General features: G+C 66.0%; 100 protein-coding genes, 3 tRNA genes and 1 pseudogene (1 of these 104 running past the window's edge). 58 read left to right on the plus strand and 46 right to left on the minus strand.

From position 1 onward, the window contains the following. Together W5W_RS16285 and W5W_RS16540 are read right to left on the minus strand one after the other, a co-directional pair. On the minus strand, positions 1 to 1,186 hold a 1,186-nt coding region (locus tag W5W_RS16285; protein WP_017194160.1), incomplete at its 3' end, for a hypothetical protein. 428 nt (positions 1,187 to 1,614) lie between these two features. Beyond that, on the minus strand, positions 1,615 to 1,836 hold the full coding sequence (locus tag W5W_RS16540; protein WP_017194161.1) for a hypothetical protein: 222 nt from the start codon (positions 1,834 to 1,836) through the stop codon (positions 1,615 to 1,617). Between W5W_RS16540 and W5W_RS16545 the strand changes: the two genes are divergently transcribed. Both W5W_RS16545 and W5W_RS0102135 read left to right on the plus strand, forming a co-directional pair. Then, a complete protein-coding gene (locus W5W_RS16545) occupies positions 1,835 to 2,056 on the plus strand; it encodes a hypothetical protein (RefSeq protein WP_029574012.1) in 222 nt (73 codons plus the stop codon). The two genes, W5W_RS16540 and W5W_RS16545, sit on opposite strands and share 2 nt — an antisense overlap. 194 nt (positions 2,057 to 2,250) lie before the next feature. Next, a complete protein-coding gene (locus tag W5W_RS0102135) occupies positions 2,251 to 3,225 on the plus strand; it encodes an alpha/beta hydrolase family protein (RefSeq protein WP_017194162.1) in 975 nt (324 codons plus the stop codon). A 207-nt stretch (positions 3,226 to 3,432) separates the two neighbouring features. Here W5W_RS0102135 and W5W_RS0102140 read toward each other — a convergent pair whose 3' ends face one another. The 3 genes from W5W_RS0102140 to W5W_RS0102150 all read right to left on the minus strand — a co-directional run bounded on the left by W5W_RS0102140 (position 3,433) and on the right by W5W_RS0102150 (position 6,275). Beyond that, positions 3,433 to 4,632 carry an AI-2E family transporter gene (locus tag W5W_RS0102140; RefSeq protein WP_029574013.1) on the minus strand — a complete coding sequence of 400 codons (1,200 nt, stop codon included), beginning with the start codon at positions 4,630 to 4,632 and terminating at the stop codon, positions 3,433 to 3,435. A 382-nt stretch (positions 4,633 to 5,014) separates the two neighbouring features. Further along, on the minus strand, positions 5,015 to 5,860 hold the full coding sequence (locus W5W_RS0102145; protein WP_017194164.1) for an alpha/beta fold hydrolase: 846 nt from the start codon (positions 5,858 to 5,860) through the stop codon (positions 5,015 to 5,017). Positions 5,861 to 5,939: 79 nt separating this feature from the next. Continuing rightward, positions 5,940 to 6,275, minus strand: a complete 336-nt coding sequence (locus W5W_RS0102150; RefSeq protein ID WP_017194165.1) for a DMT family transporter — start codon at positions 6,273 to 6,275, stop codon at positions 5,940 to 5,942. Positions 6,276 to 6,386: 111 nt separating this feature from the next. Between W5W_RS0102150 and W5W_RS0102155 the strand changes: the two genes are divergently transcribed. Continuing rightward, positions 6,387 to 6,977 carry a TetR/AcrR family transcriptional regulator gene (locus W5W_RS0102155; RefSeq protein WP_008733440.1) on the plus strand — a complete coding sequence of 197 codons (591 nt, stop codon included), beginning with the start codon at positions 6,387 to 6,389 and terminating at the stop codon, positions 6,975 to 6,977. A gap of 68 nt (positions 6,978 to 7,045) precedes the next feature. On the opposite strand, the gene W5W_RS0102160 is transcribed toward W5W_RS0102155, so the two are convergent. Continuing rightward, on the minus strand, positions 7,046 to 7,432 hold the full coding sequence (locus W5W_RS0102160; protein ID WP_017194166.1) for a YvaD family protein: 387 nt from the start codon (positions 7,430 to 7,432) through the stop codon (positions 7,046 to 7,048). Between the two features lie 405 nt (positions 7,433 to 7,837). Here W5W_RS0102160 and W5W_RS14445 point away from each other — a divergent pair, with 405 nt between their 5' ends. Both W5W_RS14445 and W5W_RS0102170 read left to right on the plus strand, forming a co-directional pair. Continuing rightward, entirely contained in the window at positions 7,838 to 8,383 is a 546-nt protein-coding gene (locus W5W_RS14445; RefSeq protein ID WP_034498261.1) for an S-ribosylhomocysteine lyase, read from the plus strand. Further along, complete coding sequence (locus tag W5W_RS0102170; protein ID WP_017194168.1) at positions 8,383 to 9,336, plus strand: AlbA family DNA-binding domain-containing protein; 954 nt, start codon at positions 8,383 to 8,385, stop codon at positions 9,334 to 9,336. Before W5W_RS14445 ends, W5W_RS0102170 begins: the two co-directional genes overlap by 1 nt. A 446-nt stretch (positions 9,337 to 9,782) precedes the next feature. On the opposite strand, the gene W5W_RS16785 is transcribed toward W5W_RS0102170, so the two are convergent. Both W5W_RS16785 and W5W_RS0102180 read right to left on the minus strand, forming a co-directional pair. Further along, positions 9,783 to 9,905, minus strand: coding sequence for a hypothetical protein (locus W5W_RS16785; protein ID WP_017194169.1), 123 nt, complete (start codon positions 9,903 to 9,905; stop codon positions 9,783 to 9,785). A 186-nt stretch (positions 9,906 to 10,091) separates the two neighbouring features. After that, a complete protein-coding gene (locus W5W_RS0102180; protein WP_238533225.1) occupies positions 10,092 to 10,466 on the minus strand; it encodes a hypothetical protein in 375 nt (124 codons plus the stop codon). Between the two features lie 225 nt (positions 10,467 to 10,691). Between W5W_RS0102180 and mtnN the strand changes: the two genes are divergently transcribed. Continuing rightward, positions 10,692 to 11,447 carry a 5'-methylthioadenosine/S-adenosylhomocysteine nucleosidase gene (gene mtnN, locus W5W_RS0102185; protein ID WP_017194171.1) on the plus strand — a complete coding sequence of 252 codons (756 nt, stop codon included), beginning with the start codon at positions 10,692 to 10,694 and terminating at the stop codon, positions 11,445 to 11,447. 223 nt (positions 11,448 to 11,670) lie between these two features. Then, a complete protein-coding gene (locus tag W5W_RS0102190) occupies positions 11,671 to 12,795 on the plus strand; it encodes an AAA family ATPase (RefSeq protein WP_017194172.1) in 1,125 nt (374 codons plus the stop codon). Between the two features lie 66 nt (positions 12,796 to 12,861). On the opposite strand, the gene W5W_RS15945 is transcribed toward W5W_RS0102190, so the two are convergent. From W5W_RS15945 to W5W_RS0102200, 3 genes are all read right to left on the minus strand, one after another. Beyond that, positions 12,862 to 13,545 (minus strand): hypothetical protein, encoded by a 684-nt coding sequence (locus tag W5W_RS15945; RefSeq protein ID WP_154650220.1) that lies wholly within the window; start codon positions 13,543 to 13,545, stop codon positions 12,862 to 12,864. 278 nt (positions 13,546 to 13,823) lie between these two features. Next, on the minus strand, positions 13,824 to 14,126 hold the full coding sequence (locus W5W_RS0102195; RefSeq protein WP_017194173.1) for an antibiotic biosynthesis monooxygenase family protein: 303 nt from the start codon (positions 14,124 to 14,126) through the stop codon (positions 13,824 to 13,826). A 500-nt stretch (positions 14,127 to 14,626) separates the two neighbouring features. Then, entirely contained in the window at positions 14,627 to 14,980 is a 354-nt protein-coding gene (locus W5W_RS0102200) for a winged helix-turn-helix transcriptional regulator (protein ID WP_029574014.1), read from the minus strand. Positions 14,981 to 15,045: 65 nt separating this feature from the next. On the opposite strand from W5W_RS0102200, the gene W5W_RS0102205 reads away from it, so the two are divergent. Then, on the plus strand, positions 15,046 to 15,936 hold the full coding sequence (locus W5W_RS0102205) for an SDR family oxidoreductase (RefSeq protein ID WP_017194174.1): 891 nt from the start codon (positions 15,046 to 15,048) through the stop codon (positions 15,934 to 15,936). A 172-nt stretch (positions 15,937 to 16,108) separates the two neighbouring features. Here W5W_RS0102205 and W5W_RS0102210 read toward each other — a convergent pair whose 3' ends face one another. Next, a complete protein-coding gene (locus W5W_RS0102210; protein ID WP_008732823.1) occupies positions 16,109 to 16,438 on the minus strand; it encodes a thiamine-binding protein in 330 nt (109 codons plus the stop codon). Positions 16,439 to 16,797: 359 nt separating this feature from the next. Here W5W_RS0102210 and W5W_RS0102215 point away from each other — a divergent pair, with 359 nt between their 5' ends. The 4 genes from W5W_RS0102215 to W5W_RS0102230 all read left to right on the plus strand — a co-directional run bounded on the left by W5W_RS0102215 (position 16,798) and on the right by W5W_RS0102230 (position 21,418). Next, on the plus strand, positions 16,798 to 17,469 hold the full coding sequence (locus W5W_RS0102215) for a MerR family transcriptional regulator (protein WP_017194175.1): 672 nt from the start codon (positions 16,798 to 16,800) through the stop codon (positions 17,467 to 17,469). A gap of 434 nt (positions 17,470 to 17,903) precedes the next feature. After that, the gene (locus W5W_RS14450) at positions 17,904 to 18,221 is read left to right on the plus strand and encodes a carboxymuconolactone decarboxylase family protein (RefSeq protein ID WP_420794956.1); all 318 of its coding nucleotides are present in this window, start codon (positions 17,904 to 17,906) and stop codon (positions 18,219 to 18,221) included. Between the two features lie 367 nt (positions 18,222 to 18,588). Continuing rightward, positions 18,589 to 19,329, plus strand: coding sequence for a class I SAM-dependent methyltransferase (locus W5W_RS0102225; protein WP_008733311.1), 741 nt, complete (start codon positions 18,589 to 18,591; stop codon positions 19,327 to 19,329). 424 nt (positions 19,330 to 19,753) lie between these two features. Next, positions 19,754 to 21,418 (plus strand): alpha/beta hydrolase, encoded by a 1,665-nt coding sequence (locus W5W_RS0102230; RefSeq protein WP_238533226.1) that lies wholly within the window; start codon positions 19,754 to 19,756, stop codon positions 21,416 to 21,418. A 119-nt stretch (positions 21,419 to 21,537) separates the two neighbouring features. Here W5W_RS0102230 and W5W_RS0102235 read toward each other — a convergent pair whose 3' ends face one another. Further along, positions 21,538 to 22,614 carry a hypothetical protein gene (locus W5W_RS0102235; protein ID WP_029574017.1) on the minus strand — a complete coding sequence of 359 codons (1,077 nt, stop codon included), beginning with the start codon at positions 22,612 to 22,614 and terminating at the stop codon, positions 21,538 to 21,540. A 571-nt stretch (positions 22,615 to 23,185) separates the two neighbouring features. Between W5W_RS0102235 and W5W_RS0102240 the strand changes: the two genes are divergently transcribed. Then, positions 23,186 to 23,884 carry an ABC transporter ATP-binding protein gene (locus tag W5W_RS0102240; protein WP_008733317.1) on the plus strand — a complete coding sequence of 233 codons (699 nt, stop codon included), beginning with the start codon at positions 23,186 to 23,188 and terminating at the stop codon, positions 23,882 to 23,884. Continuing rightward, positions 23,881 to 25,227 (plus strand): FtsX-like permease family protein, encoded by a 1,347-nt coding sequence (locus W5W_RS0102245; protein ID WP_017194179.1) that lies wholly within the window; start codon positions 23,881 to 23,883, stop codon positions 25,225 to 25,227. Before W5W_RS0102240 ends, W5W_RS0102245 begins: the two co-directional genes overlap by 4 nt. 140 nt (positions 25,228 to 25,367) lie before the next feature. On the opposite strand, the gene W5W_RS0102250 is transcribed toward W5W_RS0102245, so the two are convergent. The 3 genes and pseudogenes from W5W_RS0102250 to W5W_RS16885 form a co-directional block, all read right to left on the minus strand. Continuing rightward, positions 25,368 to 26,252, minus strand: a complete 885-nt coding sequence (locus W5W_RS0102250) for a VOC family protein (RefSeq protein WP_017194180.1) — start codon at positions 26,250 to 26,252, stop codon at positions 25,368 to 25,370. A 275-nt stretch (positions 26,253 to 26,527) separates the two neighbouring features. Then, a complete protein-coding gene (locus tag W5W_RS0102255) occupies positions 26,528 to 27,331 on the minus strand; it encodes a helix-turn-helix domain-containing protein (protein ID WP_050980323.1) in 804 nt (267 codons plus the stop codon). A 587-nt stretch (positions 27,332 to 27,918) separates the two neighbouring features. Then, positions 27,919 to 29,272, minus strand: a pseudogene (locus tag W5W_RS16885) (ISL3 family transposase). 313 nt (positions 29,273 to 29,585) lie between these two features. Between W5W_RS16885 and W5W_RS0102270 the strand changes: the two are divergent. Together W5W_RS0102270 and W5W_RS14460 are read left to right on the plus strand one after the other, a co-directional pair. Then, complete coding sequence (locus W5W_RS0102270) at positions 29,586 to 29,972, plus strand: SdpI family protein (protein WP_017194183.1); 387 nt, start codon at positions 29,586 to 29,588, stop codon at positions 29,970 to 29,972. Between the two features lie 380 nt (positions 29,973 to 30,352). After that, positions 30,353 to 30,808 (plus strand): aldo/keto reductase, encoded by a 456-nt coding sequence (locus W5W_RS14460; protein ID WP_274517139.1) that lies wholly within the window; start codon positions 30,353 to 30,355, stop codon positions 30,806 to 30,808. A gap of 224 nt (positions 30,809 to 31,032) precedes the next feature. Here the strand turns inward: W5W_RS14460 and W5W_RS0102280 are convergent, their stop codons facing one another. Continuing rightward, positions 31,033 to 32,619 carry an aspartate:alanine exchanger family transporter gene (locus W5W_RS0102280; protein WP_017194185.1) on the minus strand — a complete coding sequence of 529 codons (1,587 nt, stop codon included), beginning with the start codon at positions 32,617 to 32,619 and terminating at the stop codon, positions 31,033 to 31,035. 249 nt (positions 32,620 to 32,868) lie between these two features. Here W5W_RS0102280 and W5W_RS14465 point away from each other — a divergent pair, with 249 nt between their 5' ends. After that, a complete protein-coding gene (locus W5W_RS14465; RefSeq protein ID WP_017194186.1) occupies positions 32,869 to 35,319 on the plus strand; it encodes a carbon starvation CstA family protein in 2,451 nt (816 codons plus the stop codon). Between the two features lie 10 nt (positions 35,320 to 35,329). Then, positions 35,330 to 35,761 (plus strand): YbdD/YjiX family protein, encoded by a 432-nt coding sequence (locus W5W_RS16560; RefSeq protein ID WP_017194187.1) that lies wholly within the window; start codon positions 35,330 to 35,332, stop codon positions 35,759 to 35,761. Between the two features lie 165 nt (positions 35,762 to 35,926). Here W5W_RS16560 and W5W_RS0102295 read toward each other — a convergent pair whose 3' ends face one another. After that, positions 35,927 to 36,991 carry an alpha/beta hydrolase gene (locus tag W5W_RS0102295; RefSeq protein WP_017194188.1) on the minus strand — a complete coding sequence of 355 codons (1,065 nt, stop codon included), beginning with the start codon at positions 36,989 to 36,991 and terminating at the stop codon, positions 35,927 to 35,929. Between the two features lie 85 nt (positions 36,992 to 37,076). On the opposite strand from W5W_RS0102295, the gene W5W_RS0102300 reads away from it, so the two are divergent. Further along, positions 37,077 to 37,481, plus strand: a complete 405-nt coding sequence (locus tag W5W_RS0102300) for a hypothetical protein (RefSeq protein WP_017194189.1) — start codon at positions 37,077 to 37,079, stop codon at positions 37,479 to 37,481. 145 nt (positions 37,482 to 37,626) lie between these two features. On the opposite strand, the gene W5W_RS0102305 is transcribed toward W5W_RS0102300, so the two are convergent. After that, a tRNA-Leu gene (locus W5W_RS0102305) sits at positions 37,627 to 37,710 on the minus strand. A 331-nt stretch (positions 37,711 to 38,041) separates the two neighbouring features. Between W5W_RS0102305 and W5W_RS0102310 the strand changes: the two genes are divergently transcribed. The 7 genes from W5W_RS0102310 to pknB are packed head-to-tail and all read left to right on the plus strand — an operon-like array spanning position 38,042 to position 47,083. Further along, positions 38,042 to 38,749: an FhaA domain-containing protein gene (locus W5W_RS0102310; protein ID WP_008730260.1), complete on the plus strand. Its 708-nt coding sequence runs from the start codon at positions 38,042 to 38,044 to the stop codon at positions 38,747 to 38,749. Next, the gene (locus tag W5W_RS0102315; protein ID WP_008730259.1) at positions 38,746 to 39,219 is read left to right on the plus strand and encodes an FHA domain-containing protein FhaB/FipA; all 474 of its coding nucleotides are present in this window, start codon (positions 38,746 to 38,748) and stop codon (positions 39,217 to 39,219) included. Before W5W_RS0102310 ends, W5W_RS0102315 begins: the two co-directional genes overlap by 4 nt. Further along, the gene (locus W5W_RS0102320) at positions 39,216 to 40,586 is read left to right on the plus strand and encodes a PP2C family protein-serine/threonine phosphatase (RefSeq protein WP_008730256.1); all 1,371 of its coding nucleotides are present in this window, start codon (positions 39,216 to 39,218) and stop codon (positions 40,584 to 40,586) included. The genes W5W_RS0102315 and W5W_RS0102320 overlap by 4 nt, the downstream gene beginning before the upstream one ends. Before the next feature lie 11 nt (positions 40,587 to 40,597). Beyond that, on the plus strand, positions 40,598 to 42,409 hold the full coding sequence (locus W5W_RS0102325; RefSeq protein ID WP_017194190.1) for an FtsW/RodA/SpoVE family cell cycle protein: 1,812 nt from the start codon (positions 40,598 to 40,600) through the stop codon (positions 42,407 to 42,409). Then, on the plus strand, positions 42,406 to 43,899 hold the full coding sequence (locus W5W_RS0102330) for a peptidoglycan D,D-transpeptidase FtsI family protein (protein ID WP_017194191.1): 1,494 nt from the start codon (positions 42,406 to 42,408) through the stop codon (positions 43,897 to 43,899). Before W5W_RS0102325 ends, W5W_RS0102330 begins: the two co-directional genes overlap by 4 nt. Continuing rightward, positions 43,896 to 45,209, plus strand: a complete 1,314-nt coding sequence (locus tag W5W_RS0102335) for a serine/threonine-protein kinase (RefSeq protein WP_017194192.1) — start codon at positions 43,896 to 43,898, stop codon at positions 45,207 to 45,209. The genes W5W_RS0102330 and W5W_RS0102335 overlap by 4 nt, the downstream gene beginning before the upstream one ends. Then, positions 45,206 to 47,083 (plus strand): Stk1 family PASTA domain-containing Ser/Thr kinase, encoded by a 1,878-nt coding sequence (gene pknB, locus W5W_RS0102340; protein WP_017194193.1) that lies wholly within the window; start codon positions 45,206 to 45,208, stop codon positions 47,081 to 47,083. Before W5W_RS0102335 ends, pknB begins: the two co-directional genes overlap by 4 nt. Positions 47,084 to 47,461: 378 nt before the next feature. Here the strand turns inward: pknB and W5W_RS16365 are convergent, their stop codons facing one another. Together W5W_RS16365 and W5W_RS0102350 are read right to left on the minus strand one after the other, a co-directional pair. Next, positions 47,462 to 47,617 carry a hypothetical protein gene (locus W5W_RS16365; protein WP_017194194.1) on the minus strand — a complete coding sequence of 52 codons (156 nt, stop codon included), beginning with the start codon at positions 47,615 to 47,617 and terminating at the stop codon, positions 47,462 to 47,464. Next, entirely contained in the window at positions 47,617 to 48,372 is a 756-nt protein-coding gene (locus W5W_RS0102350; protein ID WP_017194195.1) for a class E sortase, read from the minus strand. Before W5W_RS0102350 ends, W5W_RS16365 begins: the two co-directional genes overlap by 1 nt. Positions 48,373 to 48,544: 172 nt before the next feature. Between W5W_RS0102350 and W5W_RS0102355 the strand changes: the two genes are divergently transcribed. After that, entirely contained in the window at positions 48,545 to 48,886 is a 342-nt protein-coding gene (locus W5W_RS0102355) for a cell division protein CrgA (protein WP_008730718.1), read from the plus strand. A 12-nt stretch (positions 48,887 to 48,898) separates the two neighbouring features. Here W5W_RS0102355 and W5W_RS0102360 read toward each other — a convergent pair whose 3' ends face one another. Continuing rightward, positions 48,899 to 49,765, minus strand: a complete 867-nt coding sequence (locus W5W_RS0102360) for an aldo/keto reductase (RefSeq protein ID WP_017194196.1) — start codon at positions 49,763 to 49,765, stop codon at positions 48,899 to 48,901. Between the two features lie 192 nt (positions 49,766 to 49,957). Beyond that, a complete protein-coding gene (locus tag W5W_RS0102365; RefSeq protein ID WP_017194197.1) occupies positions 49,958 to 50,545 on the minus strand; it encodes a hypothetical protein in 588 nt (195 codons plus the stop codon). A gap of 121 nt (positions 50,546 to 50,666) precedes the next feature. On the opposite strand from W5W_RS0102365, the gene W5W_RS0102370 reads away from it, so the two are divergent. Together W5W_RS0102370 and W5W_RS0102375 are read left to right on the plus strand one after the other, a co-directional pair. Further along, on the plus strand, positions 50,667 to 51,188 hold the full coding sequence (locus W5W_RS0102370) for a peptidylprolyl isomerase (protein ID WP_008730804.1): 522 nt from the start codon (positions 50,667 to 50,669) through the stop codon (positions 51,186 to 51,188). Between the two features lie 110 nt (positions 51,189 to 51,298). Beyond that, on the plus strand, positions 51,299 to 52,138 hold the full coding sequence (locus W5W_RS0102375) for a rhomboid family intramembrane serine protease (protein WP_008730738.1): 840 nt from the start codon (positions 51,299 to 51,301) through the stop codon (positions 52,136 to 52,138). Between the two features lie 455 nt (positions 52,139 to 52,593). On the opposite strand, the gene W5W_RS0102380 is transcribed toward W5W_RS0102375, so the two are convergent. Next, complete coding sequence (locus W5W_RS0102380; protein WP_008730784.1) at positions 52,594 to 53,136, minus strand: VOC family protein; 543 nt, start codon at positions 53,134 to 53,136, stop codon at positions 52,594 to 52,596. A gap of 113 nt (positions 53,137 to 53,249) precedes the next feature. Between W5W_RS0102380 and W5W_RS0102385 the strand changes: the two genes are divergently transcribed. After that, on the plus strand, positions 53,250 to 53,618 hold the full coding sequence (locus W5W_RS0102385; protein WP_154650221.1) for a MarR family winged helix-turn-helix transcriptional regulator: 369 nt from the start codon (positions 53,250 to 53,252) through the stop codon (positions 53,616 to 53,618). Between the two features lie 152 nt (positions 53,619 to 53,770). Here the strand turns inward: W5W_RS0102385 and W5W_RS15480 are convergent, their stop codons facing one another. From W5W_RS15480 to gyrB, 7 genes are all read right to left on the minus strand, one after another. Beyond that, positions 53,771 to 54,007, minus strand: coding sequence for an addiction module protein (locus W5W_RS15480; protein WP_081486182.1), 237 nt, complete (start codon positions 54,005 to 54,007; stop codon positions 53,771 to 53,773). A gap of 343 nt (positions 54,008 to 54,350) precedes the next feature. Continuing rightward, a tRNA-Ala gene (locus tag W5W_RS0102395) sits at positions 54,351 to 54,423 on the minus strand. 5 nt (positions 54,424 to 54,428) lie between these two features. After that, positions 54,429 to 54,563: a DLW-39 family protein gene (locus W5W_RS16565; RefSeq protein ID WP_008730809.1), complete on the minus strand. Its 135-nt coding sequence runs from the start codon at positions 54,561 to 54,563 to the stop codon at positions 54,429 to 54,431. Positions 54,564 to 54,594: 31 nt separating this feature from the next. Next, positions 54,595 to 54,668: transfer RNA gene (locus W5W_RS0102405), tRNA-Ile, on the minus strand. Between the two features lie 50 nt (positions 54,669 to 54,718). After that, entirely contained in the window at positions 54,719 to 55,180 is a 462-nt protein-coding gene (locus tag W5W_RS0102410; RefSeq protein WP_008730702.1) for a DUF3566 domain-containing protein, read from the minus strand. Next, positions 55,177 to 57,936, minus strand: coding sequence for a DNA gyrase subunit A (gyrA, locus tag W5W_RS0102415; RefSeq protein ID WP_017194200.1), 2,760 nt, complete (start codon positions 57,934 to 57,936; stop codon positions 55,177 to 55,179). Before gyrA ends, W5W_RS0102410 begins: the two co-directional genes overlap by 4 nt. A gap of 57 nt (positions 57,937 to 57,993) precedes the next feature. After that, positions 57,994 to 60,021 carry a DNA topoisomerase (ATP-hydrolyzing) subunit B gene (gyrB, locus tag W5W_RS0102420; RefSeq protein WP_017194201.1) on the minus strand — a complete coding sequence of 676 codons (2,028 nt, stop codon included), beginning with the start codon at positions 60,019 to 60,021 and terminating at the stop codon, positions 57,994 to 57,996. A 371-nt stretch (positions 60,022 to 60,392) separates the two neighbouring features. On the opposite strand from gyrB, the gene W5W_RS0102430 reads away from it, so the two are divergent. From W5W_RS0102430 to W5W_RS0102440, 3 genes are read left to right on the plus strand one after another with little or no spacing between them, the layout of a single operon-like run. Then, entirely contained in the window at positions 60,393 to 61,082 is a 690-nt protein-coding gene (locus W5W_RS0102430) for an MptD family putative ECF transporter S component (protein WP_081486183.1), read from the plus strand. A 10-nt stretch (positions 61,083 to 61,092) separates the two neighbouring features. Next, on the plus strand, positions 61,093 to 61,815 hold the full coding sequence (locus W5W_RS0102435) for an energy-coupling factor transporter transmembrane component T family protein (RefSeq protein ID WP_017194205.1): 723 nt from the start codon (positions 61,093 to 61,095) through the stop codon (positions 61,813 to 61,815). After that, complete coding sequence (locus W5W_RS0102440; RefSeq protein WP_029574022.1) at positions 61,815 to 63,419, plus strand: ABC transporter ATP-binding protein; 1,605 nt, start codon at positions 61,815 to 61,817, stop codon at positions 63,417 to 63,419. Before W5W_RS0102435 ends, W5W_RS0102440 begins: the two co-directional genes overlap by 1 nt. 100 nt (positions 63,420 to 63,519) lie before the next feature. Here the strand turns inward: W5W_RS0102440 and W5W_RS0102445 are convergent, their stop codons facing one another. The 4 genes from W5W_RS0102445 to dnaA form a co-directional block, all read right to left on the minus strand. Continuing rightward, entirely contained in the window at positions 63,520 to 64,083 is a 564-nt protein-coding gene (locus W5W_RS0102445) for a DciA family protein (RefSeq protein ID WP_338009601.1), read from the minus strand. Positions 64,084 to 64,102: 19 nt separating this feature from the next. Then, positions 64,103 to 65,320, minus strand: a complete 1,218-nt coding sequence (recF, locus tag W5W_RS0102450) for a DNA replication/repair protein RecF (RefSeq protein WP_029574023.1) — start codon at positions 65,318 to 65,320, stop codon at positions 64,103 to 64,105. A 31-nt stretch (positions 65,321 to 65,351) separates the two neighbouring features. Next, on the minus strand, positions 65,352 to 66,485 hold the full coding sequence (gene dnaN / locus W5W_RS0102455; protein ID WP_008730716.1) for a DNA polymerase III subunit beta: 1,134 nt from the start codon (positions 66,483 to 66,485) through the stop codon (positions 65,352 to 65,354). A 559-nt stretch (positions 66,486 to 67,044) separates the two neighbouring features. Next, the gene (dnaA, locus tag W5W_RS0102460) at positions 67,045 to 68,670 is read right to left on the minus strand and encodes a chromosomal replication initiator protein DnaA (protein WP_008730757.1); all 1,626 of its coding nucleotides are present in this window, start codon (positions 68,668 to 68,670) and stop codon (positions 67,045 to 67,047) included. Between the two features lie 554 nt (positions 68,671 to 69,224). Between dnaA and rpmH the strand changes: the two genes are divergently transcribed. The 9 genes from rpmH to W5W_RS15955 all read left to right on the plus strand — a co-directional run bounded on the left by rpmH (position 69,225) and on the right by W5W_RS15955 (position 75,763). After that, entirely contained in the window at positions 69,225 to 69,362 is a 138-nt protein-coding gene (gene rpmH, locus W5W_RS15485; protein WP_008730735.1) for a 50S ribosomal protein L34, read from the plus strand. A gap of 1 nt (position 69,363) precedes the next feature. Continuing rightward, positions 69,364 to 69,756 carry a ribonuclease P protein component gene (rnpA, locus tag W5W_RS14470; RefSeq protein ID WP_100219496.1) on the plus strand — a complete coding sequence of 131 codons (393 nt, stop codon included), beginning with the start codon at positions 69,364 to 69,366 and terminating at the stop codon, positions 69,754 to 69,756. Continuing rightward, the gene (yidD, locus tag W5W_RS15490) at positions 69,753 to 70,058 is read left to right on the plus strand and encodes a membrane protein insertion efficiency factor YidD (RefSeq protein ID WP_008730750.1); all 306 of its coding nucleotides are present in this window, start codon (positions 69,753 to 69,755) and stop codon (positions 70,056 to 70,058) included. The genes rnpA and yidD overlap by 4 nt, the downstream gene beginning before the upstream one ends. A 91-nt stretch (positions 70,059 to 70,149) precedes the next feature. Then, positions 70,150 to 71,310 (plus strand): membrane protein insertase YidC, encoded by a 1,161-nt coding sequence (gene yidC / locus W5W_RS0102470; RefSeq protein ID WP_008730777.1) that lies wholly within the window; start codon positions 70,150 to 70,152, stop codon positions 71,308 to 71,310. A gap of 35 nt (positions 71,311 to 71,345) precedes the next feature. Beyond that, entirely contained in the window at positions 71,346 to 71,927 is a 582-nt protein-coding gene (locus W5W_RS0102475; RefSeq protein ID WP_008730726.1) for a Jag family protein, read from the plus strand. 46 nt (positions 71,928 to 71,973) lie between these two features. Continuing rightward, a complete protein-coding gene (gene rsmG / locus W5W_RS0102480) occupies positions 71,974 to 72,597 on the plus strand; it encodes a 16S rRNA (guanine(527)-N(7))-methyltransferase RsmG (protein WP_029574024.1) in 624 nt (207 codons plus the stop codon). Between the two features lie 195 nt (positions 72,598 to 72,792). Next, complete coding sequence (locus W5W_RS0102485) at positions 72,793 to 73,728, plus strand: ParA family protein (protein WP_008730708.1); 936 nt, start codon at positions 72,793 to 72,795, stop codon at positions 73,726 to 73,728. A gap of 2 nt (positions 73,729 to 73,730) precedes the next feature. Then, positions 73,731 to 75,101 carry a ParB/RepB/Spo0J family partition protein gene (locus W5W_RS0102490; protein WP_029574025.1) on the plus strand — a complete coding sequence of 457 codons (1,371 nt, stop codon included), beginning with the start codon at positions 73,731 to 73,733 and terminating at the stop codon, positions 75,099 to 75,101. Positions 75,102 to 75,595: 494 nt separating this feature from the next. Beyond that, positions 75,596 to 75,763 carry a hypothetical protein gene (locus W5W_RS15955; protein WP_154650222.1) on the plus strand — a complete coding sequence of 56 codons (168 nt, stop codon included), beginning with the start codon at positions 75,596 to 75,598 and terminating at the stop codon, positions 75,761 to 75,763. A 3,452-nt stretch (positions 75,764 to 79,215) separates the two neighbouring features. On the opposite strand, the gene W5W_RS0102495 is transcribed toward W5W_RS15955, so the two are convergent. The 8 genes from W5W_RS0102495 to W5W_RS0102530 form a co-directional block, all read right to left on the minus strand. Continuing rightward, entirely contained in the window at positions 79,216 to 80,211 is a 996-nt protein-coding gene (locus W5W_RS0102495) for a D-alanine--D-alanine ligase family protein (RefSeq protein WP_017194214.1), read from the minus strand. Positions 80,212 to 80,220: 9 nt separating this feature from the next. Beyond that, positions 80,221 to 81,528 carry an aminotransferase-like domain-containing protein gene (locus tag W5W_RS0102500; protein ID WP_017194215.1) on the minus strand — a complete coding sequence of 436 codons (1,308 nt, stop codon included), beginning with the start codon at positions 81,526 to 81,528 and terminating at the stop codon, positions 80,221 to 80,223. A 179-nt stretch (positions 81,529 to 81,707) separates the two neighbouring features. Beyond that, positions 81,708 to 83,138, minus strand: coding sequence for a threonine synthase (gene thrC, locus W5W_RS0102505; RefSeq protein ID WP_017194216.1), 1,431 nt, complete (start codon positions 83,136 to 83,138; stop codon positions 81,708 to 81,710). 232 nt (positions 83,139 to 83,370) lie between these two features. Next, on the minus strand, positions 83,371 to 83,697 hold the full coding sequence (gene trxA / locus W5W_RS0102510; RefSeq protein ID WP_008730731.1) for a thioredoxin: 327 nt from the start codon (positions 83,695 to 83,697) through the stop codon (positions 83,371 to 83,373). Positions 83,698 to 83,725: 28 nt separating this feature from the next. Next, positions 83,726 to 84,652, minus strand: coding sequence for a thioredoxin-disulfide reductase (trxB, locus tag W5W_RS0102515; RefSeq protein WP_008730690.1), 927 nt, complete (start codon positions 84,650 to 84,652; stop codon positions 83,726 to 83,728). Between the two features lie 101 nt (positions 84,653 to 84,753). Then, entirely contained in the window at positions 84,754 to 88,611 is a 3,858-nt protein-coding gene (locus tag W5W_RS0102520; protein ID WP_017194217.1) for a murein biosynthesis integral membrane protein MurJ, read from the minus strand. Next, positions 88,608 to 90,917, minus strand: a complete 2,310-nt coding sequence (locus tag W5W_RS0102525) for a DUF6049 family protein (protein ID WP_238533230.1) — start codon at positions 90,915 to 90,917, stop codon at positions 88,608 to 88,610. The genes W5W_RS0102520 and W5W_RS0102525 overlap by 4 nt, the downstream gene beginning before the upstream one ends. 68 nt (positions 90,918 to 90,985) lie before the next feature. Continuing rightward, on the minus strand, positions 90,986 to 91,495 hold the full coding sequence (locus tag W5W_RS0102530) for an NUDIX hydrolase (RefSeq protein WP_008730736.1): 510 nt from the start codon (positions 91,493 to 91,495) through the stop codon (positions 90,986 to 90,988). A 66-nt stretch (positions 91,496 to 91,561) separates the two neighbouring features. On the opposite strand from W5W_RS0102530, the gene W5W_RS0102535 reads away from it, so the two are divergent. The 3 genes from W5W_RS0102535 to W5W_RS0102545 all read left to right on the plus strand — a co-directional run bounded on the left by W5W_RS0102535 (position 91,562) and on the right by W5W_RS0102545 (position 95,631). After that, entirely contained in the window at positions 91,562 to 93,133 is a 1,572-nt protein-coding gene (locus W5W_RS0102535; RefSeq protein WP_017194219.1) for a CCA tRNA nucleotidyltransferase, read from the plus strand. A gap of 165 nt (positions 93,134 to 93,298) precedes the next feature. Beyond that, on the plus strand, positions 93,299 to 94,381 hold the full coding sequence (serC, locus tag W5W_RS0102540) for a 3-phosphoserine/phosphohydroxythreonine transaminase (RefSeq protein WP_017194220.1): 1,083 nt from the start codon (positions 93,299 to 93,301) through the stop codon (positions 94,379 to 94,381). A 68-nt stretch (positions 94,382 to 94,449) separates the two neighbouring features. Then, the gene (locus W5W_RS0102545; protein ID WP_017194221.1) at positions 94,450 to 95,631 is read left to right on the plus strand and encodes a phosphoglycerate dehydrogenase; all 1,182 of its coding nucleotides are present in this window, start codon (positions 94,450 to 94,452) and stop codon (positions 95,629 to 95,631) included. Positions 95,632 to 96,325: 694 nt separating this feature from the next. Here W5W_RS0102545 and W5W_RS0102555 read toward each other — a convergent pair. Beyond that, positions 96,326 to 96,742, minus strand: a complete 417-nt coding sequence (locus tag W5W_RS0102555; RefSeq protein WP_017194223.1) for a VOC family protein — start codon at positions 96,740 to 96,742, stop codon at positions 96,326 to 96,328. An 86-nt stretch (positions 96,743 to 96,828) separates the two neighbouring features. Between W5W_RS0102555 and W5W_RS0102560 the strand changes: the two genes are divergently transcribed. Together W5W_RS0102560 and W5W_RS0102565 are read left to right on the plus strand one after the other, a co-directional pair. Continuing rightward, entirely contained in the window at positions 96,829 to 97,791 is a 963-nt protein-coding gene (locus W5W_RS0102560; protein WP_017194224.1) for a helix-turn-helix transcriptional regulator, read from the plus strand. 146 nt (positions 97,792 to 97,937) lie between these two features. After that, positions 97,938 to 99,191 (plus strand): ATP-binding protein, encoded by a 1,254-nt coding sequence (locus W5W_RS0102565; protein ID WP_008730782.1) that lies wholly within the window; start codon positions 97,938 to 97,940, stop codon positions 99,189 to 99,191. A 106-nt stretch (positions 99,192 to 99,297) separates the two neighbouring features. On the opposite strand, the gene W5W_RS0102570 is transcribed toward W5W_RS0102565, so the two are convergent. Then, a complete protein-coding gene (locus W5W_RS0102570) occupies positions 99,298 to 100,176 on the minus strand; it encodes a helix-turn-helix transcriptional regulator (protein ID WP_008730797.1) in 879 nt (292 codons plus the stop codon). A gap of 107 nt (positions 100,177 to 100,283) precedes the next feature. On the opposite strand from W5W_RS0102570, the gene W5W_RS0102575 reads away from it, so the two are divergent. Both W5W_RS0102575 and W5W_RS0102580 read left to right on the plus strand, forming a co-directional pair. After that, positions 100,284 to 101,051, plus strand: a complete 768-nt coding sequence (locus W5W_RS0102575; protein WP_008730779.1) for an SDR family NAD(P)-dependent oxidoreductase — start codon at positions 100,284 to 100,286, stop codon at positions 101,049 to 101,051. A 453-nt stretch (positions 101,052 to 101,504) separates the two neighbouring features. Further along, positions 101,505 to 102,227, plus strand: a complete 723-nt coding sequence (locus tag W5W_RS0102580; RefSeq protein ID WP_017194225.1) for an SDR family NAD(P)-dependent oxidoreductase — start codon at positions 101,505 to 101,507, stop codon at positions 102,225 to 102,227. 171 nt (positions 102,228 to 102,398) lie between these two features. Here W5W_RS0102580 and W5W_RS0102585 read toward each other — a convergent pair whose 3' ends face one another. Next, entirely contained in the window at positions 102,399 to 103,535 is a 1,137-nt protein-coding gene (locus tag W5W_RS0102585; RefSeq protein WP_008730768.1) for an ROK family transcriptional regulator, read from the minus strand. Between the two features lie 231 nt (positions 103,536 to 103,766). On the opposite strand from W5W_RS0102585, the gene W5W_RS0102590 reads away from it, so the two are divergent. From W5W_RS0102590 to allB, 9 genes are all read left to right on the plus strand, one after another. Then, complete coding sequence (locus W5W_RS0102590; protein WP_238533295.1) at positions 103,767 to 104,888, plus strand: GNAT family N-acetyltransferase; 1,122 nt, start codon at positions 103,767 to 103,769, stop codon at positions 104,886 to 104,888. A 162-nt stretch (positions 104,889 to 105,050) separates the two neighbouring features. After that, positions 105,051 to 106,358 carry an MFS transporter gene (locus W5W_RS0102595; RefSeq protein WP_017194227.1) on the plus strand — a complete coding sequence of 436 codons (1,308 nt, stop codon included), beginning with the start codon at positions 105,051 to 105,053 and terminating at the stop codon, positions 106,356 to 106,358. 1,130 nt (positions 106,359 to 107,488) lie between these two features. After that, on the plus strand, positions 107,489 to 108,211 hold the full coding sequence (locus tag W5W_RS0102600; RefSeq protein ID WP_008730729.1) for a FadR/GntR family transcriptional regulator: 723 nt from the start codon (positions 107,489 to 107,491) through the stop codon (positions 108,209 to 108,211). Between the two features lie 187 nt (positions 108,212 to 108,398). Continuing rightward, on the plus strand, positions 108,399 to 109,709 hold the full coding sequence (locus W5W_RS0102605; RefSeq protein ID WP_017194228.1) for an amidohydrolase: 1,311 nt from the start codon (positions 108,399 to 108,401) through the stop codon (positions 109,707 to 109,709). Between the two features lie 923 nt (positions 109,710 to 110,632). After that, the gene (locus W5W_RS0102610; RefSeq protein WP_017194229.1) at positions 110,633 to 110,911 is read left to right on the plus strand and encodes a hypothetical protein; all 279 of its coding nucleotides are present in this window, start codon (positions 110,633 to 110,635) and stop codon (positions 110,909 to 110,911) included. A 415-nt stretch (positions 110,912 to 111,326) separates the two neighbouring features. Continuing rightward, on the plus strand, positions 111,327 to 112,049 hold the full coding sequence (locus W5W_RS0102615) for an aspartate/glutamate racemase family protein (RefSeq protein WP_008730796.1): 723 nt from the start codon (positions 111,327 to 111,329) through the stop codon (positions 112,047 to 112,049). Between the two features lie 72 nt (positions 112,050 to 112,121). Next, positions 112,122 to 113,063 (plus strand): carbamate kinase, encoded by a 942-nt coding sequence (arcC, locus tag W5W_RS0102620; RefSeq protein ID WP_017194230.1) that lies wholly within the window; start codon positions 112,122 to 112,124, stop codon positions 113,061 to 113,063. Between the two features lie 59 nt (positions 113,064 to 113,122). Continuing rightward, the gene (locus tag W5W_RS0102625; RefSeq protein WP_017194231.1) at positions 113,123 to 114,631 is read left to right on the plus strand and encodes an NCS1 family nucleobase:cation symporter-1; all 1,509 of its coding nucleotides are present in this window, start codon (positions 113,123 to 113,125) and stop codon (positions 114,629 to 114,631) included. Positions 114,632 to 114,664: 33 nt separating this feature from the next. Next, a protein-coding gene (gene allB / locus W5W_RS0102630) for an allantoinase AllB (RefSeq protein WP_017194232.1) crosses the window boundary here: on the plus strand, positions 114,665 to 115,343 show its beginning. Its footprint extends 695 nt past the window's final position; only the first 679 of its 1,374 coding nucleotides appear in the window; the start codon lies at positions 114,665 to 114,667; its stop codon lies off the right edge, out of view.

The raw sequence follows: 115,343 nt of genomic DNA on the forward strand, positions 1-115,343 counted from the left end.
GCATTTTATGCAGTAGCCCCTTGGCCCCATCTGCGATCGCCTTCCCAGCCGCCGATCCCACGGCTCCGCCGATAATGCCGCCGGCAATGCCGCCGACCGCGGCGCCCACCGGACCACCGAGGCACGCACCCATGCCCGCGCCGACCTTGGCTCCGAGCGCACCGCCGGCCCAAGCACCTCCAGCGGTGCCCAGACCGGTCGCCGCCGCACGGGTGACTTTCTCCCCGTCGCCCAGCGACGGGTCATGCGAGTCCTTCTTCCACTGGTCGTACGCTTCCACCCCGCCACTGGCCACGTCCCCGACGACACCGGCCACCTTGAGGACCTTGCCGACCCTGCCGGCCCCGGAGGCGACCTTCGCAGCAGTGGAGTCCTCCGCTCCGGCACCCGGTTTCCAGTTGCCCAGATCGCCATCGTGGATGGCGCTCCGCGTCCTGCCGACGGTTCTTCCATCAACGGCCTTATGGCTGGTCCTGACCTTCCCATTGCCGAGTTCTGTCGTCACGCGCGCATTCGTTTTCCGCAGAGCAAGGGCCCGCGTCAAGCTAGCAGCATTCGATGCGCGGCCGATCGCCCATTTCGCAACATTCACCGCCGCCCTCGCGCCGCCGCCCTTCGTATTGGGCACGACGACCCCCACGACGGTCTTCGCCACCGGATTGGTGATATCCGTTATCGCATTGCAGGCGTCCGCGAACGCCTGGCGGGCCTCGGTCTCCCGGAGGCGGATATCGCTGGCCTGGGTCTCCAGGTTCTTGTACAGGGCGGTCTTCGCCGCCGCATCACTGTCACTCCCCCCACCGGCGCCGCCACCGCCGTCTGCGGGCGCCGCCATGACGGTCGCCGGGTCGTACACGGTCTCCCCATTGAGAAGCAGGCCGCCCGCGGTCGCCTGGTCTCGGATCCCCTGCAAATCCGTCTTGACGCTGCTCAGAGCGCTCGCCAGGTTGTCAAGAGCCGTCTTGTAGCTCCCCAGGTTCGATACCAGACTCTCGCAGTCAGCGACCGACGTGGAGATCGACCCCGAGGCGGCCATGGCCGACGATCCCTCCAGCTCGCACACGCTCTTGCGCGCGCTGATCAGATCATCCTCAGTACTATCAACATGCGACTTGATGTTACCGATCGCCGTCGCCGATGCCGTGATATCCGATGGCGTCGCATCCAGATGAGTATCAATCGGCATAACCACTGCCCTCCGAAAAATAAGCGCCTTGCCCGCCACTCCCAAAAGGATTCGATTCCGCCCGCGGATATGGTGAGTACCACGGAAACCCCGAACTCGATATGACCACCAGCACCTGACTACGATCCCACTTCGACTGGCCCGACATCTGACAACCTCTCACACGTGTCGTATCGTTATTCGTTCATCGTGGACGGGGACGGCTCCATACCCTAGCACCGGGACTCGGACCGGTCACGGGAACGCGCCCCCTCGACTCGCACGGCCCGACCGCTCCGGACCCCGGAGTCCCGCGCCATGCACCCGAACGGGTCGCGGCGATCGACACCACGCCCCGGAGGCGGGAGGGGCGGAACCCGTGCCGCGGCACAGCGCCGCCACCGGCGTACGGCGAACGCCTCGGAACCCGAGATGCTTCATCGGTCTCATCACCCTGCCGGCGAAGACGTCGGCGGCACGACGATCGCGACGGGGTGGTCGATGGGAAGGGCGCGGTCCTGGCCACCGTGCGCCGCGACTCGCCCACCATCGATCGCGAGGCCGTCGTCGAGACCATCGCCGCGGTCGCCAACGAGCTCGTCGCCCAGTACGACGCCCCCCACCGTCGGCATCGGCGCGGCCGGCTTCACCTCCTCGGACCGCAACACCATGGTCCACGGCACCAACCTCGACTGGACCGGCGCGCGCCTCGCCGATGAGGTCGGCGGATGCACCGGCACGCGCGTCGTCGAGAACGACGCCAATGCCGCGGGTTGGGCCGCGGCCGGCAGCATTCTGCCGACCCCCGTGCGGGAGGGCCTCGACAGCGGAAGGGCCCGCCACCAACCGGTACGGGTGCCGACCTGCGGGAGGGCCTCGAGGCGCACCTGACGGCGCGCGTGCACCGCCCCGCCAACCCCGTGGTCGTCTCCAGTGCCGGTCAGGAGGCGGGCATCATCGGCACCGCGGATCTCGCCCGGCAGGACTGACGACGGCGGGGCCGCGCGCCGACACCGACCGCCTCCGCCAAGGCGGTAGTGTGCCCGGAGCGCGGCTCCACTCCGGGGGCCGGGAGAGGGGAGGGTGTGCCCGCATCACCGATCAGTCGCAGGGCCGTCGTCGGAGCGCTGGGGGTGGCCGGGGCGTGGACGCTTCTGAGCGCCTGCGGGCACGGCTCCCCCGACGGCGCGCCGTCCGACGCCGTGACCAGCACGGCGACTGACTCGGCGACGGGAGCGGCGACCCCGACCTCCGGCGCACCCGACGTCGTCGATCCGGCGAGTCTGCCCTCCTACGACTACGAAGAACGGGAGCTGGCCGTCGTCAGCCAGGGGGAGACCATGGCGGGCCGCCTCTACGCGCCCGCCGTCGCTGGCCCCGTTCCACTGGTGGTCTGCTCCCACGGGCTCGTCGGCTCCATCGACGATCTCGACCCCGTGGCCCGGACCCTCGCCGGGCTGGGGCTGGCCTCCTACCGCTTCGCCTTCCGCAATGGCGGACCGGAGGCAGGGGACACCACCCGCATGTCCGTCATGACCGAGGTCGCCGACCTCGAAGCCGTTCTGACCGCCGCCCGATCCGCCGCCGACGGCTGGGACGTCGTCGATCCTCAGCGGATCGTCCTGCAGGGCGTCAGCCAGGGCGGAGCGGTCAGCACCATCACCGCCGCCCGCCACCCGGAGGAGGTCGCGGGACTGGCGCTGTGGTACCCGGCCTTCTCCATCACCGATGATCTCCATAGCATCTTCGGCTCCCTTGACAACGTCCCCGAGACCCTCACTCTCGGGGGGTACCGCCTGGGCCGCATCTACGCCGAGGACATGTGGGACTACGACGTGTACGCCGATATGCCCCGCTACTCCTCACCGGTTCTCATCGTCCACGGCACCGCCGATGCCACCGCGCCCATCAGCTACTCCGAGCGGGCCGAGAAAACCTTCCCCGACGCCGGTCTCCTGCCCATCGACGGCGCGGGCCACGGCTTCTCCGGGCAGGCCTGGGACCGGGCCATGGGGGGCACGGCCGCCTACCTGCAGCGCATCGGCGTGCTCGGCGGCTGAGTTGCAGCTTGTCCACCGCGGCGGTTCAGAGCCGGAGGGGCGGGGCCGGTCTCCGTCAGCGAACTCAGCGAACTCAGAAAGCTCAGAAAATACTGCAATCGCAAGAATCTCTGATCGACTCCCGGCATCAGCGGCGGCTCTCAACCGCCGCTATGGACACGTGACGTCGTCGAGGGACGAACGCCGGCGCAACCCCGGCGCCGGCGCCTATTCGCCGGCCTCCACGGCGGGCCGGCCGTACTGCGGATCCTCCTCGCCGACGCCGTCGCCATCCAGGTCGAGCTCCTCGACAACGCGGGGATCGAGCTCATCGGGCTGCAGCACAGGGTTGTCGCCGGCGGACAGGAAAACGCCCACCCAGCGCGAGCGGCGGTCGGAGTCGATGAGCACGCACTTGACGAAGAGCGTGAGCGGCACGGCGAGGATCGTGCCGAGCGCTCCGATTACCTGGCTCCAGAACAACAGGGACAGGAAGGTCGTGGTCGTGTTGAGGCCGACGGCGTCACCGGTGAACTTCGGCTGGATGAGACTCTGGATGACGAAATTGAGCACCGCGTAGGCGACGACCACCCACAGCGCCGTCCACGGCCCGGAGTCCACCAGTGCCAGGAGGGCCGGCGGAATGACGCCGAGGAAGAAGCCGATGTTGGGGATGTAGTTGGTGATGAAGGACAGCACGCCCCAGGTCACCGCCATCGGCACCCCGAGGAATCCCAGGGCGGCGACGTCGAGCACCGCCACGATCAGGCCGAAGATGGTCGACACCAGCCAGTAGGAGCGCACCGCCCCGGCGAAGTCCGCGAGCGCACGGGCGATCCCGGGCTTGAGGACGGTCAGCGCCTGGGCCCGCACCTCGATGCGGGACATGTCGAACATCAGGAAGATGACCGTCAGCGCCATGACGCTCAGGATGGAGCCGAAGTTCGTGACCTGCTCGAGGAGCCCCTGGGCCACCATGACGATCTTGTTGGTGTCCATGGCCTGGGAGACCTGGCCGAACAGAGCGGACTGGTCCACGCCGAAATGCGTCAGCAGCTCCTGAATGCTCTTCCAGATGGCCTGGAACTTGACCGTGTAGGTGGGCAGGGTATCGACCAGCTGCACGATGGCCACCCCCAGTGCCGCGAACATCGCCAGCACGAAGGTGTAGATGAGGATGATCGCCCCCACGGCGGACACGGACCGGGGCACGTGGTGGCGACTCGCCCAGCTCACCAAGGGCCGCACGGTGATGACCAGCGTGAGGGCGAAGAAGGCGGGACCGACGAGGGCGCGCGCCAAGTAGATCCCGACGCAGCCCACGGCCAGGGCGGCAATGGTGATCGCGATGGCCTCGCCCTGAGGCCGCTCGACGGACTCGACGGACACAGCCCGGTGTTCAGGTGTCGGCGCAGGGGTCTTACTCATGGACGGTATCCTCCCACGGCCGTATGACGCACTGCCGCAGGACGCACGCAAACCGCTCACACGGCGATCAGACAGCAAGACAGCGAAACAGCAAATGAAGTAGGCAGCCCGGCGCCTTTGCCGAGCCGTCTTCAGCCTACAGGACCCCGTCTCGACGGCGGCTGGGACCTCCGACCGCCCCGCGGCCCCTGCAGCACGGGCGCATCATTGTCAGCTTCCAGGACGGTTCCTTCATCGCGCTCATCGCCGGCATCCTGCTGCGCAGGCGGGCCAAGCGCATCGTCGCCGGCTGGCGGGCAGTGCGGCCCGCCTGAGCGGTGTCGGCTCCCGGGCCGGCTCCTGTGGAGTCTGGGAGCCCTCGCACCCGGGAGCCCTGTCACCACTACTGCTCGTCGAGCCCGGCCAGCCAGGGGTCGACGGCGTCGTAGAAGCCCGCGGGACGGGTGCGCCGCACGTCATGGGCGCCACCCGGCACGAGCGCCGTCGTCACGAGCGGGTTTGCGAGCCGCCCGACGACCTCCAGCCCCTCGTGCCCCACGCGCGCCGCACCGGGACGATCGCCGGTGACCAGGAGCGCGGGGACGGCGAGCTCCGCCATCGCCTCAGTCCACTCGACCTCCGGGGCGACGACGCCGGTGCGCAGCAGTGCGGGATCCGTGCGCTGACTGGCCCACACGCCCGCCACGGCCTCGGAGTCGGGCACCTCGGGGTCGGCCAGGGCGCGTGCCACCGCGGCCGCGGGGTCGGCGACCTCGGCGCGGCGGGCTCGCTCGCGCCCGGCACCGCGGGCGAGCAGTTCGGCCGGACTGCGCGAGCCGTAACGGGCCGGGTCGTGCAGAACGACGCCGCGGACCAGCTCGGGGCGGCGACCGGCCACCACCATGGCGGTGGCGGCGCCCATGGAGTGGCCGATGACGACGGGCGCGGGCGCGTCGGGCAGACCGAGAGCGCGCCGACCGCGAGCCTGGATCTCCAGGTCCTCCAGGACGGCCACGGCGTCGTCGACGAGGACCTCGCCAGCGCGCTCGAGCTCGTCGGACTCCCAACGCGGGGACAGGCCGTGACCGCGGGCATCCACGGCGATCACCCGATAGCCCAGGGCTGACCAGTGGTCGATGGCGTCGGCCTGGGAGACCGCCGAGGAGGTGATGCCGTGAAGTAGCACGAGGGTCGGAGCGTCATCGGGGCCGACGACGATGCGGGCGAGGCTGCGGCTGCTATAGGTCATGCCCTCATCCTGCCTCCGCACTCGACGTGTGGCCACGGGTTCTCCGACCGACAGCGCCGTGCACCTGCGAATCAGGGAATCAGAATTGGCTTCCGCGCCCGTACATTTCGATAAGGCTCACACCCATAATGACCAAGATTATGCCCGCCACCACAGCCGAAGACATTCTTTCCGAGAACACGAGCCAGCCGACAACCGCAGTAGCGGCCACCCCCAATCCCGCCCATACGGCATAAGACTCCGCCAGGGGCGCACCGCGGACAAGAGCGGCGAAGAAAAGGGCGAATGAAATCCCGTATCCGGCGACGGCGAGCGCCCACCAGATCCACATAGCATCCGCATCGGTCGCGGCGCGCAACGAGCTCGTCGCGAAGACTTCGGCGGCGATTGCGCCCAATAAGAGCCACACGTACATGCCGCAGAAGGTACTATACCGGACGTCCGGTATCAAGAAGGTGCGGCCTGTAGACTGCCCGGAGCAGGGCCCGACAGCAGCGCTCACGGCAGTAGATAAGAAGACGAGAAGATGCAGAAGAAGCAGAAAACGCAGAAGAAGGTCGCGATGCCGGATTCCCAGCCGCCCCTCACGCGTGACAGAATTCTTGATGCGGCACAGACGATTCTCCTCAGGGACGGGGGCGACCGCCTGACAATAGCCTCGGTGGCCAAAGAGGCGAGAATCAGCAAAGGCGGACTCTTCTACCACTTCGCATCGAAGCAGGAGCTGGTGGAAGGACTCATCGAGAGGTACACCAGGGAGTTCGATCTGCTTCTAGAATCGGCCGGCGATTCACCCGGATCAGCTATCGACACCTACATCCGGTCCGCCGGCAGATCGGATGGTCCGGCATCCCGGGGGGTGATCGCCATGCTGGCGGCCGTCATCGTGGATTCGGAAGCCCTGGGATTATTGCGCCAGAAGTACGATCACTGGAATGAGCGCCTGCACGCCGATGGAATTCCTCCCCATATCGTATCCACGGTGCGCTACGCCGTAGATGGGCTCTGGCTCGCCGATACCCTGCAGCTCGCCGCTCCCAGCCGGAGCTCTCGCGACAGGACGATCGAATTCCTCCAGCAGATGGTGGAGCCCTTCAAAGCGGGACAGAACACATGAACGCATAGCCGGATATGGCCTGACGAGCCCGCGCCGGCGCGCTCCGAAGCGCATTCACTATTCACGGCTCATGCCTTCCCGCAGACGAGGCGCTTGCAGAGGTAGCACGGAACAAGCATCAGCACGATATTCGGCACCCACCAACCGAGAGTGAAGTCCCCGTAGTACGCCCAGAAGGATATGGCCATGAAGCCCGCGCAGAAGGTGAGCGTCAGGCCGACCATCAGAACCGCCTCTCCGAGCCGCCACCCCTTCCCGGTCAGGTACACACCCCAGCAACCAGCCGCCACGGCCAGAAGATCCAAGGGGAAGAACGACCAGTTCCACGCTTGAACAACCTCGTTTCCGTAGTCCTTGAAAGCACTCTCGGGAGGAATCAGGTGCATGGCGGTCGCAACCCAGTAGACGATCAAACAAATGTCCACGATCACAAGCATGAATTTGGCGCGACGCATATTCTCCTCCTCAATTCCCTTCCACTCCTCTCCTCGATCCGCTTCAGCGGGCCGCGTGCAGGCCTTGTGCCCACCGCACGCAGATCCCGACCCTTCCCGACCCATGCAGACCGACGCGGACCTCGCACCTGCGAATCTCGCAACGGAGTCCCGTTTCCGACTATGCACCGCACGCCTCCGACGCGAGTTTCCGGCGATTACCCGCGATGCACATCCGGAGGCCTCCATCGGATATGTACTGTACCGGACGTCCGGTCGCTCATCAAGCATACCCCGCGCCGGTAGCCACCCGCCGCTCCCCGCATTGACGGCCGCGCACCGCTTCCGCGCGCCCGGCTCCGCGCACCCGGCTCCGCGCACCCGGCGACCGCCTGAGCCGAGACGGCCCAGCACTATGCTGCCTCCATGAGCGAGCAGAGCACGCCCCGGATGAATGTCGAGTCCTTCAACCTGGACCACACGCGAGTGGCCGCGCCCTTCGTGCGGATCGCGGACCGCAAGCGCCTGCCGGGCGGAGACGAGCTGATCAAGTACGACGTGCGCTTCTGCCAGCCCAACCGCGAGCATCTGGAGATGAGGGCGGTGCACTCCATCGAGCACCTGACCGCGGAGCTCATGCGCAACCACACCGATCGGCTCATCGACTGGAGCCCGATGGGCTGTCAGACCGGCTTCTACGCTCTGACCCTGGGGCTGGAGCCGGCCGAGTTCCTGCCACTGCTGGAGGCGACCTTCCGCGACGTCCTGGAAGCCACCGCCGTGCCCGCCGCCAACGAGGTGCAGTGCGGCTGGGGCGCGAACCACTCCCTGGAGGCGGCGCAGGAGGCGGTGCGAGCCTTCCTGGCGGCCCGCTCGGAATGGGAGATCGTCATCCCCGAGGCCTCGGCGGATTCTGAGGCGCAGGGGACTCCCGCGGCTCCCGTCGCCCGCGAGCAGGGCCAAGAAGCGTGATGCCCCTGGCCCTGGAATCGGCCGCCGAGGACGCCATCATCATCCCGCAGAGCCCGATCCTCCTGTTCACCGTCCTCCTGCAGCCGGGGATGATGCTGCTGGCCTACCTCGTGGGCCGGCTCACCCGCCGCATCCTGCAGCGCTGGGGGACGAGCCTGTCCTCCTCCGCGGCGACGCTGACGGCGCTGCTGGGCCTATGGGGCGGCCTGGCGCTGGGGGCCTGGCTCTTCGACGAGGACTACCTGTGGGCGACACGCCTGCTCATCTGCGCCGTCGCCACCGCCGTCGGGGTCATCGTCCTGACCTCCGCCGTCGCCGCCTGGTTGCAGCACGAGCCCGAGCTCGAGCCGATCGCCGAGGCCGCCCGCCGCGGGGAGTCCGAGCGCCTGGAGTTCAAGTCCTCCGCGCGCGTGAATCTGCGCACCGGCAAGCGCGACGACGCCATGGAGACCATCGCCGCCAAGACGGTGGCCGCCTTCCTCAACTCCCGCGGCGGCACCCTGCTGCTCGGGGTCGACGACGCCGGCCGCCTGATCGGCCTGGGCCCGGACTACACGACCCTGCGCCATGAGGATGCCGACCGCTACGAGCTCTTCCTGCGCGACCTGTGGCGCACCCGCCTGGGAGCGAACGCCGCAGTGCTGCCGCGCCTGGATTTCGCCCCGGCCGACGACGGCGAGGGCGACGTCTGCCGAGTCACCGTGCCGCCCTCGCCGGTGCCCGTCTACCTGTCCGGTCCCAAGGGCAAGGGCGGGCGCGAGCTGTGGGTGCGGGCCGGCAACTCCACCCAGCGCCTCGAGGTCGATGACGCCATCGCCTACGTGACTCAGCGCTGGCCTCACACGGTGCGCCCCTCGCTGCGCAGCCGGATAGGCACCTACCTGCTCTACCACCGCCGCCCGGCCGGAGCATCGGCCGATGGTGACCGAACTTCGGGTCGGCTCCTCGGCTAGCGGCGCCGACCAGCGCGTCCTGTCGGCCAGCGCGTCCAACGTCGACTGCGGTCTGCAACGTGAACGTACCTTTCTCCCGTCCTTCTGACTTCTATCCCCAGAAGGATGGGAGAAAGGTACGTTGATACTGCAAAGGTACGTTCATGTTCCGTCGTGTCCTGAGCGGGCGCCCGGACGCTGCGCCCGCTCAGGCGGGATCCGCCTCTGCCGTGCGCGACGGCTCTTCTACAAGCTCTCATGCCCGCACCCCACCAACGACGCACCCCACCACCCCACCTACCGGCACAACCTCTTGCTACGCTCTTTTGCCCCTTACCACGCTCCTTCTCCTCGTACAGTAAGGAGCGAAGGGGCGTAGTAAGCGCCAAGGGTCCTCAGTAAGTCGCCGCTCTCGCTTCTTGCGATAGAACTTCTCGCGCAGGGACTCGACGCGGTCCTCCTAACTTCTACTTGCACTCCTGGCGGCGCTCCTCGTGCAGCACCCGGGCGGCCCCAAGCTCGGTGAGGACCCGGGCGGCCTCGAGCCGCAGGACCTGACCGCCCAGCGGGGCGACGTCGTCGTCGAGCACTTCGGCGGCGTACTCCTCGACCTCGGCGAGGATGGCGGTGCCCGCGGGCAGCCGCCTGCTGAGCTCGCCAATGGCGGACTCGGAGCGATCGACGCGGTTGGCCGAAGCCGCCGATCAGGGAGCCCGCGCCCCATCCCAGCAGCACGCCCAGCGTGCCTCCCAGAATGCGGAACGGCCCACCGCCCCTCACGCGGCCGCCGGTTCGCGCCGCAGCACGGCCAATGACGTGGCCCGGCCGCTGGAGTCCGCGGTTCCCAGCATGACGCCGCTGAGGGCGGAGTCGAGCACCGTGGCCGGCAGGACCCCGGCAATGCCGCTGGGAACGCTGGGAACGCTGGGTCCGCCGGAAGCACCGACCGCCAGAACCCACACGGCCTGGGCCGCCAGGGCCAGGAGCGAGATCGCGCTCGCCCCGCGCGCACCGAGAGCGGCCATGAGGGCGGCATGGAGCACCGTCATCGCCAACGCCCCTACCAGGAGCAGCCCACCCACGACCCACACGTTGCCGAACCGCACGCCCGCCAGCGCCACCGCCCCGGCCAGCGCCACCGCCTGGACCACGGCCAGCACCTAGAAGTGTCCAAAACGGAGGGGATTAGAGCCGGGCGCTGACGCACCTTCCGGGCGAAACCGCGGATTCAAGCGCCAGAAGGACACCACCCCGATGCCCAACGCTCCTGATCTCCTCCGTTTTGGACACCAATCCACCCTCCAAGCACCCTCCAGGCCGCTTCAAGGGCTGCGCGAGCCGCCGTTGAGCGTAGGCTCTTCGTCATGAACCCGGTCATGAGCGCTGCAGACCTCGCCCGCCCGGTCGTCACCCTTGTCTCCTGCGCCATGGACGAGGAGGTCCGACCCTTCCTGGATGCTCTGCCCGAGCGCGAAGGCGCCGACCCCATCGCACTGCTCGGCCGTGCCAAGGCCTGGCGGCTGCAACTTCCCGGCGAGGAGGACCGCGAGCTGGTCCTGGTGCGCAGCGGCATCGGTCTGGTGGCGGCGACGAGCGCCTTGACGGCCGCCCTCGCTCAGGTGCGGCCCGATGCCATCATCTCGGCCGGAACCACGGGCGGCCTGGGGCGCGAGATCGAGGTCGGGGATGTGTGCGCCTCGACCGCCCTGGCCTACACCGATGCCGATGCGACCGCCTTCGGCTATGCGCCCGGTCAGACGCCCGGGCAGCCGGAGTCCTTCAGCGGCGATGCCGTCCTGCTGGAGCGACTGGGGCACGTGGGGCCGCAGGCGCTGCGGGGGGCCACGGCGTCATCAGGCGCAGCCGCCTTCCACGCGGGCCGGATGCTGGCTGGAAACTCCTTCGTGACGGCGGCGAATGTGGGCGCCACGAGGGAGACGTTCCCCGACGCGCTCAGCACGGACATGGAGTCGACAGCTCTGGCGCAGGTGGCCGTGGGCGCCGGCATCCCCTTCGTCTCGGTCCGGGGCGTGTCCGACCTGTGCGGGCCCGAGGCCGGCCAAGACTTCCACATCGCCGCCGAGGAGGCGGCCGCCCGCAGCGCTGCCGTCGTACTGGCGCTCTTGAGCTGAGACGATCCGCGCCTAGCCACGGCCCGGCCTCCCGCTCCCGCTCTCGCCACCGGATGGCCGCAGGTACAAGATCCCGGAGAACAAGTCGGCTCGGTCCAGCTCCGCTCCACCGGACGGCCGCGCCGAGGCGGAATGAGCCGGGAAGGCCCAGAAGCAGAATCAGCCGTGGCCCCACTACGGTTCGCTAGGCTTGCGGCATGAGCGCTGAGCTTGGACGCCTGCTGTGGAGGGTTTCAGGTCGATTCGTCGTGTCGATCTGGACCTGACCACCGATGTCACAGTGCTCATCGGCGCCAACGGCTCGGGCAAGTCGAATTTGGTCAGCGCCCTGGAGTTGGTCTCGCGCATCTGGGACGACTCCTTCCAGGAGTACCTGCGCAGGCGCGGCGGGGTGGACAACCTCCTCTTCGAGGACGATGAGGGGACTGCTGAGCGCATCCTCATCGAAATGATGTCGGAGTTCGATGAGGGGAATTGTCGCAATGGCTACCGGGTGACGCTCCGGGAGGACGACTGGGATGAGTCGGGACAATCCCAGCTCCACGAGTGGCTTCTCTTCCAGGCCGGTCGGAATCGGGACAAGCCTTATGACGAGAATCTCGGTTCCGGAACGCGCAGCCGCGTTCCCAGATTCGCACAGCCCGAGGCCTCTGGCAGGCTTCACAACTTCGCCGCCTACGTGCGCCCCATCCTGGAGGGCTGCCGTGTCTTCCACTTCGACGACGTCTCGAGCAATGCCCCGGTCAAGGGGCGCTCGACCGTGGGCGACGACATCACCCTGCGATCGGACGCCGAGAATATCGCCGCCTACCTGTTGCGCGTGCGCGACGAGCACCCTCAGCATTACCGGCGCATTGTCTCGGCCATCCGCCGCGTCACCCCTTTCTTCGATGATTTCGTACTGGTGCCCAATGCTGCGGAGCGGATTCGACTGCGCTGGAAGCAGCGCGGGCTGGACCGAACCTTCATGGCCCATGAGGCCAGCGATGGAACCCTGCGCTTTATCTGCCTGGCCACGCTGCTGCTGGGGCCCGATCTTCCGGCGACCGTGGTCCTGGACGAACCGGGGCTCGGGCTCCACCCGGCGGCCATCGGCCTGCTGGCGGAGATGGCCCATGTCGCCGGCCGAAACGGGCACAGGGTGATCCTGGCGACCCAATCGGTGCCGTTGCTGTCTCATTTCGACTTGGACGCGATCGTGATGCTGGACCGGGACAATGGCGCCACGGTGGCGAGCCGCTCCGATCAGGAGGAGCTTGAGGCCTTCTTGGACGACTACTCGACCGGCACTCTGTGGGAGATGAATCTGCTGGGCGGTCGTCCGGCGCGCGAGAGCGTCCAGTCATGATGCGATTAATCCTCTAATACCAAAGACGAATTCACACATCCCGCCCCTTCATTTCTTTGGATTTAACTACCCGTCTGCACGCTCATTTACCCATTGTTGTATATACGAATGCACAATAAGGTAACTCATCAATGCAACAACGCCTTCAAATAACACTAGAATCAAAACCCCAGATTTTACATTCTCCGCCCCCACGAACGATGCCGCAGCAGAAACAATTAGCACAAATACAGATATAGTCAATCCGAGCAGAAAATTCTGTGAAAAATTGCCTTCGAGACAAAAACGAACATCAATATTCGTGGACCCTATGCGAATTCCTCCTAATTCGAACTGGCGCATTATAAGTTTCTTCTCCCGATACAGCCGTACGGAGAAAAACATACACAACGTCGTCACCAAGAACCCGATAATAAAATTTGAAATCGGTAACGTCGGGGAACGACGACAGGCCTCATAAAATATTACAATAGGAAAAACTGACGCAAGGACCATCAGGGCCACAAAATACCCGACGGGTACACGATCGTCAGCCACTAAATATCCTTGATTCTGCAATTTCATTCGAACAAGCGCATCGCGCCGAGAAGTATCCCTTTCAGAATCGAGCATAGAAGATAACCACTCAACTTTGCGACGAGCTCGTGATCCTGCGGTTAAACTGCGTACTATCCCAACAATCACGCCAGTAGAAGTAATCGTCGAAGTCGACACTAACAAAACATTCGCATCCGCCGGCAACCAATTCACACAACTACGATATCAAACCTGGCAAGCAAGCTACGCGCAAACCACACACCACTCCCAATCTTTCATACATCCTCTCCCCATTCGCAATTCGCACCAACAGCGAAGCCGCCATAGAACAGGCCATCAGCCCGCAGCCCCGCCTCGATATTCGACCGCTGCCCCGTCTTCGCGGCTTGGTGGGAGGACCTTCTGGCCTGACGGAACCAACCGGTGTCAATCGGCTCCTTCTCGCGGCCCCGCCCGCCGGACCGCCCAGGCCCCCGCCGGACCGCCCAGGATCAGTCGTCGAACTCGGAGACAACGGTGTAGATGCCGGTGCCGGGCGTCGCAATGGCGGCGGTGCGTCTGGCGTACTCCGCGGCGGCGGGGTCCGCCTGTGTCGCTCTCACGTCATCGGCGCTCCTCCAGCGAGCGATGTTGACGATACGACTCTTGTCATCGCTGGCGAGGAGCGTGACCGAGATGAATCCGGGCCGCTTGGAGATGACCCGCTCGGTGCCCTCATTCAGGATGCTGATCACCTCCTGCTGCTTGGACGGGTCGACGTCGATGACATTGATGAACGTGACGGGACTGGTCATCTCCCGTTTTCCTTTCTCATGGTGCTTCTCATGGTTCGCGTTTTTCCTCCGTGATCGGCGCCCGGAATACGCATCCGACCCCATGAGCGGGCCATCGCCCGGCTCCGCGAAGAAGACAACGCAGCCCGGCGAACTGTCAGCCGGATCGATCACCGACGGGGGCGGCCTCGTCTCCACAGTCCTCGATCCCGTATCCGCTGCCGACGCCGTAGCGCGCTTTTTCGTGGGCATCTGGGCATCTCTGCGCGCCAGCCCGACCTCGCGATACGGGACGAGCGGGTCAACAGCCGGCCGGGCCTTGTCGCCACCGGCTCAGGGAGTGTTCTGGCCATCATCAGCCTGACTCTTGAGGGCGGCAGGATCTATCGCATCCAGGACGGCCAGAAACCCTAAGAAACTCTCGGCATGGAAATCAGGGGCAGCTTCATGAACACCGAACGCCGCAACCGGGCACGAGACCAGGCACTACCCGCCTCAGCCGAACATGAGGCCGGCGTTCATCAACTCCTGGCGGCCTTAGGCTCCTGAGGCACGAAGGCCGAGACCGGGGCTTTCTCGCCCCACGCGCACATGGCGTCAAGAACCGGCTGCAGCTGCCGCCCGAGGTCAGTCAGCTCGTAGACGACCCGGGGCGGCACCTCGGCATAGGCGCGGCGGATCACGATGCCGCGGGACTCGAAGAGCCGGAGCCGGTTGGTCAGGGTGTGGGCGCTGATCCCCGGCAGGGCCTCGCGCAGCTCCCCGAAGCGCCGGGGTCCGTGGAGGAGCTCGCGCACGATCAGCGTCGCCCACGGCCCGTCGAACAGCAGCAGGAATCGGGCGACCCCGCACTCCGGAAGATCCACCTCATTCACGGGCATGCACTCTATCCCATTAGTGCAGTTGACGTAACTGGTGCTGTATATGCACCAATAGAGCCATGAGTTACATCATCCATGGCGCAACAGGCGCCCAAGGCTCACCCGTCCTGTCCGCCCTGACCGCTGCGAGCGCGCCCGCTGTGGCGGCAGTCCGCAACCCCGACACCGTTCCCGACGGCGTCCAGGCGCTGGCGGTCGACCTCTCGTCCGCCGCTTCCCTCATCCCCGCCTATGAGGGTGCCGAAGGCGTATTCGTCCACCTGCCCATGGGGCCTCCCGAGGCCGCGGGCGCTCAGGCACGGGCCGTCGTCGAGGCGGTTGAGCAGGCTCGCCCCGATCGCGTGGTGATCTCCGCCAGCGGGCAGATCGTCGACCAGCCGGACTCACCGCTGCAGGTGCCCGACGACAGCCCCATCATGACGCTCATCCATGGAGTGATGCGCAGCGGCATCCCCACCGCTGTCGTTGCCCCGCGCCTGTACCTGGAGAATCTGCTCCTGCCTGTCGTCATCGGCCCTGCGCGCGAGGAGGGCGTCCTGCGCTATCCGCTGCCCGCCTCGTTCCCGGTCTCGTGGAGCTCGCACCTGGATGTCGCCGACGTCGTCGTCCGCCTACTCACCGATGCCCGCCCCATCGGCGTCACGGGCTCGGCCGGCACGGCCGGCACAGTTTCGATCGGGCACCTGCCGGGACTGACGGGTCCCGACCTCGCCGCCGCCCTCTCCGCTCATCTGGACCGCGACGTCCACTTCGAGGCCATCTCACCCGAGGAGTTCGGCGAGCTCATCACACCGCTCTTCGGCGCTGCCGCGATGCCGGTAGTGGAGTTATATAGAGCCCTCAACGCACAGACCGGAAGCGTCATCGACCGGAGCACCAGCGCCCAGCGACTTCTGGAGATCAGTCCGCGCCCGGTCGGGCAGTGGCTCCTCGCAGAGCTATCGGTGTAATGCCGCCAGACCGCCAGAGGACCGCCTCGCTAAACGACTGATGCGCGGGGTGTTCGGCCAGTTCGTGCGACCGGGGCACGGGTGGAACGCAGACGGAACTGCGAGGTCCGAGCCTTCGAGTCCGCCCGCCCTACTGACGTGCATCTGGAGACTACCGGCGCAGAATTCAGCCTCAGCAGGCACCGCCGTCGGCGCCTTCGCCCCGCCGCAGGCGGGTCTCGACGCGCTCGACCTTGGCGGTCATCTGGCCGGTCCAACCAGGGCGGATATCCGCCTTGAGAACGAGCGCTACGCGCGGGCTCACCTCCGCCACCGCCTCACAGGCGGCCTTGACCACTGCCATGCACTCATCCCACTCGCCCTCGATGGTGGTGAACATGGAGGTCGTTTCGCACGGCAGGCCGGAGTCGCGCACAACGCGCACGGCACGCGCCACGGCCTCGGAGACCGAGCCGTCGGGCGCGTCGGAAGTGGTCGGGGAGACGGAGAAGGCCACGAGCATGCCGACAGGCTAGCGCGGGCCGAGCCCGATCGGCCGCGTGGGGCGCCCAACACGAGTGGGCGCCAACGACGCGGCAGTACCGGCCGCGCTCCTACCTGTCAGGCGCCCCGATTCGGGCCGTTGCTGTCCAAAACGGAGGAGATTAACCCTCCGCCAAGCTCGGCATTTTCAAGAAACCAAGCGCTGGCCTACTGTGTGTCGGTGCGATACATCGATCTCGCGCCCTAATCTCCTCCGTTTTGGACACGCTGGACCTTCCCACCACCCTGACGGCAGCCCAGACCCGCGTTGGCTGGCCGAGAGGGCGTCCGAACCGCCCGCTTGCCTTCGAGTGCGCTCACGCTTCTACGGTCGTGGCCATGAACGACACGAGCGGCCCGGCCGAGCCCAACGACGCGCGCCTGCGTGCAGCGCTCCGGCTCACCGCCCCGTCAGGTGACGCGACAGCCGGTCCGAACGGCTCAGCTCACTCAACCGGCTCAACCGACTCAGCCAGTGCCACCAGTACGACCAGCGCTGCGAAGACAGGTTCCGGCGCCTTCCCGCCTCCCCCACGCTCAACCGCCGTGGACGAGGAGCTGCCCGCGGACAACACCGCCTGGGACATCGCCACCACCGCCCACCATCTCGGGGTCAGCGCACACACCCTTCGCTACTACGAGCGCATCGGTCTGGTCCGAGTGGGGCGCTCCGGCTCCGGGCACCGCCGCTACGACGCCGCAGCCGTGCGACGCCTGGTGTTCCTCACTCGAATGCGCACCTCGGGCATGCCGATCCGCGATCTGCGTCGCTATGTCGATCTGGTCGAGGAGGGCGAGGGCACCGTGCCCGCGCGCCTGGCCATCCTCACCGAGCACCGGACGCGACTGCACTCCCGGATCGACGACCTCCAACTCGCGCTGGCAGCCACCGACTACAAGATCGCGCTCTACAGCCAGGACATGGACGGCACTGACGGTGGAGCCACCAACCCTGCCAAGGGCCCGGCTGACGCGGACGCCGCCAGCCGGCGGCTGAGACGCGGGTCGTGACCATGACCCATGGGACCACCCGGCACACGTGCAGGAAGCTCCCGCATGGCGGGACATCGCCGCGGGACCGACCGACAGCAGGACCGACCGACACGGCGCGCCCTCAGCCGCGACACCGCACTGAACCACACAGACCAATCCCAACTCATCAGCACGATCAAGACACGCAACCAGCACAACCTGCATGGCAGAGGAGACACCCCGATATGACAATCAACTCTTCGAGCAACCTCTCGAGCACCGCACGCACTGACGAGAACCGCAGCACCACTACGCCCGGCACCGGCACCAACACCAGCGGCTCCGCAGGCGCCGCCCAAGCCGACAGCAGCGCCCATCCCCAGCACGACATCGACAGTCCGGAGAACCGTGCTCGGCGCAAGCACGGCCTGGAGGTGCTGGCCTCGATCGACGGCGATGCGGGCAGGGCCGTCATGGATTCGCTGGCCGACATCAGCCCGGCCCTGGCCCACCACATCGCGGCCTTCGGGTTCGGCGACGTCTACGCCCGCCCCGGCTTGGATGCGCGCAGCCGCCAGCTCGTGACGATCGGCGTACTCACGGCGCTCGGCGGCTGCGAGCCGCAGCTGAGGGTCCACCTCAACGCCGCCCTGAACGTGGGGCTCAGCCGCGAGGAGATCGTCGAGGCGATCCTCCACGCCTCCGTGTACGCGGGTTTCCCCCGAGCGCTCAACGCCACCTTGACCGCCAAGAGAGTCTTCGCGGAGCACGACGCCGTTGAGGTCTCGTGAGTGTCCCGGCGCTCCCGGTGGGTTGGAACCACCGGTCGCGCCTCCCATGCAGCCGGCCCGTCGCTCACCGGCATCGCCGCCGTAGCGGCCCAGGGCACGCCTCCGCGCGCAGCCTGGGCCTGAACGCGCATTCGCGCGCAGCCGGCCCGCCCGGCGCCCGACGCCCGGCGCCCGGCGCCCGGCGCCCGCGCGAACAATGAATCTCACTTTGTTGACGATTCGTTACAGATATAAGATCTTATGCGCCAGCCACTGCAGAGCCTCCAGCACGGCTCCTAGCGAGCGGCCCGCCCCTGCAGCGGTGGCACTCCCTCACCCGACCCCACCGGCGAGGGGGCCTGGAGAACATGAGCGGAAGGAGACCGGCGTGACCACGCGCATCCCCAGCAAACCAGCAGGAAGCTACGGCGTGGATGCGATTCTCGTGCCCGTCCTGCTCAGCCTGAGTACCCTGCCGCTGCTGTTGGGCACCATCGCCAACATCGCACAGTCCGCACCCGCCTGGACCTGGCTGCTGATGGGAGCCGGGGCCCTCAGCCTGGGATATTCGGCGCTCGCCTTCTGGTACACCACCCTGCGCGGGAAGTTCCTCGTCTGGGCAAGGCTCCTGGACTCCCTGCACCTGAGGGGCGACGAGAACTCCCTGGATCTGGGCTGCGGCCGCGGCGCCGTCATCATCGCCACCGCACTGCGACTGCCCCATGGTCACGCCACGGGGATCGACCTGTGGCGCAACCAGGACCAGACGGGCAATTCGGCCGAGGCGACCCGCAAGAACACCGAGCTCAACGGCGTAGCCGATCGGATCACGCTGGATACCGGCGATATGACCCGGCTCCCCTATGAGGACGCCTCATTCGACCTGGTCACCGCCAGCGTCTCCATCCACAACATCCCCGACGCCGCAGGGCGCAAGCGCGCGGTGTCCGAAGCGCTGCGCGTCCTGCGCCCGGGCGGCCGACTCGTCATCGCGGACATGGCCAAGACCAAGGAGTACGCCGACGTACTCACAGACGCCGACGTTCCCTTCACCTCCACGGCCGCGGGCCTGCACATGCAGTGGGGAATGATGCCCACCACCATTATCAAGGCGCAGAAGAACCTCTGACTCTGACGCAGAACAAGGATCGGAGCCGCAGGACGGCCTCCCGCGGCTCATCGCCGCGCCGAAGTTCCGGCCCTCGACACCCTCGGCACCCCTCGGCACCCTCGACATGCCGCCTCGGCGCCCCCTCGATACCCTCTCAACCGACCCCGCCATTGCGCACCACCGCTCACCCATCTCCGGGAACGGTCTCGGTCGAGTCCGACAGGCCTCGTCGCAGAGCCGGAGAAAAGCACCAACGAGAGACCTATCCCACTCTCCCCGAGTTGCCCAGCCCCCTGAGGAGCACTAACCATTAAACCGACCAGCGGTCGGTTTGTGTAGCAGAGCTCTGCTCCACATCGTCCATGGGCAGGCCTCTCACGTGAATCAGCGGGGCCCCAGGGATCGGCGGCTGTGACCGACTTCGACGGAAAGAGAATCGATGATGGCGACTATGACGGGCTGGGGCTCCCCAGGCAGACGGATGCGCACAGGCGCACGGCGGAAGCAATTCGCGGCTGTGCTGGCACTGGGATGCGCGCTCCTATCAGTGGGCACGGGGGCTACCGCCGTCCCGGCCGCCGGCAACTCCAACGAGTCCTCCCAAGGCTCCACCTCCAACGAAGGGTCACCCTCCAACGACTCCGGGAGTGGATCCGTGATCCCGGAGGGCCTGGACGACTTCTACGGACAGACGGTGTCCTGGTATCCGTGCGGTGCCACCGGCGGCATGGAGAGGACAGAGGCGGAGGAGTCCAACAGCTTCTCCTGCGCCATGGTGACGGTCCCCCTGGATTACGAGGATCCAGACGGCCAGACGATCCAGATCGCCCTGAAGAAGCGTGCCGCCGACGGCGAATCCCATGGGTCCTTGTTCATCAACCCCGGAGGCCCTGGCAGTTCTGGCGTCCAGTTGGTCGAGACCGCGTCTCAGGGGATCTTCTCACAGGACTTGCTGGCGGGATACGACGTCATCGGTTTCGACCCGCGCGGCGTGGGCTCCTCAACTGCGATCGACTGCGGGCAAGCCGGGCCGGCCGGGGGCGCCGGTGCGGGGCAGCCCCAGCCCGGCCAGTCGTTCGAGGACTGGGCTCAGGGCTACTCCGCGGGCGTGACTGCGCTGGAGCAGCAGTGCGCGGAGCACGCCGAACCGGGCCTGTTGGACCATGTGGGAACGCTCTCGTCGGCGCGCGACCTGGATGTGCTCAGAGCGGTGATGGGCGAGGAGTCCTTGAACTACCTGGGATACTCCTACGGCACCGGACTGGGCTACACCTATGCCGAGCTCTTCCCTGACAACACCGGGAGAATGGTTCTCGACGGTGCCCTGGACCCCTCCTTGTCCGCCGAGGAGATCGACCTGGGCATGGCCGAGGGCAATGAGATCGCGCTGGAGAGCTATGTGGAGGCCTGCCAGGCGGGCCAGACGGGTGCCGACTGCCCGCTGAGCGGGGAGGTCGAGAACGGTGTGCAGCAGGTGCGCGATCTGATCGCCTCGGCGAACACCTCGCCAATGGGCACGTCCGAGCCCGACCAGAAGGTCACCGGCGACCAGATGAGCCAGGTCATCCGAGGGGCTCTGAGTACTGCGCGCTGGCAGGAGCTGACCGCGGCCTTCACTCCCGCCATCACGCAGGGCGACGCCTCGGTCTTCGCCCTTGCCGCCAACCAGATGACGCAGTCCGCTCCGGCGGCGAGCATGGCTACAATGATCGCCATCATGTGCCAGGATCGGCCCTCGCAAGGCGACATGAACTCCTGGGAGAACCAGTACGAGGAGGCCCAAGAGGTCTCACCGACCTTCGGCGCCGCATGGACAAACTCCGACATGACCTGCGCAGCCTGGGGGCACGGCAACGAGCCGCTTCCTGCAGACATCACAGCCGAAGGGGCCTCCCCCATCCTGGTCGTCAGCACCACTGGGGACCCGGCTACGCGGTATGAGTGGGCCGAGGCTCTGGCCGAGCAGCTCGACTCGGGGCACCTGCTGACCTGGGAGGGCGAGGGCCATTGCGCTTACGGGCGCGGCAGCTCCTGCATCAGCGGGGCGGTCGATGACTTCCTCCTGAACGGCAAGCTCCCCAAGGACGACTTGGTCTGCAGCAGCTGAGGCTCGCTCTCCACTCCCCGTCGAGTCGCCTTATCCTGTGCAGCCCCGCCGAGTATCGGCGGGGCTGCACAGGATGAAGCACCGGATGGCGGCGACGTCGTGAACGCTGTCGATCTTCTTTACTTCACGACCGCACCCCCACCGACCGGGCGGTTGTCCTCGTAGGAACCCTCAAAGGTCTGACCGCCGGCGGTCACACTCGCGCCCAGAGTATTGACCCCTTCGATCCCGGTCACGTCCACCTGGCAGGTGACCTCCTGATCGCCGGGCACCGACGCCCCGCCGCTGGACACGCTCAGGCTCTCGGCCGGGCCCTCGGCGGTGACGACTTCGCCGCCGAAGGCGGTCAAATCGCAGCTGAGCCTGGTGAACGACGCCGAGCCCCGTTTCCGGGAGGTGGCGATCGTGAAGTCGGTCAGTGCGCTGTTTGAGTCGTTGGTCACCGTGACGGTGTAGCGTCCCGCGTCCTTCGGAGCATCCGTCAGAGTCTCAGGACTGGCGGTCACGGTCGCGTAAGTGGCGTTGATGTCCGGCTTCTTCGCGGTGGCCGTGAGATTCCTCGGTACGCCGTCCTTCGAGGAGGTGATCGTCGGGTTGAAGGTGTAGTCGCGCTCGCCGGTGCCGGGGGCCACGGCCGTCGCTCCCACATTCAGGTCGATATAGGCGGCCGCGTTGGGGAAAGTGGTCTGGTAGGTCATGCTCAGATGCTCCGGAGTGCATGTGATGCCGGTGACCGACCCTACGCTGCGTCCCTGCACGTCACGCACCTGGTCGTTCAGGCCCAGTGTGGAACTCTCCAGATGTACGAGGGACCCGTTCTTCTCGGGGTCGCGGTAGGAGTACGTGGCGCTGCCCGCAACACGATCCGCTGAGGGGCAGGCCCAGGTCCACAGGCCGGGCTGAGAATCGGCCTCAATACTGAGAGTGCTGCTCTCGCCCATGGCGATGCCGGATCCTGCCTTGATATTCCAGCTCAGGCAGTCATTGATGTTGTCTGTGCCGTGACAGCCCGTGCGGCCCGGAATGTAGTTCCCCGTGACATCAATGGCGCCCACGGGCTCAGCAGGAGGATCGGCGGCATATGCCGGGGAATACGCCGGAGAGAAGAGGAAGGTCGCCAGAATCAGCGGGAGGGTCAGGACGGCACCGAGAAGACGGCGGTGCAATTGAGGCGGTCGGGGTCGTAAGAGGCGCATGGCAGCCTTTCTGCAGGGATATACCAGGCGAGAAGCACTGGCACAGGAATAAGTGCATCATTACCGTATCGTTATATACGTCACCCGTAAAGCGCTGCTTCCCCTCCTCTCCATTCCTCCTTCCCCCTGCGATCGCCCCGCCTCCAGAGTCCGCATCGTGCGCGCCCGGGAAGTCGCGCACCGGTCAGGGATGACCCAGGGAAGGGCCGGGGAAGAGTCAGGGAAGGACCAGGGCGGAACCAGGGGCACCCCCGATATCCGGCGGCGAGCCCCCGCCCTAACCTCATGACTACTCCGACAGAGCAGACCGGGGCGGACAGGGCGGGGCCGAACCGCCCCACTACTCAGCTGTTCAGCTAACTCAGCCACCCGGCTGCTCGGTGCTGACCATTCCTCCTTCGCGAAGGCGGCCCTCATGACAGCGCACTTTCCTCCGAACACCTCCCCCACGGGATATCCCGCCGCCCCCGGGACCCCATCACGGTTCCCGCAGACCCCGGCCCCACCTGCGCACAGGCCCGCAGCTCCAGCTCCCGCCATCGCCCTGCACGGCCTGACGCGGAGCTACGCCGTGCCCGGTCGGAGCGACGCCGTCGTCCACGCCCTGGCGGGGGTCGATCTGGAACTCGCCGAGGGCTCCTTCACCGCCGTAGTCGGAGCCTCCGGATCGGGCAAGTCCACCCTGCTCCAGTGCGTGGCCGGACTCGACCGGCCGAGCAGCGGCACCGTGCACCTGCTGGGCACGCAGACCACCTCGCTGCGCCCGGGCGCCCTGGCGACCTTCCGAGCCAAGCACATGGGCGTCATCTTCCAGGAGGACAACCTCGTCACCTGCCTGAACGCCCGGGACAACGTCGCCCTGCCCGGCCGCCTGCGTCAACGGGCCCTGCCCCACCGGGAGGTGGACAACGCCCTGGCTCGCGTGGGTCTGGCCGACCACGCGAGCCACCTGCCCGCCCAGCTCAGCGGCGGAGAGCGCCAACGGGTCGCCATCGCCCGGGTCCTGGCCTCGCGCCCGCAGATCGTATTCGCCGACGAACCCACTGCCTCCCTGGACCTGGCCTCCGCCGACACCGTGCTGAACTGGTTCGCCCAGATCGCCGCGGAGGGCGCCACCCTCCTCATGGTCACCCACGACCCGCAGGCCGCCGCCCGGGCCGGTTCAGTACTGGTCATGGACTCCGGGCGGATCGCGGCGCATGTGCCGGGCGGCAGCGCCGAGGCCGTCTCCCGGGCGATCCTCGAGATTCGGGGAAGGGCCGCCGCATGATCCGCCTTCTGCTCGCCGATCTGCGCCAGAACCTGCGCTCGTGGACATGGACGGTGGTGGTCGCCGTCGTGGCCGCCACGAGCATCGCCGCCCAGCTCATGGTGGGGCGCGGGGGAAGGATCGCCGCGGAGGCCACGGGAGACACGGATATGGCGGGGCAGGCCGAAGCCCTCACGTACATGCCACTCACCTTCGTGGGTCTGTCCGTCGTCGTCGCCCTCTCCACAGTAGCCGCCCTAGTGGTGGCGAGCCGGGCACGGGACCACGGCCTGTGGCGGGCCCAGGGCATGCGGCCCGGGCTGCTGCGAATGATCCTCCTGGGCCAGCTCGCACTCGTCGGCGCGGGCTCCGCCATAGTGGCCATCCCCCTGGCCTACCCGCTCTCCTTCCCGCTGAGCGCCTTCGAGGGCGCCGTGGGCATCATCCTCCCGACGGCCCGGCCCCAGCCCCACCCCGTCGACCTGTTGATCCTCCTGATCCTGTGCACAAGCCTAACCGTCCTGGGCGGAAGGGGCGCCGCACGCCGCTCCAGCGGCGCCCAGATCATCGCCCTGCTCCGCGAGCACGACGACGTCCAGGGTCGCTCACGGCGGGTCCGCCGCAGACTGCTGCGCGGAATCCTGATCGCCGTGTGTCTCGCGGGACTGATCGCCCTGCCCATCATCGCGCAGATCACCGAATCGGACCACGAGTCCATCTTCACCCTCGTCATCGGAGCCGGTCTCGCCGCCCTGGTTCTCATGGTGGTGCTCACGCCTCGGGTGACGCCGGCCCTGGAGCGCACGTGGACCGCTCTGATTCCCTCGCGCTCCGTGGCCTGGCACATGGCCAGGCACTCCGCCGCCTACGAGGCGGGGCGGTCCTCGGCAACCGTCATGCCCTTCAGCCTGGCGATCGGCCTGGTCGGCTTCGCCTTCGGTATACGCGCCCTCGGGGGCAATGCCGACGTCGGCGGATTCATAGCCCTGTTCGGCACGGCGTTCCTCGTGGCCTGGACCGGAGGCGTGGCGGTCATCGCCATGAGTGCAGGACGCCGCCGCCGTGATGGCGCCCTCCTGATGGCCGCCGGGGGCGTGCAGGCGCAGGTGCGGTGGGCCCAGGTGCTGGAGGGCGTCATCCACGCGGTGACTGCGGCAATTCTGGGGGTGGCATCGACGGTGGTGGGCCTGTGCTCGGAGTCGCTGATCCTCGGGTTCAATCCCGTGCCGGTCATCTTCCTCCACGGTCCGTGGGTGGAGATCCTTGCCATCACGGGCGCCTCACTGCTGACGGTGTGCGGGGCCACGGTCCTGTCCAGCGCTTCCACGACGCCCGTGACCCAGCTGCTGCGCGCCCGAGACTGACCGGCTCTCGCGCGACTTCCCGCACGATGCCGCCGGCGCGCTTCACCGATTTCTTCACCTGCTCCGCCCGCCCCACCCTGTCGAGGTCGACTTTTTCGGATGAGATCGACGGTGTCACCGTCGATCTCATCCGAAAATGTCTATCTCGATGGCGCGGCTACCTCGAGGAGCATGAACCGGGCGCCGTCGGGGTCCGTCACCTGGATCATCTTGCCGAAGGGGATGTCCTGCGGCCCGGAGACGACCCTCCCGCCGAGAGCGGGTACACGCGCCGCAGCGTCATCGAGATTCTCCACACCGAAGTAGACCCTCCAGGCCGGAGTCGCACCTTCGCTGGCGTAAGTACCGTAGTAGACCCTCCAGGCCGGAGTCGCATCCTCGCTGGCGAAAGCGCCGAGCTCCCCGATGCCGCACAGCGACTCCGTCCCGGAGTAGTTGACGCGGTAGGGCAAGTCCTCGCCGCCATAGGGAACAACGCGCGTGCGCCACCCGAAGACCCTCTTGTAGAAGTCGATACCGGCGTCCAGCCCGTCGGTCAGGACCTCGTGCCATACGGGCATGCCCGGTCCCATCGGTGGCACGGGCCCCGGCTCGGTGGAGATCATGCCCACGCGGGCGCCGCCCGGGTCGGTCACGACGGCGAAAGCTGTGGCAGCGCCCGTCTCGTCGACCTCGTCGCCCGGAACCTCGGTGCACGGGACGACGACGCCTCCGCCCGCCGCCTCCACCTCGGCCACAGCCGCCGCGACGTCGTCGACGAGCAGGGTGACGAGCCAGCCGGCATAGTCCTCCTGCGGCTCGAAGGAGGCGATGAGGTGGTCGCGGTGCGTCACCGTAGTGGAGATGCCGGCATCAGGGTCGGCAGGGGCGACCCGCCACCCCAGGAGGCCGGAGTAGAAGGCGGCAGCAGCCTCGGTGTCGGGCGTGTACAGCTCGAGCCAGCAGGGGCGGCCCTGCGCGATTGCCGTGGTGTCAGCGGTGACAGCAGTGCCGGCGGTATCAGCGATATCGGTCGAAGGGGTCATCGGTCCTCCAGGTGTGGGGCTCATTTCTTTGCGGAGGCGCCGGCAGCCGAGCACGAGGCGCCTCCGGTGGCTCATTGCCAGCCATCCGCACGGTAGGTGGCGCGCAGCCGCGGCGACGACTCCGATCCTGCTGTCCGGAGCCGACGTCGAGATCGACATTCTCGAACGAAGGCGACGGTGGCACCGTCGATCTCGTTCGAGAATGTCGATCTCGATAGGGCGAGCTATCGCGATAGGCGGGTTGGCACTAGCAGGGCGAGCGCTCAAGCGCCCCCTCAGCCCGGCCACAGCGCAGGGAGGGCCACCAGCATCGGATGGTCCCACGGAAGGGCCGGACCGACCTCCACGGTGACCACTTCTTCCCGTTCCTCCTCCCCCCGCCCAACATCCGCACGCAGGCGGTGCGGCCGGGCGACCAGAGGCGCCTGCGGTGCGAGCTGCTCGGCGGCATCGGCCCCACCGGGAGTCAGCGTGGCCAGCAGCCACGGCGCACCGGCAGGCACCGGCAGGCACACCTCCACCACGCCCCGGCGCAGGGCGCCCGTATGCGGAGGGCCGCAGGGCACCGGCGTCGGGAAGGTACCGACCCACTGGTAGGGCACCTCACCGAGCCGCGCCCGCAGAGCCGGAGGCACGGCGACGCGCACCAGTACCCGGCGCGCGGCCGGCGTCAGCAGGCTCGCCGGAGGGAGACTGACCTCGGCCAGCCGGTGCGCCGACCGCCTCAGGGCCGCTGGCGGCAGCCCGACGTCCCGGACGAAACGGCGCGAGAAGGTGCCCACCGAGGTATAGCCGACCTCGTAACAGGCCTCCGCCACATCCAGCCCCTCGCTGATGAGCAGGTGCTTGGCCTCGTGCAGGCGCCAGGAGGACAGGTAGCGGATCGGTGAGACGCCCACCGCCGCGGTGAAGGAGCGCGTCAGATGAGAGGGGCTGTAGGAGAGGTGGTCGGCCAGGTCGCGGATCGTGATCAGCTCGCGGTGGTGCTCGCGCAGGAAGGCCGTGGCACTCAGGGCCAGGGGCTGCTGAGCGGCGAGCGCCCGCAACGGCTCCGGGAGGTCAGCACTGCGGATGCTCATGGGCACCCCCGGCAATCACGGCGCCGCCGTACTTGCGGAGACCAGCACGTACGGATGTCGTCGCGACCGACACGCATGGGCCCCCTCCTTCCCGGTTCGTGCGATGGATGAAGAGGATAAGCGCTTCTTGCCACTCGGTCCGGCCGCTGACCCCCTGACTGCCGACATGCCGCATGGGTGGTCCACGGGCCGCTCGAATGCCGCTCGAATACGGCATGTGACAGAACGCGATAGCCCGGGTGCGGTCCGGCCATCCGCTCGGAAATGCGAATCCGAAGCCGTAGTGATGCGCACCGCCGGCTTTCTCCCGACTCCTCAGCGATGGTGTTCAGGATTGTTCATTCTAGGAATTGGAGATCCTGCTCTGAGGCCGGGGAAAACGTAGGCCGCGCATCACCCCGGGTGGGGTTATCCCCACTTTGTTGTCCGGTTAGCGGGATCGAGACAGGACGCCCGGGTGCGACACGGTGGAGAGACAAGCAGCAGTCGGGCGGCCGGGGAAGAGGGCCGTACAGAACGTACAGAAGAGGAAGTGATAAGGGGCTCTTCGTGTTTGAGGGTGTTGTAGGTGGGGCTTATTGCCTGGTTTAGGTGGTTGTTGTCAGGTGGTCTTTGAGGCGTCCGGTGTGGATGAGGCTGTGGATGGTGTAGCTGGTGAGGTTGCGGAATCCCAGGGCGATGCCGCGTAGGTGCTCCGGGCGTCCGTTGATGGCTTGGCGTGGGGCCGTTGGAGGTACGGGGGCGGTCGAAGTAGGCCAGGACGTCCTGGCTGCGGCTGATCAGGGTTCTGGCCAGGGTCTGGATCTCCTCCAGCCCGTCGGGGACGGCCTGCCTCAGGGAGTCGATGAGCCGTTGCATCAGGTACTTTCCCAGGCCCGCCTCCTCGGTGCGGTAGGCCTGGATCGGGCGCTGGTAGACGCCCCAGGCGGCCTGGACCGCAGCGTGGCGCTCATCAGCGAACAGGGCCTGGAGACGCCTGGCCTGGGTGTCGGTGAGCAGGCCGGCCCCGGTCAGCAGGGTGCACCGGGCCCGGTAGAGCGGGTCACCCGCTCGGCCCCGCCGGCCCGCGATCACTCGTTGGATGCGGCGGCGGCACTCATCGAGCTTGCTGGCAGCCAGGGACACGACATGGAAGGGGTCCATCACCGCCCGGGCTTGTGGGAGCTCCTCGCCGGCGGCGCTCTCGGGACCCGGTGAAACCGCCCCGTGGCTACCACCTCGACCCGCCCACGCCAGGACTCGCCCCGAGCGGCGAGCCAGGTCTTGTAGGGCCTTCTTGGACCGGCTCGGGACCACGTCCAGAAGCCGGGCCGGACCACTGCGGTCGCGCACGGGGGTCAGGTCGATCATGACGGTGACGTACCGGTCGCCCCGCCTGGTGTGGCGCCACACAGAGGGGGCACCTCCCGCACGGGAGCGAAGCGCGCGGGGGAATCGTCGACCCCGAGAGCCTCCACCCCCTTGAATCGGTCGGGCGCCTCGTTGAGGATCTGCTCGGCTCGGGTCAGGATTGCGTTGTTGGCGGTGTGCCAGGAGATCCCCAGAGCGGCTGCTACCCGACAGACCGACACGCACTCCAGGGCAAGGGCACGCAGCCCCACTCCACCGCCGAGCGCGTCAGCCGCGCCCTGGGCTCAGCCAAGGTGGAGGTGTCCTGTCTCCACACTCGACGGCAGTGGGTGCAGGCGAAGCGCCGCACGCGCACCACCAACTGCGTGGGCCTCCACCCCACCGGCACGTGGGCCAAGCGCCGGGCCACCGTCCCACGGGATACTCCCTGAACGCCGCAGGCCTTGCAGAAGGGGTCCTCAAACCCGATCGGCATGCGGCACTCGATCACCGCGCGCTTGGCTGTGAGGTGCTGGCCCACCGCGGTCAGTCCCAGGGCATCCAGCCCAGGAAGGTCGTCAGATCAGGGCAGGCGAAGGTAGTCTCAAGCACGTCGAGGTCTCTCGTGACGGTTGTGTAGCAGCTCCCATCATCAGGAGACCTCGACCCCTACCCGCCGCAACGACGCACCCACCCCGACCTACGCACCTCAATAGACCCCGCCTACAACACCCTCAAACGCGAAGAGCCATCAAACCCTGACCGACCAGCAGAACCGCGCGCGGACGCACCTTGAGTCTCGTTGACTGCCCCTCAGACGCGAGGGGGGTGAGGTTCTAGGTGCGTCCGCGCGGGCGTATCATGCAGGAAGAACTCACCGGAACGAGAACCTCTGCCATACCAACAGGAATAATGAGGGACGTCGATGGTTGAGACAGCATTCTCCGTACTCATGAGCATGGTCCTGGGCGTAGCCGGCGTCGGACTCGTAGTGCTGGGACGCCGGATGTCGCAGCGCAGACTGCCACCGAACTCCTGGGCGGGAGTGCGTTACGAGATCGCGCTTCGGTCCGAGGAGAACTGGTATGAGACGCAGGCCCGGTGCGCGACGGCCACCGCGGGACTGGGCGTGGTCTTCATCGACTCGGCTCTCCTGTTCGTCATCCAGGCGGTCCTGCATGAGACGGTCTCGATCCTGATCCCCATGGCCATCACGCTGATTCAGACGGCTGCCGGCATGGCGATACTTCACGTTCAGGCCCGCAGGTGCAGAGCACTCCTTCTGAAGAACACAATCAAGTCACCTAGATGACCGACGTCAGACAAATTAGCGAAGGGTGCATCCATCCTACAGGCCCTCAACGCCCCCACTCCCAGAAAAGAACTGAACCCAGGGGTGCAAAACATTTTTTCTCACCCTTGGACCACAATTCCCCTGCACGCAAAAGCATACTCGAACACACCATCCCCGCTCACGAAGCACAATCAACCCAAAGAAAAATATTCAGTATTCTTAACAAGACGAGCACTCCGAAACTTTTCCCCATCCCACTACAGCATCATTCTTGGTCATCCCATATTTCGAGATTATCCTGGCTGCGACCACAGAAGCGAGATACCGTTTAACCTCCTACTTCGTCGATTCATATCGACCCCCTTCAGCCACATTAGGAACCGCTAAAGGTCCGCGCGATCGGCGTGTCCAATTTCTTCCCCGACCGCTTCGTGGACCTGGCCGAGAACGTCGAGGTTCCCCCGGCCGTCAACCAGATGGAGACCCACGTCTTCAATCAGCAGGCGGACAACCGCACCTGGTACGCCAAGTACGGCACGGCCCTGGAGTCCTGGGGGCCGCTGGCTCAGGGCAAGAACAACCTCTTCGCCCACCCGGTTCTGTCCGGGATCGGGGAGGAGTACGGCAAGACCGCCGCCCAGGTGGCGCTGCGCTACCTGCTGCAGCGCGACGTCATCATCATTCCCAAGTCGGTGCACCGCGAGCGCATGGCCTCCAATCTGGACATCCTCGACTTCCAGCTCGACGACGCCGATATGGCGGCCATCACGGCCCTGGATGAGGGCAAGAGCCTGTTCATCGAGCACACGGATCCTAGGGCCGTGGAGTTCCTCCTAGGCTATGGATCGCGCTGACCCCCACCAACCCCTCACCCGCTGACCGGCCCGACATGTCACGAATCGGGACAAACAGCGCGACACCTCCGAGCGGTGCATCGCAGATCGTTGGAATGGCGCGTTTCTGCTGAACGGTTCAGCGCACGGTTACGGCGTTTGTCCCGGATCTGGACACACACGCCCCGTAAGGAGGGCTTCGCGCGAGCAAGGAGCGAGCCCTGGCCGCCGTGCCCGACCCCGGCTCATACCGCCACGAGCACCTGCACCATGACGATCTTGACGACGATCGCCAGCGCGAAGAGCGTGGCGTACCCGGCCTCGACGCGCTCGTCGTCGCGCTTGGACAGGGCGAAGGCGAGGATGGCCGGCTGGCCCACGAGGCCCGCGAGACCGCCGGCGGCCCGCGGCGCGCTCACTCCGGCCCACCGCGCTCCCGCCAGGAGCACGACGGCGTTGACCACCACGATGAGCGCCGACAGCCCGCCCACCGCCAGGCCGGTGCGGGAGAAGGCGGCGGCCGCGAAGTCCGGGCCGCTGGCCAGCCCGATGGCGGCCAGGAAGAACAGCAGGCCGAGCTGGCGGATGGTTGCGTTGGCGGCGTGCGGCAGTCCCCAGATGAAGGGGCCGGTGCGCCCGAGGCGCCCGAGCACCATGCCCACCACGAGCGGACCGGCGGCCACACCGAGCTTGAGGGTGACACCGCCGGGAAGCGGCACGGCGACGAGGCCGACCAGCACGCCCAGCGCCATGCCCAGCCCTACGCTGAAGGCGTCGATCTGGGCGATGGAGCGCTCGGAGTCCCCGAAGTAGTCGGCAGCGCGCTCCAGCTCGTCGCCGGGCACGACCGCCAGCACCCGGTCGCCCAATTCCAGGACGAGGTCCTCGCGGGCGAGCAGGTCCAAGTCACCGCGCTTGACACGGGTGACGACGCCTCGGAAGCGGCCCGGCATGTCGAGCTCGGCGATGGTGCGCCCGGCCACGCGCGTGCTGGAGACGGTCAGGCGGCGGTAATCGACGGCGGTGCGGTCCTTGGCCAGGCACTTGTCGAGGCCGGTGCCCAAGTCCTCCACGGCGGCCTCGACGGCGGACGGCGCCCCGACGATGACGACCTTGTCCCCGGGCAGCAGCTCCTCACGGGGGTGGACGACGCGGGTGACCCCGTCGCGCTCCAGGTAGGAGATACGGATCCGCCCCTGCCTGAAGGCGTCCATCTCGCCCAGGGCCACGCGCCGCAGGAGGTAGACGCTGGTGGCGGTGATGCCGTCGGCCGACGCGGGTCGCGGGTCGCGTCGACCGGGCCAGGGGCGGTTGATGACGGCGGCCACGATCACGATCGCCACGGCGACGCCGACCGGGTAGGCCAGGGCGTAACCGACGGCGGGCTCCTGAGTGCCGGCCGCCTCGATGGCGGCGTCGAGCACGGGCGAGGTCAGCGCTCCGGCATAGGCGCCGGAATCCATGGCGGGGGACACGCTCATCAGGCGGGAGTAGAGGATGCCGGCGCCTCCGGCGACTATGAGCGCGACCACGCACAGACTCATGAGCGGCAGTTGGCGGCGCAGGTCGCGGAAGAAGGTGTTGCCCGCGCCGATGCCGACCGTGTAGCAGAACAGTCCGAGGCCGAGGCTGCGCAGCAGGGTCAGGTCGGCTCCCAGCCGGGGGTCGACGGCGCCCAGGGCGAGCCCGACGAAGAGCGCGCCGGCGGCCCCGAAGCGAATGGGGCCGAAAGGTATCTGGCCGACAGCGGTCCCCAGTCCGATGACGAGGAAGACGGTGAGCAGCGGGGCGGCGGCGAGGACATCGACGACGGAGTGCAGGAGGTCGGGCACGCCCCCAGGCTAGCCTCGACCAGCCTCTTCGCCGAGATCGGTCCGCTTCCGCACCGAGATCGGTCCGCTTCCGGCTCGAGATCGGTCGCACTCCGCCGCGAGATCGGTCCCCGGACCCTCGGCGGCGCCTCCGCCAGAGCCTCGCCCCAGACTGACCCTGGCTCTGCACCGCACCGGAGCTCTACCCTGGACGACAGCACGACTTCTCCCGTCGTGCGTCCCCACAACTCAGCGTTGAGAAGTGACCCCATGGACACCCAAGAACAAACCGAGCTCCCCTCGTACACCCCAGAGGAGGAGCGCCTCATCATTCGCAACAAGGACGGCGTCCCCGTGGGCATCAAGCCCCACCACACCTGGACGCCGAAGAGCATCGCGATCTGGGTCGCCGTGACGGCCCTGGGCGTGCTCGGCTGGTGGATGCTGGCCGTCGCCCGCGGCGAGCACGTCAACACCATCTGGTTCGTCGTCACCGCGATCTGCACCTACGCCATCGGCTACCGCTTCTACGGGCTCTACATCCAGCGCACGATCATGCGGCCCGACGACTCCAACGCCACCCCGGCCGAGCGCATCAACAACGGACGCGACTTCGACCCCACCCACCGCGTGGTCCTCTACGGCCACCACTTCGCGGCCATCGCCGGCGCGGGCCCGCTCGTGGGCCCCGTGCTCGCCGCCCAGATGGGCTACCTGCCCGGCACCCTGTGGATCATCCTGGGCGTGGTCGTGGCCGGGGCCGTCCAGGACATGCTCGTCCTGTTCTTCTCCATGCGCCGCGGCGGCCGCTCGCTCGGCCAGATGGCCACCGACGAGATCGGCAGGATCGGCGGCATCGTCGCCACGATCGTCGTCTTCGTCATGCTCATGATCGTCCTGGCGGTCCTGGCCATGGTCTGCGTCAATGCGCTGGCCTCCTCCCCCTGGGGCGTCTTCTCCGTGGGCTGCACCATCCCGATCGCCGTATGCATGGGCCTGTGGCTGCGCTTCGTCCAGCCCGGACGGATCACCCAGGTCTCCATCGTCGGCTTCGCCGTCCTGATCGGCGTCATCATCGGCGGCCGCTGGGTGGCCGAGTCCTCCTTCGGCCACTACCTGCACCTGTCGCCCACCGCCCTGGTGTGGGCCATGATCATCTACGGATTCCTGGCCGCCGTCCTGCCCGTGTGGGTGCTGCTGACCCCGCGCGACTACCTGTCCACCTTCATGAAGGTCGGCACCATCGTCGTCCTGGCCGCCGGCATCCTGATCGTGCGACCCGTCGTCGAGATGGCCGCCGTCTCCGAGTTCGCCACCAACACGGACGGCCCGGTCTTCGCCGGCAAGCTCTTCCCCTTCCTGTTCATCACCATCGCCTGCGGCGCCCTGTCCGGCATGCACGCCATGGTCTCCTCGGGCACGAGCCCCAAGATGATCCAGAAGGAGTCCCAGGCCCGCATGATCGGCTACGCGGGCATGCTCATGGAGTCCTTCGTGGCGATCATGGCCCTGGCCGCCGCCGTCTCCCTGAGCCCGGGGATCTACTTCTCCATGAACACCTCGACGGACACGCTGGGCAAGCTCGCCGGTCCCGACGTCGTGGCCGCCACGCCCTGCGATACCGCGAACGACCCCGACCACCACTGCGAGGAGCTGGCCGAAACGGCCGTCGCCAACCTGGGCGTGACCGATGCCCACGGCAACCCGATGAGCCCCGAGTGGGACTCCTGGGACGAGGCCGGCAACCCGACCACCTACACCGGCGCTGCCGCCTTGGAGCGCCTGGCCGGCGACGTCGGCGAGCCCAACGTGGTCGCGCGCACCGGCGGCGCCCCCACCCTGTCGGTGGGCATGGCCCACATCCTCCATCAGATCGGCGGCGGCCGGACCATGATGGGCTTCTGGTACCACTTCGCCATCATGTTCGAGGCGCTGTTCATCCTCTCGGCGGTCGACGCCGTCACCCGCGTGGCCCGCTTCCAGCTCTCCGACGCCCTGGGCAATGTGTTCCCCAAGTTCAAGGACCCGTCCTGGCACGTCGGCGCCTGGGCGACCACCGGCGTGGTCGTGGCCGCCTGGGGCTCACTGCTGCTCATGGGCGTGACCGACCCGCGCGGCGGCATCAAGACCCTCTATCCGCTGTTCGGCATCGCCAACCAGCTCATCGCCGCCGTGGCCCTGCTGGTGGTCACCGTCATGGTCGTGCGCAAGGGGTATACGAAGTGGGTGTGGATCCCCCTGATCCCCCTGGCCTTCGACACGGCCGTCACCTTCGTGGCGTCCTGGCAGAAGATCTTCTCCACCGATCCGCTGGTCGGCTACTTCCAGCAGCACCGCGACGCCCAGGCCAAGCTGGACACGCTCACCGACCCGGCGGCCATCGACGTCCAGCGGGCGATCGTCCGCAACACCATGATCCAGGGGACGCTGTCGGTCGTCTTCCTCGTCATGGTCGCCTTCGTCATACTGTGCGCCCTGGTGCGCGTGATCCGGACGATCCGCAGCGGCGACACCACGACCTCCGAGGACCCCTACCAGGAGTCGAACTTCTACGCCCCGGAGACCATGATCGCCGACAAGCTGCAGAAGAAACTCGTGGAGGAGTACGAGAGGGTCGGCGATCCCGATCTCATTCCGGGCCATTCGCACGCCCATGCGGGCAGTGCCGGCAGCACCGACAACGCCGACAGCACAGACAGCACAGTCAGTGCGGGCAGCTGAGGGCGGCGCGTTGACAGGGCAGTCACGTCGTCGCCCCACGACGGCGGGCGCAGCACCAGGCGGGGAGCGGTCCGGCACGACGCCGGGTGCCGGCTCCACCGCCGGTGCGCGCACCCCGCCCGCCGCGCAGGCGGGGGCGGCTGAGAGCGCCTCGAGCGGCAGAGCTCTCAGTGTCGTCAGCGGCCTCAGCGGTTCCAGCGGCTCCAGTGGCCTCCGCACCTGCAGGGTTCTCAGCGGCCTGGCCGCCGGTCTCGCGCGCCTGCGCGCCGGCCTGGCCGGCGCCCGCCGTCTGTGGCGCGATTTCACCGGCGAGTCGGCGTACGACCGCTATGTCGAACGGCATCGGCGCGAGCACCCCGACCATGAGCCGCTGAGCGAGCGCCAGTGGTGGCGGGCCCGAGCGGAGTTCGACGAGCGCAACGTCTCCACCGGATGCTGCTGAGCCCGTCTATCCGCTCGATCGACTCCATCACACGCATCGAGGTCGACTTCTTCGAACGAAATAGACGGTGCCACCGTCGTCCTCGTTCGAAGAAGTCGACCTCGACATCGCGCAACATCGCCTGACATCGCCCAGCGATGCGCAGAGGCCCTAAGGCGGGCGCCATCAGGCGCCGTCGGTCAACAGCATCTCGAGCGCCCCGTCCACATGGTCGGAGACCATCTGCCAATCATGATCCGCCGCCTCGTCCGGCTCGTAGATGACGGTGACTCCCCGCTCCGCCGCCATATCGGCGAGCAGAGGCGTGTCATCGACGTCCACGTCCAGTGACTGCCCGCCGACTGTGAGATAGAGACTCAGCCCGTCCCTCAGCTCGAAGTCCGGGTCGCTCAGGTAGACGGCGGGCGACTGACGCTCGTACTCGACGTCATCGGCGAGCAGAGGCGCGGCGTCCGCCCCGGGCTCGCCGTAGTCGGCCATGGCCGCGGCGGAGGAGAACATGTCCTGATGCTGGAAGAGCAGATTGGTCGCGCAGAAGGCGCCCATCGAGAAGCCCATGAGAACGCGATGGTCGGCATCGGCGTACGTGGAGTACGTCTCGTCCACCCAGGGAACGACGCCCTGTGTGAGATAGGTGTCGATGAGGGGGCCGTCGGTGGTCGAATCCAGGCAGCGGGTGTCGGAGACCTCAGGAGTCGAGATCTCCGGGGAGACGGCGATGACGGGAGGAATCGCGCCGTCATCGATGAGGCGGTCGAGCCGACTGGCCAGAGCAGTCCCGGAGAACCAGTCCGACGACCAGCCGGGAGTGCCGTGGAACAGGTAGACCACGGAATAGCGGGTGGACGACCCGGCGTCATAGCCGGGAGGCGTGTAGACGTAGGTCGTCGAGTCCGCCGTCCCCAGCTCGGCATCGCCGTCGACGTCGACAGCGCTGACCGAGCCGGTGCTCACGCCGTCCCCGGTCACCAGCAGCTCCTGAGCTCCCACATCCTGAGATCGCATCGTGTCGATCACGGGGGAGTCGTCCCCGAGCAGTACGGACGACGATCCCGACGACTGCACGGTCTCGAAGTACCCGGCGCCCTTGGCGTGCTCGGCGTCTTCAGTGTCTTTGGCGCCTCCGGCGGCCCCGTGCTGGGAGCCCAGGCCCCATGCGCACAGCGCCACCACCACGAGGCCCACGACGCCATAGGCGCGGGGCCGACTCACGAATCGCTTCTGACTCACACGACGATTGTCCGTCCACTCGGAGCCGCTGGTGCTGTGTGTCGCACCACGTCCACTTTCCGGTCAACGCCGATAGCCTCCGCCCATGAGCTGTTTCCGCATCGCCTGCCGTGTCGCCGCGGGGATCTACTTCGTGGTCGTCCTGCTCGCCGTGCTCTGGGACTCGGGCTCCGAGATCGCCGAGCTCAAGGAATCGGTCGGTCCCTGGTTCCTCAACGCCGAGGGGAAGGACATCATCCTCAACCTGGTCATGCTCGCCCCCCTGACCCTTCTGGCCCATCTGGGCTGGCCGCGCACCGCCTGGTGGCACTGGGCCCTGGCCGGCTGCGCCCTCGGGGCGGGCGCCGAGCTCGCCCAATGGGCACTGCCCTTCCTGCTCAGGCGCGCGACCTGGATCAATATCGCCGAGAACGCCGTCGGCGCCTGGGCCGGCGCCCTCGCGGCGCACGTCCTGTGGCATATCCGACGCCGCATGCAGCCGCAGCCCTGAACGCTCCGGCGCAACACCGGCACCCCGGCACGCCGGCACGACAGCACGACAAAGGCCCGGGCCGCCGATCCACGGGCTCCGGGCCTTATTGCACTCAGTTCACTCAGTGCATTCATTGCGCTCAACGTGCGCTGATACTCAACCGTGCGCGAGGGGGGACTCGAACCCCCATGATCGCGAGATCACACGGACCTGAACCGTGCGCGTCTACCAATTCCGCCACTCGCGCGAGAAGCGAGGATGACAATAGCCGCCTGACAGTCCCGACGTCCACTTCGCGATGCGGACCATCAGGTGAGACCGCTCACCCTCACGTCGCCCCCGCCCCTCGCCGACGCTTCAACAGCACCTCACCGACACCTCACCAACACTGATCTTCCGCTTGTCATGCGACATTTCCCATGGATTTCCCATGGGCGCAACACAGCGATGGTCTGCACTACCCGTCCTACGGGTCACAGCCGTTACGATGGGCACGGCTCGCCGGACGCCGCCGTACCGCCCGGCATCACGGCCACCGCGGTCATCTCGGCCGCGCCGAGCACACGGGGAGGTAGTCCATGGGCATCCTGGACAAGTTCGAGAAGGGCGTCGAGAACGTCACCAGTCGCGCCATGTCTCATTTCTCGGATGATGTCGAGCCCATCGAGATCGCCTCGAAAGTGCGCGAGACGATGGACAAGCGCGCCGCGTCGTTCGCCCGCGATCGATCCGTCGTCCCCAACGTCTTCCGCATTCATCTGGCGCCCAGTGACGTCTCCCGCATCGAGAGCTGGGGGCTGGATGAGATGATCCGCCAGATGGAAGAAGTCGCCACCACTCACGCCTCCGAGCAGGGCTACTCCTTCGTCGGCCCGGTCAAGGTCTCCTTCGTCCCCGATGCCGACCTGACGGCGCCCGCCATCGAGATCGAGTCCTCGACGCGGCGCGGGGGCGCGGCACCGGCGGCCTCCGCCAGCGCGACGCCGAGCCACCCGATCCTCGACATCGACGGCCAGCGGTACCTGCTGACGGGCCCGGTCACCGTCATCGGACGCGGCTCGGAGGCCGACATCATCGTCGACGACTCCGGCGTCTCCCGCCGGCATCTCGAGATCCGCCTCACGCAGGGTCACGCGATCGCCACCGACCTGGGCTCGACCAACGGCACCTTCGTCGAGGGGCATCGTGTGGACGCCGCCACGCTCCTGGACGGCAACACACTCACAGTCGGTCGCACCCGGATCATGTTCTGGGACGGCTCTCAGGGTACCGAGGCAGGCGTGTGAGCGAGCTCGCCTTCACCATTGCGCGGCTCGGCTTCCTCGCCCTGCTGTGGTTCTTCGTCTTCCTCATCATCCGCACCCTGCGCCGCGACACCGCCGAAGCCTCCTCGCCCACTCCTCGACGCCGTTTCAGCCGCGAGAAGAACACCCCCGCCGCCGCGCCCAGCAACGGGCGCCGCCGAGGCGCCACCCGCCTCATCATCACCGAGGGCCCGCTGGCAGGCTCCATGGTCCCGCTGACGCCGACCTCGATCACGATCGGCCGCGACCAGAACTGCACGCTCGTTCTCAACGACTCCTACGCCTCCTCCCACCACGCGCGCGTCTTCCCCAAGGACGGCAGCTGGTGGCTCGAGGACCTCAACTCCACCAACGGGACGACGCTGGCCGGACGTCCGGTCCACGGCGCCGTCGAGCTCCCGGTCGGCGTCCCCGTCCGGATCGGTCAGACCACTTTGGAGCTGCGCCCATGACAATCTCACTGCGCTATGCGGCACGTAGCGACATCGGCCTGGTGCGGTCCTCCAACCAGGACTCCGGCTACGCCGGCCCCCACCTCGTCATCCTGTGCGACGGCATGGGCGGGCCGGCCGGGGGGGATATCGCCTCCGCGGTCGCCATCGAGCATCTCGTCCCGCTGGACGCCGACTCCCATCAGGCCGGCGAGCTCCTCGGGCTGCTGCGCGAGGCCGTGCAGGAGGCGCACACCGAACTGGTCACGCTCTCGGCGAGCAACCCCGATCTCTCGGGCCTGGGCACCACCTGCATCGCCATCATGCGCAGCGGCAACAAGCTCGCCATGATCCACGTGGGCGATTCGCGCGCCTACCTCCTGCGCGACGGCGAACTCACCCAGGTGACCACCGATCACACCTTCGTGGAGTACCTGGTCGAGACGGGGCGGCTGACCCGTGAGCAGGCCCGTCGCCACCCCCAGCGCTCCGTCCTGCTGCGCGTGCTCGGCGATGCCGAGGGCGATGTCCAGCTCGACGAGTCCATTCGCGAGGCGGTGCCCGGAGACCGGTGGCTGCTGTGCTCGGACGGCCTGAGCGGCCCGGTCACCGGCGAGACCATCGCCGAGGTCCTCTCCGGCGTGGAGGATCCGGGCCAGGCCGCCGATCAGCTCATCGACCTGGCACTGCGAGCAGGCGGGCCCGACAACGTCACCGCGGTCATCGTCGACGTCGTCGAGGACGAGCAGCAGCCGCAGACCGACCCGCAGATGGTGGGTTCGGCCGCCAATCGTCGCGCGCGCCTGGAGCAGGCAGCCTCCGGCGACTCCCCGGCCTCGACCGAATCCGACGGGGATGCCGCGGTCGCCTCGACGCCGGCGGCCAAGGCCGCGGCCCTGGTGGCCAGTCTCGAGGAGTCCGAGGAGGACCCGGAGCCCGAGCAGGCGAGCGCCATCGCCGAGGAGGTGCGGTCCCAGAAGATCAAGCACAAGCGGCGACGGCGCCAATCGCTCATCGCCTCCATCATCCTCGTGCTGGCGCTGGCGGGGTCGGCATTCCTGGGATACCGGTGGACGCAGACGCAGTACTACGTCGCCGTGGCCGACGGCAAGGTCGCCATCTACCAGGGCATACCGCAGCAGCTCGGGCCGCTCACCTTCAGCCACCTCGTGGAGACGTACGACACCCCTGCGCTCGATGATCTCGACGATCTCATGCGCGAGCGTCTGACCGCGGCAGTCACACAGCCCTCTCTGGAGGCCGCCCGCGAGTACGTGGACGTGACCGTGAGCACGCACATCGCCACCACACCGACACCGACCGCCACGCCGTCGGCATCCGCCTCTGCCGCGGTGGAGGAACCACCACCGGTCGCTCCGGACAACTGAAGGGCCGAGCGATGAGCAGCACACGCCCGGCAACGCATCCGGCTCAGGCATCCTCGATCGCACCCGGTACTGCACGCAGTACCGGTCGCTGGGCCGAGGTGGGTCTTCTCATCGTCGCCCTGGTCCTGGGCCTGGGCGGCTTCGTCCTGACCGCGCTGAACCGCACCGGCTCCTCCCCGGCGCAGATCCTTCAGCTCGGCGGGTCGCTCGTGGCCGTGGCCGTCGTCGTCCACCTGTGGGTGCGGCGCACCGCGCCGTGGGCCGACCCGGTGCTCCTGCCCGCGGCCGTGGCCCTCAACGGGCTCGGGCTGGCCATGATCCAGCGACTGGACCTGTCCTACGAGCGCTTGGAGCAAACCCACGACTACGCCCCCAAGCAGGCCATGTGGACCGGCATCGGCGTCGTGCTGTTCTGCGCCGTACTCGTCGTGCGCGACTACCGCCTGCTGCGCCGTTGGGACCGCTGGGCCATGTGGGGGGGCCTCGCCTTCCTCGTGCTCCCCTTCATCCCTGGTCTGGGGCAGAGCATCAACGGCGCCCGGATCTGGATCCATCTGGGCCCCATGTCCTTCCAGCCCGCCGAACTGACCAAGGTGCTCCTGGCGGTCTTCTTCGCCTCCTACCTGATCTCGAACCGCGACAACCTGGCCCTGGCCGGGCGGCGCATCCTGTGGATGAACCTACCGCGCGCACGCCACCTCGGCCCCCTCATGGTCGTGTGGGGCGTGAGCATCCTGGTCCTGGTCATGCAGAAGGACCTGGGATCTTCGGTCCTGCTGTTCGGCCTGTTCGTCGTCACGCTCTACGTCGCCACCGATCGACCGAGCTGGCTGGTCCTCGGCGCCCTCCTGTTCGTGCCGGCGGCCTGGTTCGCCGCCACCCACTTGCATCACGTGCAGCAACGCATCACGGCGTGGCTGGACGCCATGGACCCTGCGGTCTACGACGCGCAGGGCGGCTCGTGGCAGTTGGTGATGGGCCTGTTCGGCATGGCCTCGGGGGGCGTGCTCGGCTCGGGCTGGGGCGCGGGCTACCCGAACCTCGTCACCTTCGCGAACTCCGACTTCATCATCGCCTCCATCGGCGAGGAGCTGGGACTGACGGGAACCCTCGCCATTCTCATGCTCTACCTGCTGCTCATCGAGCGCGGATTGCGCACCGCGATGAGCCTGCGCGACGGCTTCGGCAAGCTGCTCGCCGTCGGACTGTCCTTCACGATCGCGATACAGGTCTTCGTCGTCGTCGGGGGAGTCACGCGCCTCATCCCGCTCACGGGTCTGACAATGCCCTTCATCGCCTACGGCGGCTCGTCCCTGGTGGCGAACTGGATGATCCTGGCCCTGCTGATACGGCTGTCGGACGCCGCCAGGCGCCCGCCGACGACGGCGCCGCGCTTCGTGGACACCGCCGAGCTGCCGACCGGCATCCGCAGGCATGTGCTCGACGCCGGAGCTGAGTCGGACCCGGAGGGCCCCGCACCGGAGGCGGACCCCATCATCGATCCGGAAGCCTATGGCGGCGGGGAGCCCTCGCCCGCGAATGATCCGGCTGTGCCCTCAACGCCGTCAGCGTCCTCGGCGTCCTCAGGGCCCTCAGCACCTTCAGGGCCTCCCGCACCCGCGCCCTGGCCCGGCGCCCCCGCGCCGCAGCCGGGCGCGGCACCCGACGGCTCCGCGCACCTCGGCCCCCCGGCCCCCTATCCTTACGAGGCCCAGGCCCCCGAGCCCCCCTATGGAGTTCAGGCCCCCGAGCCCCCCAGGCCTTCGCCCGGGGACCCGTTCGCCACCACCGTTATCAATGCCGAGGAGGAGGAGCAGGCGTGAACCGGCAGATCCACCAGATCACGATCCTGGTCGTCGTGATGTTCCTGGCGCTGTCCGCCTCGCTGACCAGCGTCCAGGGTCTGGCGCGCCCGGCCCTGTGGCAGGGTTCCAGCTCCCAGGGCACATTGACCACCGACTCGCGCAACTCCCGCACGGTCTACGCGGAGTTCGGCACCGATCGCGGTCAGATCATGGTCGGGGACACCGCCGTGGCCGACTCGGTGAAGTCCGACGACGCCTACTCCTACCAGCGCACCTATCCCGGCGGTGAGCTGTACGCCCCCGTGACCGGCTACTTCTCCACCGTCTTCGCCTCGATGACCGGGCTCGAGCGCGCTGAGAACACGGTGCTCAACGGCCAGGATCCCTCCCTGTTCTCCAGCCGCATCAAGTCGCTCATCACCGGGGACACCCAGAAGGGGGGCGCCATCGAGCTGACCATCAATCCCCAGGTGCAGCAGGCCGCCTGGGACGCCCTGTCCGGCCGCCGGGGGAGCGTCGTCGCCCTCGATCCGAGCAGCGGCGCCATCCTGGCCATGGTCTCCTCACCCTCCTACGATCCCACGCAGATCGCCTCCCACGACGGGGGCACGGCTCAGTCCGCATGGAACTCGCTGAATGAGGATGAGGGGAACCCGATGGCCAACCGCGCCATCGGCGGAGACCTCTACCCTCCGGGCTCGACCTTCAAGATCCTGACCGTCGCCGCCGCCCTGCGCAATGGGAAGGCGGACCCGAACACCGAGGTGGACGCCCCCGAGACCATCACCCTGCCGGACACGAACCACTCCCTGTCGAACTACGCCGGAGAGTCGTGCGGGAATGGGAAGGTGACTCTTGCTTACGCCTTCGCGGAATCCTGCAACACGCCCTTCGCCCAGCTGGCCATGGACGTGGGCGACAAGGACCTGTCTTCGGAGGCGGAGACCTGGGGCTTCGGGGAGGCCGAGTCCATCCCCCTGGACGTGACGCCCTCGACCTATCCGGACAACGAGAGCCAGGCGGACACCGCCATGGCCGGAATCGGCCAGGCCTCCGTGCGCGCCACGCCGCTCATGATGGCCCAGGTCGCGGAGACCATCGCCAACAATGGCAAGCAGATGAAGCCCTATCTCGTGTCGCGGACGCTCGACTCGGACCTCAAGGTGGTCAGTAAGACCTCGCCCAAGGAGGCTCGCAACCCGATCTCCTCGGAGACCGCGGACACGCTGTCCTCCCTCATGCAGCAGGCGGTCAGCGAGGGCACGGGCACCAGCGCCCAGGTGGCCGGCGTGTCCGTCGCCGGGAAGACCGGCACGGCCGAGACCGGCTCGGACGAGGGCGGCCCCGTGACCTGGTTCGTCGGCTTCGCCGGAACGGACCTGAAGAAGCCGTCGATCGCCCTGGCCGTCGTCCTCGACGGCGGGGAGCAGACGGCGGACAACGGCACCGGCGGGTCCGTCGCCGGGCCGATCGCGGCCAGTGTCATCGACGCGGCGGTGAACCAATGAAGCCCGCCGTCGGTCTGGAGCTGCAGGGCCGCTACCAGCTGATCGAGCGGATCGCCCTGGGAGGCATGGGGGAGGTCTGGCGCGCCACCGACCTGCGCAGCGGGCGGATGGTCGCGGCCAAGATCCTGCGCCCGGAGCTCGCGGGCGACGAGATCTTCCTGTCGCGCCTGCGCGCCGAGGCGACGAACTCCCGCGGGCTGCGTCACCCCAATCTGGCCATCGTCCTGGACGCCGGCGAGCGCGACGGCTCGGGTTGGATCATCATGGAGCTCGTCCAGGGGCGGGCGCTGTCCGACATCATCACCGACAAGGGCACCATGGCGCCCGCGGAGATCCTGCCGATCCTCGCCCAGGTCGCGCGAGCGCTCCAGGTGGTGCACGACTCCGGCGTCATCCACCGCGACGTCAAGCCCTCCAACATCCTGATCAACCGGGAGGGTCTGGCCAAGCTCACGGACTTCGGCATCTCCACCGGAGTCAACCAGCGCCCGATGACGGCCACGGGCATGGTCATGGGCACGGCCCAGTACCTCGCGCCCGAGCAGGCCATGGGCAACATGGCCACGGCCGCCGGCGACCTATACGCGCTGGGGATCATCGCCTATGAGGCTCTGGCCGGTCGCCGCCCCTTCACGGGGACGACCCAGGTGGATATCGCCTTCGCCCACGTCAACGAGCCGGTCCCGCCCCTGCCCAACTCGGTCCCCGCCGAGGTCAACGCCGTCGTCATGGAGCTGCTCGCCAAGAAGCCCGCGGACCGCCCGCCGTCGGCTCGCGAGGTTGCGCGGCGCCTGGACCGCATCGTCGTCAATCTGCCGGCGGACTCGTGGGACCCGCGGCAGACGCCGACCTGGACGTCCACAGGGCGCCGAGTCGACCGCTCCCGCACTGAGGCGCCGGGCGAGGCGGCGTCTCGATCCGCGTCGGCAGAGCCCGCCCCCAGGCGCCGCCGGCGCCGTGCCCGCGACAAGCAGGATGAGCGCAATGGCAACGAGCCCGATCGCCGTGCCGGCAGGCGGAGCGCATCGGACGGCGGATCAGGATCCACCCGTGCATTCCCCATCGCCGAGCGCACGCGGGCCGCAGCGGCCGGATTGCTCGAGGCAGGTCCCAGTCCGACACGTCACGCCTCTGGGCGCGGCCTATTCGGGCTGCCCTTGGCCCAGACCCGTCTGGTCGCTCTGGTCGCAGTCGCTGTGCTGACTCTTCTCGCCATTGTTGTCGCTGCAGGTACCCTTACGTCAGCACAGCCAGGCGTCCCGCGCGGGCAGGCCGTTGTGTCCACCATCCCACTACAGGAGGCACTGTGACCGAGTTCCCCCAGGTCCTCGCAGGCCGCTACGAGATCCGAGACCTCATCGGACGCGGCGGCATGGCCGAAGTGCACCTCGGTTACGACAAGCGCCTGTCACGCATCATCGCGATCAAGCTGCTGCGCTCGGATATCGCCGGCGATCCCACCTTCCAGGCGCGCTTCCGCCGCGAAGCGCAGTCGGCCGCAGCTCTGAACCACCCGACCATCGTCGCCGTCTACGACTCCGGCGAGGAAGAGATCACGACGCCCAACGGCTCAACGCGGTCGGTGCCCTACATCGTGATGGAGTACGTCGAGGGGCACACGGTCCGCGAACTCCTCGGCGATGGCGAGGCCGTCCCGATCCCGGAGGCGGTTGAGATCACCACGGGTGTGCTGGATGCTCTCGAGTACTCCCACCGTGCGGGCATCGTGCACCGCGACATCAAGCCCGGGAACATCATGCTGACCTCCACCGGCGCGGTGAAGGTCATGGATTTCGGCATTGCGCGGGCCATGGAGGACTCCTCCGCGACGGTCACCCAGACGCACGCCGTGGTCGGCACCGCCCAGTACCTCTCCCCGGAGCAGGCGCGCGGCGAGATCGTCGATGCCCGTTCCGACCTCTACTCCACCGGGTGCCTGCTCTACGAGCTGCTCACCGGCCAGCCCCCCTTCACCGGGGACTCCGCGGTCGCCATCGCCTACCAGCATGTGCGCGAGATCCCCAAGCCGCCGTCGTCCCTGGCGGCGGATGTGCCCGAGTCTCTCGACCGAGTCGTCCTGAAGGCCCTGGCCAAGACCCGGGACGACCGCTACCAGGACGCCGCTCATATGCGCACCGAGCTTCTGGCGGCGGAACGGGGCATGGCCGTCTCAGCACCGGCGACCGACACCTGGCAGAGCACGACCGCCATGCCCTCGGCGACGGCGCCCTCACCCGCCGTCCCGGCCCCACCGCCGTCGGCGGCCCCGCCGCAGGCCGGTCCTGAGAAGGCGGCTGAGGACAAGCGCCCCCGGCGTCGTTGGTGGGTGTGGCTGCTCTTGATCATCCTCCTGATCCTGGCGGGCACCCTTATCGGCATGCTCGCTTCGGGCAGGTTCCTGGGAGGCAAGCCGAGCCCGACGCCCTCGCCGACGGCGACCGCCGCCACTGTGCCGGACGTGTCCGGCATGTCGGAGGATGACGCCAAGACCGCCATCGAGGACCTCGGGCTGACCTTCGTCAAGGGGGATGACGTCTCGTCGGACACGGTCGATGAGGGCCTGGCGGTGTCCTCCGACCCGGGAGCCGGCACGTCCGCCGTTCTGGGCGCTGATGTCACTGTGAGTTTCTCGTCGGGATCCGCCACGGTCAAGGTTCCCGACGTCACCGGCATGACGCAGTCCGAGGCGCGCAAGGAGATCGAGAATGCGAACCTCGCCTGGGGCGATGTCACCGCTGAGGATTCTCCGGGCACCCAGGCGGGCCGTGTCATCCGTTCCAGCCCCGCCGCAGACACGTCAGTGTCACGGGGGGAAACCGTGTCCGTGGTCGTCTCCTCGGGGCGCACGACCGTGCCCTCCGTCGTCGGCAAGACTCAGGATGAGGCCCAGGAGGCGATCAAGGCCGCGGGCTTGAACTACAACACGACGACGAATGACTCGAAGACCAACGACCAGTCGAAGAGCAATCGCTACGAGGTCACCGCAGTCGACCCCGCGGAGGGGCAGAGCATCGATCTGGGCGACTCCGTGACGCTCACGGTGACGCACTACGTCTACGAGGCGGCCCCGACGGCGAGCCCGACCCCCGGCAGCTCCTTGGTCCCGTCTCCAAGCAAGCCGCCACAGCAGAATGGTGGCGACGACAACGACGACAACGACAAGGATAAGGACAAGAAGCACTAAGAGGTAGACGCTACTCCGATCCCCGGGGATCTCAGCATCAACGGCGGTTTCCCTCATCCTTCTGGCATTTGTCCTTAGAAGGATGAGGGAAATTGCCGTTGACACGGCAAACCGCCGTTGTCGCCGTCGGGCCTGAAGCCAGGACCCAGCCCGGCCGAGCCGGTCCGACGCCTCCTTGGAACCAACCAATCATCGGGAAGAGCCCGAGGATCTCCCCGTCGGGCCTGTCGGGTCGGCATGCTCTTCCTTCGTTCGTTGCCGTAGGCAGGTGGGGTGAGGTCGGCGTGATCAACGCCGGCCTCACCCCACCTGTCTAGGGCTCACCGCTTAGACGCGTGTCGCCCGCCTGTCGCCCTTCCTCCCATCCCCGTCAAGCTATTAGACCGTGGCCTCTCCGGAGATGTTCCACGTGGTGTTGGCCCAGGGGAAGACAACCTCGAAGAGGAAGAGCACCGTCAGCACTATCAGGGCCAGGGCCTCAATGGCCTTGAACCAGGTCGGGCCGGGCAGATGCCGCCAGATCCATCCGTACATCAGTTGACCTCCGGGTCGTTGAGGACCGAGGCGGGGCGTCCCTCGGTACGGGGCATCCAGTAGGAGAATTTTCCGTGGACGATCCAGCGGTGGTCATTGCCCCACTCTCCGGTGGTCAGCGAATGACAGGTCGTCAGCGTGATGTAGCGATCCACGGGCTGGGCCTCCTGATCACCCGGAACCGGGGCAATGACATCGACCTGCGTCGGGTCGACGATCTCGTGCGATGAGACCGTGTAGACGTACCAGGTGTCCTTGGTGGCGACGACGATCTCATCGCCCTCCTCAAGCGTGTCAATGCGCAGGAAGGAGTTTCCGTTGGTGCGCCGGTGGCCGGCTAGTGCGAAGTTGCCGATTTCACCGACCTGTTGCGTGTCCGGGTAGTGGCCGGCCGCAGCCTGATCCAGCACATCACTGCCCGTGCCCTCGACGATCGGCATGTTGTTGTTCGTCACGCCGTACCACTTGGGGACGATGAGCATACCGATGGTCTCGCCGTAGGCGGCCTCATCGGGCACCGGCGGGTCTTCGGTGTGCTTGGTTCCCTCCGTCTTGGGGGAGTCCACCTGCGTCTCATGGAAGGCGACGGTATGGGCCTCGGCCTTCTTATTCGCGTCGAAACCGGTCCACCACAGCTGCCACACCAGGAAGAGCGCCACGACGACCCCGACGGTGATGAGAAGCTCCCCGAATCCCGACAGGACCCGGTCAAGCGCTGAACGGCGACGCGGCTTCGCCCTGTGGTTTGTTGCCATCAGCCCTCCTGGTGGTCTGAGATTCATGTGCCGCTGACCAGTCTAGGGGTCTGTGCGCCTCGGCCACGACTCAGGACCGACGGATTCTGCTCTACGATGCCCTAGGCTAGGCATCGACAAAGCCCGGCAACAAGTCCGGATCCCCGATCGCCCCGCCAGTGAGGAGGCCCGCGTGGCCCAGTCGAGTAAGTCCGCCCCCAAGCGCTCGGGCAACCCAGCCAAGGCGGCCGCAGCGAAGAAGGAAGAGCAGGAGTCGCGATCCGCGGCGAACCGCGTCTCGCGCGTTCCGGTCAAGGTCAAGCGCACCGGCAGCCCCAACTGGTACGCGCCCACCATGGTGACTCTCATGGTGATCGGGCTGTTGTGGGTGGTGGCGACCTACCTCTTCCAGGGCAAGTATCCGTTGCCGTACTTCCGCGCCCACCACGCCAACGACTGGCTGGCCAACGGCAACCTGTACGTGGGCTTCCTCGTCATGATGCTGGGTTTCCTGGGTCTTCTGCGCTGGAAATGAGGGCCCTGCGCTTCAAGACCGCTCTTGAACCCGGTCGGGGTGCGATCCCGTGCGCAGTCCCCGGTCGCACGCATCGATCGCCGCCATCTGCTCACGCGACAATCCGAAGGAGAACACGTCCGCATTGACGCGCATGCGCTCGCAATGCGTCGTTTTCGGAATGACCACCAGTCCGTGCTGCACATGCCAGCGGATGACGACCTGGGCGGGCGTGACGCCAAGCGTTGCGGCTACGTCCCTGACGACCGGTTCCTCCAGCAGCCGACCGCGGCCCAGGGGGGACCAGGACTCGGTGACGATCCCGAGGCTGTCGTGCAGTGCGCGCAGTTGTTCCTGGCAGAGATACGGGTGGAGCTCGATCTGGTTGACGGCCGGAGTCACGCCGGTGGCCTCGATGATCGTGCGCAGATGCTCGGCCTGGAAGTTGGACACGCCGATGGCACGCACACGACCGGACTCCAGAATGTCGATCATGGTGCGCCAGGTGTCGACCAGGTCGATACCGGGGGAGTCGGCCATCGGCCAGTGGACGAGGAAGAGATCGAGCACATCCAAACGCAGGTCGCGCATGGTGGCCTCGAAACTGCGCAGGGCGTCCTCGCGCCGGTGATTGGGGTTGTCGAGCTTGGAGGTCACCCATAGGTGGTCGCGGGGGACCCGCGAGCTCGCAAGGGCGGCACCGACCCCGGCCTCGTTGCCGTACATCTGAGCGGTATCGATGTGCCGGTAGCCGACGTCGAGGGCATCGCGGACAACTCGCTCAACCTGCTCGGCACCGATCTTGTAGGTACCGAGACCGAGTTGCGGCATGTGCAGGGGAGCGGGCTCGTTGGTGCCTCGAATCAGGGGCACCGTGGACGCGGGAACGATGGCGCTCATGCTCTCAGCCTATCCACCCGAGAGCCCGCGCGGAGCCGTACCGGCCATCCCGGCCGGAACGGCACCCCCGTGCGGCGCGCACGACGCGCACGGGGGACGCCATCAATCGGCGTCGGCCTTGGTCATCGGTCTTGATGCGATCGATGCGACTAAGCGATGCCGACTCTCGACTGCCTCAACAGCCTCATCGCCTCATTCGGCCGGGACCACGGGAGCGGAGATCCCCTCCCCGACGGCCTCATCCTCGGCGGCGTCGGCCCAGTACTCCTCGGCCCACGGGTCCTCCACGGGCTGACTGCGCCGCCACACGACGTAGGCGGCGCCCGCTGCGGCACCGGCCAGTGCGAGCCAGCCGAGCGTCTTGAGGACGGGGTGCTTCTTCTTCACGGGAACCTCCGGAATCTCGAGCGCCGCGTTCTTCGCGGCGACGGCGATGCGCTGAGCACGCTCGGTAAGCGTACCCTCTGTGTCGGCCGCGTTCTGAGCGGCGACGGCGGCCCTGTGAGCGGCTGGAACATAGTCCTCGACCACCCGAGTACGGGCCTCCTCGACGACGGGCTGTGCGCGCAGCTGGGCCTCCTTGGCGGCCTTGGCGACCTCGGTGCGGGCCTTGCTCACCCGGGGAGCCGCCCATACGGCGGCGCGCTCGGCCTGGGCCGCGATGTTCTCGGCGAGGGAGGCCGTCTCCTGACGGATTTGGTCAGTGTCGATCTTCTTCGCGAAGGTCTTGCAAGCCATGATGGTCTCCCTGCTCTGAACGATGAGGTCGCTTGACTCCATCGTCCCACCTGCGGGCCTGTGGCACCCGCAATCCGGACAGGCGTTTTGCCTGGGGTGAACAGGAGAGTCCACCGCCGAGCGTCACACCGCTGTTCGCAGGACGCGTGCAACGATTGCGGTCATGGAAGCGACACTGCACACCAACCTCGGCGACATCCGCCTTGAGCTCTTCGCGGAGCAGGCTCCTGAAACCGTCTCGAACTTCGTGGGCCTGGCGACCGGCGAGAAGACCTGGACCGACCCCCGCACGAAGGAGCAGTCCAACGCGCCCCTGTACTCCGGCGTGATCTTCCACCGCGTCATTCCGGGCTTCATGATCCAGGGCGGCGACCCCCTGGGCACTGGCACCGGCGGCCCCGGCTACACCTTCGACGACGAGATCGACCCTTCCCTGACCTTCACCCAGCCCTACATCCTGGCCATGGCCAATGCCGGTCGTCGGCTCGGCAAGGGCACCAACGGCTCCCAGTTCTTCATCACCACCGCTCCCACCGAGTGGTTGCAGGGCAAGCACACGATCTTCGGCGAGGTCGCCGATGACGCCTCCCGTCAGGTGGTCGATGCGATTTCGGCGGTGTCCACCGACCCGCGCGACCGCCCTCTCGAGGATGTCGTCATCACCTCGGTGACCGTCACGAAGTGAGTCGAGCCCCTACTGCCCCGTGCTTCGACGCCGTCGGCTCCTCACGGACCGACGGCGTCAGCGCACGCGATTGATTCCTCTTCGAGCTGCGGAGTCCGACAGGAGCTGCCATGACCCAGCCCAGCACCAATCCCGACCCGTCCCCGGTATGTCCGCGCCATCCGGACCGCGTCACGTACGTGCGCTGCCAGCGCTGCGATCGCCCCACCTGCCCTCAATGCCAGGTGCCCAGCGCCGTCGGTGTGCACTGCGTGGACTGCGCCCGCAGGAATGCCTCGTCCCGTCGAGGAGTGAGCTCGCTACTCGGCGGACGGGCGATCACCGATGCCCTGGTGACCAAAGGGCTGATCATCGCCTGCGTGACGATCTACTTGGTGCAGATGGCGCTTCCCTCACTGGGAGCCCAGTTCGCCTTCGTGCCCGCGGTGGCGAGCAGCCAGCCGTGGCGCTTCATGACGACCGCCTTCCTCCATGCGTCGCTGATGCACCTGGCTTTCAACATGTGGGCACTGTGGGTTCTGGGCAGCGCTCTTGAGCCGATTCTCGGAAGGTGGCGCTTCGCCGCCCTGTGCGCTCTGAGCGCATTGGGCGGATCGACCATGATCTACTGGCTGGCCTCTCCGACGGCACCGGCCTCATGGCTGACCTCGACGGTGGGCGCCTCCGGCGCGGTCTTCGGCCTGTTCGCAGCGCTTTTCATCATTCAGCGACGATTCGGCAGGGACACCAGCGCGATCGTGGGACTGCTCGTGCTCAACCTGGCCATCTCCTTCATCGGAGCGAACATCTCCTGGCAGGGCCATCTGGGAGGACTCGTGACCGGCGCGATCGTGGCGGCGCTGTACGCATGGGCCCCGAGGAACAGGCGCACCGTCTACGGAGTGTGCGGCACTGTGGGTATCACCATCGCGCTCATCGGTGTGATCTGTCTGCGGGCGGCACTTGCATGAGCGGAATGACAAGCCTATCTGACCGTCATCGAACGGTTATCCACAGGTTTGTTCAGGGTTGTGAATCTGGGGAAGCACAACGGTGTGATTCATCCACAGCTGTGCGCACACATGTGGAAAAACATCGATGTAATTTTCCACAGCTCTGCCCACAGGTGGGGAAAACCGAGCGCTGAAGCCACATGCTGTTCCACTCCTGTGGACACGGCCCCGTGCGCTGGGTTGTCCACCGCTGTGCGTCGACGCTGCCCGGCCTTGTGACTTTCCAGACGCCCAGCCCCAACCGCCCCTCCGCCGAGATCGGTCCACTTCCGGCTCGAAATCGGTCGTACCCCGCACCGAGATCGGTCCCACTCAATCGATCGGAGCGACAACACGACATGAGGGTCGCGTGTGGATAAACCGCGCAGTCGTCGGGCGGCTCCGGTGGGGAACTGCTGGGTCAGGACTGCTCCTCATGATTCATGATCACGCTCACGAGATTCCGGCCGACCGAGGCTGCCCATCGTGTCCATCAAGGTGGTGTAGACGAGACTGGGCTTGCGGTCGTGCCACTCGGTATCGCTGTCGCGCTGGTTCTGCGAAACCGGCTGCGTGTCAGGCTCATAGAGCCACCAGAGGTTCTTCCAGGGGTCGAGGATGCGCGCGAGGCGGTAGCCGCCGTAGAAATCGCACAAGGGCGTTACGACCTGCGCGCCGAGCTGCGCTGCCGTGTTCAGGCAGGTCTCGGCGTCAGAGACGTAGATTTGCAGGAAAGCAGGGGTGAAAGGCCAGTCGTCCTTGCTGTCGCTCAGCATGATCGTGGAGCCTCCGACGACGACCTCGGCGTGGATGATCTTGCCGTCGCGATCGAGGGTTCTGACATGCTCGGCTTCCTTGCCGCCGAAGACCGCTTCGACAAAGCGGATGAAGCCGTTGGCGTCTGAGACGATGACGAACGGGTTGATGGTGTTGTGGTCGGCGGGGATTGGTACTGTCGAGGAAGGCGTGTTATACATAAAACATGACTATATCGGATGGCGTCGAATACCGGCGGAGGGCGAGCTTCCTCCTCGCCACGTTGGGGCGCCGAGCCGAGAGGGCGTGGCACTCCTATCTCACGGAGCGGGGCGTGACCACCGCGCAGTTCACTGCGATGGCAGCCCTGGCCAGCGGCGAGCGGACCCAGGCTGAGGTCGCCGTCGCTATCGCTGTGGACCCGCGCAATATCGGCGCTACGGTCAAACACCTGGTCGCTGTGGGCTGGGTACAGACCAGGCGACACCCCGAGGACGCGCGCGCGAGACTCTTAAGCTTCACTCCCGAGGGGCAGGCCTGGTGGTCGGCTCTACAGCCGACCTTGCGCACCGAACGAGAACGCTTCTTCCAAGCCCTGACCCCGAAGGAACTCTCTACGCTGGAAGACCTGCTTGGCCGCCTAGAGTCCTTCCACGCTGGCGGCTCAACCAACGCCCGCGATGTCGAAGAACTCGACATCTAGTCCCCACCAGGGGCTATCAGTTCACCAATAAGCTTGCTGCACCTACCAGAAAATATGGCTGGCGAATGATTGCGTGCTCGGTCGTCTGCAGTGCGGTTAGTTGTTGTGGCGTAGTTCGTCAGCCGCCTCGGGATGTACCCGCTGGGCCAACATTATTCGGCCACAGAAGCACGCATCTCAGCGAAAAGCTCGTCAGCGTCGATCATTTCAACCGCGCCAGAACGCATCTCTGCAATTCGCCTAGAAACTACGACACGCCACGCATCATCAACTTCACTCGCATCGTCTGTATCGTCAATGTTTTCAAGTAGGGCGTTAGCGACCACCGAGCGCTCATCAACGTCGAGCGCCAGTCCGTCTCGAATCAAGGTTGCAGCATTCGGTGTCATGACCCGAGTCCACCCGGCGAACCCGCCGCAGTCCCATGGCAATTTCGCGGCCCAGCCAGGATGCACCTTCAACCCAGGCTGAGAGCGGAACCGCTAATGGGCACCGCGACCATCACCCTGGCCCTGTGGTCCGCGACCACAGCTGTGGATGAGGGATGGCACAACTCCCTGCCGTGAATCAGCGGACTCGCAGCCCTGGCCTGCGCCGCAGGCCCGCCACCGACTCCCGCCATCGACTGATGCGAAGAAGAAAAGACGACGATACGAATCACCGATCCGTTCGCCGCCCTCGCGCCAAAACCCGCATCTTCCGATGTCAGCGGTTCTAGTACGTCCGAAATTGTGGAGCTAACGGGACTCGAACCCGTAACCCCCTGCTTGCAAAGCAGGTGCGCTACCAATTGCGCCATAGCCCCTTGGTTTACTCGACCGGGTCAGTAACCTCGGCCCATGCTGCACGCTCAGCGCGTGCCGCCTCGATCCTCAGCCACGCCGCATAGGTTACGGCCCCGAGCAACGAGAAAACCGCGGCTGAAACGAGCATTCGGTTCTTCATGAACCCTCCTCAATCGTTCCACCGCGGGCGGTGGGCCTAGCTGGACTCGAACCAGCGACCTCATCCTTATCAGGGATGCGCTCTAACCAACTGAGCTATAGGCCCGGGTGACGCGGATGAGGTTATCCCACCGCATCGATCGCCTCCAAATCCGATCAGTCATCCGCCAGTGTGAGATGAACCCCACCGACGAGTGTCGCAGTCAGGTTGTAGAGGAAGGCGGTCACCGTGGCCAGGGCGGTCGTGAGAACCACATTGACCACGCCGATGATGATGGCCATCGAGACTGTCTGCTTCAGGGCCAGGTACTCCACGAGGGTCGAGTAGGCGTTGTTATCGGAGTTCATGATCGTGCCCGCCAGCTCCTTGATGGTGGAGAACACGTGCAGGGCATCGAGCATGTACCACACGAAGAGGGCGGCCACCACGAACATGATGCCCGCCGCCACGCTGAGCATGAAGGAGACCTTCATGACGGACCACGGGTCGACGCGAGTCAGGGTCAGCCGCACGCGCCGCGGACCGGCAATCGTCTTAGCGGACTTGCTACCGGAATTCGCGGTATTCGGGGACGCACTGTCTCCCCCCATGGAGGGGAAGGACTCCGACTGACTCATGCCTGGACCTCACTCTCGTCGTCGCCCGAGCCTACCGCCTCACCACCGCTCGGCGCAGCGCTGTCCGCGACTGTCTCGCCCGGATTCTCGTCATCCGACTGGGCGCCCTCGGAGCCTATCGTCTCGGACTGGGCCGCCCCGGGCTGCTCGCCGGCCGATCCCGGTTCCTCGCCGGCGGATCCATCGGCGGCCGGATCAGGATCGTCAGCCCTATCAGCCATATCAGCACCATCAGCGCTCTCGAGCTCGCGCTCGGTACTGCGCGCCACGGCGATGATCCGATCGCCGTCATCGGGCTTGGCGAAGGTCACGCCCTGAGTGGCTCGACCGGTGCGGGAGACCTCGGCCACCGCCGAGCGCACCACCTTGCCCGAGGCCATGATGCACAGGACCTCGTCCTTGGGTGCGGTCACCAGCGCGCCGACCAGATCGCCCCGAGCCTCGACGAGGTTGGCGACCTTGACTCCGAGGCCCCCGCGCCCCTTGGTCGGGTAGTCGGCGATGGCCGTGCGCTTGGCGTAGCCGCCCTCGGTGACGACGAACAGATCGGCATCGGTCCATTGCGGATCGACTACGCCCATGGCCAGCAGACTGTCGCCGGGTCGGAATCGCATGCCGGTCACACCGGAGGTCGCCCGGCCAGTGGGACGCAGGGTCTCGTCATCGGCGTGGAACCGCAGTGACTGTCCGTGACGGGAGACGAGAAGGAGGTCCTGACCGGCGGACAGCAGGGAGGCGGAGACGAGCTCATCACTGATTCCGTCACCGTTCTCGCGCAGGTTGATGGCGATGACGCCGCCGGAGCGATTGGATTCGTACTCGCCCAAGCGGGTCTTCTTCACCAGGCCGCGGCGGGTGGCCAGAACGAGGTAGTCGGCCTGGTCATAGCCTCCCAGCTCCATGACCTGGGCGATCTCCTCACCGGGTTGGAAGGCCAGCAGATTCGCCACATGCTGCCCCTTGGCGTCGCGGCCGCCCTCGGGAAGCTCGTAGGCCTTGGCACGGTAGACCCGCCCCAGGTTTGTGAAGAAGAGCAGCCAACGATGGGTCGTGGTGACGAAGAAGTGGCTGACGACGTCGTCCTGCCGCAGGGCAGCGCCTCTAATGCCCTTGCCGCCCCGGTGCTGGGAGCGGTAGGAGTCGGTGCGGGTGCGCTTGGCGTAGCCGGAGCGGGTGATCGTGACGACGACGTCCTCCTCGGGGATGAGGTCCTCCATGCTCATCTCGCCGTCGAAGGGCACGATGCGGGTGCGGCGCTCATCGCCGTACTTGTTCACGATCTCGGCCAGCTCCTCGGAGACGATGCTCCGCTGACGCTGGGGGGAGGCGATGATGTCGCGCAGGTCGGCGACCTTGGCTCGCAGCTCCTCGGACTCCTGCTGGATCTTCAAGCGCTCCAGGGCGGCCAGGCGGCGCAGCTGGAGGGAGAGGATGGCCTCGGCCTGGGCCTCATCGACGTCGAGCAGACCCATGAGGCCGCTGCGGGCCTCCTCGGTCGTGGGCGAACGGCGGATGAGGGCGATGACGGCGTCGAGCGCATCAATGGCCTTGAGCAGCCCCTCCAGAATGTGGAGGCGCTCCTCGGCCTTGCGCAGACGATAGCGCGAACGGCGCACGATGACATCGATCTGATGGCTCACCCAATGGCGCACGAAGCCGTCCAGGCTCAGGGTGCGCGGCACCCCGTCCACGAGGGCGAGCATGTTGGCGGGGAAGTTGTCCTGCAGCTGGGTGCGCTTGTACAGGTTGTTGAGCACCACCTTGGCCACGGCGTCGCGCTTGAGCACGATCACCAGGCGCTGGCCGGTGCGCCCGGAGGTCTCATCGCGGATGTCGGCGATGCCGCCCACGTGCCCGTCGCGCACCAGCTGGGCGATCTTGTCCGCAAGGTTGTCGGGGTTGACCTGGTAGGGCAGCTCGGTGACCACCAGGCACTGGCGGCCCTGGATCTCCTCGACGTTGACCACGGCCCGCTGAGTGATCGAGCCGCGCCCGGTGCGGTAGGCGTCCTCGATGCCGCGACGCCCCAGAATGGTGGCGCCGGTGGGGAAATCGGGGCCGGGGATGCGCTCGATGAGAGCCTCCAGCAGCTCTTCGCGGCTGGCCTCGGGATGTGCGAGGAACCACTGGACTCCGGAGGCGATCTCACGCAGGTTGTGCGGCGGGATGCGGGTGGCCATGCCCACCGCGATGCCCTCCGAACCGTTGACCAGGAGATTCGGGAAGCGGGCCGGCAGGATGACCGGCTCCTGGTTGCGCCCGTCGTAGTTGTCCTGGAAATCGACGCTCTCCTCATCGATGTCGCGGACCATCTCCATGGCCAGAGGGGCCATCTTGCACTCGGTGTACCGGGGGGCGGCCGGCCCCAGGTTGCCGGGGGTGCCGAAGTTCCCCTGCCCGGCCACGAGCGGGTAGCGCAGCGACCACCACTGCACCAGTCGGGCCAGGGCGTCGTAGATGGCGCCGTCGCCGTGGGGGTGGTAGGAGCCCATGACGTCACCGACGATGCGCGATGACTTGGAGAAGGAGGCCGTGGGACGGTAGCCGCCGTCGTACATGGCGTACAGGACGCGGCGATGGACCGGCTTGAGACCGTCACGAACATCCGGCAGGGCGCGCCCCACGATGACGCTCATGGCGTAGTCGAGGTAGGAGCGCTGCATCTCCATCTGGAGATCGACCGGCTGGATCCGCTCCGGGGCGACCACGTCGGTCAGGCCCTCGTTGCCGATGATCTCTTCAACTTCGTCGCTCACAGGTTTCCTTAGATGGTCGTGGGATCGTGTCAGGGTGCTTCAGCAGATCCGGATATCTCAGATATCCAGGAAGCGCACGTCCGCTGCGTTGCGCTGGATGAAGGAGCGCCGCTGCTCGACGTCGTCGCCCATGAGGATCGAGAAGGTCTCGTCGGCGTCGGCCGCCTCATCCAGGGTGACCTGTTTGAGGATCCGGGTGGTCGGGTCCATGGTGGTCTCCCACAGCTCGTGGTCGTTCATCTCGCCCAGGCCCTTGTAGCGCTGGATGGCGCCGTCCTTGGGCAGGCGGTGCCCGGCCGCCCGGCCCGAGTCCAGCAGCTTGTCCCGCTCGGCGTCGGAGTAGGCGAACTCGTGCTCGGCGTTGGACCACTTGAGCCGGTACAGCGGCGGCATGGCGATGTAGGTGTGGCCGTTCTCGATGAGAGGCCGCATGTAGCGGAACAGGAGGGTCAGCAGGAGGGTGGCGATGTGCTGGCCGTCCACATCGGCGTCGGCCATGATGACGATCTTGCCGTAGCGCAGCTTGGCGATATCGAACTCCTCGCCGATGCCGGTGCCGAAGGCGGTGATGAGGCTGCGAATCGTGTCGCTGGACAGGGCGCGGTCCAGCCGGGCCTTCTCCACGTTCAGGATCTTGCCGCGGATCGGCATGATCGCCTGGTGCTCTGGGTCCCGCCCGCCGACGGCGGAGCCGCCGGCCGAGTCGCCCTCGACGATGAAGATCTCGCAGTCGGCGGCCACCCGGGAGGAGCAGTCGCGCAGCTTGCCGGGCATGGAGGCGGACTCCAGGACGCCCTTGCGGCGGGTGGCCTCGCGGGCCTTGCGGGCGGCCAGGCGCGCGGCGGCGGCCTGGGATGCCTTGGTGATGATGGAGCGGGCGTCGGCCGGGTGGGAGTCCAGCCAGTCGCCGAGCTGGGAGTAGACGGTCTGCTGGACGAAGGTGCGGGCCTCGGTGTTGCCGAGCTTGGTCTTGGTCTGCCCCTCGAACTGCGGCTCGGAGAGCTTGACGGAGATGACGGCGGTCAGGCCCTCGCGGATGTCGTCACCGGTCAGGTTGCCGTCCCTCTCCTTGAGCAGGCCCTTCTCCCGGGCGTACTTGTTGACCAGGGTGGTCAGCGCCGTGCGGAAGCCCTCCTCGTGAGTGCCGCCCTCGGTGGTGTTGATCGTATTGGCATAGGTGTGCACCGACTCGGAATAGGCGCTCGTCCACTGCATGGCGATCTCGAGGCTGATGCCGTGGATGTCGTCGAGGGTCTGCTCGGCCTCGAAGTCGATGATCTCGGGGTGGATGAGCTCAACCTTCTTGGATTTGTTGAGGAAGGCCACGTAATCGCGCAGACCGTACTCGTAGCAGTAGGTGTCCGAACGGTGTCCCACCACCGGCTGGTCGGCCGGACCGGCCTCATCGCCGGTGATCTCATCGCCGGCGTCGGTCACGCCCTCGCGCTCGTCGGTGAGCGTGATGCGCAGGCCCTTGTTGAGGAAGGCCATCTGCTGGAAACGACGGCGCAGCGTCTCGTAGTCGAAGACGACGGTCTCGAAGATCGCGGGATCCGGGTAGAAGGTCTGAGTGGTGCCGGTCTCGGAGGTCTCCTCGCCCCTGACCAGGGGCGTGGTCGGCTTCCCGCCATCGCCGAAGCTCATGCGCCACACATATCCCTGACGGCGCACTTCGGTATCGACGCGGGTCGATAGGGCGTTGACCACGGAGACGCCGACGCCGTGGAGTCCGCCGGAGACGGCGTAGCCGCCGCCGCCGAACTTGCCGCCGGCATGGAGGATCGTCATGACGACCTCGACGGTGGGCCTGTGCTCAGTGGGGTGATCGTCGACGGGGATGCCGCGACCATTGTCGACGACCTTAATCCCGCCGTCGGCCTGAATGGTGACTTTGATGTGGTCGCAGTAACCGGCGAGGGCCTCATCCACGGCATTGTCGACGACCTCGTACACCAAGTGATGCAGCCCGCGCTCACCAGTGGAGCCGATGTACATGCCGGGCCGTTTGCGCACCGCCTCGAGTCCCTCGAGAACAGTGATGTCGGAGGCGCCGTAGTCGGACGCCCCCTGGCCGATCGAAGACATGGACGACATAGAAGACATAGAGGACTCTGCGGTGGTCACAGGCTGGTCCTGGTCAGACACGTGTCAGCTGCTCCTCTTTCTGTGCGCCGGGCGGGACCCGATCCCTCTGAACGCCTACTGGCGGGCTCGGTCCCGCGGCGTGTAGGTGGGTACCTGCGAACAGCCCGGGGCGCACCATGGGCATTTCAGAGACGATTCTATCGTGGATCGACATGAAAACCGTTGTCAGACGATACTTGTCGGACGTGTGCAACGTCACCAGAGCGTCCCCTCCCGAGCGTCCGCATCTTGACAGACGACTGGACACGAGATATTGATTCCCTACCATTTAGGTGCACCTAACCTCATTGCCGAGGAGGAGGAACGTTCCCATGTCCACGAGTTCCGAGAATCCCAATAATTCCGCGCCTTCCGAGACTTCAACGACGTCAGAAGCCCCAAGAACATCAAAGACCTCTGCACCCACAAGACCCACTGCGGATAGATCTCTCAAGCCGAAGGACCTCATCACGGTGGGCACCTTCACCGCCCTGTACTTCGTCGTCTTTTTCGGCTTCGGCATGCTCGGATTATTCGGGCCGGTCGTTCACGCCATCGGCATTGTGCTCGGAAGCCTCGCCAACGGCATCGTCTTCGCGCTCTACATCACCCGTATCCGCAAGCCCGGAATGATATTCCTCACCGCCATGGTCTCGTCCCTGCTCATGGTGCTGACCGGGCACGCCTGGACGTCGTTGCTCGCCGCGGCCGTCTTCTCAGCGCTCGCCGAAGTCGTCCTGGCCCGCGGCCACTACCGCTCAGCCCGCGCCTCGGTGATCGCCTACGGACTCTTCTCCCTGTGGATCGTCGGCCCGATACTGCCGCTGTACTTCCAGCACGACGCCTATATGGCCGATATGCGAACCGAGATGGGCGAGGGCTATGCGCAGGCCTGGGAAGCCCTGTTCTCTCCGGCTTTCCTAGCCGGACTGCTGACCCTTGTCTTCATAGCCTCCTGCCTGGGCGGACTGCTGGGTCAGAAGATGCTGCGCAAGCATTTCGTGCGCGCCGGCATTGCTTGAATCGCCCGATATGCAGTTTCTCGCAGCATCCGCGCACGACGGCTGGTTCCGCCTCGACCCTCGTACCAAGCTCCTGCTCGTCATCACGGTCAATGTGGCAGCACTCACGCGAGTGGAGCAGACAGCCGCTCTCGTGTCCTTCGTCTGCGCCGCTTTCCTGCTCGTCACCATCGGCTCCTGGCGAGCCCTGGGAATTCAGGTCCTGCTCTTCGGAATCTGTCGGGGAATCCAAGTCCTGGGTACACAGATCCTAGAAGGTCCGGTGTGGCAGACCGTGGGAGCGGTGGGCTTCTTCCTGGGCAACTTCGTCACCGTCCTCACCATGGGTGTGTACCTGGCGCGGTCCACCACTCCGTCCGAACTCATCGAGGGCCTGCGCCGGTTGCGGACGCCCGACGCCATCATCATCCCTTTGGCCGTCATGCTGAGGTTCTTCCCAACCCTGGGTGAGGAGCTCACCGCCGTGATCCAGGCGGTGAGTCTGCGCCGTCTTCACCCGGGTCCCTGGGGTTTCCTGCGCGAGCCGCTGACGACGGTGGAGCACATCATGGTCCCCTTCCTCGTCTCGGCGACCCGGATCGGCGATGAACTGGCGGCCTCAGCCCTCACCCGGGGACTGGGCGGCACGCGTTCGCGCACCACCATCACCGATCTCCGTTTCCGCATCAGCGACATTGTGGGCCTGATGATGTCGTTCCTCATCATCTTCGTCTTCCTCAAAGGGGTGCTGTGATGGCCGACGCCATGATCGACATCGACCACGTCTCCTTCGCCTACGGCTCCGAGAGCGCCACCGAGACTACCGATGACGCCAATACGGCACGTGCAGTAAGGACAGCGAACTCAGAAAGCACAGAAAGTGCAGAAGATTCAGAAAATACAGCCGTTCTCGGACTGAAGGATGTGAGCCTTCGCGTCCAACCGGGTGAATGCGTTCTGCTGTGCGGCGCCAGCGGTTGCGGGAAATCCACATTGCTGCGCCTGATCAACGGCCTGGTGCCCAACTTCCATCCTGGAATCCTCACCGGGAGCGTTGTGGTGGCGAACGTCGATGCCTCCGCTTCACCGCTGGACGTGACCGGCCGCGAAGTCGCCACGGTCTTCCAGAATCCCCGCACCCAGTTCTTCACCTCCGACGTGCGCAGTGAGCTCGCATTCGGTCCGGAGAACTTCGGAATGAATCCTGACGTCATCCGCAGCCGCCTGATGGAGGCTGCGCGGCGAACGGGGATCGAAGACCTTCTCAACGCCAATCTCTTCCGTCTCTCGGGCGGCCAGAAACAACTCGTGGCCTGCGCATCCTCAATGGTCGTCAAACCCCAGGTGCACCTGTTCGACGAGCCCACCTCGAATCTGTCGTCGGAATCGGTGGCGCTCTTGCGCAAGGTGCTCTTGGATCTGCACGCATCGGGCGCCACCATGGTCATCGCCGAACACCGATTGTCCTATCTGCGCGACATCGTGGATCGTGTGATTCTGCTCGATGGCGGCAGGATCGTGCGCGAGATGCCCGCCGCGCACTTGTGGGCGATGAGCGAGCGGGAGCGAACCGACCTGGGACTGCGCGCCCTTCGCCCGGTCACCCCCATGCAGCCGTCCCTCGTCCTGCACGCCGAGGATGAAGGTTCCGAGAAGAACGACCAGGGGTCCACAGCGCATACGACTGACATCAGCACGCAGAATGCTCAAGACGACGCATCGACCCGGAGCGCACGCGGCCTGGTGCTGGAGAACCTGCGCTTCTCCTATGGTTCCCACCGGGTCCTCAACATTCCGCGACTCGAGCTGCCACGCGGTCGGGTGACCGCACTCGTCGGTCCCAACGGAGCGGGAAAATCGACTCTCACGCGCGTGCTCGTCGGCCTCGAGCGGGCCCGCGGCACGATTCGCCTGGACGGGCGGATCATTCGCAGCAAGGAGAGAACCAAACTCGGCTATGTCGTCATGCAGGACGTTCATCGTCAACTCTTCGGCGCCGAGGTGCGTGAAGAACTCACTCTGGGCATACCCTCCAAAGATCTCGACGACAACCGGATTGACCGGATCCTGATCGATCACGGCCTGACCGACGTGGCGGAGCGTCACCCCATGTCATTGTCGGGCGGTCAGAAGCAGCGTCTGGTCGTCGCTGCGGCGCAGATGGTCGATAAAGAGATCTATGTCTTCGACGAGCCCTCCTCGGGACTGGATTATCGGCATCTGCACTCCACGGCGCACACAATCCGCGACCTCGCTGAAGCGGACAAGGTGGTCGTCATCGTCACTCACGACGAGGAACTGCTGGCCGCCTGCGCCGACCACGTCGTGAAGATACAGCCATTGACTCGATCACTCTGACCGGCCGATCTCCACGGAACAGCTCGCACAAGAGGCGCCAGAGGCGGTCGACGGCCGATATGAGCTGATATGAGCCGTCATCATTAGGCATCATCAAGCCTCACCCATAGGTATCCCGCGGGCCGCGACCGCCTCTGGCGCCGCCGAAACGGCCATTGCGCCAGGTCGGCCCGGCCGGGCCCAGGATTCGGATCTCGACCGCACCGCCGTGACGTCCCAGGGCCTCGATCACCCGCCGCTCGATCGTGGGCAGGAGCAAGCGCAACTGCTGAGCCCACGCACTGGATGAAGCGCGCAGAGTCAATCGCCCGGGCTCGAAGCTCTCAATGACGGCATGCCCGGCGATCTGCGGTCCCACGATCTCGGTCCACCTCACCGACACCGACGCGACAGCCAGATGATTCGCCCATCCGTGCGACTCCGCATACCGCCGAAGGTCGTTCTTACCGGTACGCGGATCGAAGCGCGTCGGACCAGGGCGATCGCGTCCCGGAGGCAGTCCGGGACCGCGATCGGTCTCGTCGGGTGATCCGGAGGCGTCCGCTTTCATCCGCCGCTCATCCCAAACAGCGACACCGTCCTGGCTCGCGACCTGTCGCCATAAGGCCTTGCGAACCTCGCCCGCCTCCCAGGCATGCCCTCGTTCACGAGCCAACGCACGCATGGCCAAAGCGTCGCCGTCCTCAGTCACGACTCACCCCCGAAGAGGAGACACTGAAGCGCATCGCGTCCAGTTCAGCGGGTATGTCCTCATCGACCGCCGCGGTCAGCAGTGCCTGCTGCGCTCCGACGACGACACCCGCCAGTGCCCCGCGACGTCCAGCGTCAAGCGAGGCGAAGACATCGTCAAGAATGAGAACCGGTTCGCCATCGCCGCCATAGGCATCGACATCATGTCGGAGCATCTCATAGGACGCCAGCCGCAGTGCCAGTGCTAGAGACCACTGCTCACCATGGGAGGCGAATCCCTTCGCGGGCAGGGCTCCCACGTGGAGGATCAGATCATCTCGATGCGCGCCGACCAGATTGGCTCCACGATCGATCTCGCGATCCCTCAATTCGGACATGGCCGCCTCCAGGCGCATGGCGATCGAGGAGACATCGTTGAGCGCCGTCTCGGCATCCGTTACTGCCATGTCATCACTCGGATCGGGCTCCGCGCGACCCTCGTGAAGCAGCAGGCTGGACCGGTAGGCGAGGTGCGCTGCTGACTGTCCCTGACTGACTCGCTCATAAGAGGACGCCGCCCACGGGCGCAGTCGAGTGACGACGTCGACGCGCGCGGCGATGAGCCGAGCGGCAGCAGCGGCCAATTGGGCATCCCACACCTCGAGGCTGGAGATCATGGAGGCCGGCACGCCCCCTGAACGACGCGCGGATCGGGCCGACTTCAGCAGACTGGATCGCTGAGCAAGGATCTTGTCGTGCTCGGCGCGCACCCCGGCCAGAGAAGGACGCAGGGTGACGGCCAAGTCATCGAGAAAACGACGTCGTACCCCCGGTTCCTCACGCACCAGAGACAGATCTTCAGGCGCGAAGACGACAGCGCGCAGAATTCCCAGAAGTTCACGGGGCCGTACGACTCCGCGATTGAGCCGGGCACGATTCGCCTTTCCCGCGATGATCTCGATCTCCAGAACACTGGGACGATCACCATGAACCGCCTTGGCCCGCACGACTGCTCCACCCGGTTGCGGCTGACCCGGCGCAGCTCGACGGACCAAAGCGGTGTCCGCACCGACTCGGTGGCTCGAAAGGGTCGACAGATAAGCGATCGCCTCAACGAGGTTGGTCTTCCCCTGTCCATTGGGCCCTACGAAAGCCGTGGGACCGGGCTGAAGAGCGAGAACCAGTTCATCGTAGGAACGGAAGTCGTCGAGTGCGAGATCTGAGACGTACACGGATGTGCACGGGCGCGTATGCCCGTCCTGCTCAGGCGCCGAAACGGATCGGCATGAGGAGGTAGCGGAAGGAGGTGTCCTCCTCACCGCCAATAGCACTCATACCGGTCAGGACTGCGGGCTTGGATGGATGAGTGAAATCAACCTTGACATACGGCTGCGTAATCGCACCGAGACCGTCAATCAGATAACCGGGGTTGAAGGCCGTCGTGATGTCCTCGCCATCGAGATGAGCAACCAGTTGCTCAGAAGCTTGAGCGTCGTCGCCCTGTCCTGCATCCAATGTCAGAGTGCCCTCGGAGAAGGCCATGTGAATCGGGGTGGAGCGATCAGCCACCAGGCTGACACGGCGTACTGCGCCCATGAGCTCCTCACGTCCCACAGTCGCATGAATGGTCGTGGTCTCCGGGAACAATCGCAGGACAGGGGGGTAGTCGCCATCGGTCAGCAGACTTGTGGTACGCCGTCCACCCGCCTCGAAGCCGATGAGACTGGAGGTCGTCGAACCGGAGTCCGTCAGCGCCACTGTCACCTCGCCGGTGGAGGTCAGGGATTTCGCTACATCGGAGAGCGTTCGGGCTTTGAGCAGCGCATGCGTCGACAGCCCGTCATCCTGGGGGGACCAGGTCATGTCGCGCACCGCCAAGCGATAGCGATCAGTGGCCATAAGAGTCAGAGACTCCCCATCGACCTCCATCTGCACGCTCGTCAGCAGAGGAAGCGTCTCGTCCCGCGAGGCCGCTATCGAGACTTGGCTGACTGCCCGGGCCAAGTCGTGGGCATCGACTGTGCCGGCCACTGCGGGCATGGCCGGCAGGTCCGGGTAGTCATCAGCGGCCATAGCGGCCAAGGAGAAGTGCGCAGCACCGCATGAGACGGCGACCTTCGTGCCCTCGACCTCCAGGTCGACCGGCTTGGAGGGGAGAGCCTTGGCGATGTCCGCCAATAGACGCCCCGATACCAGGACGACGCCCTCTTCCTCGACTTCCGCGGCGACCTCGCAGCGTGCGGACACCTCGTAGTCGAAGGACGCCAGGATGAGGGAGGCGCGCGTGGCTTCCAAACGTACGCCCGCCAGCACGGGCACGGGCGGACGAGCGGGTACTGAGCGGGCGGTCCAGGTGACGGCCTCGGCCAGGACGTCGCGGTCGACCCTCAGCTTCATAGGGCGCCTCCTTGATACGAACGGGTATGAACGAGTGTGAGCGAGCACGGACGAGCGCGAGTGAGCGATTCCGTTTCCCGGTCAGGGGCAGAACTATCCAGGTGGAGTCTAGACGCATGAGGGAGGGATGCGTCCACATGCCGGTATGACCAATGTGCTCGCCACTGCGCCCGTCGTCTCTCCTGAGCCCCGGCGGGGTGGCCGGCACCCTTGATGCGGGCTGTGGGGATGGGTTCGTGTGATGGAAGTTCAGTAGGGGTATTAGGAGATGTGGATTCTGGGGATAAGCCCGTTGCGGCCCGGAAGCGCGCGGGAGGCGGATGTGGAACGACAAAAGAGTGGTTCAGTGGAGCCGGCTCGTCAGCAGTGGTTTTCCCCGCGCATCCGCTGATGAGCTCGCAGGCCCAGTAACCGTCATCCACATGGCGGGGCGAGTTGTCCACCGGAACGCGCAGACTTCTCCCCAAGGGGCGCGACGGACCCGTTCTTCCCTGTTCTTCTCGGTATTCCGCGGTTTCCAGCGCTGTGTCTTGGTGTGGCCTGGTGGGCGGCGTCGGGCTCATCGGGGAGCCTGAGCGGCCTGCTTGATGCGAGCGGTGATCTCCTGGACCTGGTTGTAGGTGTCGCGACGCTCGGCCATCTGCGTACTGATCTTGCGACTCGCGCTCATGACGGTTGTGTGGTCCTTGCCACCGAACTCTTTCCCGATCTTGGTCGTCGACATCTCGATCAGCTCGCGGCACAAGTACATGGCGATGTGGCGGGCGTGCACCATGGTCTGCGCCCGGTCCTTGGAGCGCAGGTCTTCGATCGTCAGGTTGAAGTAATCGGCTGTCTGAGTCATGACCATGGCGGCAGTGATCTCTCCGCCGCCCGAGTTGGCAATGATGTCCTTGAGCACCATCTCCGCCAATGTCTGGTCGATGGGCTGATCGGTCAGTGAGGCGAAGGCGGTGACGCGTATCAGCGCTCCCTCGAGCTCGCGGATATTAGTGGTGACCCGGCTGGCGATGTACTCCAGGACGGGCATCGGCAGATCAACGCCTTCGGCACTGGCCTTGTTGCGCAGGATCGCGGTACGGGTTTCCAGAGTCGGAGGTTGAACGTCGACGGTGAGTCCGGATTCGAAGCGCGATAAGAGACGCTTCTCAAATCCCTTGAGGTCTTTGGGGGGCAGGTCGGAAGTGAGAACGACCTGCTTGTTGGCCATATAGAGGGTATTGAAGGTGTGGAAGAACTCTTCAAGAGTTTGTTCCTTGCCGCCCAGGAACTGGACGTCGTCGACCAGCAGGATGTCGACGTCGCGGTAGCGTCTCTTGAAGTCATTCATTTTGCCCTCGGCCACGGAGGCGATGAAATCCGAGACGAATTCTTCGGAGGAGACGTATTTGATGATCATGTCCCGGTACAGAGACCGCGCATGGTTGCCGATGGCATGCAGAAGGTGAGTCTTCCCCAATCCTGATCCACCGTAGATGAACAACGGGTTGTAGCCGCCGGTGGAACGATCCGAAGCTGCATTGCCGGGCTGCTCCGCCACTTTCAGCGCGGCTGCGAAGGCGAAGCGGTTGGAATCGCCCATGACGTAGTTGTCGAAGGTATACCGAGGGTTCAAGTGCGAACTCTTGTCGAAGCTCTGCGCATTCTCGGAACGTGCGAAGGCGGCGGCGGGGTTGGTGACGTAAGCCGGTGTCGTCGAATGCGACGGATGCGTCGAGTGCGTTGGAGATGTCGAATGCATGGGGTGCAGGGATTGAGGGCTGTTGGCACTGGGGGTTGCGGACGGTTCGACGTCGGATGGACGAGCGTGCACGACCGGTTCGGGTGCGTCGGCCTCTGCCAGTGCCGAGGATAGATCGGGGACCTGGGGCTGAGGCGGCACGGGTTGCGGTGTGCGGGTGACGGGGATCGCCGGCGCGGGTGCCCCGGTATCCAAGGAGGTATCGACAGTGACCTCGAAGGGGACGTCATGACCCCAAACCTGTGTGAGGGCCTGACTGATGGTGGCACGCGCCTCCTCGACCTTGCTCTTGGTGAAGGGCGAGCCGGCGACGAGCACGAGGGTGCCGTCGACATCGATCACGCGCGTCATCCGAATGATGGAGAGCTTGCCAGTGCTCAGCTCGGTGGAGTCGGACAGGATCTCCAGGACTGACTGCCACTTGGTAGTTGCTTCGTCTGGCACGACGTGCTCCTGATGTACGGGGGTGATCGAGGTTCACATCATGAAGTTTTTCCACAGGGTTGTCCACACGTGTGTCTATTCTGTCTGCTCTCAGTCCATTCACGACGTGCCGTGACGTGCCATGACATGCCGTGACATGCATGGACTCGGTCCGTGTCCCACTCAGTGTCAGGGCGACAGGGCGGGGTCGCGGCACCCATGCGGACTGTGCGGACTGTGCGGGTGTCACCGGTCATGTGCGCGCCGCTTCGGATTCTGCAGAGTCTACGAGTCCGAATCCACAGGTCCGGAGTCGAGCGAGTCAACAGGGTGGGGATTGGCGGACCGCCGGGCGGGCGCGGGTCGGTTCACGTCAATGACGGTCAGTGACGACGGCGTGTCAGGACTCTCATCGCGGACACCACAAGATCGTTTGACCCTGCGGAAAACGGGGCCGTATTGTTGTGCGGACGTTCGTGCGGAGTCACGTCCCGATACATGGGGCAGCCGGTACGAGCGACCGTGTCGCGATCCCCGTGACGCACGGTTCCGATCATCCGACCAGGAGTACACCCGTGAGTAAGCGGACCTTCCAGCCGAACAACCGTCACCGTGCCAAGGTGCACGGCTTCCGCAAGCGCATGAGCACTCGTGCTGGCCGAGCTGTTCTCGCTGCGCGCCGTCGCAAGGGCCGCGCGCGTCTCGCCGCCTGAGGTGCTCCCGGCCGCGCACCGAATGCTGCGGAGTGAGGATTTCTTCGCCGCAGTACGATACGGTGTGCGCAGCGGCAGCCGCAGGCTGGTCATCCACTACAGCGCCGGCGAGGCCGGGGAGACGACTCCGGCTCTCGTCGGCGTCGTCGTTCCCAAGAAGCAGGTCTCGCATGCCGCTCGTCGCAATCGGATCAAGCGTCGTGTTCGTGCACTCATGAGTGCACGCGTGGGCAGCCTCGAGCCGGGGGCGCGAGTTGTCGTGCGCGGTCTGGCGGGGGCCGACGGTGCTACGAGTGATGAGCTGGGGGCTGACTTGGATCGTCTGCTCGCTCGCAGCCGCCAGGCAGCTCGGCAGTTCTCACGTACCGAGGAGCTGGAAGGGAGCCGCAGGTGAGCAGAGCTGTAATTCGTCAACATGTCGTGCGCGCGCTGCTGATTCCTGTGCGCATCTATCAGACGAGTATTTCTCCGATGTTCCCGCGTCGGTGCCGTTACTACCCGACGTGCTCGGGTTACGCCGTTGAAGCAATTCAGGTCCATGGAGCGGTCAAGGGCGTTCTCCTGGCTTCCTGGCGACTCGTGCGATGCAATCCCTTGACTCCTGGTGGCGTTGATCATGTTCCCGATCCTGGTCGATGGCGCTATCACCATCCCCACGACATTCCCCGTTTCGAGCTCGACCGGACTGCCGGATGATCATCATCGGAAGCAGGCCGAATATCCCACTAGGTTGAGAGCCGTGTGAACGGTACTCGCCGCGCCTTATAGCCTTATAGCAAGGAGTGCAATGGACACGATCCTGTGGCCCCTCAAGGTCGCCGTCGCCTGGGTCATGGTCTACATCCACAAATTCCTGGTTCTCATCGGCCTGAGTGATGGTCCAGGCGTTGCCTGGGTGCTGTCGATCATTGGATTGACGATCTTCGTACGGATCCTCATCATGCCGTTGTTCGTCAGGCAGATTCGGGCCAGCCGGGGAATGCAGCTCATGCAGCCCGAGCTCCAGGCGCTTCAGGCGAAGTACAAAGGGAAGAAGGATGCCGCTTCGAAGCAGCGCCAACAGGAGGAGATGATGGCGCTGTACCGAAAACACGGGACGAATCCCTTCGCCTCCTGTTTTCCGATCCTCATCCAGATGCCTATATTCTTCGCACTCTTCCGGGTGCTGGCGAATCTCCAGGCGATTGCCGAGGGCACTTATGAGGGCCGTGATTCGATCGGTCCGCTCACTGCCGATCTGGCGAATCAGGTTCAACACTCCACAGTCTTCGGGGCGAGTCTTTCCTCGTCCTTCATGAATCCTTCGGATATATCCTCGGCCCTGACCGTCAAGATCGTCACCGTCATCATGATCATCGCCATGAGCGCCACACAGTGGTACACGATGGCGCAGCTGAGCATGAAGAATATGCCCGAGTCATCCAAGAACTCGGACAATCCCATGATGCGTTCTCAGCGCATGATGATGACGATCATGCCCCTCTTCTTCGCATTTACTGGTGTGCAGTTCCAGATCGGCGTGCTGATCTACTGGGTCACCTCGAACCTGTGGACCATGGGGCAGCAGTTCTACACCATTAGTCGGATGCCTGCGCCCGGGTCGGAGGCGGAGAAGAAGTTCCGAGCCCGTGAGAATGCCAAGCGCGCCCGCAAGGGTCTGCCCTCTCTGGAAGAGGAGGAACGCGCGAAGGCCGAGGCTGAGGGGAAGGTCTCTACCAGTGGGCAGCGTGCCCAGCCGGTGCGAAAGGACCGGCAGAAGAAGAACTCTGAGCAGTCATCGACCGCGGATGAAGCCGCTATGACGGCTGAGGGTGAATCGTCGTCCCGCAGACCCGGAGGTCTGACGGATGAGGAGATCGCGCGTCGTCGCTACGAGAAGCGGGCGCGTGAGCGGAAGCGCGCAGCCGAGCGGCGCAAGGCCCAGAATAAGAAGAAGCGCCGGAGCTGAGTCACAGTCGGAACATTGAGAAGAACGGACTCATCATGAGCGAGAACACCGCCCCGTCCAACACCGTCAAGCGCCTCGAAGAAGAGGGTGAGGTCGGTGCCGATTACCTTGAAGAACTTCTCGATATCGTCGATCTCGGAGGAGATATCGACATTGACGTTGATCATGGCCGCGCGTCCATTGCGGTGGTTGCCTCTGAGGAGGGGGATGCCCAGGAGCTGGCCGTTCTCGTCGGTCGTGATGGCGAAGTACTCGAAGCCGTTCAGGAGCTCACTCGTCTGGCGGTGCAGACTCGCACCGGTAACCGATCCCGCCTCATGCTCGATATCAATGGTTATCGGGCCGAGCGGCGCTCTGAGTTGACGAAGGTCGCGCAGGAGGCCGTGAAACGGGTTCGAGTCACTGGCGACACCGTATCGCTGGAGCCCATGAATCCTTTCGAACGTAAGGTCTGCCATGATGTTGTGGCCGCCGAGGGTCTGATCTCGGAATCTGAGGGCGCCGAACCTGAGCGCTATGTCGTCGTGCTGCCTGCAGAACAGGATTCCAGCGATTCTGGAGCTGAGACTGAGGATCGCCCCGCCGACAGCGGTGCCGAGACTTTCGGGCAGGAATGACGTGAGCCATGATGCGCCCGCTGGGCGTTCACGAGAAAGTTCTTCAATGTCGGTTGAACAACCGTCAGATGAGGTTCGAGAACTTTTCGGAGTCGCATTCGCGGGTGCCGAGCGCTTCGCTGAAATGCTTGTTTCGGAGGGTGAGCTGCGTGGACTTGTCGGGCCGCGCGAGCTGCCCCGTCTGTGGAGTCGCCATATAGTCAATTCTGCTGCAGTGGTGCCATTTCTGCCCGCTCGTGGAACAGTGGCCGATGTTGGTTCCGGTGCTGGATTTCCAGGAATTGTGATTGCGCTCCTGCGACCCGATTTAGAGGTTTCACTTATAGAAACAATGGAGCGTCGCGTTGCATGGTTGCAGGACGTTGCTCTCGAGCTCGACTTGGACAACGTCACCATACGCCGCGCTCGTGCCGAGGAGGTCAGGGATCGATTTGATGCCGTGACTGCTCGGGCCGTCGCCAATTTGACCAAGCTGGTACGGATCACGGCGCCGATCCTTCGCCGAGGGGGCTGTCTATTGGCTCTTAAAGGCGCCAAGGCCGAGGTTGAGGCCGAGGCCGCGAAGTACGTCATTAAGAAGGCTAAGCTTGATCCCGCGATCATTCACGAGGTTGTGACGCCGGGCGAAGAGCTGACCAAGGTCGTCGAGGTGCGTAGACCCAAGCGATGACGCATCATGGTCGCACTGGCCGCGGAGTGCGATCGACTTGCGAGTCCGACAGCGCGACATGCGTCAGGAATCTTTGAAACATGTCATTGAGCACAACGTATGCGGCGGGGCTGGTCGTCGGCGTCGGCCAGCTCACGTAGACTGAAGTGCCCGATTCGTGGACGCGATCGGGGACGTCATCCGAGGAGAACAGTTTTGTCGGGATCGTCTATCTTCGAGCAGCTGCGTGCCGATCACTCGGCGCTAGAGGAGTTCGCTGGAGTGCGTTTCCCGCATCCGGATCAGACTCGTATCATCGCTATCGCCAACCAGAAGGGAGGGGTCGGCAAAACTTCGACGACGGTCAATGTCGCAGCTGCGCTGGCGGAAGCTGGACTTCATGTCCTTGTCATCGATGCCGACTCTCAGGGCAATGCTTCGACGGCTCTCGGCGTTGCGCATGATGATGAGCAGGTCTCCATCTACGAGGTCCTTGTCGATGGGAGCCGCATTGAGGAAGTGGTGGTGGCAACCCATTTCTCGGAGACTCTGCTGTGCGTACCGGCAACAATCGATGTGGCAGCCATTGAGATCGAACTCATCAGTACTCCCGAGCGCGAGTCGCGTCTGCACCACGCGCTGCAGGAGTACTTGAGGAGCCGAGAGGCATCCGGCCTGCCTCGTCTGGATTATGTGCTCATTGATTGCCCGCCGAGTCTGGGCCTGATGACGATCAATGCATTCGTCGCTGCCGGTGAAGTTCTCATTCCCATGCAAGCCGAGTATTACGCCCTGGAGGGTCTTGCACTGCTCACCCGGTCGGTGGAGCGCATCGCGCGGATCCATAATCCAGCACTGACGGTCTCCATGATCGCCTTGACCATGTTCGATAAGCGCACGACCCTGGCTCGGGACGTCGAGGAAGAAGTTCGGGCCTATTTCCCCAACGCGGCGCTTCATACCCGTATCCCACGATCGGTGCGTGTGGCGGAAGCACCATCGTTCGGTGCACCTGTGGTCTTCTGGGATCCGCGGTGCTCAGGGGCGGTGGCCTACAAGCAGCTTGCGCAGGAGATCGCTCAGCGCGGGGTCGCCGGTTGGGAGAACTCAGCGGTTGGTAGCAATGACGCAGACGACGCACAGGAGGCGTGACGATGGCGCAGAAGAGGCGCGGGCTCGGTAGGGGACTTCAGGCGCTCATTCCCGAGACGCAGGCGGAGACGCCGTCGGCGCGTCCTACGGATGTCTTCTTCCCGGATTCGCAGGAAGAGGCAACTGCGAAGAACGCTGAAGCGACTGATGATCAGACGAGCGATGAAGCATCTCAGGCGGAGGGCGGCCAGCGCACATCGGACGACATCGCGGCAACGCTTCTAGCGCCCTCGAAACGGACGAAGAAGTCACCATCGAAGTCGTCAGCGGCGAAGGGAACATCGCGGCGTAGCTCGGCTGCGAAGGAGAACTCGGACTCCAGCGCTAGTGCGTCCAAGAAGAAGGCCTCGACACGATCCAAGCCTTCCAAGACTGCCCGCAGTGTTTCACGTGAAACATCGGCGAAGAATGACTCCGAGAAGGTCGAGAAGCGGCGAGAGGAACCTGCCCAGGCTGCTCCCGAACCGGAGGAGGTACCTGCTGACATCAAGGTGAAGGAGGCGGAGACCGTGAAGGACGGCGACACCGAGGAGTCGTCACTCGTCCCGGTTCCGGGAGCGACCTTCGCAGATCTGCCTGTGAACCTGATCGCCGCGAATCCGCACCAGCCGCGTCAGGTTTTCGATGAGGACGACATCACTGAGCTCGCCGCATCGATCAAGGAAGTCGGTCTACTCCAGCCGATTGTCGTGCGTCGTCGCGAACATGGCGACGACGGCGAGGCCGACTATGAGTTGATCATGGGAGAGCGGCGTCTGCGGGCCGCGAAAGAGGCCGGACTGGAGACGATTCCGGCTGTCGTCCGTTATGCAGCTGACGAGGACCTACTCCGGGATGCTCTCCTGGAGAACCTGCATCGGGTCCAGCTCAATCCGCTGGAGGAGGCTGCTGCTTACCAACAGTTGCTCGAGGACTTCAACTGCACGCATGCGGAGCTCTCGCAACGGATCGCACGCTCTCGGTCGCAGATCTCGAATACCCTGCGCCTCATGAAGCTGCCTCCGCTTGTGCAGCGACGCCTTGCTGCGGGGGTGCTGTCGGCTGGACACGCCAGGGCTCTTCTGGGCCTTCCTGATGTTGCGGCTATGGAACGTATCGCCCAGCGCATTGTGGCCGAAGGGCTCTCAGTGCGAGCAACAGAAGAACTCGTGGCCCTGCACGACGAGCCCGATACTCGGCGAGCCAAGCCGCTCCGTACGCGATCGGCGACTCTTCCTGCCTTATCGACACGGCTCTCAGATGCGTTCGATACGAGGGTCAAGGTAACCCGAGGAGCCAAGAAGGGGCGGATTACGATTGAGTTCGCGGGTGATGATGACCTGGCGCGCATCGTTACTGCTCTCGCTCCGGGGACGTCGTTGGACGAGGAATGAGCTCGCCGAGTGATCAGCCGATGCTGAAGCTGTACTGAAGATGCTCAGCACTGGCGTTCCATGGGGTGGAGCGCTATGCGCATGCATATCTGCCGGCCACGAGGACGGACGTCCTGGGATGCCCAGATGTGTGTAGTACGGCGGTAGAACTCGCTATGGTGAACAGAGCGCGCTCGTCGTGTTCTTGTGCTCATGCCGGTTCTTCTCATCGGCTGGATGGAGCTTTCCAGCCTGAGAACCCTCTTGGGAGAGTGCCCAAGAGGTAGAGCGATCCGCGTTCTGCTTTTAGATTCCTGTTCGATCCTGGAGTGCTTCGCTACAGCTGCGGATGAAAGGGCTTTCTTCCGAGCACGTGTGCATGCGGTGTGCGGGAACGATTGGGGCCCCAGGCGGTGTCGTCGTAGATGGTCAGCTCCGGTCTCGATGATGATGAGAAGCTCGGACAGCGCGGACAGCTTTGAACTAGTGGGCTGGCCGGTGAGCCAGGAGCAGGCGTGTGGCGCAAGAAGAAGAGCATGTCAGGCCTCTATGAGAACTGGTTAATTAAAACGTTTTTGTTATTAGTGTCTGAAGGGACCTCACGATTGCTCAAAGGCTCTCTGGTGGTGATCAGTGGCGCTGCCGAGTCCCGATTGGGTTCTTATGCGGTGCAAGTGATGTGACCGCGACGCCTACGCCCGACCTAGTGCTGCCGCGGCGAAGGGCTACTCTGATGAGGTCTCGACAGAGCCCGATTCTCACATGGTTCGACGACGGTTCAGGACGCTCGCGGCGTAGGGATGGGTCGAACGGCTGTTTCATGTGACACGTGGTTGTTCTACTGCTGAATCTGTGTTGCTCTGAAAGCACGCCGACCATTGACGGTACGGACTCTATCTGCCGTGCTGGAGGAGAGGCGTTTGTTGTAGGTGGGAGGCTAGAAGGAGAGGCCGAGGAGCAGCGGCCGTCAGGGTAGATTCTTTACATATGGGAAGCGCGAACCTCTGCCTTGTGAGAACTTAGCCGCTTCGACAGTGCGCACAGAACCCTGGAGCGCATTAGCAGTGATCGTGTCACAACAGCGATCGCTTCGGAGGCGGCGGCAGGCATCCTGTTCCGATGCAGGTTTTGTGTATTGCAGTCGTCGCACATGGCTGGTAGAGGAGCGGATCGAGTTGGGTCGGGCGGCTTGTTGTGCCGAGGAGCGTATAGCTCCGAAGTAGAAGCCAAGATCGGCGGTTTCACGTGAAACCTGAAGATACCGTGCCCGAGCGCATTGCCTCTGAACTGGTTCAGAGGCTCGCCATCGTAGAGGTCTCAGCGATGGAAACCCTTCGGTATGACGATTGATGATGTCGAGTTCTTTGAGTCGGCTAGTGAGAGGCGGCAAGCGATCGAACGCACGCTGAGTAGTGGGAATCTGCCTGTGGTAGATAGGTCGGGTAAGGAGCTTCTGCCTAGTACGCGTGAGCCATCTTAGGTGGCTATACGTGGAGAAGATCGCTCATGACGATCTGCGGGGAGATTCAGTGAGCGAGATGCTGAATGGTCATGAGAATGTTCGTGAGGAATAGTGTCGTTAACTGGGATGAAGGCTGCAGCGTCCTCGTGCACAGGAAGGGCATGATTCTGGTGGGAGTGCATTGAGTTTGGAGGCGTTCTGAAGAGCTGTTCGAGGGCCGAGCAGCGGCACTTGGCCCGGTTGGGCTGCTTTGGACACCCGTTGTCATCGCAGAAGCGAGGGGCAGTCTTCGCGCTTACGTGCATCGTGTTTTAGTTCTTCCAGGGCGCTGAAGGTGTGAATGGACCACACAGATCGGCAATGACGTCGAGGCGGATCCATTGTGCTGGCAGGGTTTCACGTGAAACACAGGCCTGCTCGTCATCGTGCGTCTAACGGTCGTCGTGAGGATCAGTCGCCTTCTGCTGTGATCAGCGGGGCCGGAATCACACAGCACGGTGAACTGAGAAGCAGGTGCGCTTTGATTGTTAGGCCATTAAGTCTCGCAATCTTGCTGATGGGGAAGGTAAGTGCTCATGTTTCACGTGAAACACTTGCCTGGCGTATCCGTGGTGAGATCGGCGCCGACGGCCAGGGAGACGTTTCACGTGAAACACAACGAGTGGCTTGATACTGGATTGCGATGTGGCGGTGGAGAGTGTCGTGACCTTGGGAAGTAGTGACCGCTATCAGGTCTGGGTAGAGGAGGGATCCTCTGGAAAATGTCTCTGTGCGCCGATCTGAAACAAAGCACAGTGGCGGACCTTGGAGACAGTTCTCCTGGCCCGAATCTATGCTCCGGCTCGATAGATTGTTGCGACGCTCGGTCGTCATTGAGTAAGCAGTATCGATCTGACTACCGGTAGAACACTGCTCCGCGGAGGCGGCGGTCGCGGCCAGAGTGGTGGCGCCCCTGGGTGGAGAGCCGAGCTGATTCGCTATAGAGGTCGGGCACTCGAGTGAGTCGCGACGTAAAGTCTGCGACTGTCACCGTGGAAAGGTACCTGGTACGGAGCGTTATACGGTGATGTGCCTGAGCTGAGGATAGTCCTCGGGGTAGGGGTATTTTGGGCTGAAGACGCTCATACCCGCTGTAGTTATTCATGACCTGTGCTGTCGATACACCATGAACACTTCGCATGCTGTCATCAATGACAGTATGAGGAGATTCGCAGGGGAATGAATGAGCCCTTCTGAGCGGAGGAAGCAGACAGCAACAGGTTCGCGAGGCTCCGTAGTGACCCGGCTGAATGCGCACCATGGCGCCTTCGGGGAGTAGACATCTAGCCTGTGGGCAAATGGAGATGCCGAGGGCGCTCTGTCATAGATCCATGGTGTTCAACGTGGGCGGACTGCTGAAAACAAGTGACGGTGTGGCGCCTATCCGCACTTCATCTCGCCACTGCAGGAATGTCCTGGTGGACGTGCATCTGTGAGCCGAATGAGATGTAGCCGGCTCTGATACTACTGGCTTAGCAAGACGAAGCTGCTCGGTCTACGTTTCACGTGAAACAAGCTCATATCACCGAAGGCTCGAGTACATGACGCCTTCGATCCGAGCGTGGCTGATGCATACGGTGGAGAAGAGAAAACGCCTGCCGCATACGGCTCGACAGCGTCTATCCGGGTCATGCGCGGGGCATGCGGGACAACTGAACTAACGATTGTGGGGTGCGCCCCCCCAGGCGGCGGTGAGGTGTTACGACTTGTTCTGCGTCTATTTCTGTTTCCTAAAGGATGGCGAAGCGTGCATCTTTCACATCTGAAAGCCAAGCACCTGAGGTCAACGCTCCTCCATGTTGGTGGCATTGCGCGTTGCTCTTCACTCACGTCAACTCGTCTGTCTGGCCGCTGGACCGACGAGGCTCGAAAGTCCCAGTGCTGCACGTGCAGAATCTAGCGTCCACGAGCTTTGAAGTTGACGCCCGATAGCGCACGGAGGACCCGTGTTTCACGTGAAACCATGCGGATGGCGTTGAGAAGTATTGGCAGTGAGGCTCTAGCACAATCCAAGTCGAGAAGTATAGGCCGCGGATACGGGTAAGCAGCCCTAGAAATAGCTGCTGCCGTCGAAACCCTGGGCCCGGCTGCATGAGTGATCTCCAGTTGCTTGGGGCTGGCGGAATGGGACGGTTTCAGCCCATCGGTACCCGGCACGTTCTCTTTCTCGACATCCGTGTGTCGATCTATGGACGAGTCTCCAAACCCAACCGGCCCCCTACCGTACTGAGCGTAGTCCTAGATAAACAGCTGATACGCGTGGTCTGCGCACAGGAGGCTGAGTCTGATCAGGAGAGACAGTGTCAGACCATCCGCGCGCAGGCAGTTTCAACTTCTCGCAGTCAAGCAATCTCAGCGAGCCTGTTAACGGCTAAAGGGGCTACGGAGGCTGGTTGCACGTCCTGCACTGGCGGTACTTCATAAGCCGGGCGCCCTCAAGACTCCACTAGGTCTTGAGGGCGCCCGGCTCGCATACGGTCACGCATCGGCATCACCATGGCTCTGTTTCATGATGCGATGCTCAAAACAGCTGACAGTAGCCACATCGAACAATGCGTTTCTCATCGAAGACGTTTCACGTGAAACGTGGCGTGTTCGTCCATACGAGAGAAATGACGAAGCGCAAAGCCGTTCTCACGGGCGGACGGATGGATGACGGACCAGCGCGTCATACAAGCTTGGCAGATCACCGGCGGTCTTAGCTGCCAGCGGCAGCAACGAGGTTTCGGTCATGCCCGGCACAACATTGACATCAATGAACCAGGGTGTCCCGTTCTCATCAAGGATCAGATCAGTGCGGGACAGATTGCCGAGTCCAAGCGTCTGGTGCACCAATACCGCCGTCTCCTGAACCTGTTCGAAGAGCGTGGGACTGAGCCTCGCTGGAACAAAATACTCCGAGCGCCCGGGGTTGTACCTGGCGTCGAAGTCGTAGTCCCCCTCAGATACAACTTCGACTGGTGGAAGCGCCTTCGGCCCCTCTCCTACATCGACGACGGAGATGGCTACTTCTGTGCCGGGAACGTACTGCTCGATGAGTGCCCGCTCGTCGTAAGCGAAGCAGGCCACCATGGCGTTGCGAAGCTCATCGGCGTCATGAGCCAAAGAGACGCCGAGGCCGGAACCGCCCTGATTCGGTTTGACGACGACTGGTAGACCAAGGTGAGACGACACGAGACCAAGAGCTTCTTGGGCCCCCAGCTGGGAGAAGTATGCCTTGGGCAGGGTGACCGAGTCCGGCGTCGCAACGCCCCGTCTTCTCACGGTGGCCTTAGCAGTCGGCTTGAATGAAGCTCGCTGGCAACCGTCAGAATGTGTTCCCACGTACGGCAGTCCGAGAGCAATGAGTACGTTCTGGAGCCCGCCGTCCTCCCCGTGCGAGCCGTGGACGAGCGGCCATACGACGTCTGGGCCGAATGCGCGTAGCGATGCGATAGTGCGAGCATCGACATCGAGAACAAGTACGGTGTGGCCGAGATGCTTCAGGACGGATGCGACCCTGTGCCCGGAGCGTAGAGACACGTCGCGCTCGTGGCTGAGCCCACCGGCGAGAATGGCGATACGAAGCGGCTCGGTGCTGGTGGCTGTGGATGCTGCCGTAGACTCTACGGACTCTGTCGACTCAGTCATGATGCTTCCTCAGATCTGATCCGGAGCGGGGGCGGACACGCCTTCAATGGGACGGGTATGAGACGGACCGAAAAGGGTGACGAGTTCAAGGTCTTGCGCGACCACTTCGGATAACCGTCGTACCCCTTCTCGAATGTCTGCGGGCTCGGGGTAGCAGAAGGACAGCCGGACATGATCATGCCCCGCGGATCCTCCAGAATAGAAGGCCGTGCCGGAGACATAGGCGACAAGATTGGTGACTGCGCGTGGCAGCATGTCCTTGGCATCCAGGCCATCGGGCAATCCGACCCACACATAGAAGCCACCCGCAGGCACATTCCACGTACACATGGGCATGAACTCCCCGAGCGCAGAGATCATGGCATCACGGCGACCGCGATACATGCCTCGGAACTCCTCGACCTGCTGCTTCCAGTCGAAGCTCTCCAGATAGGTGGAGACGGAGTACTGACCGACTGAACTCGGGCAGAGAATCGCCGCCTCGGAGGCCAGCTTCATCTTCTCCCTGACAGCGGGCGGAGCCACTGCCCATCCGACTCGATACCCGGGTGCGAAGATCTTCGAGAAGGAACCGAGGTAAACGACGTCGTTGGGTGCGAGAGTCTTCAGGGCCGTGTAGGTCTGCCCCTCGAAGCCGAGCAGACCGTAGGGATTATCTTCAACGATCAGAATGTGGTGACGGCGGCAGATCTCGATGATCTCCGGACGACGTTCCTCGGAGAGCGTGACTCCTGCAGGATTGTGGAAGTTCGGCAGGCAGTAGAAGAACTTGATGCGTTTGCCTTCGCGTTCCAGCCTCGTCATCGTTGTCTCCAGTGCTTCGGGAATAACACCGTCTGCATCGATCTCCACCTGTTGGACATCGCCCTGGTAGGTGGCGAAGATCGACAGGGAACCGACATAGGTCGGCGCTTCTGCGAGGATGACGTCTCCCGGGTCGATGAAGAGCTCGGTGATAATGTCAACTGCCTGCTGGGAGCCGGTGGTGACAATGATGTCCTCGGGATCGGCGTCGATGCCCTCGAGAGCCATGACCTCGGGGATCTGCTCGCGCAGTCTGGGCAGCCCCTGCCCGTTGCCGTACTGCAGCGCCCTTCCCCCGTCTTCCCGGATCATCCGGGCGGTGGCATCCGCGAGTTGGTCAAGTGGCAGATCTTTAAGGTTGGGCATACCGCCGGCGAGGGATACGACTTCAGGGCGTGCGGCGACGGCGAAGAGCGATCTGGTTTCGGAAGCACGCAGGCCATGAGCTCGAGCGGCGTAACTATCCAGCCATTGATCGAGCCTATCGCCTTTCACCTGGTTCGCGTCAGTCACGTCGTCGTCCTTCCTGGGCGTATACCGCCATATGAGAGCAGTCTGCCATGGTGATATGGCGATCCACCGGTCCGTTCTGCAGGTGAGCAGAAGCCCCGGCCATGCTGCGGCATGGTTTCACGTGAAACACGCTCGCCGCGGTGAGAGCACATGCGCCCGTCAAGCGGATCACTCGATCCTTAGGCGTGTAAAGCATTCGCCTCGATGAGTGCGCGCAGTGGCGCCTCATCATTGGCGATGGTATCCACATGCTGCGGCAGTGCGAGCAGCTTGGTGATCTCAGGAGGATCGGGCTGAGCCCGTCCCAGCGCTTCAGTCACCGTTTCGCCGAATTTCGCGGCCTTCGCTGTTTCCATCACCAGAGTTGGAAAGTCCGGTTCCATGAACCTGAGGGCCACTGTGACACCATCGGCTGTATGCGGGTCGATAAGCCGATCCGCGGCTGAATGCACGCGACCGATTGCCGCGAGTCGATCGGCATGGGAGGACGAACCCGAGACGAAACCGAACTCAGTGTTCAGCCGGTCCAGATGGTCGGATAGATCCAGAGCGCCCTCTGCCTCCAGCTCCGGCCAGCGCTGAGTGAACTCCTCGGGGCCGAGCAGCTGCCAGATGAAGCGCTCAAGATTCGATGCCTTGGAAATGTCCATGGAGGGGCTCGACGTCGCCAGAGTCTCCGCCCTCCCCCGGGGACGGTAGACGCCCGTGGAGAAGAACTCTTCCAGAACGTTGTTCTCATTGGTGGCCAGGATGAGACGTCGTATCGGCACCCCCATTGAGCGGGCCAGGTGCCCGGCGTAGATATTGCCGAAGTTCCCACTGGGGACGGCAACGTCCACTTCATAGTCGGAGCGCAGCTCCTCCTCCAGCACATCGGTGCTCCTCAGCCAGGCCCACACGTAGTAGACGATCTGAGCCGCAATGCGTCCGATATTGATGGAGTTGACCGCACCGATGGCGTGGGTGGCCTTGAAGGCGGCGTCATTGTTGAGTGCTTTGACAAGGTTCTGGCAATCGTCGAAGACGCCGTCTACCGCAATGTTGTGGATATTGGGCTCATCCAGTGAGTACATCTGGGCGCGCTGCACATCGCTCATCCGGCCTTGCGGCGAGAGCATGAAGACGGCAACGCCCTTCTGGCCACGGAAGGCATGCTCAGCAGACGACCCGGTGTCCCCGCTCGTCGCACCGAGAATGTTGAGAACTTGACCATTTCGGTTCAGAACATAAGGGATGGCTTGGCCCAGGAACTGCATGGCCAAGTCTTTGAAAGCCATGGTGGGGCCTTCGGAGAGACCAACGAGTTCAAGCCCGCCGGCGACCTCGTCGAGTCGGTGGACGGGGACAACGGGGTCCGGGAAATGTTCAGGTCCATAGGCGGCGGCGGTCAGTGCGCTAAGGTCCTCGGCCGGGATGTCTGTGGCGTACAGGCCGATCACTTCGGCGGCGAGCTCGGAGTAGGTCAGCGACCGCCATTGCTCGAGCTGTGCCCGACTCACCGGCGGGATGCTCTCCGGCACAGCCAGTCCTCCATCGGGCGCCAGCCCGGACAGAAGCACATCGGTGAAGCCTGCGGGAGCCATGCCCCCGCGAGTGGAGATGAAGCGCATTGGCATGCCTTCGCGTTGTCGGAGTGCGATGCCCCAGTCTATAGCTGACTGATATGCAGGCGGTGCAGGCGGAGTTCAGCACCGATGAGGAATGAGTCTCGAGTCCGCCTGTTCCCTCCTCCGGAAGGCGACCGCGATCAGTGCTCGCGCCATGAATGCGAATGTGGTTGGTGGCCGTCGTACAACGACGGCCACCAACCACATGCCGTTTGACTGGGAGCCTGCGTGCGGATCAGCCGAGGGCCTTCTCGACCTCTTTGGTGAAGGAGCCCTTGGGACGTGAGCCGGAGAACTGGTGCACGACTTCCCCGCCGCGCACGACGGCGAACGTTGGGATGGAGCTGACGCCGTAGGAACGGGCGGTGGCCGGGTTGGCGTCGACGTCGATCTTGACGAACTTGGCGCGCTCGCCGAATTCGGCGGCGACCTCGTCGATAACCGGCGCCATCTGACGGCACGGGCCGCACCATTCCGCCCAGAAGTCGATGACGACGGGCACGTCCGACTTCAGAACCTCCGAGTCGAAGGTGGCATCGGTGACGGCAAGAGCGTTGGACATGGGTTCTCCTTCGGAAAAGTCAGCTGGATCAGGCGGTGAGAGTGGCGAGGTAATGCTCGGCATCCAGTGCTGCGCGGCAACCGGAGCCGGCTGCGGTGATCGCCTGCTGGTAGTGCGGATCGGCGACATCACCGCATGCGAAGACGCCGGGGATCGCGGTCTGCTGCGACGGTGCCTGGACGGTGATGTAACCGGCGTCGTCGAGCTCGAGGGCATCGGCCACCAGCTCAGATCGAGGAATCTGCCCGATGGCCACGAATAGTCCCGCAGCAGGGATGTCCCGCCGCTCGCCGGTGTTCACGTCCTCCAGGGTCGCCGACGTCAGAGCCTCCTGCCCATTGAGAGCGACAACCCTGGAATTCCAGGCGAAATCGATCTTAGGGTCATCGTGGGCGCGCTTGGCCATGACGGCACTGGCGCGCAGCTCGTCACGTCGGTGGACGACGGTGACCGAGGAGCCGAATCGGGACAGGAAGAGGGCCTCCTCCATGGCGGAGTCTCCGCCGCCGACGACCACGATCGGCTGATCCTTGAAGAAGAAGCCGTCGCAGGTGGCGCAGTAGGACACCCCGTGGCCGGAGAGCCGCTCCTCGTCCTCCAGGCCCAGTTTGCGGTACTCGGAACCGGTCGAGATGATCACTGCCCGGGCCTCGTAGACGGCGTCGTCGGTGGTGATCCGCTTGACGTCACCGGTGAGCTCGAGGGCCGTGACGTCCTCATAGCGGACATCGGCTCCGAAACGCTCGGCCTGCTCCTGCATCTGGGTCATGAGCTGCGGCCCCATGATCCCGTCGATGAAGCCGGGGTAGTTCTCGACCTCGGTGGTGTTCATGAGCGCGCCCCCGGCGGTCACGGAGCCCGCGAGGACCACCGGGCTCAGCTGGGCCCGTGCCGCATAGATCGCGGCGGTGTAGCCGGCTGGGCCGGAACCGACGATGACGACGTCGTGGATCATGACTCTCCTGACCGAGAAGTGGGCGTAGTGGGCTCGCAGGAGGCGAGCAGCAGGCAAATCATAGAACAGCCGATAAAAATCGGATGTTCCCTAAGATTCGCTTATTTGAAAGTGATCTCAGACACGGTCACCTTGGACTCACCGTCCGGGGCCGTCGGCTGATCAGTCACCCATATGACGATCGACTGAGTCTTCGTCGGTGAGAAGGTGAAGCTCGTCGTTCCCGACGTGAAGGCCCCCTCGGCCAGCACCGTTCCGCCGGTCGGGTCCTCCGGACTCGTGGCCCGGACCTGGACATTACCGCCCTGACCCGTGCCCTGGATGTCAATACCGGACACCTCGGACGTCTTGTCCAGGGTCACGGCAATTCCCGTACCGCTCTTCAGATTGGCGAACTTGGGGCCCCTGTAGAACTGCGACTCCCAGGTCGTGGCGGGGTTCCCATCAACAGTCTTGCCCTCGTTCTCGGGATGGTCGCCCTGGCTCCCGCCCTGATCCACGGCCTTCGCGCTGGTGATCGTAATGGGCTCAGCGGTGGGCTCGGTGGTTTCCGACGGCGTCTGCTGAGTATCGTGCGCGGCCGTTGAGGGCACTGTGCTGGCGGCGGGCACATCCGGCTCGGTGAACGGCAGGTCGAACAGGCCGAGCACGCTGTTCACTGCGAAGATGGCCCCCACCAACATGACGACGAGCATGCCGCTGATGATCGCCATGGTGGTCCGCGACACAGAGCGCTCGACCTCGTCGTCGCCGTCGGGATCACCACTGACCTGCAGCGCCTCCTCTGTGTTGACCGGGTTGACCGGCGGAGCTGTCGACTGCGCGGCCAGAGGGACCGAGGGCGGCTGGAAGGCGGGTGCTGTGCTTGTCGTGTTCGCTGTGTTGCCGACCAGCGGGCTCCCCTGTGCGGCGGTCGGCGATCCGCCGGCCTCCGGCGGTGCGATACCGGTTGGCGGTCCGGCAGCAGTTCGGGGCTCGGCCGCGGCCGGCGCGAAGCTCCGGGGGACGGCGTCGGTCTGCGGCTCGGCGGGAACAGGGTCGGCCACCACGGCAGCCGGCTCCTGACGCGTCGCAGCTGCTCGACGCAGACGCGAGAGCACTCCCTTCAGCGCAGGCTCAGAGGCTCCGTTGTTGGTGCTGTCGGTCGACGATGATGGCGACGCTGATGCCGCTGATGTTGTAGAAGTCCCTGAAGCCGCTGAGTCCGCTGAAGCCATGGCCTCCGCAGTCACCTGTGGCAGGAGTGAGGCGTCCCACGAGCCGAGGGCTTGAGCGATCTGGGAGGCGGACATCGGCTCCTCGTCGGACCAGGTGCGAGCCACCAGCTCGTCGAGATCGGCGTCGTCGGCACCCATGGTCGTCGCCAGCATGGAGGGCGCAACCGGTGCTCCGTCGGACGTCGTCGGCGCTGAGGGAAGGCCCGCTCGCTTGCCCGGCCAGCGCTTCGTCAGACCGTAGTAGAGCAGCTCGACCAGCGCGCGGGCGTCAATACGATCGGCCTCCAGCGGGTCCTCGTTGGAAGCGGCCTGAGAGTCCAGCCCGAGGATCGCGGCCTCGACGCCGATTCCGGTGACCTGAACAGTGCCGTCGGAGCGCAGTCGTACGGACTCCGGAGATAGGTTCAGGTGGTGCAGGCCCCGACGGGAGCACGCATCCAGCGCCTGGGCGACCTCCCCGACGATGGCGCGAACCTGCGCGGCATTCAACCCCTGGCCGACCAGGGCCGACAGGGGGCGGCCGTCGGCGGGCTCGGTGACGACGAAGGCCGGGTGATGCGTCTCGACGTCGAGAACCCTTTGGATCCGCCGATCCTCGACAAGGACTGCACGACTGGCCGATTCCAGGACCTCGGCACGATGAGGGGTGGCGTCGGTGAGCATGAGGATCGTCACCGTGCGATCCAGGATCGTATCTCGTCCAACATGCCGGACTACTCGTGGGAGTGTTGCGGGCAGGGTAGCGGCCAGGGCGTAGCGCCCTGTGCCGATCGGCGTTGCGTCGGTCATGATGCTCCCTCCTCCCGTGCCAAGGAGTCCCAGTGCATGTGGAGCGAGTGTACCGGGCGTGAGTGCCCGTACGGAGGCTGCCTGAGCGGCCAGATCCGCAAACGTGGGGGGTGGCGCCGGAATAGCAGGCGGTGGGGCTGGTGCCGGTCGTGGTGCGTCCACGGCGCGCAGCATCGGTCTGTATGTCGGCGGGTATGACGGCGGAAGCTCGGTGCCCGCCCGGTCGGCGGAGGTCGGTGCCAGGAGGTGGGCCAGATGCAGGACCGCCTCGCCTGCACGACCCGGCAGGAGCCGTCCGATCTTGGCCACGATGCGTGACAGTGGGACGAAGAGCACACCGAGCTCCTCGACACGCAGCAGGCGCGCGGCCGCGAGGTAGGTCGCCGTCATGAGGAGGGCGGCCACGATGACGGTCAGCATGGCGTCCGTCGGCCTCGACCCGGTCAGGGAGCCGTCGGCCGGCCCCAGCAGGGCCCGCACGCCCAGCCCGACAAGCACTGCGGGGATGGCCGCTACCGCCAGGCGGGCGTAGGTGGCGATGACGCGGGGGCCGTCGAGGTCGGGCAGGTGCCGCCTGATCAGTGGGATCACGGCCACCGAGCCGCCCACCTGGCTGAGCATCGAGCCCGCTGCCGCCCAGGTCATCCAGTGGTTGGCCGGTGTCGCCAGGTAGGCGACCAGGCAGACGATGGCGGGAACGATGCCGACCACGGAGTCGGCTATGAGCAGCCGCTTCGTATCCGCGTAGGCCAGCATGACGCGCTGCGTGGTGAACCAGATGCCCTGGAAGATGATGCCTATCGCCAGGACCGTCAGGATCGGTCCTGCGGCCGTGGCCTCGGCCAGGGACAACGAGGGGACGAAGAGTTGGAGTGAGGGCGTGGCCAGAGTCCCGATGCCCGCGGCGAACAGGATGGTGAACACCGCGACGCTGCGCAGGCCCAATGACAGGTCGTCTCGCACTCCTCCGCGGTCGCCGGCGGCGGCCTTCTCACTCATGCGTGTGAACAGGGCGGTGATGATGGAGGTCGTCACCAGAGACTGCGGCAGCATGTAGACCAGCTGGGTGTTGTCGTACAGCGTCTTGGAGGGCACGATCTGGTCGGCGTACTGCGCCGACTCCGCCGCGGTGACCGCCTGGGAACCCAGGTTCGCCGTCGCTATGTCACCCAGTGAGACCACGGCCGTTCCCAGCAGCGCCCACAGCGCCACCTTCGACATGGTTCCCAGGCCCATGCCGCGCACGCCCCACACGAAGCGCGGGTGGAAGCCCGAACGCACCAGGGGGATGTAAAGGATCAGGGCCTGAATGGCGATGCCCGCCGTCGTCGTGGCCCCGACCAGAGCGATACGGCCCGCATTCCAGATGCCCGGATCCTGACCGGACGCGTAGTGCCCGTAGATGTGCAGGTAGGCCATGATCGAGGCGATCGAGATGATGTTGTTGAGAACCGGGGACCACATATACGGCCCGAAACTCGACCGCGCATTGAGAACCTGCCCCCATAGGGCGTACAGGCCGTAGAAGAAGATCTGCGGCATGCACCAGAAGGCGAAGGCGAAGGCCAGCGGCTGCCACCGATCCAGACCCGAGGCGTAGAGCATGATGACCAGTGGCGCGCACACCGTGAGTACGGCCGACACCGTGGCCATGGCGACGGAGGCCGCCGTCAGCAGACGGTTGACGAGCTCCTCGCCGTTGCGCTGGCGCAGCGCCTGCACGATCTGCGGGACCAGGATCGCATTGAGTACGCCGCCGATCACCAGGTTGTACAGCTGGGTGGGCAGGTTGTTCGCGATGTTGAACGCCTCGGCGGCGCCCGAGGCCGTCGCCCCCAGGGCGGCTATCAGCAGGGCGTTGCGCACCAGTCCCAGCAGGCGGCTGGCCAGCGTGCCGGCCGCCATCACGGCGCTCGAACGGGCGATCGATGAGCCGTTGTCCTTGTTGCTCATGTCTTCTCCTCGACGCGTTGGGGCGCTGCCGTGCGCCGCCCGCGACGCACGGTTCGCACAATGCCGCCGACGAGCAGGACGACAAGTCCGGCCCCCAACACTTGGGTGCCCCTGGACTCCCAGTCGGCGTGCACGCGCATATGGATGGTCTGCGGCGCCCCGACGGCGGTGCCGTCAGCGGCCAGCAGCATGATGGTCAGGTTGACGTCTCCACTGCCCACCGCTTTGACCGGCACGGTGGCGGTCGTCTGACCGGACGCCGGTACGGTCAGCGTAATGTCCTCAACAGTCTGCAGTCGCGCCGAGCCGGACAGCAGGCGCACCACGACGGTGGCGTCCTGATCCAGGGACGAGGTGATGCGTACCGGCAGGTTGGCCTCGGAGGCGATCAGATTGATCGTTCGCGACGGTACGGCCGTGAGCTTGGAGGTCACGGCCGTACCGCGCTCGCGAGCCGAGTCCGTCATGACCGTGCGTCTTTCCGGGTCTGATCGCCATACGGCCGATGCGGTGCGCACCACGACCTCGGAGGCCGAGCCAATCGCCGCCTGAGGATCGGGCAGGATCGAGGTCACCGAGGTCAGGTAGTCCCAGGTCGCGCGGGCTGCCGCGAGGTCGGTCGCCGAGACCTCCTGATCGCCGATCACCTGGTCCGGAATGTCGGCGCGATGCGTCTTCGCGGCGTCGTCCTGCTGGGCGCCGGCCTCGGTGGACAGCGCCTGCAGGTTCTGAGGCGTGGTCCAGGAGGCTTCTCGCAGCGCCTTCAGACGCGTGTCGAGCGTCTTCGGGTCGATGCCCGCCGCATCGGCCCGATCGAGGGTGATCACGATGGAGCGACTGATCGCGGGGGCCTGACGGGTGATGATCGCCGTCTCGCCGCGCAGAAGCTGGATGGTATCGAGGTTGGACAGATCGGTGGAGGACTCGTCGGTCGTCAGGGTGCCGCCGAGCGTGTCGGACAGGTTCTTGTCGGGCGTCAGAACCGTGCGTGAGCCCACGCTCGTCACCTCGGAGGGCGTATATGTCAGATCCTCCTCCACCGGCAGATCTCCGGGGGTGGTGACGATCGTCTGCGTCGAGTCGGGCAGTGCGGACAGCGTTGCGGCGTCCAGGCTGCCGGCCAGCCAGGTGAGCGACGTGGGAGCGCCGACCTCTGCGGTCCGGGACTCCTCGGCGCGTTTCTGGACGTCCGCGAGCAGGTCGGTCTCCTCCTGGTGAGTCAGGGCGGCGACGTCGGCATCCGCCCAGGGCAGGGCCACGACATCACCGGCATCGAGCGCCTCGAGCAGCGCCTTGGTCAGGGCCTGACCGGGAAGCGTCTTTCCGGGTTGTGAACCGGGGGCGGTTGGGGAGGCCGTGGCGGATGGCATTGATGGCGTAGACGGTGCAGACGGCGCGGACGGCCCTGTGGGTGAGGGGCCCGTCGCAGGAGCCGAGGGCGTCGAGGACGACGTCGCCGCAGGGCTCTCTTCGCCGGCTGCCGAGGGGCTTGCCGAGGGCTCGGGCGACGGTTTGGCGGCGGCCAGCGTGTCCTCATTCACCCCGAGGGCGTCGAGCAGTGCCGGATCCACCGCCAGAACGACGCCGTCTCCGGCCAATGACAGCAGGGAGGCGATCCGCTTGCGCAGGTCCGCCAGCGCAGCATCCGTGGGCGGCTCGGCACCTGTGGTCAGGAGCTCCAGGTCGTCGGCCGAGGCCGTCACCGGGACCAGCGCCGTCACGCGCGATCGACTGGCCGCCCCGCCCGCGTCCCATACGAGGAGCGTGCGGTCCTGGGCGACAGCGGAACGCCCTTGGAAGACCGATACCTCCACACCGCGCGGACCCCACTGGGCCTCCTCGTCGAGGGGAAGATCGTCTGCATTGATGGTCAATGAGAAGGGCTTCACCTCGCCGGGGGTGATGCTCTCGCCGAAATCGCCGGAATAGACCTCGCGCATGGCGGAGTCCCGCTCGGCCGCCAGCCACGACTCCATACCCGTGACGGCCATCTCTGTGGAGTCCTGCATCTGGGCGGTGAGGGAGAGCCCCTCCAGGGCTTTGTCGGTGCCGTTGGCGATGGTGCCGGAGATGGTGAGATCCTGCCCGGCGGTGATGACCTCCGGGGCCAGTGAATCGACGGAGACAGTCACCTGGCCGTCGATCATCTGTGCTGTTGACGGTGGCGTGGTGGCAGTCTGCGTGGCGATCGGCGGTGCGGGCACCTGGGCAGTCGGCATGGCAGTCGGCATGGCGGGAACGGCAGACGCCGCCGCGGCTGCGCCGGTGCCGGGAGCAGGACCCACGAGCGCGATGGAAGCAGCCACAGCCGCTGCCAGGGCGACCATCGGGTGCGCCCGGGAGCGACGGGGATGACGGCGGATTCGGATTGCGATCACCCGTCCCCTACGAGGATCTCACGCGCGGCGGCGACGATGCGCCGCTCGTTGGGGTAGGCGAGGCGACGGGCGACGTCGTCGAGACTCACCCATTCGACCTCCTCGGCCTCGTGATCCGGATCGTTCTCCGTGGTGAGGTCGCCGCCGATCGCCTCGAGGAGGAAATGGTGGACGACCTTGTGAACACGATGGTCGTCACCGGCGAACCAGTAGTCAATGGTAGCCAAATGGCGCAGTACGCGCCCCGAGATGCCGGTCTCCTCGGCGATCTCGCGCACAGCCGCCTCCTCGGCCGTCTCGGCGCCCTCCAGGTGGCCCTTGGGAAGGCACCATTCGAGGCGGCCTCCGCGGTTGCGGCGCGCAATGACGGCGGTCACCGCGCGGCCCTCCTGGACGTCGATCACGAGCCCGCCGGCGCTGGTCTCGTCGACCACCGGCAGGAAGCGCGCACTCGCGCGTCGCGGCGCTGTGCCGGCGCGGGGCTTGCGAGTGCGGTGGGAGGGCATGAGGACACTCTAGGCGGTTCGGCTGAGTGGGTGCCGTCGGGGGGTCCGCGTGGCAGGCTTGGGTCAATGACTGACCCAGCCGACCCCGCCCTTCCCTCTGTCTCATCCGCCTCATCCGCGTCCCCGTCCGCTTCGGGCTCATCCCGCGCAGCCAGCGGATCCGCCGCGGTCTCCCGTTCCGCGGTCCGCGCGCTGCTCGACGAGAGCCTTGACACCTGTGGTCTGAGTCCCACGGCCCGGGAGGCCCTGCGCGCACTGCCGCCTTCCCTGGCGGCTCTCGGGCATGCCTTCACCCGTGCCGGGTATGAGCTCGCCCTCGTCGGGGGTCCGGTGCGTGACGCCTTTCTCGGCGTCGTCCCTCACGATCTGGACTGCGCGACCTCCGCACGTCCCGAGCAGACCGAGAGGATTCTGGCGGCCTGGGGCGACGCCTGCTGGGACATCGGCAAGGAGTTCGGCACGATCGGGGCGCGCAAGGGCGAGACGGTCGTGGAGGCGACGACCTACCGCACCGAGGAGTACGAGGTTGGCTCCCGCAAGCCGGTGGTCGCCTACGGGGACACGCTTGAGGGCGATCTCACTCGGCGCGACTTCACCATCAACGCCATGGCGCTGCGGTTGCCCGACCTTGAGCTCGTCGATCCGTGCGGAGGGCTCGACGACCTGCGCGCCGGGGTGCTGCGGACTCCCGTGAGCGCCGTGCAGTCCTTCGACGACGACCCGCTGCGCATCATGCGCGCCGCGCGTTTCTCCGCTCAGTTGGGGTTCGACGTCGAGATGGATGTCATGACCGCGATGGAGGAGATGGCGCCGCGGCTGAAGATCGTCTCGGCCGAGCGCGTGCGCGCCGAGTTGGAGCGCCTGCTGATCTCGCCCTGGCCGCGCCGCGGGCTCGAGCTCATGGTGCACACCGGGGTCGCCGACGTCGTCCTGCCCGAGCTGGCGGATCTGCAGGAGACGGTCGATGAGCACAAGCGGCACAAGGACGTCTATGAGCACACGCTGACGGTGCTGGACCAGGCGATGGCTCTGGAGACGGGGCCCGACGGGCCGGTGCCCGCCCCGGACCTCGTGCTGCGCCTGGCCGCGATCATGCACGACATCGGCAAGCCGGCCACGCGCCGATTCCTTCCGGGCGGCACCGTGACCTTCCACGGTCACGATCACGTGGGTGCGCGCATGACCAGGAAGCGGCTGCGGGCGCTGCGCTTCGACAAGCAGACGATCAAGGACGTCTCCCGGCTGGTCGAGCTGCATCTGCGCTTCCACGGCTACGCCGACGCCGCCTGGTCGGACTCGGCGGTGCGGCGGTACGTGGCCGACGCCGGGCCGTTGCTGGAGCGTCTTCACCGGCTCACCCGCGCGGACGTCACCACCCGCAACAAGCGCAAGGCCCGCATGCTCGACGCCGCCTACGACGACCTTGAGGAGCGGATCGCGGCGCTGCGCGAGGCCGAGGAGCTGGCCGCCATCCGCCCGGACCTCGACGGGGCGCAGATCATGGACGAGCTCGGCGTTGAGCCGGGGCCGGTCGTGGGCGAGGCCTACCGCTTCCTGCTCGACCTGCGCATGGAGAAGGGGCCGCTCGGCGAGGAGATGGCGCGGCAGGCGCTGCGCTCCTGGTGGGCGGCGCGCTGAGCGGCTGATCGTTGGGATGCGCTTACTCCGCTCCTTTGCCCCTTGCTGTACGGCGGGAAGGAGCGGAGTAAGGGGTGAAGGAGCGTAGTAAGCGCAGGCCGCTGGCCCCGCACCGCCCCATGAGACGTTCCGCCTTCGCCGTCGGTACCCGACTATCGTGGCGCCATGCGCGTGTACAACTTCTCCGCCGGTCCCGCCCAGCTCCCCCTGCCCGTCCTCGAGCAGGCCGCCGCCGAGCTCACGGACTGGCGGGGCTCCGGCATGAGCGTGCTCGAGGTCTCCCACCGCGGCAAGGACTTCGTCGAGTGCGCCGCCGACGCTGAGGCCACCCTCCGCTCCGTCGCCGGTATCCCGGACGACTACCGCGTCCTGTTCCTCGCCGGCGGCGCCACCGGCCAGTTCTCCGCCATCCCCGCCAATCTCACCGCCCCCGGCGACCCCGCCGCCTTCCTGAACACCGGCCAGTGGTCCGCCAAGGCCATCAAGGAGGCCGGTCGCCAGGGCGTCGTCGTCAACACCCTCGCGGACGAGGCCGCATCCTCCTACACCACCGCACCCGCCGAGGGCTCCTTCACGGTCCCCGCCGACGCCGCCTACCTCCACTACACGCCCAACGAGACCATCGGCGGCGTCGAGTTCCCCTACATCCCGGACGCCGGCGATGTCCCGCTGGTCGCGGACTTCTCCTCCACCTACCTCTCGCGTCCCATGGACGTCTCGCGCTACGGCGTCATCTACGGCGGCGCCCAGAAGAACCTGGGGCCGGCCGGCCTGGCCGTCGTCATCGTCCGCGAAGACCTGCTCGGTCGCGCCCGCCCCGACGTCCCCGCCATCTGGGACTGGACCGTCATGGCCGCCAAGGACTCCATGCTCAACACCCCGCCGACCTTCTCCATCTATCTGCTGGGCCTCATCCTCCACTGGATCGAGGACACCGGCGGCCTGGCGGCCATGGGTGAGCGCAACCAGACCAAGGCCGCCCGACTGTACGAGGCCATCGACGCCTCCGACTTCTACGCCAACCCGGTCGAGCCCCGCTCCCGCTCCTGGATGAACATCCCCTTCACCCTGGCCGACTCCGCCCTCGACGCCGACTTCCTCGCCGGTGCCGCAGCGGCCGGCCTGACCAACCTCAAGGGGCACCGCAGCGTCGGCGGTATGCGCGCCTCCATCTACAACGCCATGCCCGCCGAGGGCGTCACCGCCCTCATCGACTACATGGCCGACTTCGAGCGCACCCGCGCCTGACTCACAGCCCAAGCACTCACACCCAAGCTCCGAATCCCGCACGTCAGCACACGTCAGCGAAGGACCCCATGACCACCCACAAGCAGTTCCGCGTCCAGACCCTCAACGCCATCTCGGGCGCCGGACTCTCCCGCTTCCCCGACGACCTGTACGACGTCGGCGGCTCCCTGAACGATCCCGACGCGCTCCTCGTGCGCTCGGCGAAGCTTCACGACGCGCCGATCCCCGACTCCGTCCTGGCCATCGGCCGCGCCGGTGCCGGCACCAACAACATTCCCGTCGCCGCCATGACGGAGCGGGGCATCCCCGTGTTCAACACGCCCGGCGCCAATGCCAACGCGGTCAAGGAGCTCGTCCTGGCGGGCCTGTTCATCGCCTCGCGCAACCTCATCCCCGCCGCACGCTTCGCCCACACGCTCGAGGGCGACGACGCCGCCATCGCCGAGGCCGTCGAGGCCGGCAAGAAGCGGTTCGTCGGCTTCGAGCTGCCCGGCCGCACGCTGGGCGTGGTCGGACTGGGAGCGATCGGCGTGCAGGTGGCCAATGCCGCCCTCGGCCTGGGGCTGAACGTCGTCGGCTTCGACCCGGGCATCAGCGTTGAGCACGCCTGGCATCTGAGCGCCGAGGTCGAGCGGGCCGAGTCCATTGAAGAGGTCTTCCGCCGTGCCGACATCCTCACCATCCACGTGCCGCTCATCGACGCCACCCGTGGGCTGGTGAGCACGCAGCGGATCGCCCTGATGAAGGAGACCGCGGTGCTGCTCAACTTCGCGCGCGCCGAGATCGTCGACACCGACGCCGTCGTCGCCGCCCTCGACGAGGGCACCCTGGGCGGCTACGTGTGCGACTTCCCCTCCACGAAGGTCCACAAGCACCCCAAGTGCATCTCCCTGCCCCACCTGGGCGCCTCCACCAAGGAGGCCGAGCGCAACTGCGCCATCATGGCCGCCGACTCCCTGCGCGGCTTCCTAGAGGACGGGCAGGTCCACAACTCGGTGAACTTCCCCGAGGCGGTCATGGCCCGCCAGGAGGGCACCCACCGCTTCGTCATCGTCAACCGCAACGTGCCCAACATGGTGGGGCAGGTCTCCACCATCGTGGCCCAGCACGGGCAGAACATCGCCAACCTGCTGAATAAGTCCCGCGGTGAGCTGGCCGTGACCCTCGTGGACGTCGAGGGCGAGATCGAGCCCCAGGTCCTCGACGAGCTGCGGGCGATCGACGGCGTCATGTCCGCTCGCGGGATCTGACGGCCGGCGCTGCGGCAGCTCGACGACGGCGCGGGGCAGATCCTTCATGACCTGCCCCGCGCCGTCGTGCATGGCGTCGATCAGGCTGCCGCCGCGGCCTCGACAACATGCGCGGCCTCGCGCGCTTCCCGGCGTGCGGGCAGTGTGACGTGCTTGAGCTTGGCCGCCCAGTAGCATGCTCAGCGCGATCACCGTCATGCCGGCGCCGCCGATACCGCCCATGATGAGGGGCAGTGCCGCCAGCGCGAGACCCGCACCGGTGGAGTCGCCGCTGGCGAGCGGGACGATGTCGGTCACGGTGACGCTCACGGTCGGGATGGTGAAGTCCTCCCCGGTCGCGGACATCTGGGCCCCGGCCAGCCCCTGGTCGACGGCGACAAGGATTACCCCGAGGCCGTCCGTCTCCTTCTGGAGCGACCTCGGGGCGACTAGATGATCGGTTCCGGGGGTGTGGGGAGGAAGGGAGGGCTTGCGGCTTCCCCTCGTCGAGATCGGTCGCAACCCGCATCGAGATCGGTCCGGGACGCTTGCCGGGAGTCGCGATCCTTCGGTTGAGGTCGGCTCCTCGGAAGACCTCAAAGACTCGACGGGAATCGCTTGGCCCCGGGCGGGTGCGGTCACGCCGTCCATTACGACCGGCCACGGCCAGTGCGCCCAGCTGTTCCGGCCCGGCTGGGCGCACTGGCCGATCCTGTCACTCCGAGCTGCCGATGTTGACGGACCACCTAATTCCGAAGACGTCGATGAGAGCCCCATTGAGGTCTCCCCATGGCATCTCCTGAAGCGGTTCGATGATGGTGGCGCCCTCGGTCAGCGCATTCCAGCAGGCGGTGAGGCGCTCCGCTTCCTCGCCGTTCAAGCACAGAGCCCAAGCGGTCCCCTGCTCGACCGGCTCCTCGTCGGATGCGCGATCCTTGACCCGCAGCACGAATCCGTCGTCGGTGCGCAGCACGCCGTAGACGACGTCGTCCTCATGCCCGGGAGCAGTCGGGATTCCCCATTTCCGGAAGGTCTCGATGAGGACTTTTCCGCCCAAGGCTGTCTGATAGTGCTCCAATGCCTCGCGGGCTCGCCCTTCGAAGGTGATGTAGGCGCTGAGGTCGGCTTTCATGGTGGTCCTTTCGGTGGTTCCAATAGGTGTCCACCACTCTCGTCGTCATATATGACATCTTCTGACATGTATGTGAGAGGAGCGCCATGAGAGCTGATCGACTGCTGCGATTGACCTGGATTCTGAGCGGCCGCTCTGTTCCGGTTCCTGCGGCGCAGCTCGCTGCCGAGCTGGAGGTCAGTACCCGGACGGTCCTGCGCGACGTCGAAGCCCTGTCGGCGGCCGGCGTGCCGGTATACGCAACCAGGGGGAGCCGCGGAGGGATCGCCCTGGTTGATGGGTATCGTCCGGATATTCTCGGCCTGAGCCGGGACGAGGCCCGGGCGCTGACCGCGGTGGCCTCGCTGCCGACGGCGGGCGCGCTGGGCTTGGGGGATCTGGTGCGCTCGGCGGTCGGAAAGGTGCGCCGTGCCGCCGACCGTAGTGAGGAGACGCTTCTCGGATCCCGGGTTGTCGTTGATCCGAACGGGTGGCTGGGCGGACAGCGCCGCTCCTGGCTGCAGGAAGCCTTGACGGCGGCTCAGGGCCGGTGCCGGGTGCGGTTCCGCTACACGGCCGGAAGCTCGGGCGCTGTCTCGCAGGTGACGACGACGGCGCTCGGGCTGCTGTGCGCCGCAGCGGACTGGTACCTCGTCGGAGGCCGGGGCTCGGAGAGCGTCCGTTTTTACCGGCTCGATCGTGTGGATGACCTTCGCGTCGGTGAGGAGGACGATGCTGCACCGCGAGTCGACGTCGCCGAGGAATGGCGCCGTGCGCGTGCACGATTCCAGGAGCGCTTCACTCCGGTGTCGGCGGTTCTGAATGTGCGGCGGTGCGCACTCGGCAGGCTCCGCGGTCTCGTGTCCGTCGACCGGGTCGAGAACCTCTCGGGGCCCGCGGGTGGTGCCCAAGGCGAGGACTGGGTCCAGGTGTGCGCGACCTTCGGGGATGTCTCCCACGCCACGGAGGTGCTTCCCAGGCTGGCCGCGCACGTGAGAGTCGTGGAGCCCGAGGAACTGAAGGAGGCGTTGCGAGGTCTTGCGGAGCAGGTGTGGGCAGCCGCCGTTTAGCGCCTGCGGACGGCCTCAAACCTCCCCCTGGAGCCGCCTCAAACCTCCCCCTGGAGCCGCCTCAAACCTCCCCCTGGAGCCGCCTCAAACCTCCCCCTGCATGTAGAATGGCGCAGATTGGAGCTGGTTAGGGCTGGGTGAGGAGCATGTACCGGACGCGCGTCGTCGATGCCGCAGTGGCCGACGTCCTGACCTACAGCGGCGGGCTCCTCATTGAGGGGGTGAGGGCCTGCGGGAAGACGGAGACGGGTCGCCGTCACGCCCGATCCGAGGTCGCGTTGGACTCAGGGGCACCCGCCGTGGAGGCGATCCTGGCGGCGGATCCCGGTCTCCTCCTCCGAGGGGAGGTGCCCCGGCTCTTGGATGAGTGGCAGCTCGAACCCTCCCTCTGGAACAGGGTGCGGCGCGAGATCGATGTCCGCCAGGCCAAGGGGCAGTTCATCCTCACGGGCTCATCCGTTCCCGCTGAGGATGCGCAGCGCCACTCCGGCGCGCATCGGATCTCCCGGATCCGCATGCGCCCCATGACCCTGGCCGAGCAGGGCCGGGGGACCGGGGCGGTCTCACTGGCGTCCCTGTTCAAGGGCGAGGAGCTGCCAGTGTCGCTGGATGGCACGGTGAGTGTGCCCGATGCGCTCCAAGCCTTGGCGCACGGAGGGTGGCCCGGGGACCTGGAGGCCACGACCGCCCAGGCGCAGCGCCATCTGCGGGACTACGCCGAGGACATCGCCAGCCGCGACCTGCTCCGGCTCGACGGCGAATCCCGCCGCGATCCCGACCGCATGCGCATCCTTCTGCGCTCGCTGGCGCGCAATCTGGCCACCGAGGTCAAGTACGCCACCATCGCCCAGGACATGAGTGCCGCGATGCCGGTCAAGGCTGAGACGGTGGCCGCTTACATCGGTGCCCTTCAACGGCTCTTCGTTGTCGAGACGCAGCCCGCGTGGGCCCCTCACCTGCGCTCCCGGGCGGCGATCAGGACCACGGCCAAGCTCCACTTCGCCGATCCGGCCCTGGCGGTGGCGGTCATGCGTGCCTCACCGGACCGGTTGGTGGATGATCTGGAGACAGCCGGGCTCTGGTTCGAGTCGCAAGTGGTGCAGCATGCGAGGGTCTATGCCGAGGCGCTGGACGGCAGGGTCTACCACTACCGCGATTCCAACGGCCAGGAGGTCGACCTCATCATCCAGCTTGACGACGGCCGATGGGCCGCCATCGAGATCAAGCTGGGGCAGCGCCAACTGCCCAAGGCGCAGGCGTCGCTCGCCTCCTTCCGGTCCGTGGTGGACCTGGAGCGCGTCGGCGAGCCCAGCTTCATGGCGGTGGTGACGGCCGACGGGCCCGTGATGACCATGCCCGACGGCGTGCACACCTTCCCGATCCACGTGCTGACGCTGTGAGCGTGCCTGTCCAGTATGGAGGTTTAAGCGGAGGTCGGATCCGCCATCGCTCGACGACGGCGTCATCGTGCGGGATCCCTATCCGGCACCGGCGTCGGCGGTGGCTCTAAACCGCCGGGCTGGACAACCGCGCCAGCGCCCGAGCCGATGGGGAGCCCGGGGCCACGGGGAGGACCACGAGGGTCAGCCCGGGATCGGCTGCGAGCGGCGTCGCCTCCATGAACACCTCCACATCACCCACCACCGGGTGGTGCAGCCGCAGGATGCCCGCGCGCTGGTCCATGACGTCATGGGCCTCCCACAACCTCCGGAAGTGCCCGCTTCCCGAGCACAGCTCCACGACCAGTTCGCGCAGGGAGTCGTCGTCGGGAACGCGCCCGGCCTCGGCGTGCAGCGTGGCCACGATGTCACCGGCCACCTTCTCCCAGTCCGTGTAGAAGGTGCGCGCCCCCTCATCCAGGAAGACGAAGCGGGCGATGTTCGCACCGGCCGCCTGGACGCCGCCTTCCTCAGTGGGCCCCGCGGCTTCAGCATGGGCCCGGTAATGGGGCGAGTACAGGCTGCGCCCCAGCTCGTTGGCCCCCAGCAGGTTGAGCCGCCCGTCGCGGATGAAGGCCGGAGCGCCCTCGATCGCGTCGAGCAGGTAGTGCAGGCTCGGCCGCAGTTCCTGCGGAGCGGGCCGTCCCTGGACCGCCGCATCGGCCGAGGCGCCGCGGATCAGGCGCCGCAGGTGGGACTGCTCGACGTCGTCGAGCTGCAGGACATCGCCGATGGAATCGAGCACGGAGTCCGAGACGCCGCTGGCACGGCCCCGCTCCAGGCGGGTGTAGTACTCCACGCTCACCTCGGCGAGCATGGCGACCTCCTCACGGCGCAGGCCCGGGACCCGGCGGTGGCCGCCGGCCGCGGCGAGACCAGCGGCCTCGGGCGAGATGCGGGCGCGCCGCGTGCTCAGGAAGTTGCGCAGCTCGGTTCTGGGGTCCATCGCTCAACCATAGGCCTCCGGCCCGCCGCGGTCTGGAGGGGCGCCCCGCCGGTACCCCCTCTCAGCAGGGCCTGCCGGTCCTGCGCTCATGCTGGTGCGATGGAGCCATGACATCGACCGAGAAGAGCAGAACGACGATCGCACTCATCACCGGCGCGGGCCGCGAGGGCGGGCTCGGCCACGAGGTGGCCCGGCAGCTGGCGGCCAAGGGGCACCACGTCATCCTCACCGCCCGGGACCTTTCCCAGGTGGAGCCCCTCGCCGACGCGATCAACGCCGAGGGCCTTAGCGCCTCCGCGCTGCAACTGGACCTGACCGACGAGGACAGCGTCACCACCGCCGTGCGCGCTGTCGCCTCCGAGCACGGCCGCCTGGACGTGCTCGTCAACAACGCGGTCATGATGGTCCCCTCCGCGGTCAGCGCCGCCGAGAAGGACATGGGGGAGCTGAGTCGGGAGTTCGAGACCAACGTCGTCGGCACCTGGCGCGTCACCAAGCACTTCTTCCCGCTCCTGGAGGCCGGCGGCCATGGCCGGGTCGTCAATGTCTCCAGCGGCGCCGGATCCTTCTGGGACCCCGACTACGGCCTGGTCAACTTCCCCGGCCTGGCCATGGGTGACTTCGGCGACATGCCGATCACCGCCTACGCGATCACCAAAACTGCTCTCAATGCCCTGACCATCAAGATGGCCAAGGACTTCCGCGCCAGCCGCATCCTGGTCAACTCCGTGTGCCCGGACGTCACCGCCAGCCGCGGCCCCGGCTGGGGGCGCCCCGTTGCGGACAGCGCTCTCGGCGTGGTCTGGGCCGCCACCCTGCCCGACGACGGCCCCACCGGCCTCTTCTTCCGCGACGGCAAGCAGCTGCCCTGGTGAGAATCCTGCGCAGGGCCGAGAAGTGTCCAAAACGGAGGGGATCTATCCCCGGAGCGGCTGCGCCGATTCTGACGATGCAGGTCATCGCGCCATTTCCTGTGGGATGCCGGGTCGGCTGGAGCGTTGATCCCCTCCGTTTTGGACATCCCGGCCCATGCCTCTCTGGTGCGGGGCGCTTCAAAACGGGTGAGCGTCAAGTACGGCCCCCGCCCGCGAATCACGACCCATAGACGGCCGTGCGATACAGGCAAAGGCCGCGCGATGCGCTGGAACTGCCGACCAAAGGGCACCAGAGGCCAAGGGGCGTCCCACGGCCCAACCCACTGAGGCCCATTCATAGCGACACCCGCGACCGCCAGCAGGTCAAAGCCAACCGAGACCAGCCATGCGAACAGCTCTGATGAGTCAATGGATATCAAAACGAGTAGTACGAGCATGAGATTGGATATAGGAATGAGCAAGACAACCGGCCGGACCATTGCAGTACTGGGGGCAGGACCGGGTCTGGGCGGCGCCGTCGCCCGGCGGTTCGGCACCGAGGGCTACAGCGTCGCCCTCATGGCGCGCCGACCGGAGCAACTCCGGCAGATGGCCGAGGAGCTCCGCGCCCAGGGCATCACCGCATCCGCCTTCCCGGTGAACCTCACCGATCTGGACGCGATGCGGGCCGCTCTGGCCGGGGCCGAGCAGCAACTCGGCCCCATCGACGTCCTCTACCTCGGGGCCACCTCGGATGCGCCCCACACACCGCCCAGCCAGGTGGAGGCGGCCGACGTCGCCCGAGCCGCCATCCTGAACACCTGGGCGCCCATCGAAGCGGTTCGCGCAGTGCTGCCCGGGATGCGCGAGCGCGGCCGCGGCACCATCCTGATGGCCAATGCCGCCAGCGCCATCGCCGCGCCCCCGGCCATGAGCGGCGCCGTCGCCCCGGCATTGGCCGCTACCCGCAACTGGCTGCAGAGCCTGCACGATGAGGTGGCCGCCGACGGCGTCTACGTGGGCGCCCTGTTCGTAGCCGCCATGATCGAGGGCAGCGCCGCCTGGGAGCAGGTGCGGCGGATGCCCGGGGCCGAGTCCTTCCCCCGGGTGAGGGCTGAGGATCTGGCGGACAGGCTGTGGGACATGGCTTCCGCCCGGGACGTCTTCGAGGCCGTGCTGCCTGCACCGCGGGCGTGATCGGGCGGGCGGCGCAGGCGATGCCCTGATGTCGCCCACGCGCCCGTCCTGGCCCCGGACCGATTTCGGTGCGGACTACGACCGATCTCGGCGCGGAACTCGACCGATCTCGAGCCGGAAGCGGACCGATCTCGCGATCTCGGCGATGGGGGGCGGGCGTTGTGCGCGCCGTCACCTCTTGGGGGCGGCGACCAGGGAGTCCCCGAAGTACTGGTGACGCACGTCGAGGGCGGCGCGTCGAACGGCTCCGCGGGCGACGGCGTCGCGCCCGATCGTCGATACCCTGATCGAGGGCATATGAAGAACGAGGCGACCCAGGGCGCGAGTGAAATGCTCCAACCACAAGTCGGCGCTCGCTGTCAGATCGCCTCCCAGCACGAGGACGGCGGGGTCGACGGCGAGCGCCAGGGCCGCGGCTCCGGTGGCCAGGTCGCGGGCATAGGTCCTCATGCAGGCGAGCGCCTCGGGGTCTCCGTCCCGAGCGGCTCGCACGATCCAGGCGATGCGCTCGCGCTCGTCGTCGAGCTCCGGCAGGTCCGGGTGGGCGGTCAGGTCCCGGATGGCGCGCTCCCACCGCAGGATCTTGAGCCCTCCGATCTCTCCCGCCGCTCCTCCCGATCCTTCGATCACCGCGCCCCGGCTCATGATCGCTGCGCTTATGCGCTGATCGGCGAGGATGTGGACGACGTCGGTGAACCCGACCGCCTCGCCGTGCCGGGTCTCCTCCAGCAGCGCGAGCTTGCAGCTGTTGCTGATCCGCACCGGGCACGTGAAGCTCGCCCTCAGGCGCGCCACTAGATCCACCTCGTGCCATTGGGGAAGCGGAGTCTCGAAGGGCGTGCGCCCCGAGTCGTCGACCACTCCGCTGACGGCGGCGGTCAGGGCGTGCACGTCCTCGGCCTTCAGCTGCGCCTGCGAGAGCGCCTCGGCGATGAGTCGGTCCAGGACTGCGAGACGAGACGGCGGATCAAGATCGGGGTCCACGGCCTGGGAGCGCTGGGCCAGCGCCGTGCCCGCCAGGTCCGCGAGCAGGACCTCGACGTGATGCACACCGATATCCGCGCCCAGGACGACGGCGCCCTCGCTGCGGAAACGATACCGGCGCGCCGGGCGCCCGCCGGCCGTGCCCGTGACCGCATTGAGCGTTGTGATCCAACCCAGCTCGCGAAGGTTGGCCAGGGCGGCGTTGACACTGGTGCGCGATAGGTCGCAGTGCTCGGCGATCTCGGTGGCGGTGGTCTCGCTGCCGTCGATGAGCCAGTGGAGGATCCGCAGGGAGTTGATCTCCCGGATTCGCTCGGGACCCACTCCCATCCTGCCTGTCAACGTGTCCTCCGTCCGTGGTCGATAGGACCACGTTAACGGGTTTTCACAGAGACATGCATCAAGAGACTAATGCATGTTTTCCTTATTCGTCAAGAGCATTGACAAACTTTCGTCGGGATGCGACTTTATTCGTGGCAGAACGGTGGGGCGCCCTCGCGGCTCCCGTCGGTGCGGCCGACGGTGTCGAATGAATGAGGGGCGGCGGTGATCGTGATGGCTTCGACGGCCGCCTCCGCAGGCGGATTCACGTTCCAACTCCTGAGCGAGAGGGATGGGCGCGAGTATCTCGCCGTCCAGTGCCGGGCGCTCGGCCACTCCCGCTGCGGCCCCGCCATGCCGGGGTTGGCGGACCGTGCGCCGCGGGTCATGGGGGCTTTCGACCGCAACGGCCTCTTGTCCGCCATGGCCGGGATGTTGCCGATGACGGTCCGGATCGGCGGCTGCGAGGTGCCCGGGCACGGCGTCCTCGATGTCGCAGTCGATCTGCTCCACAGGGGGCGGGGCGCCGCCCCCGCACTCATCGCCCGCATCCTCGCCGACGCGCGCAAGAACGGCTCCGCGGTGTCTCTGGCCCATCCCTCCGCGCCCGCCTTGTACCGGGGACTGGGATACGAGGCCGTTGCCTGCCTGGAGCTGCGGCGCCTGAATCGCACCGTCGTTGAGGGCGCCACCGCGGATCCGGGCGTGCGTCTGCGCGACGGCGTCATCGAGGAGGTTCTCGGCTCCCTGTCGCGCCACCTCGAAGGCGCCTGCAGTCCCGCCCCGCCCGCGGTCGAAGGCGTGCGCGACGTCGTTCTGGACCGGGACGGCCAGGCCGTCGGCATGCTGCGGCTCGAGCGGCTTGCCGGACGCGTGGTCGTGCATCTGCTGCGAGTCGCCGACGCCGGTGCGTGGGCGACGGCACTGGTCGCGCTCGGGGCCGAGGCCGCGCAGGAGGCGGGTGAGTCGTGCATTGAGGTGTGGGGCGGCGGGGACGATGACCTGGCACTCTGGCATCCCGGCCGGCTGAGGGTGCGGGAGTGCTCCATGCCGATGCTGCGGGTCGTCGATGTCGTACGGGCGCTGGAGGAGCGGGGCTGGCCCGCTGACGTCGCAGGGCAATGGTGCTTCGACATCGCCGATCCCCTGATCCCGGCCAATACCGGGGCATGGGTTCTGGAGCTGGAGGGCGGTCGAGCCCATGTGAGCGCGAGCACGGCTCGAGGCTTCCCGGTGAGCCTGTCGCGCCTGGCCCAGCTGGTGGCAGGGGTGTTGCCCGCCGTCGATGAAACCGTGCCGGCGGATCTGGCGCGCGCGAGCGCACTGCGCCCGTGGGCCGGGATCTTCGAGTTCTGATCGCTCTTCTGAGCGCCCTCCCGATACCCGCGAGCAACCGCGAGTACCCGGAGCGCGGTGTCCGGCCCGACGTCGCTTCCGCCGGGACCCGCGCCGAGAACCTGCCGGTGGACTTTCCCATTCCGGTTCCGCCATTGTCCCTGGGTGGGACAGTCTTGACCCATGCGCCTGACTGCCGACCTGAGGGACCTCGCCGCGGTTCCGGCCTTCCGCACGCTGCTGGCCGTGCGCCTCGTCTCCCAAACCGGGGACGGGATGGTCCAGGCCGGCCTGGCGACACTGTTCTTCTTCCGGCCGCAGAACATGGCCGATGCCACCGGCGTCGCCGCCGCGCTGGTCGTCATGCTGCTGCCCTTCTCGACCATCGGCCCCTTCGCCGGTCCGTTCATCGATCGCTGGCGGCGGCGTCAGACCCTTCTGGCCTGCAATCTCGTGCGGTCGGGTCTTATCGCGATGACTGCGGTATGCCTGAGCACACAGGGAATCGGACCGGCCGTCTACGTCTTGGTCCTCATCATCCTGGGCGTCAACCGCTTCCTGCTGTCCGTGCTGTCGGCGGGACTGCCGCAGATCATCCGCCATGAGCGGCTGCTGGTCGCCAACTCCATCATGCCGACCCTGGGCGGTGCGGCCACCGCTGTGGGCGTCGGCCTCGGCCTGCTTCTGCGTCTGCTGATCCCGGTCGGCATCGGTCAGGACATCGGCAGTCTCACCATTGCCGCGGGGCTGTATGCGCTCGCGGCCGGAGTCGTTACCCGTCTGGGCAGGGACGAGCTCGGGCCCGAGCGGATCGACCGCCGCATGGGAATCGCCTCGGCCCTCGCGGCCACAGCAGGAGACCTGGGCAGTGCCATTCGCTACCTCGTGCGGCGCGGAACGCCCGGTTTGGCTCTGACCACCATGGCCCTGCACCGCTTCGTGTACGGCATGGAGCTGATCACGATGATCCTCATGGCCAGGAATCTTCTCGCGCCCCCTGAGGACGCCGACGCCGGTCTGGCGGTCTTCGGCACGCTCCTGGGGGCGATGGTGGCCGGGCACGGCCTCGCCGTCGTGATCACTCCCCTGGCTCACGAGGCAGTGGCGCCGTCGACCTGGATCGTCATGTGCCTGGTCGGGGGGACCGTGGGACAGCTCGTCCTCGTGGCGACGCACGCCCTGCATGCGATGGTGGCGGGGATCCTCGTCTTCGGCATCGGAGTGCAGGGCGCCAAGATCGCCGTGGACACGATCGTTCAGACCGATACCGCCGATGCCTATCGCGGACGGGCCTTCTCCATCTACGACGTCCTGTTCAACACCGCCGAGTGCCTGGCGGCCGGTGTCGCCGTGCTGGTGCTGCCCTCGGGCGGCTGGTCGCGAGGTGTTCAGGTGGCGCTGGTGGTCTTCGTGTGGGCGGTCGCACTGGTCTACCGCGGGCGTGTCAGGGCGCTGGGCGATCAGCCCCGTGCTGTCGGCGATTCTGCCTGAGGCTGTGTTGCAGGTTGCAGGTTGCAGGTTGCAGGTTCCGGGTTCTGGGTTCTCTGTTCTCTATCTTTCGCCCCCGAGGTCGTCGTGCGCGCCTCGACGTTGGGGTCGGCCGGGCTGAATCGGACCGATTTTGCGGCGGGATGCGGGGTATGACTGATCTTGGTGCGGGGCCTGGGGCTCGGTCTGTGGGGTGTCTGTGCGTCTGGGGTGGTGTGTTGTCTGCGTTTGAGCATTCGAGATGGTGTCTGCGAACGCCTCATTTATTTTGTTTCTCGAGATCGGTCGTATTCCGCGTCGAGATCGGTCGTATTCCGCGTCGAGATCGGTCCAGTTCCGCGTCGAGATCGGTCCAGTTCCGCGTCGAGATCGGTCCGCTTCCGCATCGAAATCGGTTGCACTCCGCCGCGAGGTTGTGGTGTGTCAGGACATCCGAGTCAAGGTGCGTGCTTCGGGTGTGGTTGTCTTCGGTGTTGCACATGGGAGATCAGGGTTTCGGCGGGGTGAGGGTTGGTTCTTGTTGGAATGATGGGCTTTTCCGGCGATCATAGTGCATGACGGTCGGGCTCCCATGTGCGGTGAGGGGGGTCTGCGCACATGGGAGCAGGACCGTGGCCGTTACTGACGTTGCTGTTCCGCATGATTCCGCGGTTTCTGCTGATGTGGGGAGTGCATGAGTGTGCAACTTCGACTGCCCCCGGCCGGGCGTGGGCATCAGGGCAAGGCTCTTCATGCTGAGTAATCGCGGTGACGACCGCCCCAGGCGCATGCGAGCACCGGCAGGGTCGGCCCGCAACGGTCAAACCCGACTCATACGACCCCCAGCCCCGAGACATCGCACCCCGAACCGGAACGACCGATCTCGAGCCGGAGATGGACCGATCTCGACACGGGTTGCTACCGATCTCGACGCGGGTTGCGACCGATCTCGGCGGAGAGACGCGGAAAATGACGGGTCGCTGTGCAAGACCGTGACTGTGGTGAGATGCTTCTACCCGAAGGGGCGCCGCCCCGACACGAACCGAACGTCATCGAGTGTTGTTGTCGACATTCCCTGTCACCGGAGCACGTGTGTCCCGCATGCGCATTGATGTGCCCCGATACATTTCCATGCCTAGTCCTCGGGAGGTCGGATGGCCGTCGACATGGTCGCCGGAGCGGTGAAGAAGATCCTGGACGCCGTTGTCGGCGGTACATTCGTCGAGGAGGAGCCATTGCCCGCCGAGGCGGAACTGGCGCGCTTCCTCAACGTGTCCAGACCGACCATGCGGGAGGCGGTTCGTACGCTGGCGCTGGGCGGTGTGCTCAATGTGGTGCACGGCCGTGGTACATTCCTGCTGCCGCGGTTCCGCTGGAGCGAGTTGCGCTACTTGATGTACGTCTCGGCGCACGAGGGCAATGCCGTCGAGGTGGAGGCCGAGGTGCTGGGCGTCGAGGAGATGATTGAGGTGGGGGCGGTTCGTCTGGCGGTCCGCAATCGCACTGAGGATGATCTTGCCGAGATGCGGCGCTGCGTCGAGCACTACGCGGTCGCGGATCGCACCGATGACGTCCAGGCCCTGGTCGGAATCGACTACGCCTTCCACGATGTGATTCTGAGGACGGCCGGCAACCAGTTCGTCTCCTCGGCCGTTCACCCCTATCGGGATGCTCTGCTCGGGGCGAGGTTCCGAGCGACTGAATCGAGTGAGGTGCGCAGCCGTGTGGATGCCCAGCACAGGGAGATCCTGGAGGCGGTCGAGAAGCAGGATGAGGACCGGGCGGTCTCTCTGATGCAGGCGCATATGGCCCAAACCCGCGAGGACATCCTGGCCGCGCGCGAACGCCGTGATGACGAGGTCTCGGAGAACCTGTAGTCGACAAAATAGACAAATACCCGGCGAGCACCCGGCAAGGACTTTGGTACGCTACTCCTCAGAGGTCTGGTCTCTACTATGGGAGTATGCCGTGATGTCCTCCGATGAACCGAAACCGTCAGAACCGTCAGGGACGGGTGCGGGCGCCACTCTGCCGACCACCCCGACGACGGCTTACACCGAGCACATGCGCGCCGAGACGCAGGAGCGGTCGGCCGTTCTGTCCGCGCCGCCGGCTCTCGAGGCCGGCGAGGGCGCCCCGTCCGAGTGGCGCGAGCGCCTCGGCGGGCTGCTCGAGAACCTGCGCTCCGAGCTGCTGGAGCTGTCCCACGACATCCACGACCATCCTGAGACCGGGTGGAACGAGCATCACGCCATGGCGGCGGTTGGGGCCCTCCTGGATCGTCACGGCATCGCGCATGACGACGGCGTCTTCGGGCTGGAGACCGCACTGCGCGCTGAGATCGGTGCGACCGTCGACGGCGACCCGATCCCCGCCGTCGCGATCCTCTGCGAGTACGACGCCCTGCCGGGGATCGGGCACGGCTGCGGCCACAACGTCATGTGCGCCCAGGCGCTCGGCGCCTTCCTCGCACTGGCGGCCCTCGATCGTGAGCTCGACGGCGGCCTGCCGGGGCGCGTCGTCCTGCAGACGACTCCGGCGGAGGAGAACTCGACCTGCAAGGAGCTCTTGGCGCACGCGGGAGCGTTCGACGGCGTCGGCGCCGCAGTCATGGCCCACTCCTACGGCTACGACCTGGCTCATCAGACCTGGCTCGGGGCCCGTCGCTTCCGGGTCGTCTTCACCGGCGTGCCGGCTCACGCCTCGGCCGCCCCGTTCATGGGGCGCAATGCGCTCGACGCCGCAGTGCTGGCGCTCAACGGCATCAGCATGCTGCGCCAGCAGCTGTCGCCGACAGATCGGGTCCACGCGATCATCGTCGATGGCGGCCAGGTCCCCAACATCATTCCGGAGCGGGCGGAGGTCAGTGCGCGCGTGCGCTCCAAGTATCCGGAAACGCTCGTCGATCTGTTCCGACGCGTGTCGGACATCTTCCATGGAGCCGGGCTCATGACCGGAGTCGGCGTTGAGATCATCGCCGATGAGCTGCCCAACGAGATGCCTGTGCGGGACAACCGGCCCCTCCTGAAGTCCTGGGTGCGCGCCGAGCGCGAGCGGGGGCGCGAGCCGCTGCCCTTCGGAGTGGTCACGGAGTCGGTGGCGGCGGGAACGGACTTCGGCAACGTCTCGGTGCGCATTCCGGGGATTCATCCTCTGGTGAGCGTGGGGGACGAATCGCTCATGCTGCACACCCGGGAGATGGAGGAGGCCGCCGGATCGGCCGCAGGGGACGCCGCGGTGCTCGATGGCGCCTACGGGCTGGCCGCAGTGGCTGCGGATTACCTTGATGACGCTCGTCTGCGCGAGCAGGTTCAGGCGGATTTCGAGGCGGAGGGAGGCGTCATCGACGTGGAGGAGATGTTCCGGTCCATGTGATCTCCTCGGAGGCTGCGGTGTGTCAGGACATCTGAGACGGGGTGTGGTGATCCGGTGGGGTGGTTCCTGGGGGACTCGATGACGAGGTCGAGGTCCCCGATGCCCGCGTGCGCCGGGGCGGCGCATAAGCGGCCGGGGCGGCCGTCAGCTCTCGGGCCGATGTCTGCATACGCCTGGGGTGGTGGGGTGTGAACACCTGACATCTACTCACGCGAATCCCGGTGCCGGCATGGGCCGGGGGTGGCGCGCATGCCGATTCCCACGACGCGGAGGCCCGGACTGGTGCTCGCGTGTGCCGGGGTGGTGGGTGTTGCACACTCGCGTGCACCCGGCGTCGGTGGGAACTGCGGAATCATGCGGAACAGCAATGTCGGTAGCGGGCGCGGTCCTGCTCCCATGTGCGTAGACCCCCCTCATTGCACATGGGAGCCCGACCGCCGCACACGACGCTCGCCAGAAGATCCCGTCATTCCAGCAAAAACCAGCCCCCACCCCGCAGAGCCCCTGGTCTCCCATGTGCAACACCGAGGAAAACCACGCCCACTGACGCATCATGCTCCCTCGCACCCGCCCCACCGCCTCGTTTGCTCGGTTGCAGAGAACAAGCGGCGACCTCCTCACCCATTGAGACGTTCGCAAACACCTCCCCAGATGTACTGCACACGACAATCTCGACGCGGGTTGCGACCGATCTCGAGCCGGAAGTGGACCGATCTCGACGCGGAGTACGACCGATCTCGGCGTATGAGGCCCCGATCCCGGTGACTTCGCGACACCGACTTTTCCCGTGACAGACGCGACATATCTCAGTGCTCTGAGGTGTTGTATGGTACTACCAGTTCCGAATGAAGGACTCACACACACCGCCGTGCGGGAGCGCGGCAGTACTCCCGCATCTTCACCTATGAAGAAAGCAGGGAATCATGTCCGCTGTAGCCCTGGACGTCACGACGAGCCGCCCCTCCTCCACCCGCCTTCACGCCGTCTCCTCGGAGGCTCCGGCCGAGAAGGCCTCTGCTGTCGCATCGCAGCCCGACATCGCGGTGGTCTCCACCGCCCTGGCGGTCCTGACCATCCTCGGCATGTTCACGGCCTTCGCCGCCGTCGCCGACTCGAAGCCGGTCGTGGTCGGCTGCGCGATCGTCTCAGTGGTGGTCTCCGTGGCGACCGCATTCCAGCAGCTGCGCCGCGCAGGCGTCTGAAACCCCTGACGGTCCTCGGCGTTCCCCAGTGATCTTCTGGGACTTCCGCGGGGACTGGGGAACCTCAGTGCACATGCGGGTGCCCGCTAGCGCCGGGGGCGGTGCCGAGAGGCGCTGCCCCCGGCGCGTCTGCTCTGGCCCTGGCCGGCGGTTCGGCCCGGTCGGCAGCCCGGCCCGGTTATGGACGAGGCTGTTTTCTCCCCTTGTTTCTCCTCTTGGCTTTGATATGTCGGCGATCGTGTGCGATGGCGCACGGGGCACGCCCACGCCCTGTCGATGACACGATTCAAGTGAATGTGATCCGGGTCTTGCCAAGAGCGCAGCAGTGGGGTTCAATTGAGTCACCTCAGACCTCAGAGGTCTATGGACCGCAACGTCGTGGTCCGCTATGAACCCCCACACGGAAGAGCGCGGAATGAAGATCCTCGCGGTGAATGTCAACACCACTCGGACGATGACACACTCCATCGCTGAAGCGGCGCGCGCCGTTGCCCGCCCGGGCACCGAGATCATCGAGCTCACTCCGAGCTTCGGAGCGGATTCAGTCGAAGGCAACTTCGAGTCCTACATGGCGGCTGTCGGCGTCATGGATGCTGTGACGACCTACGACGGCGACTTCGACGCCGTCATCCAGGCCGGCTTCGGCGAGCACGGCAAGGAAGGGCTCATGGAGCTCCTCGACGTGCCGGTCATCGACATCACTGAAGCGGCCGCCCATATGGCGATGCTCATCGGGCACCGCTTCTCGGTGGTCACCACGCTGGACAGAACGGTTCCCGGGATTGAGGACCGTCTGCTGTGCTTCGGGCTGAGCGCGCACTGCGCCTCAGTGCGCTCCTCGGGACTCGGCGTGCTGGAGCTGGAGGACGCGGACGCCGCCCGTCGAGCGGTGATCGCACAGGCCCGTCGAGCGGTCGAAGAGGACCGCGCAGAGGTCATCGTCCTCGGATGCGGGGGCATGGCGGGCCTGGATGAGCAGCTGACCGCCGACCTGGGGGTCCCCGTCGTCGAGGGCGTCGCCGCTGCGGTCAAACTCGCCGAGGGCCTGTCCGACCTGCACCTGAGCACCTCTAAAGTCCGCACCTTCGCCCCTCCGCGCCCCAAGAAACTCAGCGGCTGGCCGCTGTCGGCGCACTGAACCACCCTGAACCCCGATTTCCTCACTTCCCAACCCGTTTCCATCAACACCGTCGTCGCTGGAAGGACACCCGTGATCACCAAGGGAATCGTCGTTGCCGTGGGTGGCAACGCACTCATCAAGGACAAGCACCAGATCTCCGTGGAGAGCCAGAGCGACTCCATCATGGAGTCGTCGGAGTGCATCGCCGCACTCGTCGATGCCGGCTACACCCCGGTCATCACCCACGGCAACGGGCCGCAGGTGGGCTTCCTCCTGCGTCGTGCCGAGCTGGCGCTCAGCGAGCTCCCCGCACTCCCCCTCGACGTGCTCGGCGCGGACACGCAGGGCGCCACCGGTTACCTCTTCAGCAGGAACCTGCGCGGCTGTCTGGCCGACAAGGGCATCGATCGCCAGGTCGTCGCCGTCGTGACTCAGAGCCTGGTCGACCCCGACGACCCGGCGTTCGCCGAGCTCAGCAAGCCGATCGGCTCCTTCATGAGCGAGGAGGAGGCCCGCGAGCACGAGGAGAAGGACGGCTGGGTTCTGCGAGAGGACTCCGGCCGCGGATGGCGGCGGGTCGTCGCCTCGCCGCAGCCCCTCGACATCCTCGAGCGCCAGGTCATCGGCTCGCTGGTCGACTCCGGCTGCGTCGTCGTCGCCTGCGGCGGCGGCGGCATTCCGGTGCGTCGCGAGGGCTCCGGGTACATCGGCGTCGAGGCGGTCATCGACAAGGACTTCGCCTCCGCACTGCTCGCCAACCAGCTGGGTGTCGAGGACTTCGCCATCTGCACCGCGGTCGACGCCGTCAGCCTCAACTACAACACTCCCGAGCAGGTCGACCTGCACGAACTGACGATCGAAGAGGCCGAGAAGTACCTGGCCGAGGGGCAGTTCGGCAAGGGCTCAATGGCGCCGAAGGTTCAGGCGGCCATCAACTTCCTCCGCAATGGCGGCCGCAGGGTCGTCATCACCTCCCTGGAGAAGCTCCGGGACGCCGTGGACGGTAAAGCCGGCACCGTCATCACCCGTTAATCCCCCAATTCCCTCACGGACCGGGCAAAGGAGCTCGGTCCTCACCCACAGGAGAACTCATGACCGCACAAACAAAAGATCAACCTCCGGCAGCCTCCGAACCTGCCGTTGATGTCGACGCCCACCTCATCAACGACGACCTCGCCCCGGCCAAGAGCCGGGACTGGGGATTCTTCTCCCTGTTCGCCATGTGGATGAGCGACATCCACTCCATCGGCGGCTACACCTTCGCCGCGGGACTGTTCGCCCTCGGGCTCGGCGCCGCCTACGTGTTCACCTCGCTGAGCATCGGCATCGTCATCGTCTTCCTCCTGATGAACCTGGTGGGATTCGCGGGCCAGAAGACCGGTCTGTGCTACCCGGTGCTCGCCCGCATCACCTTCGGCACGGTCGGCTCGAACCTGCCCGCGCTGCTGCGCGGCTTCGTCGCCATCTGCTGGTACGGCATCCAGACGTGGCTGGCCTCCAGGGCCGTCATCGTGCTCGTGGCCGGCCTGTGGCCGGGCGTGGTTGAGATCGGCCAGTTCCGCTTCCTCGGTGAGACGCTGCTCGGCTGGGTGGCATTCATCCTCATGTGGGCGCTTCAGCTGCTCCTGCTGCGCAAGGGCATGGAGACCATCCGCAAGTTCCAGGACTGGGCGGGCCCGGCCGTGTGGGTCGTCATGCTCATCCTGACCGTCTACGTCCTCAAGCTCGCCGGCTGGCACATCTCGTTCAACCTCTCCACCTCCCCCTCGCAGTGGGGCACCGCGCACGCCGTCCTCGCCGGCATCTCCCTGACCGTGGCCTACTTCGCCACGCTCATGCTCAACTTCTGCGACTTCTCGCGGTTCTCCCCCACCCGCAAGGCGGTGTGGATGGCGAACCTGTGGGGCCTGCCTGTCAACTTCATCGCCTTCTCGGTGGTCTCAGTCCTCGTCACGGCCGGTTCCCTGCAGATCTACGGCGAGTACATCTTCGACCCCGTTGACCTGGTGGCCCGCCTCGACCACCCCATCGCCATCGTGCTCGGCGCTGTGACCTTCACCGTCGCCACCCTGGGCATCAACGTCGTGGCCAACTTCGTCTCCCCGGCCTACGACCTCGCCAACGCCTGGCCCTCGAAGATCAACTTCCAGCGCGGCGGAGTCATCTCCGCATGCATCGCACTGGTGATGACGCCGTGGAACCTGTTCAACAGCCCCTTCATCATCAACGTGTTCCTCGCCGCCCTCGGCGCCGTCCTCGGGCCGCTCTTCGGCATCATCATCGCCGACTACTTCATCCTGCGCAGGCAGCAGGTCCAGGTCTCCGAGCTGTTCAAGTCCCAGGGAACGCACTCCTTCAACAACGGCTGGAACATGCGCGCCGTGTGGGCCTTCGTCATCGCCTCGATCCCCTCGATCCTGGTCGCCGTCGTGCAGGTCGACTTCTGCAAGTTCCTCAGCCCCTTCTCCTGGTTCATCGGGGCCGGCCTCGGCTTCCTCATCCACCTGGCGATCTCCCGCAACGACCCCTACATCGTCAAGGCGCTGGAGCAGGCGGCGACCGTGGACCTCGACGCCGACCGCGACTCGGTCGCGCGCTGAGCGGTCCCGGACATACGTGAGGAGAACCGAACCATGACTGCTACTACCCGAACCACCTCAACCAGTCGAACCGACCAGCCCATCCATCAGCTCGTCATCCGCGCCAAGCGCGCGGTCTTCCCCGACGGGATCCGACCGGCCGTCGTCGTCGTCGATGACGAGCGCATCACCGCCCTGCTCGAGGACGGCGCCGCCGTGGAGGCCCGGGAGGAGATCGTCGTGCCCGACGACCAGGTCCTCATGCCGGGGCTCGTCGATTCCCACGTGCACGTCAACGAGCCCGGCCGCACGCCCTGGGAGGGCTACGAGAGCGCCACCCGGGCGGGCCTGGCCGGAGGCATCACCACCATCCTCGACATGCCGCTGAACTCGAGCCCGCCCACGACGACGGTCGACAACCTCGATGCCAAGGAGGAGGCCGCCCAGGGCAAGCTCTCGGTCGACGTCGGCTTCTGGGGCGGCGCCGTCCCGGGCAACATCGACCAGATGGCGCCCCTGTGGGACAAGGGCGTCTTCGGGTTCAAGTGCTTCACCGCGCACTCGGGCATCGACGAGTACGGCTACCTCGGCTACGAGGGCGTCAAGGAGGTCCTCGCCAAGCTCGCCGAGCTCGACGCCGTCCTCATCGTCCACGCCGAGGACTCCCGCATCCTGGCTGAGGCGCCCCAGGACATCACCGACCAGTACGCCACCTTCCTGGCCTCCCGGCCGC

It is taken from the genome of Actinomyces massiliensis 4401292 (genome assembly GCF_000269805.1).
In the GTDB taxonomy this organism is placed as follows: domain Bacteria; phylum Actinomycetota; class Actinomycetes; order Actinomycetales; family Actinomycetaceae; genus Actinomyces; species Actinomyces massiliensis.

Excerpts from the sequence above, each read along its gene's own strand:
- W5W_RS16545 (WP_029574012.1), top strand. The coding sequence starts at position 1,835 with ATGGTCCACGGCACCAACCTCGACTGGACCGGCGCGCGCCTCGCCGAT.
- W5W_RS16540 (WP_017194161.1), bottom strand. The coding sequence starts at position 1,836 with ATGGTGTTGCGGTCCGAGGAGGTGAAGCCGGCCGCGCCGATGCCGACG.
- W5W_RS0102140 (WP_029574013.1), bottom strand. The coding sequence starts at position 4,632 with ATGAGTAAGACCCCTGCGCCGACACCTGAACACCGGGCTGTGTCCGTC.
- W5W_RS0102145 (WP_017194164.1), bottom strand. The coding sequence starts at position 5,860 with ATGACCTATAGCAGCCGCAGCCTCGCCCGCATCGTCGTCGGCCCCGAT.
- W5W_RS0102150 (WP_017194165.1), bottom strand. The coding sequence starts at position 6,275 with ATGTACGTGTGGCTCTTATTGGGCGCAATCGCCGCCGAAGTCTTCGCG.
- W5W_RS0102155 (WP_008733440.1), top strand. The coding sequence starts at position 6,387 with ATGCAGAAGAAGCAGAAAACGCAGAAGAAGGTCGCGATGCCGGATTCC.
- W5W_RS0102160 (WP_017194166.1), bottom strand. The coding sequence starts at position 7,432 with ATGCGTCGCGCCAAATTCATGCTTGTGATCGTGGACATTTGTTTGATC.
- W5W_RS14445 (WP_034498261.1), top strand. The coding sequence starts at position 7,838 with ATGAGCGAGCAGAGCACGCCCCGGATGAATGTCGAGTCCTTCAACCTG.
- W5W_RS0102170 (WP_017194168.1), top strand. The coding sequence starts at position 8,383 with ATGCCCCTGGCCCTGGAATCGGCCGCCGAGGACGCCATCATCATCCCG.
- mtnN (WP_017194171.1), top strand. The coding sequence starts at position 10,692 with ATGAGCGCTGCAGACCTCGCCCGCCCGGTCGTCACCCTTGTCTCCTGC.
- W5W_RS0102195 (WP_017194173.1), bottom strand. The coding sequence starts at position 14,126 with ATGACCAGTCCCGTCACGTTCATCAATGTCATCGACGTCGACCCGTCC.
- W5W_RS0102205 (WP_017194174.1), top strand. The coding sequence starts at position 15,046 with ATGAGTTACATCATCCATGGCGCAACAGGCGCCCAAGGCTCACCCGTC.
- W5W_RS0102210 (WP_008732823.1), bottom strand. The coding sequence starts at position 16,438 with ATGCTCGTGGCCTTCTCCGTCTCCCCGACCACTTCCGACGCGCCCGAC.
- W5W_RS0102215 (WP_017194175.1), top strand. The coding sequence starts at position 16,798 with ATGAACGACACGAGCGGCCCGGCCGAGCCCAACGACGCGCGCCTGCGT.
- W5W_RS14450 (WP_420794956.1), top strand. The coding sequence starts at position 17,904 with ATGGATTCGCTGGCCGACATCAGCCCGGCCCTGGCCCACCACATCGCG.
- W5W_RS0102230 (WP_238533226.1), top strand. The coding sequence starts at position 19,754 with ATGGCGACTATGACGGGCTGGGGCTCCCCAGGCAGACGGATGCGCACA.
- W5W_RS0102235 (WP_029574017.1), bottom strand. The coding sequence starts at position 22,614 with ATGCGCCTCTTACGACCCCGACCGCCTCAATTGCACCGCCGTCTTCTC.
- W5W_RS0102245 (WP_017194179.1), top strand. The coding sequence starts at position 23,881 with ATGATCCGCCTTCTGCTCGCCGATCTGCGCCAGAACCTGCGCTCGTGG.
- W5W_RS0102250 (WP_017194180.1), bottom strand. The coding sequence starts at position 26,252 with ATGACCCCTTCGACCGATATCGCTGATACCGCCGGCACTGCTGTCACC.
- W5W_RS0102255 (WP_050980323.1), bottom strand. The coding sequence starts at position 27,331 with ATGAGCATCCGCAGTGCTGACCTCCCGGAGCCGTTGCGGGCGCTCGCC.
- W5W_RS0102270 (WP_017194183.1), top strand. The coding sequence starts at position 29,586 with ATGGTTGAGACAGCATTCTCCGTACTCATGAGCATGGTCCTGGGCGTA.
- W5W_RS14465 (WP_017194186.1), top strand. The coding sequence starts at position 32,869 with ATGGACACCCAAGAACAAACCGAGCTCCCCTCGTACACCCCAGAGGAG.
- W5W_RS0102300 (WP_017194189.1), top strand. The coding sequence starts at position 37,077 with ATGAGCTGTTTCCGCATCGCCTGCCGTGTCGCCGCGGGGATCTACTTC.
- W5W_RS0102310 (WP_008730260.1), top strand. The coding sequence starts at position 38,042 with ATGGGCATCCTGGACAAGTTCGAGAAGGGCGTCGAGAACGTCACCAGT.
- W5W_RS0102320 (WP_008730256.1), top strand. The coding sequence starts at position 39,216 with ATGACAATCTCACTGCGCTATGCGGCACGTAGCGACATCGGCCTGGTG.
- W5W_RS0102325 (WP_017194190.1), top strand. The coding sequence starts at position 40,598 with ATGAGCAGCACACGCCCGGCAACGCATCCGGCTCAGGCATCCTCGATC.
- W5W_RS0102335 (WP_017194192.1), top strand. The coding sequence starts at position 43,896 with ATGAAGCCCGCCGTCGGTCTGGAGCTGCAGGGCCGCTACCAGCTGATC.
- W5W_RS16365 (WP_017194194.1), bottom strand. The coding sequence starts at position 47,617 with ATGTACGGATGGATCTGGCGGCATCTGCCCGGCCCGACCTGGTTCAAG.
- W5W_RS0102350 (WP_017194195.1), bottom strand. The coding sequence starts at position 48,372 with ATGGCAACAAACCACAGGGCGAAGCCGCGTCGCCGTTCAGCGCTTGAC.
- W5W_RS0102360 (WP_017194196.1), bottom strand. The coding sequence starts at position 49,765 with ATGAGCGCCATCGTTCCCGCGTCCACGGTGCCCCTGATTCGAGGCACC.
- W5W_RS0102365 (WP_017194197.1), bottom strand. The coding sequence starts at position 50,545 with ATGGAGTCAAGCGACCTCATCGTTCAGAGCAGGGAGACCATCATGGCT.
- W5W_RS0102370 (WP_008730804.1), top strand. The coding sequence starts at position 50,667 with ATGGAAGCGACACTGCACACCAACCTCGGCGACATCCGCCTTGAGCTC.
- W5W_RS0102375 (WP_008730738.1), top strand. The coding sequence starts at position 51,299 with ATGACCCAGCCCAGCACCAATCCCGACCCGTCCCCGGTATGTCCGCGC.
- W5W_RS0102380 (WP_008730784.1), bottom strand. The coding sequence starts at position 53,136 with ATGTATAACACGCCTTCCTCGACAGTACCAATCCCCGCCGACCACAAC.
- W5W_RS15480 (WP_081486182.1), bottom strand. The coding sequence starts at position 54,007 with ATGACACCGAATGCTGCAACCTTGATTCGAGACGGACTGGCGCTCGAC.
- W5W_RS16565 (WP_008730809.1), bottom strand. The coding sequence starts at position 54,563 with ATGAAGAACCGAATGCTCGTTTCAGCCGCGGTTTTCTCGTTGCTCGGG.
- W5W_RS0102410 (WP_008730702.1), bottom strand. The coding sequence starts at position 55,180 with ATGAGTCAGTCGGAGTCCTTCCCCTCCATGGGGGGAGACAGTGCGTCC.
- gyrB (WP_017194201.1), bottom strand. The coding sequence starts at position 60,021 with ATGTCTTCGATCGGCCAGGGGGCGTCCGACTACGGCGCCTCCGACATC.
- W5W_RS0102430 (WP_081486183.1), top strand. The coding sequence starts at position 60,393 with ATGTCCACGAGTTCCGAGAATCCCAATAATTCCGCGCCTTCCGAGACT.
- W5W_RS0102435 (WP_017194205.1), top strand. The coding sequence starts at position 61,093 with ATGCAGTTTCTCGCAGCATCCGCGCACGACGGCTGGTTCCGCCTCGAC.
- W5W_RS0102440 (WP_029574022.1), top strand. The coding sequence starts at position 61,815 with ATGGCCGACGCCATGATCGACATCGACCACGTCTCCTTCGCCTACGGC.
- W5W_RS0102445 (WP_338009601.1), bottom strand. The coding sequence starts at position 64,083 with ATGCGTGCGTTGGCTCGTGAACGAGGGCATGCCTGGGAGGCGGGCGAG.
- dnaN (WP_008730716.1), bottom strand. The coding sequence starts at position 66,485 with ATGAAGCTGAGGGTCGACCGCGACGTCCTGGCCGAGGCCGTCACCTGG.
- yidC (WP_008730777.1), top strand. The coding sequence starts at position 70,150 with ATGGACACGATCCTGTGGCCCCTCAAGGTCGCCGTCGCCTGGGTCATG.
- W5W_RS0102475 (WP_008730726.1), top strand. The coding sequence starts at position 71,346 with ATGAGCGAGAACACCGCCCCGTCCAACACCGTCAAGCGCCTCGAAGAA.
- rsmG (WP_029574024.1), top strand. The coding sequence starts at position 71,974 with ATGTCGGTTGAACAACCGTCAGATGAGGTTCGAGAACTTTTCGGAGTC.
- W5W_RS0102490 (WP_029574025.1), top strand. The coding sequence starts at position 73,731 with ATGGCGCAGAAGAGGCGCGGGCTCGGTAGGGGACTTCAGGCGCTCATT.
- W5W_RS0102495 (WP_017194214.1), bottom strand. The coding sequence starts at position 80,211 with ATGACTGAGTCGACAGAGTCCGTAGAGTCTACGGCAGCATCCACAGCC.
- thrC (WP_017194216.1), bottom strand. The coding sequence starts at position 83,138 with ATGCGCTTCATCTCCACTCGCGGGGGCATGGCTCCCGCAGGCTTCACC.
- trxA (WP_008730731.1), bottom strand. The coding sequence starts at position 83,697 with ATGTCCAACGCTCTTGCCGTCACCGATGCCACCTTCGACTCGGAGGTT.
- trxB (WP_008730690.1), bottom strand. The coding sequence starts at position 84,652 with ATGATCCACGACGTCGTCATCGTCGGTTCCGGCCCAGCCGGCTACACC.
- W5W_RS0102520 (WP_017194217.1), bottom strand. The coding sequence starts at position 88,611 with ATGAGCAACAAGGACAACGGCTCATCGATCGCCCGTTCGAGCGCCGTG.
- W5W_RS0102530 (WP_008730736.1), bottom strand. The coding sequence starts at position 91,495 with ATGCCCTCCCACCGCACTCGCAAGCCCCGCGCCGGCACAGCGCCGCGA.
- W5W_RS0102535 (WP_017194219.1), top strand. The coding sequence starts at position 91,562 with ATGACTGACCCAGCCGACCCCGCCCTTCCCTCTGTCTCATCCGCCTCA.
- serC (WP_017194220.1), top strand. The coding sequence starts at position 93,299 with ATGCGCGTGTACAACTTCTCCGCCGGTCCCGCCCAGCTCCCCCTGCCC.
- W5W_RS0102545 (WP_017194221.1), top strand. The coding sequence starts at position 94,450 with ATGACCACCCACAAGCAGTTCCGCGTCCAGACCCTCAACGCCATCTCG.
- W5W_RS0102555 (WP_017194223.1), bottom strand. The coding sequence starts at position 96,742 with ATGAAAGCCGACCTCAGCGCCTACATCACCTTCGAAGGGCGAGCCCGC.
- W5W_RS0102560 (WP_017194224.1), top strand. The coding sequence starts at position 96,829 with ATGAGAGCTGATCGACTGCTGCGATTGACCTGGATTCTGAGCGGCCGC.
- W5W_RS0102565 (WP_008730782.1), top strand. The coding sequence starts at position 97,938 with ATGTACCGGACGCGCGTCGTCGATGCCGCAGTGGCCGACGTCCTGACC.
- W5W_RS0102570 (WP_008730797.1), bottom strand. The coding sequence starts at position 100,176 with ATGGACCCCAGAACCGAGCTGCGCAACTTCCTGAGCACGCGGCGCGCC.
- W5W_RS0102575 (WP_008730779.1), top strand. The coding sequence starts at position 100,284 with ATGACATCGACCGAGAAGAGCAGAACGACGATCGCACTCATCACCGGC.
- W5W_RS0102580 (WP_017194225.1), top strand. The coding sequence starts at position 101,505 with ATGAGCAAGACAACCGGCCGGACCATTGCAGTACTGGGGGCAGGACCG.
- W5W_RS0102590 (WP_238533295.1), top strand. The coding sequence starts at position 103,767 with ATGGCTTCGACGGCCGCCTCCGCAGGCGGATTCACGTTCCAACTCCTG.
- W5W_RS0102595 (WP_017194227.1), top strand. The coding sequence starts at position 105,051 with ATGCGCCTGACTGCCGACCTGAGGGACCTCGCCGCGGTTCCGGCCTTC.
- W5W_RS0102600 (WP_008730729.1), top strand. The coding sequence starts at position 107,489 with ATGGCCGTCGACATGGTCGCCGGAGCGGTGAAGAAGATCCTGGACGCC.
- W5W_RS0102605 (WP_017194228.1), top strand. The coding sequence starts at position 108,399 with ATGCGCGCCGAGACGCAGGAGCGGTCGGCCGTTCTGTCCGCGCCGCCG.
- W5W_RS0102610 (WP_017194229.1), top strand. The coding sequence starts at position 110,633 with ATGTCCGCTGTAGCCCTGGACGTCACGACGAGCCGCCCCTCCTCCACC.
- W5W_RS0102615 (WP_008730796.1), top strand. The coding sequence starts at position 111,327 with ATGAAGATCCTCGCGGTGAATGTCAACACCACTCGGACGATGACACAC.
- W5W_RS0102625 (WP_017194231.1), top strand. The coding sequence starts at position 113,123 with ATGACCGCACAAACAAAAGATCAACCTCCGGCAGCCTCCGAACCTGCC.